Annotated in this window: 102 protein-coding genes, 2 tRNA genes and 3 pseudogenes; 49 read left to right on the forward strand and 58 right to left on the reverse strand. The window is 66.2% G+C overall.

All coding sequences use genetic code 11. From position 1 onward, the window contains the following. The first annotated feature begins 434 nt into the window (after nt 1–434). On the forward strand, nt 435–1,259 hold the full coding sequence (locus tag AC1DK4_RS17885; RefSeq protein WP_441616513.1) for an IclR family transcriptional regulator: 825 nt from the start codon (nt 435–437) through the stop codon (nt 1,257–1,259). 83 nt (nt 1,260–1,342) lie between these two features. Here the strand turns inward: AC1DK4_RS17885 and AC1DK4_RS17890 are convergent, their stop codons facing one another. The 4 genes and pseudogenes from AC1DK4_RS17890 to AC1DK4_RS17905 all read right to left on the reverse strand — a co-directional run bounded on the left by AC1DK4_RS17890 (nt 1,343) and on the right by AC1DK4_RS17905 (nt 4,942). Beyond that, nucleotides 1,343–1,783: a hypothetical protein gene (locus tag AC1DK4_RS17890; protein ID WP_441616515.1), complete on the reverse strand. Its 441-nt coding sequence runs from the start codon at nt 1,781–1,783 to the stop codon at nt 1,343–1,345. A 378-nt stretch (nt 1,784–2,161) separates the two neighbouring features. Then, entirely contained in the window at nt 2,162–3,364 is a 1,203-nt protein-coding gene (fdhA, locus tag AC1DK4_RS17895) for a formaldehyde dehydrogenase, glutathione-independent (RefSeq protein ID WP_477131673.1), read from the reverse strand. A gap of 51 nt (nt 3,365–3,415) precedes the next feature. After that, nucleotides 3,416–4,060 (reverse strand): annotated as a pseudogene (locus AC1DK4_RS17900) (hypothetical protein); the annotation flags it as partial. A gap of 294 nt (nt 4,061–4,354) precedes the next feature. Continuing rightward, entirely contained in the window at nt 4,355–4,942 is a 588-nt protein-coding gene (locus tag AC1DK4_RS17905; protein WP_441616521.1) for a hypothetical protein, read from the reverse strand. A gap of 600 nt (nt 4,943–5,542) precedes the next feature. On the opposite strand from AC1DK4_RS17905, the gene AC1DK4_RS17910 reads away from it, so the two are divergent. From AC1DK4_RS17910 to AC1DK4_RS17930, 5 genes are all read left to right on the forward strand, one after another. Further along, a complete protein-coding gene (locus tag AC1DK4_RS17910) occupies nt 5,543–6,508 on the forward strand; it encodes a PDR/VanB family oxidoreductase (protein ID WP_441616523.1) in 966 nt (321 codons plus the stop codon). A 58-nt stretch (nt 6,509–6,566) separates the two neighbouring features. Further along, nucleotides 6,567–7,640 carry an aromatic ring-hydroxylating dioxygenase subunit alpha gene (locus AC1DK4_RS17915; RefSeq protein ID WP_441616525.1) on the forward strand — a complete coding sequence of 358 codons (1,074 nt, stop codon included), beginning with the start codon at nt 6,567–6,569 and terminating at the stop codon, nt 7,638–7,640. A gap of 398 nt (nt 7,641–8,038) precedes the next feature. Continuing rightward, nucleotides 8,039–9,127, forward strand: a complete 1,089-nt coding sequence (locus AC1DK4_RS17920; RefSeq protein ID WP_477131674.1) for a porin — start codon at nt 8,039–8,041, stop codon at nt 9,125–9,127. Between the two features lie 326 nt (nt 9,128–9,453). Continuing rightward, entirely contained in the window at nt 9,454–11,067 is a 1,614-nt protein-coding gene (gene mdlC / locus AC1DK4_RS17925; RefSeq protein ID WP_441616826.1) for a benzoylformate decarboxylase, read from the forward strand. 155 nt (nt 11,068–11,222) lie between these two features. Beyond that, the gene (locus AC1DK4_RS17930) at nt 11,223–12,722 is read left to right on the forward strand and encodes an aldehyde dehydrogenase family protein (RefSeq protein WP_441616529.1); all 1,500 of its coding nucleotides are present in this window, start codon (nt 11,223–11,225) and stop codon (nt 12,720–12,722) included. 348 nt (nt 12,723–13,070) lie between these two features. Here AC1DK4_RS17930 and AC1DK4_RS17935 read toward each other — a convergent pair whose 3' ends face one another. From AC1DK4_RS17935 to kce, 6 genes are all read right to left on the reverse strand, one after another. Further along, nucleotides 13,071–13,862, reverse strand: coding sequence for a class II aldolase/adducin family protein (locus tag AC1DK4_RS17935; RefSeq protein WP_441649927.1), 792 nt, complete (start codon nt 13,860–13,862; stop codon nt 13,071–13,073). 73 nt (nt 13,863–13,935) lie between these two features. After that, nucleotides 13,936–15,324 carry an MFS transporter gene (locus AC1DK4_RS17940; RefSeq protein ID WP_441616533.1) on the reverse strand — a complete coding sequence of 463 codons (1,389 nt, stop codon included), beginning with the start codon at nt 15,322–15,324 and terminating at the stop codon, nt 13,936–13,938. A gap of 1,208 nt (nt 15,325–16,532) precedes the next feature. Then, nucleotides 16,533–17,324, reverse strand: a complete 792-nt coding sequence (locus AC1DK4_RS17945; RefSeq protein ID WP_441616535.1) for an SDR family oxidoreductase — start codon at nt 17,322–17,324, stop codon at nt 16,533–16,535. A gap of 51 nt (nt 17,325–17,375) precedes the next feature. Beyond that, nucleotides 17,376–18,116, reverse strand: a complete 741-nt coding sequence (gene fabG, locus AC1DK4_RS17950; protein ID WP_441616537.1) for a 3-oxoacyl-[acyl-carrier-protein] reductase — start codon at nt 18,114–18,116, stop codon at nt 17,376–17,378. A 66-nt stretch (nt 18,117–18,182) separates the two neighbouring features. After that, nucleotides 18,183–19,520, reverse strand: a complete 1,338-nt coding sequence (locus AC1DK4_RS17955) for an MFS transporter (RefSeq protein ID WP_441643331.1) — start codon at nt 19,518–19,520, stop codon at nt 18,183–18,185. 128 nt (nt 19,521–19,648) lie between these two features. Continuing rightward, nucleotides 19,649–20,587, reverse strand: a complete 939-nt coding sequence (gene kce / locus AC1DK4_RS17960; protein ID WP_441616541.1) for a 3,5-dioxohexanoate:acetyl-CoA acetone transferase — start codon at nt 20,585–20,587, stop codon at nt 19,649–19,651. A 137-nt stretch (nt 20,588–20,724) separates the two neighbouring features. Here kce and AC1DK4_RS17965 point away from each other — a divergent pair, with 137 nt between their 5' ends. After that, entirely contained in the window at nt 20,725–21,747 is a 1,023-nt protein-coding gene (locus AC1DK4_RS17965; protein ID WP_441616543.1) for an AraC family transcriptional regulator, read from the forward strand. A 237-nt stretch (nt 21,748–21,984) separates the two neighbouring features. Here the strand turns inward: AC1DK4_RS17965 and AC1DK4_RS17970 are convergent, their stop codons facing one another. Then, nucleotides 21,985–22,317, reverse strand: a complete 333-nt coding sequence (locus AC1DK4_RS17970) for a DUF2322 family protein (RefSeq protein ID WP_441616545.1) — start codon at nt 22,315–22,317, stop codon at nt 21,985–21,987. Between the two features lie 190 nt (nt 22,318–22,507). Beyond that, the gene (locus AC1DK4_RS17975) at nt 22,508–23,524 is read right to left on the reverse strand and encodes a hypothetical protein (protein ID WP_441649926.1); all 1,017 of its coding nucleotides are present in this window, start codon (nt 23,522–23,524) and stop codon (nt 22,508–22,510) included. 318 nt (nt 23,525–23,842) lie between these two features. On the opposite strand from AC1DK4_RS17975, the gene AC1DK4_RS17980 reads away from it, so the two are divergent. The 4 genes from AC1DK4_RS17980 (at nt 23,843) to AC1DK4_RS17995 (ending at nt 27,060) form a co-directional block, all read left to right on the forward strand. Beyond that, the gene (locus tag AC1DK4_RS17980) at nt 23,843–24,874 is read left to right on the forward strand and encodes an AraC family transcriptional regulator (RefSeq protein ID WP_441616549.1); all 1,032 of its coding nucleotides are present in this window, start codon (nt 23,843–23,845) and stop codon (nt 24,872–24,874) included. 122 nt (nt 24,875–24,996) lie between these two features. Then, nucleotides 24,997–25,626, forward strand: coding sequence for a glutathione S-transferase family protein (locus AC1DK4_RS17985; RefSeq protein ID WP_477131675.1), 630 nt, complete (start codon nt 24,997–24,999; stop codon nt 25,624–25,626). A gap of 46 nt (nt 25,627–25,672) precedes the next feature. Further along, the gene (locus AC1DK4_RS17990) at nt 25,673–26,308 is read left to right on the forward strand and encodes a glutathione S-transferase family protein (RefSeq protein WP_441616828.1); all 636 of its coding nucleotides are present in this window, start codon (nt 25,673–25,675) and stop codon (nt 26,306–26,308) included. A gap of 434 nt (nt 26,309–26,742) precedes the next feature. Continuing rightward, the gene (locus tag AC1DK4_RS17995) at nt 26,743–27,060 is read left to right on the forward strand and encodes a hypothetical protein (RefSeq protein WP_441616553.1); all 318 of its coding nucleotides are present in this window, start codon (nt 26,743–26,745) and stop codon (nt 27,058–27,060) included. A 278-nt stretch (nt 27,061–27,338) separates the two neighbouring features. On the opposite strand, the gene AC1DK4_RS18000 is transcribed toward AC1DK4_RS17995, so the two are convergent. From AC1DK4_RS18000 to AC1DK4_RS18010, 3 genes are all read right to left on the reverse strand, one after another. Then, the gene (locus AC1DK4_RS18000) at nt 27,339–27,800 is read right to left on the reverse strand and encodes a Fur family transcriptional regulator (RefSeq protein ID WP_477131676.1); all 462 of its coding nucleotides are present in this window, start codon (nt 27,798–27,800) and stop codon (nt 27,339–27,341) included. A gap of 161 nt (nt 27,801–27,961) precedes the next feature. Further along, nucleotides 27,962–28,699 (reverse strand): DUF4198 domain-containing protein, encoded by a 738-nt coding sequence (locus tag AC1DK4_RS18005; protein WP_441616557.1) that lies wholly within the window; start codon nt 28,697–28,699, stop codon nt 27,962–27,964. Nucleotides 28,700–28,706: 7 nt separating this feature from the next. Next, nucleotides 28,707–30,869 (reverse strand): TonB-dependent receptor, encoded by a 2,163-nt coding sequence (locus tag AC1DK4_RS18010; RefSeq protein ID WP_441616559.1) that lies wholly within the window; start codon nt 30,867–30,869, stop codon nt 28,707–28,709. Between the two features lie 355 nt (nt 30,870–31,224). Here AC1DK4_RS18010 and AC1DK4_RS18015 point away from each other — a divergent pair, with 355 nt between their 5' ends. Next, complete coding sequence (locus tag AC1DK4_RS18015; RefSeq protein WP_441616561.1) at nt 31,225–31,755, forward strand: helix-turn-helix transcriptional regulator; 531 nt, start codon at nt 31,225–31,227, stop codon at nt 31,753–31,755. A gap of 205 nt (nt 31,756–31,960) precedes the next feature. On the opposite strand, the gene AC1DK4_RS18020 is transcribed toward AC1DK4_RS18015, so the two are convergent. Further along, nucleotides 31,961–32,191, reverse strand: a complete 231-nt coding sequence (locus AC1DK4_RS18020) for a DUF2188 domain-containing protein (protein WP_441616563.1) — start codon at nt 32,189–32,191, stop codon at nt 31,961–31,963. Nucleotides 32,192–32,786: 595 nt separating this feature from the next. Between AC1DK4_RS18020 and AC1DK4_RS18025 the strand changes: the two genes are divergently transcribed. After that, nucleotides 32,787–32,862: transfer RNA gene (locus AC1DK4_RS18025), tRNA-Gly, on the forward strand. A gap of 23 nt (nt 32,863–32,885) precedes the next feature. Next, a tRNA-Thr gene (locus tag AC1DK4_RS18030) sits at nt 32,886–32,960 on the forward strand. A gap of 150 nt (nt 32,961–33,110) precedes the next feature. Here AC1DK4_RS18030 and AC1DK4_RS18035 read toward each other — a convergent pair. Next, complete coding sequence (locus tag AC1DK4_RS18035; RefSeq protein ID WP_441616565.1) at nt 33,111–33,344, reverse strand: hypothetical protein; 234 nt, start codon at nt 33,342–33,344, stop codon at nt 33,111–33,113. A 297-nt stretch (nt 33,345–33,641) separates the two neighbouring features. On the opposite strand from AC1DK4_RS18035, the gene AC1DK4_RS18040 reads away from it, so the two are divergent. Beyond that, entirely contained in the window at nt 33,642–34,613 is a 972-nt protein-coding gene (locus AC1DK4_RS18040) for a Bug family tripartite tricarboxylate transporter substrate binding protein (protein WP_441616567.1), read from the forward strand. 76 nt (nt 34,614–34,689) lie between these two features. Here AC1DK4_RS18040 and AC1DK4_RS18045 read toward each other — a convergent pair whose 3' ends face one another. The 3 genes from AC1DK4_RS18045 to AC1DK4_RS18055 form a co-directional block, all read right to left on the reverse strand. Continuing rightward, entirely contained in the window at nt 34,690–35,049 is a 360-nt protein-coding gene (locus AC1DK4_RS18045) for a hypothetical protein (RefSeq protein WP_441616569.1), read from the reverse strand. Between the two features lie 182 nt (nt 35,050–35,231). Continuing rightward, nucleotides 35,232–36,701 carry a short-chain fatty acid transporter gene (locus AC1DK4_RS18050; RefSeq protein WP_441616571.1) on the reverse strand — a complete coding sequence of 490 codons (1,470 nt, stop codon included), beginning with the start codon at nt 36,699–36,701 and terminating at the stop codon, nt 35,232–35,234. Nucleotides 36,702–36,791: 90 nt separating this feature from the next. After that, entirely contained in the window at nt 36,792–38,261 is a 1,470-nt protein-coding gene (locus AC1DK4_RS18055; RefSeq protein ID WP_441616573.1) for an amidase, read from the reverse strand. A 240-nt stretch (nt 38,262–38,501) separates the two neighbouring features. Between AC1DK4_RS18055 and AC1DK4_RS18060 the strand changes: the two genes are divergently transcribed. After that, on the forward strand, nt 38,502–39,389 hold the full coding sequence (locus AC1DK4_RS18060) for a LysR family transcriptional regulator (protein ID WP_441616575.1): 888 nt from the start codon (nt 38,502–38,504) through the stop codon (nt 39,387–39,389). A gap of 96 nt (nt 39,390–39,485) precedes the next feature. Here the strand turns inward: AC1DK4_RS18060 and AC1DK4_RS18065 are convergent, their stop codons facing one another. Beyond that, entirely contained in the window at nt 39,486–39,707 is a 222-nt protein-coding gene (locus tag AC1DK4_RS18065; protein ID WP_441616577.1) for a hypothetical protein, read from the reverse strand. Between the two features lie 251 nt (nt 39,708–39,958). Between AC1DK4_RS18065 and AC1DK4_RS18070 the strand changes: the two genes are divergently transcribed. Both AC1DK4_RS18070 and AC1DK4_RS18075 read left to right on the forward strand, forming a co-directional pair. Then, nucleotides 39,959–40,861: an alpha/beta hydrolase gene (locus AC1DK4_RS18070; protein ID WP_441616579.1), complete on the forward strand. Its 903-nt coding sequence runs from the start codon at nt 39,959–39,961 to the stop codon at nt 40,859–40,861. A gap of 219 nt (nt 40,862–41,080) precedes the next feature. Beyond that, nucleotides 41,081–42,379, forward strand: coding sequence for a TAXI family TRAP transporter solute-binding subunit (locus AC1DK4_RS18075; protein ID WP_441616581.1), 1,299 nt, complete (start codon nt 41,081–41,083; stop codon nt 42,377–42,379). A gap of 68 nt (nt 42,380–42,447) precedes the next feature. Here the strand turns inward: AC1DK4_RS18075 and AC1DK4_RS18080 are convergent, their stop codons facing one another. Further along, nucleotides 42,448–43,341: a LysR substrate-binding domain-containing protein gene (locus AC1DK4_RS18080; RefSeq protein ID WP_441616583.1), complete on the reverse strand. Its 894-nt coding sequence runs from the start codon at nt 43,339–43,341 to the stop codon at nt 42,448–42,450. Between the two features lie 145 nt (nt 43,342–43,486). Here AC1DK4_RS18080 and AC1DK4_RS18085 point away from each other — a divergent pair, with 145 nt between their 5' ends. From AC1DK4_RS18085 to AC1DK4_RS18095, 3 genes are read left to right on the forward strand one after another with little or no spacing between them, the layout of a single operon-like run. Next, nucleotides 43,487–44,293 (forward strand): citryl-CoA lyase, encoded by an 807-nt coding sequence (locus AC1DK4_RS18085; RefSeq protein ID WP_441616585.1) that lies wholly within the window; start codon nt 43,487–43,489, stop codon nt 44,291–44,293. Between the two features lie 18 nt (nt 44,294–44,311). After that, nucleotides 44,312–45,484, forward strand: coding sequence for a CaiB/BaiF CoA transferase family protein (locus AC1DK4_RS18090; protein WP_477131677.1), 1,173 nt, complete (start codon nt 44,312–44,314; stop codon nt 45,482–45,484). Nucleotides 45,485–45,504: 20 nt separating this feature from the next. Beyond that, nucleotides 45,505–46,476, forward strand: coding sequence for a Bug family tripartite tricarboxylate transporter substrate binding protein (locus AC1DK4_RS18095; protein WP_441616589.1), 972 nt, complete (start codon nt 45,505–45,507; stop codon nt 46,474–46,476). Nucleotides 46,477–46,494: 18 nt separating this feature from the next. Here the strand turns inward: AC1DK4_RS18095 and AC1DK4_RS18100 are convergent, their stop codons facing one another. Continuing rightward, the gene (locus AC1DK4_RS18100) at nt 46,495–47,181 is read right to left on the reverse strand and encodes a Vgb family protein (protein WP_441616591.1); all 687 of its coding nucleotides are present in this window, start codon (nt 47,179–47,181) and stop codon (nt 46,495–46,497) included. A 9-nt stretch (nt 47,182–47,190) separates the two neighbouring features. Then, the gene (locus AC1DK4_RS18105; protein WP_441616593.1) at nt 47,191–48,411 is read right to left on the reverse strand and encodes a helix-turn-helix domain-containing protein; all 1,221 of its coding nucleotides are present in this window, start codon (nt 48,409–48,411) and stop codon (nt 47,191–47,193) included. A 124-nt stretch (nt 48,412–48,535) separates the two neighbouring features. Here AC1DK4_RS18105 and AC1DK4_RS18110 point away from each other — a divergent pair, with 124 nt between their 5' ends. After that, a complete protein-coding gene (locus AC1DK4_RS18110; protein ID WP_441616595.1) occupies nt 48,536–49,300 on the forward strand; it encodes a DUF899 domain-containing protein in 765 nt (254 codons plus the stop codon). 40 nt (nt 49,301–49,340) lie between these two features. On the opposite strand, the gene AC1DK4_RS18115 is transcribed toward AC1DK4_RS18110, so the two are convergent. From AC1DK4_RS18115 to AC1DK4_RS18125, 3 genes are all read right to left on the reverse strand, one after another. Next, entirely contained in the window at nt 49,341–50,273 is a 933-nt protein-coding gene (locus AC1DK4_RS18115) for an amino acid ABC transporter substrate-binding protein (RefSeq protein ID WP_441616597.1), read from the reverse strand. 31 nt (nt 50,274–50,304) lie between these two features. Further along, nucleotides 50,305–51,615: a dicarboxylate/amino acid:cation symporter gene (locus AC1DK4_RS18120; RefSeq protein ID WP_477131678.1), complete on the reverse strand. Its 1,311-nt coding sequence runs from the start codon at nt 51,613–51,615 to the stop codon at nt 50,305–50,307. Nucleotides 51,616–51,844: 229 nt separating this feature from the next. Then, nucleotides 51,845–52,291, reverse strand: coding sequence for a cupin domain-containing protein (locus tag AC1DK4_RS18125; RefSeq protein ID WP_441616601.1), 447 nt, complete (start codon nt 52,289–52,291; stop codon nt 51,845–51,847). Nucleotides 52,292–52,530: 239 nt separating this feature from the next. Here AC1DK4_RS18125 and AC1DK4_RS18130 point away from each other — a divergent pair, with 239 nt between their 5' ends. The 4 genes from AC1DK4_RS18130 (at nt 52,531) to AC1DK4_RS18145 (ending at nt 54,339) form a co-directional block, all read left to right on the forward strand. After that, nucleotides 52,531–52,908, forward strand: a complete 378-nt coding sequence (locus AC1DK4_RS18130; protein WP_441616603.1) for a cupin domain-containing protein — start codon at nt 52,531–52,533, stop codon at nt 52,906–52,908. Nucleotides 52,909–53,103: 195 nt separating this feature from the next. After that, complete coding sequence (locus tag AC1DK4_RS18135) at nt 53,104–53,241, forward strand: hypothetical protein (protein WP_441616605.1); 138 nt, start codon at nt 53,104–53,106, stop codon at nt 53,239–53,241. A 350-nt stretch (nt 53,242–53,591) separates the two neighbouring features. Next, entirely contained in the window at nt 53,592–53,846 is a 255-nt protein-coding gene (locus tag AC1DK4_RS18140) for a hypothetical protein (protein WP_441616607.1), read from the forward strand. A gap of 97 nt (nt 53,847–53,943) precedes the next feature. Continuing rightward, nucleotides 53,944–54,339, forward strand: a complete 396-nt coding sequence (locus tag AC1DK4_RS18145; RefSeq protein WP_441616609.1) for a RidA family protein — start codon at nt 53,944–53,946, stop codon at nt 54,337–54,339. Between the two features lie 66 nt (nt 54,340–54,405). Here the strand turns inward: AC1DK4_RS18145 and AC1DK4_RS18150 are convergent, their stop codons facing one another. The 5 genes from AC1DK4_RS18150 to AC1DK4_RS18170 all read right to left on the reverse strand — a co-directional run bounded on the left by AC1DK4_RS18150 (nt 54,406) and on the right by AC1DK4_RS18170 (nt 60,258). Further along, complete coding sequence (locus tag AC1DK4_RS18150) at nt 54,406–55,389, reverse strand: hydroxymethylglutaryl-CoA lyase (protein WP_441616611.1); 984 nt, start codon at nt 55,387–55,389, stop codon at nt 54,406–54,408. Then, the gene (locus tag AC1DK4_RS18155; RefSeq protein WP_441616613.1) at nt 55,386–56,591 is read right to left on the reverse strand and encodes a CaiB/BaiF CoA transferase family protein; all 1,206 of its coding nucleotides are present in this window, start codon (nt 56,589–56,591) and stop codon (nt 55,386–55,388) included. The genes AC1DK4_RS18150 and AC1DK4_RS18155 overlap by 4 nt, the downstream gene beginning before the upstream one ends. A gap of 152 nt (nt 56,592–56,743) precedes the next feature. Then, nucleotides 56,744–58,081, reverse strand: coding sequence for an MFS transporter (locus AC1DK4_RS18160; RefSeq protein WP_441616615.1), 1,338 nt, complete (start codon nt 58,079–58,081; stop codon nt 56,744–56,746). Between the two features lie 210 nt (nt 58,082–58,291). Further along, a complete protein-coding gene (locus AC1DK4_RS18165) occupies nt 58,292–59,194 on the reverse strand; it encodes a LysR family transcriptional regulator (RefSeq protein ID WP_441616617.1) in 903 nt (300 codons plus the stop codon). 65 nt (nt 59,195–59,259) lie between these two features. Next, nucleotides 59,260–60,258 carry an O-fucosyltransferase family protein gene (locus AC1DK4_RS18170; protein ID WP_441616619.1) on the reverse strand — a complete coding sequence of 333 codons (999 nt, stop codon included), beginning with the start codon at nt 60,256–60,258 and terminating at the stop codon, nt 59,260–59,262. Between the two features lie 338 nt (nt 60,259–60,596). On the opposite strand from AC1DK4_RS18170, the gene AC1DK4_RS18175 reads away from it, so the two are divergent. Next, the gene (locus AC1DK4_RS18175; RefSeq protein WP_477115869.1) at nt 60,597–61,373 is read left to right on the forward strand and encodes a helix-turn-helix transcriptional regulator; all 777 of its coding nucleotides are present in this window, start codon (nt 60,597–60,599) and stop codon (nt 61,371–61,373) included. Here AC1DK4_RS18175 and AC1DK4_RS18180 read toward each other — a convergent pair. The 3 genes from AC1DK4_RS18180 to AC1DK4_RS18190 are packed head-to-tail and all read right to left on the reverse strand — an operon-like array spanning nt 61,331 to nt 63,736. Beyond that, a complete protein-coding gene (locus tag AC1DK4_RS18180) occupies nt 61,331–61,849 on the reverse strand; it encodes a RidA family protein (RefSeq protein WP_441616623.1) in 519 nt (172 codons plus the stop codon). The genes AC1DK4_RS18175 and AC1DK4_RS18180 overlap by 43 nt on opposite strands. Then, entirely contained in the window at nt 61,846–62,733 is an 888-nt protein-coding gene (locus tag AC1DK4_RS18185) for a PhzF family phenazine biosynthesis protein (protein ID WP_441616830.1), read from the reverse strand. The genes AC1DK4_RS18180 and AC1DK4_RS18185 overlap by 4 nt, the downstream gene beginning before the upstream one ends. Nucleotides 62,734–62,773: 40 nt before the next feature. Beyond that, on the reverse strand, nt 62,774–63,736 hold the full coding sequence (locus AC1DK4_RS18190; RefSeq protein ID WP_441616625.1) for a Bug family tripartite tricarboxylate transporter substrate binding protein: 963 nt from the start codon (nt 63,734–63,736) through the stop codon (nt 62,774–62,776). Between the two features lie 412 nt (nt 63,737–64,148). Between AC1DK4_RS18190 and AC1DK4_RS18195 the strand changes: the two genes are divergently transcribed. Beyond that, on the forward strand, nt 64,149–65,060 hold the full coding sequence (locus AC1DK4_RS18195; protein ID WP_441649925.1) for an oxidoreductase: 912 nt from the start codon (nt 64,149–64,151) through the stop codon (nt 65,058–65,060). Nucleotides 65,061–65,105: 45 nt separating this feature from the next. On the opposite strand, the gene gcvA is transcribed toward AC1DK4_RS18195, so the two are convergent. After that, complete coding sequence (gene gcvA, locus AC1DK4_RS18200) at nt 65,106–66,008, reverse strand: transcriptional regulator GcvA (RefSeq protein ID WP_441616629.1); 903 nt, start codon at nt 66,006–66,008, stop codon at nt 65,106–65,108. Nucleotides 66,009–66,208: 200 nt separating this feature from the next. Here gcvA and AC1DK4_RS18205 point away from each other — a divergent pair, with 200 nt between their 5' ends. Genes AC1DK4_RS18205 through AC1DK4_RS18230 form a run of 6 tightly spaced genes read left to right on the forward strand, consistent with a single transcriptional unit; the run spans nt 66,209 to nt 71,566 of the window. Then, nucleotides 66,209–66,574 (forward strand): Zn-ribbon domain-containing OB-fold protein, encoded by a 366-nt coding sequence (locus AC1DK4_RS18205; RefSeq protein WP_441616631.1) that lies wholly within the window; start codon nt 66,209–66,211, stop codon nt 66,572–66,574. Further along, a complete protein-coding gene (locus AC1DK4_RS18210; RefSeq protein WP_441616633.1) occupies nt 66,571–67,716 on the forward strand; it encodes a thiolase family protein in 1,146 nt (381 codons plus the stop codon). Before AC1DK4_RS18205 ends, AC1DK4_RS18210 begins: the two co-directional genes overlap by 4 nt. Nucleotide 67,717: 1 nt before the next feature. Further along, the gene (locus tag AC1DK4_RS18215) at nt 67,718–68,479 is read left to right on the forward strand and encodes an SDR family NAD(P)-dependent oxidoreductase (protein ID WP_441616635.1); all 762 of its coding nucleotides are present in this window, start codon (nt 67,718–67,720) and stop codon (nt 68,477–68,479) included. 13 nt (nt 68,480–68,492) lie between these two features. Further along, entirely contained in the window at nt 68,493–69,296 is an 804-nt protein-coding gene (locus tag AC1DK4_RS18220) for an enoyl-CoA hydratase/isomerase family protein (protein ID WP_441616637.1), read from the forward strand. Nucleotides 69,297–69,356: 60 nt separating this feature from the next. Continuing rightward, nucleotides 69,357–70,352 (forward strand): tripartite tricarboxylate transporter substrate binding protein, encoded by a 996-nt coding sequence (locus tag AC1DK4_RS18225; RefSeq protein WP_441616639.1) that lies wholly within the window; start codon nt 69,357–69,359, stop codon nt 70,350–70,352. A gap of 14 nt (nt 70,353–70,366) precedes the next feature. Beyond that, on the forward strand, nt 70,367–71,566 hold the full coding sequence (locus AC1DK4_RS18230; RefSeq protein WP_441616641.1) for a CaiB/BaiF CoA transferase family protein: 1,200 nt from the start codon (nt 70,367–70,369) through the stop codon (nt 71,564–71,566). A gap of 24 nt (nt 71,567–71,590) precedes the next feature. Here AC1DK4_RS18230 and AC1DK4_RS18235 read toward each other — a convergent pair whose 3' ends face one another. The 7 genes from AC1DK4_RS18235 to AC1DK4_RS18265 form a co-directional block, all read right to left on the reverse strand. Continuing rightward, nucleotides 71,591–72,259 (reverse strand): glutathione S-transferase family protein, encoded by a 669-nt coding sequence (locus AC1DK4_RS18235; RefSeq protein ID WP_441616643.1) that lies wholly within the window; start codon nt 72,257–72,259, stop codon nt 71,591–71,593. A 4-nt stretch (nt 72,260–72,263) separates the two neighbouring features. After that, complete coding sequence (locus AC1DK4_RS18240; RefSeq protein ID WP_441616645.1) at nt 72,264–73,247, reverse strand: Bug family tripartite tricarboxylate transporter substrate binding protein; 984 nt, start codon at nt 73,245–73,247, stop codon at nt 72,264–72,266. A gap of 63 nt (nt 73,248–73,310) precedes the next feature. Continuing rightward, on the reverse strand, nt 73,311–74,267 hold the full coding sequence (locus AC1DK4_RS18245) for an SMP-30/gluconolactonase/LRE family protein (protein WP_441616647.1): 957 nt from the start codon (nt 74,265–74,267) through the stop codon (nt 73,311–73,313). 17 nt (nt 74,268–74,284) lie between these two features. Continuing rightward, nucleotides 74,285–75,118 (reverse strand): amidohydrolase family protein, encoded by an 834-nt coding sequence (locus AC1DK4_RS18250; protein WP_441616649.1) that lies wholly within the window; start codon nt 75,116–75,118, stop codon nt 74,285–74,287. Between the two features lie 84 nt (nt 75,119–75,202). Then, the gene (locus AC1DK4_RS18255; protein ID WP_441616651.1) at nt 75,203–76,213 is read right to left on the reverse strand and encodes a Bug family tripartite tricarboxylate transporter substrate binding protein; all 1,011 of its coding nucleotides are present in this window, start codon (nt 76,211–76,213) and stop codon (nt 75,203–75,205) included. 40 nt (nt 76,214–76,253) lie between these two features. After that, on the reverse strand, nt 76,254–77,054 hold the full coding sequence (locus tag AC1DK4_RS18260; RefSeq protein ID WP_441616653.1) for an SDR family NAD(P)-dependent oxidoreductase: 801 nt from the start codon (nt 77,052–77,054) through the stop codon (nt 76,254–76,256). Nucleotides 77,055–77,125: 71 nt separating this feature from the next. Beyond that, nucleotides 77,126–77,689, reverse strand: a complete 564-nt coding sequence (locus tag AC1DK4_RS18265; RefSeq protein ID WP_441616655.1) for a carboxymuconolactone decarboxylase family protein — start codon at nt 77,687–77,689, stop codon at nt 77,126–77,128. A 268-nt stretch (nt 77,690–77,957) separates the two neighbouring features. On the opposite strand from AC1DK4_RS18265, the gene AC1DK4_RS18270 reads away from it, so the two are divergent. After that, nucleotides 77,958–78,848 carry a LysR substrate-binding domain-containing protein gene (locus AC1DK4_RS18270; protein WP_441616657.1) on the forward strand — a complete coding sequence of 297 codons (891 nt, stop codon included), beginning with the start codon at nt 77,958–77,960 and terminating at the stop codon, nt 78,846–78,848. Nucleotides 78,849–79,040: 192 nt separating this feature from the next. Here the strand turns inward: AC1DK4_RS18270 and AC1DK4_RS18275 are convergent, their stop codons facing one another. Both AC1DK4_RS18275 and AC1DK4_RS18280 read right to left on the reverse strand, forming a co-directional pair. Continuing rightward, nucleotides 79,041–79,922, reverse strand: a complete 882-nt coding sequence (locus AC1DK4_RS18275) for a hypothetical protein (RefSeq protein ID WP_441616659.1) — start codon at nt 79,920–79,922, stop codon at nt 79,041–79,043. Between the two features lie 86 nt (nt 79,923–80,008). After that, nucleotides 80,009–81,439: a TAXI family TRAP transporter solute-binding subunit gene (locus AC1DK4_RS18280; protein WP_441643333.1), complete on the reverse strand. Its 1,431-nt coding sequence runs from the start codon at nt 81,437–81,439 to the stop codon at nt 80,009–80,011. Nucleotides 81,440–81,584: 145 nt separating this feature from the next. Between AC1DK4_RS18280 and AC1DK4_RS18285 the strand changes: the two genes are divergently transcribed. Next, nucleotides 81,585–81,845: a hypothetical protein gene (locus AC1DK4_RS18285; RefSeq protein WP_441616663.1), complete on the forward strand. Its 261-nt coding sequence runs from the start codon at nt 81,585–81,587 to the stop codon at nt 81,843–81,845. A gap of 100 nt (nt 81,846–81,945) precedes the next feature. Here the strand turns inward: AC1DK4_RS18285 and AC1DK4_RS18290 are convergent, their stop codons facing one another. Together AC1DK4_RS18290 and AC1DK4_RS18295 are read right to left on the reverse strand one after the other, a co-directional pair. After that, on the reverse strand, nt 81,946–82,827 hold the full coding sequence (locus tag AC1DK4_RS18290; RefSeq protein ID WP_441616665.1) for an NAD(P)-dependent oxidoreductase: 882 nt from the start codon (nt 82,825–82,827) through the stop codon (nt 81,946–81,948). Nucleotides 82,828–82,879: 52 nt separating this feature from the next. Then, nucleotides 82,880–84,346, reverse strand: a complete 1,467-nt coding sequence (locus AC1DK4_RS18295) for an NAD-dependent succinate-semialdehyde dehydrogenase (RefSeq protein ID WP_441616667.1) — start codon at nt 84,344–84,346, stop codon at nt 82,880–82,882. A 308-nt stretch (nt 84,347–84,654) separates the two neighbouring features. On the opposite strand from AC1DK4_RS18295, the gene AC1DK4_RS18300 reads away from it, so the two are divergent. Continuing rightward, a complete protein-coding gene (locus tag AC1DK4_RS18300; RefSeq protein ID WP_441649924.1) occupies nt 84,655–85,626 on the forward strand; it encodes a FadR/GntR family transcriptional regulator in 972 nt (323 codons plus the stop codon). 107 nt (nt 85,627–85,733) lie between these two features. Here the strand turns inward: AC1DK4_RS18300 and AC1DK4_RS18305 are convergent, their stop codons facing one another. Further along, on the reverse strand, nt 85,734–86,204 hold the full coding sequence (locus AC1DK4_RS18305; RefSeq protein WP_441616671.1) for a ferritin-like domain-containing protein: 471 nt from the start codon (nt 86,202–86,204) through the stop codon (nt 85,734–85,736). A 49-nt stretch (nt 86,205–86,253) separates the two neighbouring features. Beyond that, the gene (locus AC1DK4_RS18310) at nt 86,254–87,351 is read right to left on the reverse strand and encodes a methyltransferase (protein WP_477131679.1); all 1,098 of its coding nucleotides are present in this window, start codon (nt 87,349–87,351) and stop codon (nt 86,254–86,256) included. Between the two features lie 304 nt (nt 87,352–87,655). On the opposite strand from AC1DK4_RS18310, the gene AC1DK4_RS18315 reads away from it, so the two are divergent. Further along, on the forward strand, nt 87,656–88,459 hold the full coding sequence (locus AC1DK4_RS18315) for a BON domain-containing protein (protein WP_441616674.1): 804 nt from the start codon (nt 87,656–87,658) through the stop codon (nt 88,457–88,459). Between the two features lie 93 nt (nt 88,460–88,552). On the opposite strand, the gene AC1DK4_RS18320 is transcribed toward AC1DK4_RS18315, so the two are convergent. Together AC1DK4_RS18320 and AC1DK4_RS18325 are read right to left on the reverse strand one after the other, a co-directional pair. Then, nucleotides 88,553–90,079, reverse strand: a complete 1,527-nt coding sequence (locus AC1DK4_RS18320; RefSeq protein WP_441616676.1) for an MFS transporter — start codon at nt 90,077–90,079, stop codon at nt 88,553–88,555. A 78-nt stretch (nt 90,080–90,157) separates the two neighbouring features. Next, a complete protein-coding gene (locus tag AC1DK4_RS18325) occupies nt 90,158–90,979 on the reverse strand; it encodes an alpha/beta fold hydrolase (RefSeq protein WP_441616678.1) in 822 nt (273 codons plus the stop codon). 412 nt (nt 90,980–91,391) lie between these two features. Here AC1DK4_RS18325 and AC1DK4_RS18330 point away from each other — a divergent pair, with 412 nt between their 5' ends. After that, a complete protein-coding gene (locus AC1DK4_RS18330) occupies nt 91,392–91,664 on the forward strand; it encodes a hypothetical protein (RefSeq protein ID WP_441616680.1) in 273 nt (90 codons plus the stop codon). 62 nt (nt 91,665–91,726) lie between these two features. On the opposite strand, the gene AC1DK4_RS18335 is transcribed toward AC1DK4_RS18330, so the two are convergent. Then, the gene (locus tag AC1DK4_RS18335; RefSeq protein WP_441616682.1) at nt 91,727–91,945 is read right to left on the reverse strand and encodes a hypothetical protein; all 219 of its coding nucleotides are present in this window, start codon (nt 91,943–91,945) and stop codon (nt 91,727–91,729) included. An 883-nt stretch (nt 91,946–92,828) separates the two neighbouring features. Beyond that, entirely contained in the window at nt 92,829–93,230 is a 402-nt protein-coding gene (locus AC1DK4_RS18340; protein WP_441616684.1) for a response regulator transcription factor, read from the reverse strand. A gap of 133 nt (nt 93,231–93,363) precedes the next feature. On the opposite strand from AC1DK4_RS18340, the pseudogene AC1DK4_RS18345 reads away from it, so the two are divergent. The 3 genes and pseudogenes from AC1DK4_RS18345 to AC1DK4_RS18355 all read left to right on the forward strand — a co-directional run bounded on the left by AC1DK4_RS18345 (nt 93,364) and on the right by AC1DK4_RS18355 (nt 96,035). Further along, nucleotides 93,364–94,839: pseudogene (locus AC1DK4_RS18345) on the forward strand (MFS transporter). A gap of 151 nt (nt 94,840–94,990) precedes the next feature. Further along, a complete protein-coding gene (locus tag AC1DK4_RS18350; RefSeq protein ID WP_441643334.1) occupies nt 94,991–95,317 on the forward strand; it encodes a four-helix bundle copper-binding protein in 327 nt (108 codons plus the stop codon). Between the two features lie 361 nt (nt 95,318–95,678). Then, entirely contained in the window at nt 95,679–96,035 is a 357-nt protein-coding gene (locus AC1DK4_RS18355; protein ID WP_441616688.1) for an endonuclease, read from the forward strand. Between the two features lie 121 nt (nt 96,036–96,156). Here the strand turns inward: AC1DK4_RS18355 and AC1DK4_RS18360 are convergent, their stop codons facing one another. Then, nucleotides 96,157–96,579 (reverse strand): PaaI family thioesterase, encoded by a 423-nt coding sequence (locus tag AC1DK4_RS18360; RefSeq protein WP_477131680.1) that lies wholly within the window; start codon nt 96,577–96,579, stop codon nt 96,157–96,159. Between the two features lie 140 nt (nt 96,580–96,719). Between AC1DK4_RS18360 and AC1DK4_RS18365 the strand changes: the two genes are divergently transcribed. Next, on the forward strand, nt 96,720–97,196 hold the full coding sequence (locus tag AC1DK4_RS18365) for a hypothetical protein (protein ID WP_441616692.1): 477 nt from the start codon (nt 96,720–96,722) through the stop codon (nt 97,194–97,196). Nucleotides 97,197–97,316: 120 nt separating this feature from the next. On the opposite strand, the gene AC1DK4_RS18370 is transcribed toward AC1DK4_RS18365, so the two are convergent. Further along, nucleotides 97,317–97,607, reverse strand: a complete 291-nt coding sequence (locus tag AC1DK4_RS18370; RefSeq protein ID WP_441616694.1) for a DUF3649 domain-containing protein — start codon at nt 97,605–97,607, stop codon at nt 97,317–97,319. Between the two features lie 1,080 nt (nt 97,608–98,687). Here AC1DK4_RS18370 and AC1DK4_RS18375 point away from each other — a divergent pair. Next, nucleotides 98,688–98,834 (forward strand): annotated as a pseudogene (locus AC1DK4_RS18375) (H-NS family nucleoid-associated regulatory protein); the annotation flags it as partial. Nucleotides 98,835–98,881: 47 nt separating this feature from the next. Here the strand turns inward: AC1DK4_RS18375 and serA are convergent. After that, on the reverse strand, nt 98,882–100,093 hold the full coding sequence (gene serA, locus AC1DK4_RS18380) for a phosphoglycerate dehydrogenase (protein WP_441616696.1): 1,212 nt from the start codon (nt 100,091–100,093) through the stop codon (nt 98,882–98,884). Nucleotides 100,094–100,454: 361 nt separating this feature from the next. Here serA and AC1DK4_RS18385 point away from each other — a divergent pair, with 361 nt between their 5' ends. Beyond that, the gene (locus AC1DK4_RS18385) at nt 100,455–101,438 is read left to right on the forward strand and encodes a Bug family tripartite tricarboxylate transporter substrate binding protein (protein WP_441616698.1); all 984 of its coding nucleotides are present in this window, start codon (nt 100,455–100,457) and stop codon (nt 101,436–101,438) included. Between the two features lie 111 nt (nt 101,439–101,549). Further along, entirely contained in the window at nt 101,550–102,455 is a 906-nt protein-coding gene (locus AC1DK4_RS18390) for an SMP-30/gluconolactonase/LRE family protein (protein ID WP_477131681.1), read from the forward strand. 3 nt (nt 102,456–102,458) lie between these two features. Here AC1DK4_RS18390 and AC1DK4_RS18395 read toward each other — a convergent pair whose 3' ends face one another. Then, complete coding sequence (locus AC1DK4_RS18395) at nt 102,459–103,193, reverse strand: hypothetical protein (protein WP_441643335.1); 735 nt, start codon at nt 103,191–103,193, stop codon at nt 102,459–102,461. Between the two features lie 8 nt (nt 103,194–103,201). Then, nucleotides 103,202–104,152 carry a S1C family serine protease gene (locus AC1DK4_RS18400; RefSeq protein WP_441616704.1) on the reverse strand — a complete coding sequence of 317 codons (951 nt, stop codon included), beginning with the start codon at nt 104,150–104,152 and terminating at the stop codon, nt 103,202–103,204. Between the two features lie 363 nt (nt 104,153–104,515). On the opposite strand from AC1DK4_RS18400, the gene AC1DK4_RS18405 reads away from it, so the two are divergent. The 3 genes from AC1DK4_RS18405 to AC1DK4_RS18415 form a co-directional block, all read left to right on the forward strand. Continuing rightward, nucleotides 104,516–104,701, forward strand: a complete 186-nt coding sequence (locus AC1DK4_RS18405; protein ID WP_441616706.1) for a YjfB family protein — start codon at nt 104,516–104,518, stop codon at nt 104,699–104,701. A gap of 147 nt (nt 104,702–104,848) precedes the next feature. After that, entirely contained in the window at nt 104,849–105,511 is a 663-nt protein-coding gene (locus AC1DK4_RS18410; RefSeq protein ID WP_441616708.1) for an NAD(P)H-binding protein, read from the forward strand. A gap of 103 nt (nt 105,512–105,614) precedes the next feature. After that, nucleotides 105,615–105,853: hypothetical protein (locus AC1DK4_RS18415; RefSeq protein WP_477131682.1), on the forward strand; the 239-nt coding region annotated here is incomplete at its 3' end.

Below are 105,853 nucleotides of genomic sequence, written 5' to 3' on the forward strand. Positions count from 1 at the left end.
CGGCGCCGTCTTGCGCTCGATCAGCGATAACAGTTCCTGTCTTTCTTTCTTCGCCAACTTCACTGGCGTTGCATGGCGGCCTCGACTCATCCCGCCATGATATCCGAGGCGATTATTTATTCAAGCTATTTACGGGATGTTGTACTAGCCGGTGCCGGGCAGGACCGCGACCCCGAAGGCCGTTTCGTGATCGGCGGGCGGGGCAGTTCCCTTCACCAGCCTGACTGATAAACTGCATTGCCCGCTTCCGGTGGCGCGCGTATCGCTTGCGCCACAAGCGAAGGGCGCGACGCACAGCGCGCCAGACGAGCAGGGCTTCCACATCAATGGGCACAATTGTTGACTTTTGCGCCGTGCGTGTATGATCGTGCACCACGGTACGCGCGCCTCTCGGCAGTCGCCGCCTGTCGGATCAGTAATCGCCCATTTCTAGCATGACCTCTAACTTCGACGAAGCATCCCTGGAATCCTCCGACCGCAAGGCCCGCGGCATTCAGTCGATTGTCATCGGCTTCGAAGTGCTGGAGAAGATCGTCGAGGCGCCGGGACCTCTCGCGCTCAAGGACCTGGCTGCGGCAACGGGCATGGCTGCAAGCAAGCTGCGATTCTACCTGGTGAGTTTTCTCGATCTGGGTCTGGTTTCACAGGATCCGAGCAATGGCCGGTACAGTCTTGGCCCCGCGGCATTGAAATTGGGCCTGGCGGCACTGGAAAAGGTAGATGTGGTGCGGTCCAGCCATGGGGAGATGGTCGCCCTCTCGGATGCCTTGGGCTACACGACATTCCTTGCCGTCTGGGGAACGCACGGACCGACGATCGTGGACCGTGTGGACGGCCGGAATCGAACGGTTCTCGAGATTCGCGTTGGTAGCGTGCTCCCGCTCTTGTCATCGGCGATCGGGCTCGTCTACGCCGCTTTCCTGCCGCGCAGCGCGACCCAGTCGTTGCTCGAGCGGGAGGCTGAAAATGGTGTTGGCGCCTGGGCGCCGACACGGCCGGACTTCGATCTGGACGCCGCTTTGCAGAACATCCGGGCTTCGAGATTCGCAGTGGCCTCTGGCACCTTGCTCGCAGGGTTCACTGCCGTCGCCTCACCTGTTCTCGACCGTTCGAATGTGCCCGTTGCGGCGATCTCCGTCATCGGTCCGATTGGTCGTATGGACGACATGATCGACGGCCACGTCGTGCAGGCCTTGTTGGAGCTGACCACCCGGCTGAGCCGCCAGATTGGCTGGAGCGATGCCGCCGTGGGTCAATGAGCGCGACGGCAGCATCGTGCCGCGGTCGGGAATGCCCCTTCATCGAACTGCTGAGTCTAATGGTGCGCCGCAGCCTGGCTAAATTACAGGCACTCTGAGTGCCGATTTCGGCCCGAGACGCGAAGAAGGCTGAAAGTGAGTTCGGCCGCGAGTTGCATCGCTAGTCCCATTACCACGTCAAGAAATGGGTCTTGGGCTTCCTGCGGTGCCCCACTACCGATCGGCGTGTCTGTGATTGAAGTAGCATAGAGCCGTAGCCTTTCAGCATTTGCAAGCGCCTTATGATAGTTCTCACTGGCCATCGCCAATGCCCGCGCAAAGTTTGCCTGAGTATTCGAGATGGCGCGCAAATCCATCGACGCCGTGTTTCTAAGTGCATGGAAGAGGTCTGCATCTGCACGTGCATGGGCCAGCTTCAGTTCGTTTCTGGCGGCCCTGGCCGCGACCTCAAACTCTTTCTCTGATTCCCATCTCGTAATAGTCGGCGATTCGATTGACCAAGAGCAGTGGATTGAGTTCTTCACACATATCTCCTTCCGGTGAAGTCAATAAGCAGACGATCGGCAGGCCTTCGATCGCGCGGAAGTGCGGCCCGACGATGAAGCCGGTGGTCCTGGCTTTTGCTCTCACATCGGTATCCACCTTGACGGTTACCCGGCTATCTACTTTTGGCGGATTATTCCCATGTTGCGACTAGCCGTATAGTGTTCAACAGAGCTCGATCCTCCCTCACAACTGCACCAGCAACTCCCGCTATTGTGTCAAGACGGCGATGGCCGGGCTGTTACGAACATCGCTCCGATATTTCCAGGCAATGTCCTTCAAGCCCGTCTTCTCTTGCGTCAGTCTGAATTGTTGGAAGGCAATTCAAGCATTGCGCGGTCAGCCGGCCGAGCGCCCGTTCAGGCGGCCTTGGCCAGCATTCCATGTGGATCGATCACAAACTTCTTCGCGACCCCGGAATCGAACTGGGCGTAGCCTTCAGGCGCCTGGGCCAGACTGATAACCTGGACATTCACAATTTCCGCGATCTGGATTCGATCCCAAAGGATGGCCTGCATCAGGTTTCGGTTGTACTTCATTACGGGCGTTTGACCAGTAAAGAAGCTATGCGACTTTGCCCAGCCCAAGCCAAGACGGACCGACAGGCTTCCGCGCTGCGCGGCCGGGTCGGTCGCACCTGGGTCGTCGGTAACATAAAGCCCGGGAATGCCAATCTTGCCTGCAACACGCGTCACCTCCATCAACGAGTTCAGGACTGTTGCCGGCGCTTCGGTCTGCGAGCCGCTATGGCCGTGTCCGCGCGCTTCGAATCCAACGCAGTCAATCGCACAATCGACTTCTGGCTCGCCTAGAATCTCAGCGATTTGCTCTCCAAGGGATGCGTCTTCGGAAAGATCCACAGTCTGAAAGCCAACGCGCCGCGCATGTTCCAGGCGAGCCTTGTTCACATCTCCCACGATAGTCACTGCAGCGCCCAGGAGCCGCGCCGATGCGGCGGCGGCCATCCCCACAGGCCCGGCACCGGCCACGTACACGGTTGCCCCGGGACCAACTCCTGCCGTTACCGCACCGTGGTACCCGGTTGGCAGAATATCGGATAAGCAGGTGAGATCCCTTATCTTGCTCATCGCCCGATCGCGATCCGGGAACTTCAGCAGATTGAAGTCTGCGTACGGCACCATGACATATTCGGCCTGGCCGCCAATCCAGCCACCCATGTCTACATAGCCATACGCACCGCCGGGACGACCCGGATTCACACTCAAACATACGCCAGTGTTCTGCGCCTTGCACATCGGGCAGCGTCCGCAAGCCACGTTGAACGGTACGGAGACCAGGTCGCCTCTCTGGRGCGTTGTGACGTCAGAGCCGATGTCGATGACTTCGCCCGTAATTTCGTGACCCAGAACCAACCCCGCAGGAGCGGTCGTGCGACCACGAACCATGTGCTGATCCGACCCGCAGATATTGGTGGATACCACACGAAGCACCACCCCATGATTTGCCTTTCTCCCGTTCGGTTCTACCAAGTCAGGAAAAGCGATAGCCTGCACCTCGACTTTCCCGGGGCCGACATACACCACACCTCTGTTCGCTGCCATTACCGTCTCCTTGATTAATACTCTATTGCAAYTGCCACCGCGCAACCCAGGCTACCAGCGTGGCCCGTACAGCAGCTGACTTGGCAGGACCGGTTGTGCGGAGCCTTCGGATTGTTCGCGCAACAGCCTGTCGATGACCCGTGCCGCGTGAAGCGAGCCTGCATCAGCGAGCGTGTTGACTTCGGGGCGATCGATCACGCGGCCCTCTCTTGCCTTGTGCTGCTCTTCGAACACTTCCCTGTCTTCCGTAAATGCAGTTTCGACTTCCCGAAATATGAGCTCGGTAACTTCAGGCTTGTCCAGGTCGTGGTTGTGAACCTGACCCCAGAAGTAATGCGTCGTGTGCTCCGTCTCCGGGGTCATGGCATTCAGATTCAACCACTCCATCTTCCGGGCGTTCGCGGCTTCCTCTGGTGTCATGCCCGGCTTCATTGCCCCGACATATAGCCGACAGAACGCGGGTGGCATGAAGTGGATGATCTGCCAACGGTCGACCCGCTCGAACGGAATCACCGCAGCGCGCACATAGGAGGGCGGGGGAGGCACGTTGCGCATCCATCGATTCACGCGAACTTCGCTTTCGCCTCGATCGAACGTTACCTTGGCTTCGTCGACCACCGCTTTATTCCCAATGGTCGATTTATGCACGAAGCTCAGATGGCTCAGGTCGAGTAGATTCTCGACAATGAGCTTGAAGCTGGCGTTGACATGGAAACGAGTGGACTTTCCGCGCCAGTTTGGGTCGTCAAACCAGTGACGCTACGGATCCGTCGGTACCGCGGAACAGTACGACAGGTTCGTCGCAGATTCTCCTGGCCAACATGCCACCTGCCGGCACCTCTTCGGCGATCGCCGCCACATACCAATAGTTTCTAAGAAAAGTCATGAAAAATCCTTACTATGTTTCGCCACACACGGCCAATCCGGCGAGGCCGGTAGGAGTTGCCGGGCCTACGAGGCGATATTGAAACGTCTCAAAGCCAGGCGCCTTTATCCGACGCTCGCTATCACAAGCGCCTTGCAGCGCGACACCGAAAAACGTGCATTCGTCATCCGGGTTGCAATCCACATGACAAGAAGCACGGCAACTAGCGCCGCGTAGAGGGCAGTCGTATTGCCCGGATCAAGCACGCCGGGGAGGTTTCGGTTCGCAAAGAACTGGTGCCCTTCGACCGGCGCAGTCAGCGCGCCGGAAATGGCTGCGAGAGCCGCACCCAGTGCAAGAACCAGGGCAGAAGGGCGTGCCGCATCGACTCCGCGAGCGGGCATCACCGTGCCTTGGGTGGCCGCAAGAAGCTGGTCTAAGCGGGCGCGCCCATATGGATGGCGCGGCGCGAGTTGCTCCATGGGCAAGCCCGCCGGCATCAAGAGAGCGGCTGGACCGGCCACACCGAGCGTAAAGCTACCTGGTCCGCCTGTTAGGGCTGCGCAGCGGTGCGCGTCGGCAAGGTCCAGCGATCCGCGTGCAAGGTTGAACACTCCCATGAGGCCGAACCCCAATTTCGGCCCGGCCCCGACGGCGCATAGCGTCAGACAGAATTGTGGTGCTTTAGGCGCTTCTTCGGTCGCAAATCCCATCGTTCGTCTCCATCGCCTGCTGTTGTGTGCAACTACGTTATATGAATGCAACTATATTTTATGAGGGCGCGAGAAGTCAACGAGAGTCACGGGTGCAATTCGTAAGTGAAAACCCTAGTCTCCATTTTGGTTGCACGCGTTTAATATTGTTGCAAACGACAGTGGGTGAGGAGACAAACATGCATGGACACCTATCGAGGCATGCCCTGGCGCGGACGTCGTCGGCGTCACTTTCAGCCGTTTCTGACAGGGGCGAGCGATATATCCCCGATTTCTTCGGCGTGTTCCGCCATCACGATGGGCTGGCGGAACACGCTGCCGCCTCCCGGAGCGGAAGGTCCCAAGCGGGCATGTGTTGGCGCCGAACTACCTGACCGGCAAGGATCCAATGGGCCTTGGCGCAGGCCCAACTCAAATCGGTATGGCAACTTCAAATCGAGCCGAAACCAAATGACCATGACTCGCGCGAAATGGTGGGGCCGCCGAATGGCTCCATCGGATTCGCGAATTGAAGCAAGGTGGTCACAGACTATATTGGCCCATACGTGAGTCAGTGCGCCGCCCCCAATAACCAATGATTAGACTTATCTCGCACGCATCATGAACGCCCCCCTACTGACTCTGAAAGTGGCACATAAGGCCGACGAAGCCGTCGATATCTGCTCGTTCGTGCTAGTGGATCCATCCGGCAAGTCGCTTCCCGCGTTTTCCGCCGGCTCGCATATCGACGTCCACGGTCCATCGGGGCTGGTGCGCCAGTACTCGCTATGCAACGCCGCGAATGAAACCGCGCATTATCAGATCGGCGTCCTGCGGGATCCCGGCTCGCGTGGTGGATCCGTCGCCATGCACGACGGCATCCAGGAAGGCGATCTTCTTCACGTCAGCGAACCAAGAAATCACTTTCCGCTTGAGCACGCGGCCAAGCGTTCATTGTTGTTGGCCGGTGGAATCGGCGTAACCCCGATTCTGTGCATGGCAGAAAGTCTTTCCAGCATAGGTGCACCTTTCGAGATGCACTATTGCACCCGATCGCGGCAACGTACTGCGTTCGCTGAGCGTATTTCGACGTCTGCGTTTTCCGCCCAGGTCATGTTCCACTTTGACGATGGGCCCGACGATCAGAAGCTGGATATCGTCGCGCTCTTGCGAAATCCCGACCCCGAAACGCATCTCTACGTATGTGGCCCCGCGGGTTTCCTCGAGTTCGTCCTGTCCACCGCGCGCGCGCAGGGCTGGCAAGCGCCGTTCATTCACTACGAGTACTTCGGCGCGGCTGTCGGCGGGGCAGAAGAGGACAAGGCCTTCGATGTGAAGATAAATAGTACCGGCAGGGTCTATCGAATCGCGGCGGACAAATCCGTGGCCGTTGCGCTGGCAGAACGAGGCGTCGAAATCCCCGTGTCCTGCGAGCAAGGCGTGTGTGGCACATGCGTGACACGCGTGCTGGAAGGGGAATTGGATCACCGTGACCACTATTTTACTGACGCCGAGCACGCCCGGAATGATCAGTTCACTCCCTGCTGTTCCCGTTCAAAAGGCGAAATGCTGGTCCTGGACCTGTGAAAGGCCGGCTGGCCGCCCACTACGGCGCGCGCTTTCACTCCTCAATGGATAAATCAAAATGAATTACGTAAAGAACGCCTGGTATGTCGCGGCTTGGTCCGACGAAGTGAAGGCAGGCGAGATGTTCCATCGGACATTACTGGACGAAGGACTTGTGTTCTATCGTCGAGGCGACGGCCAGCCGGTTGCCTTGCTTGACCGCTGTCCGCACCGCTTCATTCCGCTGCACATGGGCACACTCCACGGCGACATCGTGGAGTGTTGCTACCATGGCCTGCAATTCGATTGCACCGGCCGTTGCGTGCACAACCCGCATGGCGAAGGAAGGATTCCCGCCGCTGCGCGAGTGCGGGCCTTCCCCGCGGTGGACCGCCACCAGATGCTATGGGTCTGGATGGGCGACAAGCCGGCCGATGAGAGTCTCATACCCGACTACAGTGTGCTTGATGGCGAGAGCGGCTATGAAACCTCACGGGGCTACTTCGTCATGGAGGCGGACTACGAACTGCTGGGAGAGAATCTGCTCGATCTGAGCCATGTCCCCTTCCTGCACAGTGGCTTGCTGGGCAGTCCTGAAATGGCCCGTGGGTTGCCAACCGTGCGGGAAGCCGATGGGGGATTGCAGGTCGACCGCTGGATGCCCAATATTCAGATACCCAAGGTGTTTGATCTGCTTTTCCGAGGGGACGGCAAGCCCGTCGATATGTGGAATAACATGCGATGGAATCCCCCTTCGGCGTTCCTGCTGGATACGGGCGTACACGCCCCGGGCGAATCCCGCGAGCACGGCGCGTGGTACTACGGCGTGCACATTCTGACTCCCCAGACTGCACGAACGACTCACTACTACTTCGCCTCGGCACGTCTTCCCAGGGAAACGCTTGCCCCGGAGTTCGACATCGAACTTGCGAAGCTTCGCCGCATCGCCTTCTTCGACCAGGACAAACCAATCCTGGAAGCGCAACAGCGGGCCATCGGCGATGCTGACTTCTGGTCGCTGAAGCCGGCTTTGTTTGAAGTGGATGTGGGCCCGGTGCGTATGCGGCGGATGCTGGAGGCAATGGTCGCCCGGGAAGAGGCAGAAAACGGGAAAACCGGCGCCGCCAACCATCGGATCGTCGAGAAAGGATAGAAGCGGGCGATCCTCACGGTCTGGTGATCCGGCCCCTTGTCTTGGGGTTTCGCGCGCGCTGAATTTCAATCGATTGGCTATCCAAGCCTTCGGATATTGGACGACCACACCTAAGCGCCGCTGAGTTCTCTCCCCTTGTTTTCCTTGTTGCGCCGTGCCGTATGGCACGGCGCCGTCCCCCCTTTTGCCCTTTCGAGCGACCGGGCGATCTGACCATGCCCAACGTCTTGCGAAAAAAACCTCGCCTGCGAACGCACGCGACAACGGTTTCGAACTAACCACCTGGCAACGAAGAGCACTTGACTGGGGATTCAGCATCAAGTCTGCCGACCTGCACCGCAGTCGCCACTGCCTCTTTAAACCATACAACAAGTGCATTAAAAAAATGGAGGAGAACCATGAAGTTAAATTACGTCGCAATGACTGCATTGATRTCGTTCCCATTGATTTCCGCTGCACAGTCTGTGACTTTGTATGGCGTAGTTGACACCGGCATTGAGTATGTCAACAACATTGGTGCGAAAAAGGATAGCGTGGTCCGAATTCCGGGCACGACTGGTTCAGTTCCGTCCCRCTGGGGCATCCGCGGCACCGAAGACCTGGGTGGGGGTGTGAATGCGGTCTTCGTCCTTGAGTCCGGATTCTCACCCGACAGCGGAGTGTCCAATCAGGCCGGACGGCTCTTTGGTCGCCAAGCCTATGTCGGGCTTAATGGCTTGTGGGGGCAAGTGGCGTTTGGCAGGCAATACACCATGCTGTTCTGGTCAACACTTGACGCGGATCTTCTGGGGCCGAACGCGTTCGGTTCGGCGTCCCTAGATCCGGGGATCGCGAACGCGCGAAGCGACAATACTATTTCGTATAAGGGCAAGTTCGGAGGCATGACGGCAGGAGCAACCTATAGCTTTGGCAGGGATGTCGCCAATGCGTCGAGTCCTGCGGGAACCAATTGTGCTGGCGAAAATCCGGCGGATAAACGCGCCTGCACGGAGTGGTCAGTTCTATTGCAGTACGAAACCCGGAATTGGGGTGTTAGCACCGCCTACGATTCAATGCGAGGCGGGCCGGGCGCGTTTGGCGGCCTCACCAGGAGCAGTCTCACCGACGATCGCTTTACCATCAACGGCTACGCACTTGTTGGCAACGCCAAGCTTGGCGCGGGCGTGATCCGGCGAGACAACAAGGGAAGTACGACTCCCCGCAGCAACTTGTGGTTTGTCGGCGGGTCACTCGCCATCACGCCTGCCTGGAATATCGACACGGAGGCCCATTACCTGAAGTTCTCCAATAGTCCGAACAAGGCGTGGCTATTCGTGGCTCGAACGACCTATGATTTTTCAAAGCGAACGAGGGTCTACGGGAGCGTCGGCTACATTGACAATCGAGGTGACCTGGCCATTTCCGTCAGTAGCGCGGCAGCCGGTTCAAATCCGGCTTCTGGGGGAAACCAACTTGGGCTGATGGTGGGGATCAAACATATCTTCTGACCAGGGCGCCAGATGGACGTGTGCAGAATCACTACCAGTACACACCAGTTTTCGCCTGTTTGTCGTTGTATCGGACACGGCATATGAATCTTCGCGCGGACCTGTCACGGCGGCGAAGACGCCGCGAGCAAGGATAGCGAGATCAACCTCGATTCCGGCGAACTAACCACAACTTCATCTGATTTGGCCGCGACGACCACGCCGGAGCGCGATGCATCCGCACGTTGGCATGTCCGGTCAAAAAGGAAATTCGTAATTCCCATTGCCACACTGGGCTTAGTGCAACAACGGAGGGTAATTTGATGTTGAATCCACGCCACGATGAAATGAGTGACATCGATGCTATCGCGAGACCGGGCGCGGGCATTCCGCAGGATGAATGCACGGTACGACAGGCAGTGTTTGAACTGCTTCGTTCGTTGAATATGACCACGATATTTGGCAATCCTGGAACCACGGAGCTACCGATGTTCCACGATTTCCCCGAAGATTTCAGGTACATCCTGGGATTACAGGAGTCGGTGGTGGTCGGCATGGCCGATGGATTCGCCCAAGCAAGTGGAGGCGCCGCCCTGGTGAATCTTCATTCTGCAGCCGGGGTGGGGCATGCAATGGGAAATATATACACGGCTTTCAAGAATCAAACGCCCTTGGTGATCACCGCAGGCCAGCAAGACAGGTCAATTCTTCCGTATGACCCCTTCTTGTTCTCGGCGCAGCCGACGGAGCTCCCAAAACCCTACGTTAAATGGGCGTGCGAGCCGGCGAGAGCTGAGGATGTCCCCGCGGCTATCGCTCGCGCCTACTACATCGCCATGCAGGCTCCCCGCGGACCAACCTTTGTGTCCATCCCGATGGATGACTGGAACAGGCCCGCTTCCCTTGTTGCGACACGCGAGGTTAGCTTCGGGTTGCGTCCCGACCCGCAGGCGATTGCCGGTCTTGCGGAGGCCTTGAAAACCGCACGCAACCCGGTGTTCGTGGTTGGCGCCGGTGTTGATCGCGACGGCGCCTGGGGGGATATGCTGAGGCTTGCGGAGCAATATCAGGGGCATGTCTGGGTCAGCCCCATGTCGGCGCGTTGCAGTTTCCCGGAAGACCACGCGTTATTTGCGGGATTCCTGCCACCGTATCGCGAACGAATCGTTGAGTGTCTCCACGATCATGACGTTATCTGTGTCGTGGGCGCCCCGGTATTTTCTTACCATGCGGCAGGGGTGGGGCCTCACATTCCGGTCGGCTCGAAACTGTATCAGCTAACGGACGATCCGGACCATGCAGCGGGATGCGCCGAAGGTACCTCGATTCGATGCACCCTTCGCCTCGGTGTTCGAGACCTGCTGGCCTGCAATACCGCCGCCGCTCCGCCCCGGCGCCGCGGCCGCCAATCGCCTCCCCGCGTGAGCATGGGCAGCGGCATTAGCACGGCCTTCCTGATGCAGACGTTGTCGGAGAGTCGCCCCGCAAACAGTGTGGTGGTTGAGGAGGCGGCCTCCAGCCGTATCGCGATGCAGAGTTACCTCCACATCAATGAACCCAAGAGTTTCTTTACATGTTCGAGCGGGGGGCTGGGGCATGCCATGCCCGCATCGGTCGGCGTCGCACTCGCTGATCCGAGCCGCCGGACGATCGGCCTGTTTGGCGACGGATCAAGCATGTACGCGATCCAGTCGCTTTGGACAGCGGCGCAGCTAAAACTCCCGATGACGATGATCATCGTAAATAACCAGCGGTATGCGGCACTTGAAAACTATGCAGCGCACTTCGATCTGCCAGAACCCGTTGGAACAAGTATTCCAGCCATCGATTTTGTGGCTTTGGCAAGGGCACAAGGATGGAACGGAAAGCGGGTGTCAGATCCGGGAGAGCTTCATCGCGATCTGGAGATCGCATTGAGGTCGAATGAACCATTTCTTGTCGAGGTGACAATAGTCGACTGAAAGCCGCTGCTGGGGAAATGGCGGACGAAACGGGTCTGGCCGGGATGATGACGTCCGCCTTTGCGTTTCGTCGCTGACTTCGTACGGATCGCAAATAGTTGACGGCCGGCGAAGATGCGATCCGGGGAATACTGAATGCGTTAAGGGAAGATCGTATGTCTAAGATCGATGAAATGAGTGGAGCATATCGTTTTCAGGATGAGTATAGGCATTTCATAGGCGGGGAATGGGTTGCATCAATCGAAGGAGGGACGATTGATCAGATCAATCCATCGACCGGAAGCGTGTTGAGCCGAATCCAGTCGGGTGGGAAGAAGGACGTGGACCGGGCAGTGGAGGCTGCCGCGCTGGCGTTCAGATCCTGGTCGCGGTCCGGTGCGGCGCAGCGGCAGGCGCTACTGCTTGAGTTCGCTCGCCGCGTGCGCGCCAGGCAGAAAGACTATGCCTTGATGGAGACCTTGAGCAACGGAAAGACCATCAGCGAGGCCAGCTTTTGGGATATTCCGCTCGTCGCGGAGCAGTTTGAGCTGTTTTCGGGGGCTGCCTACAGCCTCGCGGGCGAGACGCGCGACTATCCGGATGCCGTCGGATTGGTGCACCGCGAGCCGCTGGGGGTGTGCGCACAAGTGATACCGTGGAACGTGCCGCTGCTGATGATGGCCGCAAAGATCGCCCCTGCGATCGTTGCCGGAAATACGGTCGTGCTCAAACCTGCGGAGACTGCTTGTCTTGCGGTATTGGAGTTCTTCCGTGAAATGAGTGACATTATTCCGCCGGGCGTGGTGAACGTCGTGACGGGATATGGGGCGGAGATTGGTGAAGCGCTGGTGACGCATCCGCTGGTGCGCAAAGTTGCATTCACCGGGTCCTTGGCTACGGCAAGGAGGATCTCTCAGTACGCGTCCGTGAACATGATTCCGCAGACCATGGAGCTAGGCGGGAAGTCGGCGCAGATAGTTTGCCCGAGCGCGAACGTGGATGCGGCGGTGGAGGGGGCGGCAGTCTCGACGGTGTTCAACAAGGGTGAAGTCTGCTTGGCCGGCTCTCGGGTATTCGTGCATGAGTCGATCAAGGATGAGTTTATCGACAAGCTTCTTGGCGTGATTGGCCGAATCAGGGTAGGCGACCCGCTCGATTCCCGGACGCAACTAGGGGCGCTCGCATCGAGGAATCAGTTCGACAAGGTATGTGGCTACTTCAAAATCGCGAGGGAGGAGGGGGCGACTGTTGCGATTGGTGGAGACGTCGCGCACGTGGAGGGCATGGAGAATGGCTTCTTTGTCATGCCAACGGTGCTTACCGACGTGGATAACCGGATGCGGGTCGCGCAAGAGGAGATCTTCGGGCCGGTTACCTGTGTGATGACCTGGGCGGAGGAGGAGGAAGTCATTCATCAGGCAAACGACTCGCCTTATGGTCTGGCGGGAGGCTTGTGGACTCGGGATCTCACCCAGGCACATCGCCTGGCAAAGGCGATGGAGACAGGGACCGTATGGGTAAACCGGTACTTCAACCACCGGCCCGGCATGGCACTTGGCGGCTATAAGCAGAGCGGCTACGGACGCGAGTTCGCACATGACATCTTGCGTGAATACACGCATACCAAAGGCGTTGTCGTGAGTCTGGATGATGGTCCGGTGGGAATCTTTTCCTGACTGCCGGCCACTGGGGTCGGAGGGCTTGTCAGAAGTTTTGTGTGCAGGGCAACTGCCCTGCACACAAAGAAACTGACAGGCCCGTCTCCGTAGGCTGGGGTACTCTGCTCAACATTGGTCGCCTTGCTCCTGGCCGGCAGCCTAACAAACCTGCGTTAGATGAACGTGGGGCCAGTTCGTTGCCGTCAAGCGCGATCCTCTCGAATTCCCGGATATTTTCCCCTGTTGTGCGAAGAGGCCAACAAGTGGGGGGCAGATCCCAAACCAGCCTTGGTGTCGGCGCGAATGGGATATGGAACCCGTGCGACGGTCTAGTTCACGACTCTGCTGACCGGGACATCGCTCAACCTACTCCTTGTAAGACGGGTCGGTCCGATCCAGAAGCCGAAGCAGTGCCCGCCAGTCGCGCCCTTGCAGGATCTCTGTGTCGCCGCCGAACTGCTCGGCGGTGCGAACGCAAACGTCCGCCGAGGGCAACGTCAGTTGTCTTTGCCCCGCCAGTGCACTGACCTGGATCTGGCACGCGCGCTCAAGGTAGTACATCTCCTTGAATGCATCCGCCACGGTAGCGCCGATAGTCAGCAAGCCATGATTACGCAGGATCAGGACATTCTTGTTGCCGAGATCGCGGACTAGGCGGCTCTGTTCATCGAGATCGAGTGCGACGCCTTCGAAGTCATGATAGGCGAGACGATCATAGAATCTCAGCGCATGCTGCGAGATCGGAAGCAGTCCTTCCACCTGGGTCGATACTGCGATGCCTGCGGCGGTATGTGTATGCAGGGCGCAGACGGCATCGGGGCGAGCCTTATGTATGGCGCCGTGGATGACGAATCCCGCCGGGTTCACGTCTAGCGGTATGTCATCGACCAGGTTGCCGTGTATGTCGACCTTGACCAGATTGGAGGCCGATACTTCCTCGTAGAGGAGGCCAAAGGGATTGATCAGATAGTGGTGCGGAGAACCTGGGACGCTCGCCGAGATGTGATTGTAGATCCAATCCGTCATTCTGAAATGAGCCATCAGGCGGTAACAGGCCGCGAGATCGACACGCATCTCCCATTCGGCGGCATCGATGTGAGCCGCTTTCTTCCGGCAGTTTGCCAGGACATGCAGGAGTTCGGGGTTTGACAATGACATACCAAGGTCCTCTGGTTTTTGTGGGTGAACTGCGGGCCCGTTGCGCGGCCCGCTTCATGGAAGAACTAATCGGCTATTCGGCTGGAAACGGCGAACTCGTTGCAACTACGGCGCGGCTTGTTTTCAGCGACGGGATATGCCGCTTGATTACCAGCAACGCGACGGTCACGAAAAGCATTGCCGATCCCAGCAGGCCAAGATAGGCGGAAGCACCGCCAGCGGTAATGACGATCGCGCCAAGGAACGCACTCAGAATCGAGCCAAGGCGCCCGAATGCCAGCGCCGATGCCGTGCCGGTCGCACGAACGTTCGTCGTGTATACGTAGGCGCACACGGCATAGAGCGTGCACTGTATGGCGCTGACGAACATGCCGTGAACCCCGAGGCCGAAGATGAAGAGATCGGTGTTCTTTCCGGCGTTGACGCTCTGAAGCAAGAACGCGCTCGCGGCTGCGCCCGACGAGGCGATGACCATTGGCCAACGCGATCCGAAGCGCGCGATCGCCACGGCGCAGCCCAGGCCACCGATTACAGCACCCAGGTTCCAGGCAGTCAGGCCCGAACTGGCAATGCCGATTGGAAGACCTTCGGCCGATAACATGGTGGGCAACCAGCTAAAGGCGCTATAAACCGCGATCAGGCACATGAAGAATGCGCTCCAGATCGCAAGCGTGTCACGGATTAGGCTGGCCTCGAACAACGCGCTGAAGCCTGCCCGTTTTTCTGTCGCCTGTTCGCCGATATCTTTGAACACGGTGCTTTCGGCAGTCGGCCTGGCCATGCGCGATAGCAAGTCGCGCAGTTCAGGCCATCGGTGATGCTTGCGCGCGAGGAAGCGCGGCGATTCAGGCAGTACGGCAAGCAGCAACACGCCACAAACCAGGGGGAAAGTGCCGCCGATGAAGAAAAGGCTGCGCCAGCCGTAATGCGGCAGGACGACACCGGCGAACAAGCCGGCCAGCATGCCGCCCAGCGGCACGCAGATGCAGGTGACTGTGATTGCGATGGTTCGGTTACGCGCAGGCGTGAACTCGGCGGTTATCGTCGTCGCGATGGGCAGCGCGCCGCCGAGGCCCAGTCCGGCAATGAAACGAAGGCTGGCGATCGTGAAGATATTCGTTGCAAGACCAATTGCACATGTCGCGGTGCCAAAAAGCAGCACGGTGACGATCAACGTCATCCGGCGGCCGAACTTATCTGCGATTAGACCGGCGGTGGCGCTTCCGATTGCCATGCCGACCAGTCCGGCGGCCACCGCCGGCGCAAACGCGCCGCGACTGATGCCCCACTCCTTGATCAGCACAGGAATCGCATACCCGATCAGTTGGCCGTCAAAGCCATCCAGGATGAGTGCCAGCGATGTCATTACCACCACGATTTTCTGCAGGGCCGAGAATGCACCCTCATCGAGGACATGTCCGATATCGACCGTACGCTGGATGATGCCGTCGTTAGTCTTCATGGCGCATCCCCTGGTTGGGTCGTTGCGCGCAACGGGGGAGCGGGGGGCGTTTTCCCCGGAGATTTGGCTCCGTGGAACCACATGACATTGGAATGAGCATTCGTCGTCTCCTTGCAGTAGGCGCTTGAATTCTCCGGCGCGCCGTTTTGAACCGGATAAGCAGTGGATTGCTAAGAAGATTGCGTTCTTCGTCRCATGTTGTTTGGATGCAGGAAGTACCAATTCGAAGCCGCTTCTTCCTGCGACGTGCGCGGCGGCATTGCACCTGCGTAAAGCGGTGGAATTCGGGTGGCATGAAGTGAGTGGTCTGGCAGCGGTCTACGCACTCTGACCGGCGGTGCCGTGGCGCGCTCCAGGAAGAACAAGCGATCCGCGTCACGCCGGGAGTCCGGCATGTCCCTCGCGCCTCACACTCACAATGCAACAATGCTGTTGTGATGCAATAATGTTATTTGAGAGCGAGCAGTCCAATAGGTGTTTACACCAGGGATGGCGCCATGCAGGCCGGTGCTGATGCGGTCTGGAGAGGGGGGTGCCGCCCTCGAATCCGGACATCGAGGGCACGGGGCGCTCGGCGCGGCATCGGTGGCGCGTGAGCCTGGAGGCACCGCGCAGGCGCGCTGCGGGTGTCATGCTGCGAGCGAAGCTCGAACGGGACTGCTCGGGTACCTGGGAGGGAGGGCGGCGCCAGGCCTGACTGATGTGTTGAGGCGAGAACCCCGTACGACACAGCGCATTCGAGGCGCTGCGATGCCTTCACGCGGCGGCGAGGCTGTTGCGGAGCATGTTGCTACAGGCTGCTTTACGGCAATCGCGCCGGACGTCGGCTCAGTGAGCAAACGCAATGCAGCTTGTCGTTCTGGTGGTCAGCCGGTCTGTCCCCGCGCACTGTCAATTCGCAGGTTGCCGGTCCGAGCACCGGCAGGGAGCCAAACGAAACCGAAGTCGTGTCGTGACAGCGCCGGCAGGTGTCTCGCGGGGCGTAGGGTGCCCAGCCCCTGAGACTGTCGGCATCTCATCGCCGGGCTGGCCGGTCTGCCGCCGGTGTGCTTCCCGCGGATAGTTGTCGCCGGCGCGCCGGCCGGCCTCTCAGTCATCGGGAGAGGCACGGACGCATGCGCTCCGGAAGCGGCAAGGGCGCCGCGGCGGATGCCCGGCAAGGCTGGATGGACCCACGCCGCCCGTTGATACAGGGCCGCGGGTTGCGCTTACAGAAACTCGAGATTGCCGTCCACGCTGATGGCCTGGCCCGAGATGTTCCGCCCCGCCGGCGATGCCAGGAACAGCGTCATCGCGGCAATGTCATCGACGGTCACCATTCGCTTGAGGGATATCTTTCTCAGGTATTCCTCCTTCATGGCTTCGAAKGTGATGCCAAGTGCCGCCGCGCGCGCCGAGATCACGCGGTCCATGCGCTCCCCTTCGACAACACCGGGCAGGATGGCATTCACGCGGATATTGCTAGGCCCGAGTTCGATGGCCAGCGACTTGACCAGTCCGACGATGGCCCACTTCGTCGCGGCATAGGGGGTGCGGAATGGATAGCCGAGGCGTCCCGCCACGGAGGACATGGCAATGATGGCGGGACTGTCCGACGTTGCCTTCAGGACGGGAACGGCCTTCCTCAGGAAGTAGTACTGGCTGTTCAGGTTCGTGGCGACCGTCTGCTCCCACTGCTCGGGCGTGATCGTGTCGATGGGGCCGGTCGGGCCGGCAATCCCCGCATTGTTGACGAGGATGTCGAGGCCTCCCAGCGCGGCTCTGGCATCGTCGATCAGGCTGTCTACCTGTTCCCGGTCCGCGACATCCGCCACGCCCGCGTGAAGGCGCGGATGCCGGGTCTTCTCCCGGGCGACGGCGGCAGGGTCGATGTCGCAGACGTAGACGGTGGCGTCCGCCTGCAGGAACGCCTCGGCAATGGCGGCGCCAATGCCGGCGGCCCCGCCCGACACCAGCACCCGAAGGCCGGCTCTGGGCTTCAACAGCTCAAGCGTATTCATGATTGGTCTTTCAAGAGAGTTGGCAGGAGTGGGCAGCGATTATCCGCGCAATCAGAGCGTCATGCCCCCGGAGGCCTCGATCACTGCGCCGTTGATGTAGCTCGCCTCATCGCTGGCCAGGAAGGCGTAGATATTGGCAATCTCCTCGGGCTGCCCCAGCCGCCGCAGCGGGACCTGTTCGCGCATCTTGGCCAGGACCTCGTCCGGCACGGTCGACAGGATCGGTGTGTCGATAAATCCGGGCGCGACGGCGTTGACGCGGATACCCTTTGGCCCGAGTTCCCGGCTCCAGGTCTTCGTGAAACCGATCACCCCGAACTTTGCCGCCGCATAGTTGGTCTGGCCGAAGTTGCCATAGAGGCCGACCACCGAACTTGCGTTCAGGATGACCCCGGACGCTTGCGCGATCATCCGGTCGGCTACGGATTGCGTGGTCTGGAAGACGCCGCGCAGGTTGACGTCGATGACATCGTCGAACTGCTTCAGTGTCATTCTCTGGAGGCGGGCGTCACGGGTGATGCCGGCGTTGTTGACCAGGGTATCGATCCTGCCCCACCAGTCGCAAACCTGCTCCACCATATCGTCGACGGCGTCCCGGTCCGAGACATTGATGGCGAAACCCCGGGCGTCGGCGCCTGCCTGCCGACACGCATCGACGACCGCAGATACCGCGTCGCCATTCACGTCGCATGCCACGACGATCGCGCCTTCGCGGGCAAACTTCAGTGCCGTCGCCGCGCCGATGCCCTGGCCTGCGCCCGTCACGATTGCCACTTTGCTGCTCAGTCTCATGAACTACCTTCCCGTGGTGAAAATACGAATCCGCGTGCCGCCGCGCAATCGCGGCGGCATGCGGCGTCAGACCCCCTGCGCAAGCGCCGGCTCGCCGCCGGTGCCGCGTGTCTCGAGCTGGATCGCCCTGGCGAGCAGCGGTACCAGCAATACGCCCAGCACAGCGGCGCCGACGACCACGGCGAACCCCGAGGTGCTCTTGCCCGTCGTCGCTTCCGCCATCCCGAACAGATAGGGGCCGACGAAGCCGCCCATCAGGCCAATGGTGTTGATGAACGCCAGGCCTGCGGCAGCATGGATGCCCTGCAGCCGCTTCATCGCGATGGCCCAGTAGGAGGGCAGGACACCGCCGCCGAAAAACGCGGTGGCCGCGAACAGCACGATCTGAAGCGTCTGGTTGGTCGTGGTGAAGACCGCACCGGCACTCGCGGCCAGGCCCGCCGTCAGCACGCCGAGGTACAGGCAGTCGGCATCGATGCGGCGATGAATGCGCGGCAGGATCAGCACGCCGCCCAGAAAGCCGATGCCCACGCTGCTCGACAGCAGGCCAACGACCAGGGGCGATGTCACGTGCATCTGGTGGATCATCGCCGGCGTGAAGAACACGAGGCCGACAAAGGCCACCTGATTCAGAAAGTAGATCAGCCCGATGAGCACGGTGGTGGGGCGTTTCAGTGCGGCCATCCAGTGCGCGGAGGTCAACTGTGCGTGATCTTCGATGACCGCACGGCTTTCGAGGATCCGGGCTTCCGCGCGGGACAGCCAGCGGGCATCGCTCGGCCGCTCGGGCAGCTTGAAGTACAGCAGGATGCCGACGAAGATCGTCGGCAGGCCTTCGAGCAGGAACATCCATTGCCAGCCGTGCAGGCCGCCCACGCCATCGAGCTGCATCAATGCACCCCCGAGCGGATTGCCGATCACGAGCGCAATCGCGGGTGCCGTGTAGATCCAGCCAACGGCGACCGGACGTTCCCTGGGCGCGAACCAGAGCGTGACCATGTACATCAAGGCGGGAAACAGGCCGGCTTCGGCAATCCCGAGCAGGACGCGAAGCGTGTAGAAGGACCACTCGCCCTGCACGAACATCATGCAGGCGGACAACGCGCCCCACGTGACCGCGATGCGGGAAATCCAGCGCCGCGGCCCGACGCGGTGTGCGATCAGGTTGCTGGGCACTTCGAGCAAGGCATAGCCGATGAAGAAGATGCCGGCGCCGAGCCCGTAGATGGCCGCGCTGATGCCCAGGTCGGCCGCCAGCTGCACCTTGGCCAGCGCCACGTTGGTGCGGTCGAGATACGACATGAAGTAGATCGCGCACATCAGCGGGATCAGTTTCAGTATGGCCTTGCGCGTGGCAAGGCGGTGCATTTCGTCACTACCGGAATCAAGAGAGGTCGTCACCATGATGTCTCCACGAAGGAATCTGTTTTTTGTAGTCATGACTGCCTGAACCGACGGGCATCCTGTGAGTGCGGCCTGCGTGCCGGCGAGCGAAGGAGGTCGCGCCAGCACGAGTTGCCCGGCCAGGATCGTCAGAAGTTCACGTTGCCGGCGCCTTTCAGCCCGAGCATCTGGCGGGCTTCATCCGGCGTGGCGATCTCGAACGACAGCTCTTCCAGGATGCGGCGGATCTTGCGCACCTGGTCGGCATTGGTCCTCGCCTTTACGCCCTTCGAGATGTAGACGCTGTCCTCCAGGCCCACGCGGACGTTGCCGCCCATGATGGCGCCCATCGTGACGAGCGGCATCTGGTGCCGGCCGGCCCCGAGGATCGAGAATTGATAGTTTTCGCGCCCGAACAGCCGGTCGGCGGTGGCGCGCATCATGGCCAGGTTCTCGGGGTCCGGGCCCAGCCCGCCAAGAATGCCGAGCACGGACTGGATGAAGAACGGCGGCTTGACGATGCCCTGGTTGACGAAGTGGGCCAGGTTGTAGAGATGCCCGACGTCGTAGCATTCGAACTCGAACCGCGTGCCGTGTTCCTGGAACTCGGTGAGGATGCCCTTGATGTCCTTGAAGGTGTTGCGGAAGATCATGTCTTCCATGGACTCGAGGTAGGTTTTCTCCCAGTCGAACCGCCAGGCGCTGATCTTCTCCGCGACCGGGTGCAGCGAGAAATTCATCGAGCCCATGTTCAGCGAGCACATCTCCGGCCGCGCCAGCCGCGGATAGGCCAGCCGCTCCTCGAGCGTCATGCGCGTGCTGCCGCCCGTGGTGATATTGATGACCGCGTTGGTGGCGCGGGCGATCGCCGGCACGAACTCCTGGAAGATTTCCGGACGTGGCGTCGGGCGGCCGTCGCGGGGATCGCGTGCATGCAGGTGGAGGATGGCCGCTCCGGCCTGTGCCGCCTCGATGGCCTGCGACGCAATGTCCGCGGGTGAAAGGGGCAGGAATTCCGACATCGAAGGGACATGCGCGGAACCCGTCACAGCACAGGAAATAATGACTTTATGGCTAGCGTTGCTCATTGGGAGAATCGTCTCGGTATCAAGCGGTCGCATGGTGCGCCGGCTCTTGTCGAACGGATAATAGTTCGATAGCATGCGCGGCGTAAGGTCATTTCCGGACACTACGAAGGCAAAAAGGGACAACTTGGGGAGACGCCGTGGCGCCGAGATTTCCACTGCATAACGAGCGCATCCATGCGCCATACAAGATCGCGGCGCTGGTCGAGGTGCTTGCCGAACAGGGAATCGCACCGGCAGACAGTCTGAGGGGCACCGGAATCGATGCCGACGAGTTGTCCGGCACGTCGGTCTTGACGTCCGTGCGCCAGTACATTGCCGTGTGCAAGAACGCGCTGAACTTGTCGAGCGATCCGGCCACGCCTTTCGAGGTCGGCTCACGCCTGCATCTGTCGGCCTACGGCATGTACGGGTACGCGTTGATGTCTTGCCTGTCGCTGCGCGACTACTTCAGGCTAGGCGTGAAATACCACCGGCTGGCAACGCCGACGCTGGCGATCGATTGGACCGAATATCCCGACAAAGCGGTCTGGACGTTCCCGGACGCATTCATTGCGAGCGCATCCGCTGAGTTGCGCCAGTTCCTGATCGAGCAGCAGTTTGCGCAGCACGTCACGCATCTGCAGGACGTCGCGGGCCGAAGCTGCCCGCCCGTCAAAGCCTGCTTCCCGTATCCGGCGCCGGCCCATGCCGGGCTCTATCCAAAGTATCTTGGCTGCCCTTGCGCATTCGGGCAGCCGCAATACGAACTCATCTACGACAGCGCCATCCTCGAGCATAAGCCGCAGCTGGCCCACCGGCACTCCGCCGCCCTGATCCAGGAGACATGCGACCGGCTGGTGGGACAAGCCAAGACCTCCGTCGGCGTGTCTGGCGAGGTGTACCAGATCCTGATGCGCGAACCCGGCGTCTTCCCGGGCATGGAAACGGTGGCGGAAACGCTGGGCATGACCAGCCGGACGCTGCGGCGGCACCTGGGAACGGAGGGCACGTCGTTCGGTGCCATTCTGGATGATGTGCGTTTTTCCCTGGCGACGGAGTACCTGAAGACGACCAGGATGAGCACCGATGACATCGCCTTGCTTCTGGGCTTCAGCGACGGCGCCAACTTCCGGCGTGCCCGCAAGCGATGGGCAGAGAAAGAAGCGACGCCACCTCACTAGCGCAGCCCGGGAAGTGGAATGAGTCCAGCGCCCCGGGAAAGCCCGCGCGGGTTTTACACACGATCTCACGCAAGCCAGCCCGAAAGCTGGCTTGCGCATGACGCTACGGAGTCGTCAGGTCGTCGTCAGGCCGTCGTCGTATCGGCGTCAGGCGACGCTGCGGGGAGTCCCGGCACGTTCCGGCGCAGTGCTGACCACGCTCAAGCGATCGGCGTCGTCACGTGCAACCTGAGCGGTTCAGGCTGTGGCGACGAGGTCGATGCGCAATGCTTCGCCACCGGCCGCGATAGCGAGCAGGCGGTCAACGTTCGGGTGCGCACCCGGACGGTTGCGCGCGTCGACCGTGTGCTCGGCAAACACCGCGAGGCCGTGCTCGGCCGCGGTGGCGTCCAGGGCGCCGAAGGCTTGCCGGAGATAGTGGTACACCGCCAGGGAGCCCTGCTTGCCCGGCTTGTTCTCGATACTTGCCACCACGGCGCCCTTGCCGTCGACGAGATCGATACGATCGATACCGTCGATGGCGGGCAGTTGCGCGAGGTTATCCTTGAATACGTTGCTCGGTTGAATCACTTAAAACACTCCGTTGTTTCGGGAAACTGCTAGGTGGCCGTATTTTATCTGATCGGGTGCCGCGCCTGTTGCCTGTGCCGGCTGCTGTCTCGGCGCGCCGTGCAAGTCGCCTGCAACCGTTGCGTTGGCGGTGGTATCCGCCGGGAGATGGCATTGCCATGATTTCGGGCTCCGTGTTTTCGATTGCGGATCAAGCCATGATCGGTGCCAGCGCGGCACCGATCCGGAGCGCTTGCGCAGGCGAGATCATCGCGTTGAGCGTTTCGCCGAAGCGCGGAATCTGCACGCCCGACGCGATGTACTGGAAGCGATACGCGGCAAGAACGGTGTTCGTCACGGCATCCATGTCGGCGCTTGTCATGGGCCGGTTGCAAAGCGCGATGAAGTAGCGCGTGTCTGCGGCTGACTGGGCTTGCAGAATCGCGTCGATGGCGCCCACCAGCGCAATCAGGTCGTCCACGGCTGCATCGCGCGCTTGCGGCGAGACTTTGGCGTTCTCACGGACCCATTCCAGCTCGTCCAGAATCGCGTGCTGCGATTCCTCCTTCCAGTGGAACAGGAACACATCCTTGAACAGGGGCGAAAGCTCGCTGTCCGGCGCGATGCTGGCCCGGTAGTGGGCTTGCGTGAACAGTTCGATCAGACAAGTCAGCGCCAGCACCGACCACGTCGATTTGCCCAGTACGAACGACGCGACGTCATCGGGCCGCGGTCCGAACTGGTACCCCGCGGGCATCTGGGCGCCTATCATGGTCTCGATCCGGCGAAACAGCGCCTGGTGCTTCAGCTCCTCGTCGGTGAAGCGCACCAGTGCCTCGAGTGCGCCCTGGTCGCCAAGCCAGTGGTCGCGGCTCACCTCGAGCATCTTGGCGCCGATGAACCGCTCTACCAGGCCGAAGATGTTGGCATACGAGCGGCCCTGGATCTGCGACAGCAGGCGACGCTCGATGCCGCTCAGGAACGGCAGGCGATCGACGAAGGACAGGCCGTCAGGCAGGAATTTCTTCGTGAAGTCGAAATCCCGTTGGCGCAGCACATCGCGATCAATGTCCCACCGGACGCGCCTGGACACTTCCACGCATCTGGCGTAGCGCGCGGAATCGACATAAGGCTGCGAGGGAGGGAGCTGAGCATCGGATGCGGCATGCCGGGTCCTGAGTGCGGCGAGATCGGCATTGGGCAGGGAAGGTGAGGTGGCTGCGGACATGACTGCTCTCCTGGGAGACGGGGTTGGGGCTGGTGTTGCTGTGGTGTTGCAGTGAAAATGCGGCCGGCTGCGTCCAAAGAAGCGCCGCATGGGTTGCGGGATCGCCAGGTTCTTCCGGAGCAGGCGCATACAGGCCGTGCATTGCCCGCCTGTTTGGCGGGAAACGCCGCAACCCTCGGTGCGGCCCTGCTTGAGCCGAATCCTCTTGCGTGTGTTGGCCTTCAGGCACGGGGCTAGTATCCTGACGGCAAGCGCGCCATTGAATAGCCGGGCGTCCGGATTTCTTGTGCGCGACCCCAACATTGCGCAACTGCTGCCATGGATGCTCTCTCCGATGTGCTGCGCGTCATCCAGTTGACGGGGGCAGTTCACCTCGACGGCAGCTTCTCGGCGCCCTGGTGCGTCATCGGGCAGGCCGACTCGGCGCTTTGCTCGGCATACCTGCCAGCCTCCGGGCGGGTCGTCTCGTTCCATCTCGTCACGGAAGGCAGGTGCTGGGCGATGCTGCCAGGCGATCCGGCGAGCGCGCTGCTGGCGGAGGCCGGCGATGTCATCGTGGTGCCGCAGGGCGAGACCCACGTGTTAGGCAGTTCCACCGATCTGTTGCCGGAATTCCTGGCGCCGCTCCTGGCTGAGCATGTCGAGGCAAAGCCCGGCGAAGTCATGACGCTCGTCCACGGCGGCGGCGGCGAGCTCACGCGCATGGTGTGTGGCTTTCTTGCCATGCAGGACAATTCGCGAAATCCCCTGCTTTCCGCGCTGCCCAGGCTGTTCACGGTGAGCATGCGCGGATCCAGCGCGTCGTGGCTCGAATCGTCGCTGCGCTTCGCGACCGAGGAGGCGGCCTCGGCGCAGGCAGGCAGCGCCACGGTGCTGGCCAAGCTTGCGGAGCTGGTGTTCGTCGAAGCGGTTCGTCGTTACGTCGGCACGATGGCCGGCGATCGCAAGGGGTGGCTGGCGGGATTGCGCGATCGCTTCGTCGCGCGAGCACTCGCGCTGATGCACGCGCGACCGGTGCACGACTGGACCGTGGATGCGCTCGCGCGCGAGGTGGGCATCTCGCGTTCGGGGCTGGCGCAGCGCTTTACCGAACTGGTCGGGCTGCCACCGATGCAATACCTGGCACTGTGGCGCCTGCAGCTCGCCGCGCGGCAGCTTCGCCTCACTGATGCGTCGCTGGCATCGATCGCCGAGGCTGTCGGATACGAATCGGAGGCCTCATTCAATCGCGCGTTCAAGCGGGAGTTCGGCGAGCCACCCGCGACATGGCGCAGGAAAGCGGCTGGCGCCCCGACCGGGGACAAAGGAGCCACAGCCGACGCCGCGTCGGACGTAGCCAACCCCGCGTGATTGCCGGCATGGCGGAGGCGGGGACGGCGCCCCGTCCCSGGGGCGTACCGATGCCGTTTCGGCTGTCGTGTATCGTTGAGGGCTTGCTCGCAAACGCGAGGTTTTCACCGGGGGCACAACAAATGCTGACGATCTGGGGCCGGGCGAATTCGGTCAATGTGCAGAAGGTGCTGTGGTGCTGCGACGAACTCGGCTTGTCATTCGAGCGGATCGACGCCGGCATGCAATTCGGCCGCAACCATGAGCCTGAGTACCTTGCAATGAATCCGATGGGGCGTATTCCGACGCTCATCGATGGCGATTTCGTGTTGTGGGAGTCGAATTCGATCCTCCGCTACCTGGCGATGCAGTACGGGAAGGGCACAGCGCTGTACCCGGCGGATCCGAAGCTGCGCGCCAGCGTGGATCGATGGCTCGACTGGTCCCTTTCGACGCTGCAGCCAGCGGAACGGCCAGTCTTCTGGGGCGTTGTGCGAACGCCCGCCGCCGAGCGCGATATGGATCGCCTGAAGGCGGACGCCGCCAACGTGGCCGGCTTGTGGCAKACACTGGACAGGCATTTGCAGGGGCGCGATTATCTCGAGAGCGGCGAGTTCACGCTCGCCGACCTGGTGCTCGGCGCCTATGCGCGCCGCTGGTACGGGCTCGATGCCGAGATCGAACGTCCCGCACTGCCGGATATGGATCGCTGGTACGAGCGCGTCAGTACGCGTGCCGCCTTCGGGCAATATCTCGCCGCGCCGCTTAGCTGAGCCGCACGCAGGTGCGCGCGAATCAACACTTCACCTACTGTTTCCGATGACCATCATCCTGCACACCTGGAACACCCCGAACGGACGCAAGATCAGCGTTGCACTCGAGGAAATGGCGCTTCCGTATGCCGTCAAGACGGTGAACATCACCAAGGGCGAGCAGCACCATCCGGACTTCCTGCGCATCAGCCCGAACAACCGGATCCCGGCCGTCGTCGATCCCGATGGCCCCGACGGGCAGCCGATCAGTGTGTTCGAATCGGGCGCGATCCTGCTTTACCTTGCCGAGAAGACCGGCAAGTTCCTGCCTGCGGCCTTGCGCGACCGGGTTTCGGTGCTGGAATGGCTGATGTGGCAGATGGGCGGCTTCGGGCCCATGCCGGGACAGGTGCATCACTTCCGCACGGTCGAACCGGAGGCTGACCGCCACTATGGGCTCAAGCGCTACTCGGAGGAAACGACCCGGCTTTACGGCGTGCTGGACCGCCGGCTCGCGGAAGTCGAGTTCGTCGCCGGCGAGCTTTCCGTGGCGGATTTCGCGATTCTGGGCTGGGCGTGGCGGCATGAGCGCCACCAGGTATCGCTCGATCGCTATCCGAACGTGCGGCGCTGGTATGACGCCCTGTTCGCGCGGCCGGGCGTGCAACGCGGCTTTGCGGTCAAGCTGGACGACTTGCCGTAGCCTGCAACGCCTCTGATGACGATGCCGCGCCGCTGCCCCCGTGACATGCAGCGGGCAAGGGATGCCCGAAGACGGATCCTCAGATGGCGGCGGCATCGCACGCACGATTCAGTTCGGCCGCGGCCATTCCCGCTACTTCCGAGACCCTCCGGGAGGCGTGCGTCGTCCCATCGTATTGCCACCTTCGCGGGCCTTGGATGGCGCCGGCACCTTACCTTCGGGCGCCTCGTGCAGAGCCCGGCCAGGTGTTGGCACGCGACCCACTGTTGCGCCGCATATTGCGCCGCTTGTTGGCTGCGCCCCATCACTTGCTCCCCGGTTTAGGCTCCTCCGCGCACACCCATTGCCGCTTGGCACATGGCATGGCGCGTGCTCTGTGGAAGGTAGAACGTCGTGCGCGCCGTTCATTCCCCCACGCTTCGAAGGAGCACACCATGAGATTCAAGTTCGGCAGTTTCGTCATTTCCGCGGCCGTCGCCGCCGTCGCTCTCATTGCCGGCGCCGCTCAGGCCTCTGGCCCAAATGACAGCACCTTGTCCGCTGACAAGTACGGCTACAACTTCCGCGTTGGCAAGACTGATGCCTTCACCGACGGTGCTCGTACCGGCAAGTTCGACAGCTTCGGCGAAGGTGCCCGCCAGGTCGATCCGTACACCGATGGCGCACGCACTGTCGCCGGGCTGGACCGCAGCGGCGTATCGTCCGATCCGGCGCGCAGCGTCGATGTCTACCTCGACGGCGCCATGGCCTGAGTGACTGCGTGTCCGGCCGGCTGGCCGGGGCTGACACGCAAGGGTCTCGCCCAAGTCCACAGGTATGGACTTGGGCAAGACCCTCTTTCCCATTGGCGCAGCCGCGCGTGGGCTCATCGGGGCCGTCCCGGCCGACGACGCACTCCCTGTCCGGCATTGCGTACTTCGGCAGCGTTCGCCTGAACTCCGACTATCAGTCGAGCGCGGAACGCGCGGTGGCCGCGGCGGCCGGGTTCGCGCTGCGGCGGGCCAGCCGAACCGTCATGCTCCGCGAAGCCTCAGGCTGGCGCGGCGCAGGCCCGGCAGCGGCCGACCAGCGCGCTCCTGACATGGGCAGGGCGCAGTCCCGCCGATGCCAGCCGGGCTTCCTGCATGGCAAGCAGCGCGGCGTCGAAGACCTCGTCGATCTGGCCGCAGCCGCTGCAGAACAGATGCTCGTGCGCGGGGCGGTCCGCGAGTTCGTAGAAGTGGGTCAGCTTGTGGTCGCCCGAAGGAACGGTGACGCGGAAGATCAGTCCGCTCTCGGTCAGCTCGTATAGTCCGGCCCGGAACGTGGAAARCGCGGTCCGGTAAGGGGACGACACCATGGCGCGGCACAATTGCTCGGCGGTCGTGTGCCTGGCGGCGCTTTCCCGGAGAACCAGCAAGACGGCCATTCGCCCCAGGGTCACAGGCAAGCCGCTGTCCGCGATCGCCTGCGCGGCCAGGCGGCCGCTCTCGCCCCAGGCGGCGCCGGGCAAGGAGTCTCTGGCACGCCGGCTGGCGGCCAAAGCATGAAGGGAGGCGAAGCGCCGGACGACTCTGGGTGGCATCGGTAGGCTTGGCCGCACGCCTGTGGGGCGGTGCGGCCGGGGCTGGGAGGAAGCGGGCGGTAGCGTGCGCAAGGCCGCAGCCACGGCCGCTAGTGCGGCGGCGATGCCTGCCAGGTGGCGGGTGCCGTCGTCCGCGGGCCGGCGGGAATCGTCAGGGTTGCCGTGGCGCGATGCCGCACGGCGGCGTAAGCGGTGCCGTCGAACGTGCCCGGAGTGCGCTCCAGGTGGATGACGTGCAGGATGTATTGTCCGCGCCAGGGGAACGCGAAGCGCACCAGGCCGTCCTTGCCGGTGGTCGCCTCGCGCGTCCAGGCGTTGGACGCGATGACGCGCACGTCGGCCGCGGCGAGCGGCGTGCCGCGGAAGACGACGCGATATTCGCCCGCGCTGCCCGTGGGCAGGATATCCAGCGGCATCGACGTGGCCACCTCGGCTGCCGCTGTCGACTCGCCGATCAGCCGGGCATAGAACATGGGTTTGACCACGCCGAGCCCCGCGTGGGTCCAGTCCTTGACGGCATAGGCGCCTTCGCTCGCCAGCACGGCAATGCCACGGGGCTGCGAGGCGAAACGGAAGCCGCCGGCTTCGCGGCTGGCGGTGAGCGCTGCGGTCTGCCCGTCCCGGCCGAGCGCGCGGATTTCCGGGCCCGGCATTTCATCGAGGCGCCCGGGAGAGCGTTCGCGCAGCATCTCCTCGTACTCGCCGAAGTAGAGGTGGGCGCTGACCTTGTCCTGTTCCAGCCAGAGATAGTGAGCCCGGGCGGGCGCGACGAAGGCGGCGCAGGTGAGCGCAAGTGCGATGCTGGCGAGAAATGCGTGCTGTTTCATGGGTTCCTCACTGGAAGCGGTAGCGGGCGGTCAGCATTGCGCTGCGCTTGTCGCCGGGCAGCGCGCCCGAGAAGGTCGGCGAGACGTAGTAGGCCTTGTCGGTCAGGTTGCGCAGGTTCAGGCTCACGTCCCAGGTCTTGCGGCGGTAGTAGACCGCCGCATCGAGCACCACGTACGACGGGACGCGATACAGGTTCAGGCTGTCCGCGTAGCTGTCGCCCTTGTACGTCAGGCCCAGGCCGACGCCAAAGCCATGCAGGGCCTGCTGCTGGAAGTCATAGGTGGTCCACAGCCGGCCGCCGGTGCGGGAGACCCCGGCCGGGCGGGTGCCGGCGATGCTGCGGTTGGTGACGCCCATCGCGGCGTTGGATGCCAGCGCGTTGGACTTGACCTCGACGTCCTGCAGCACGAAATTCGCCAGCACCGTCCAGCCGGCGAGCGGGCGGGCAGTCAGCTCCAGTTCCATGCCGCGCGAGCGGTCCCGGCCATCCGGCGTCGGGCTCAATGCGCCCGGCAGCGTGATGTAGTAGTCCTTGCGCTCGGTCTCGAACAGCGCCAGGTTGGTCTGCAGGCGGCCGTCGAGGAAGTCGGCCTTGACCCCGACCTCTTTTTGCAGCGCGCTTTCCGGCTGGGTGCTCAAGGCCGCGGGCTCGGTCGAGACGTTGATGAACTTGCTGGTCGACACGCCGGCATAGAGCGACACCGATTGCAGCGGCTGCCATACCGCGCCGAGCGAGCCCGACGTGAGGTTCTGCGTGTCGCCGATGCTGCGAAAGACGCCGCCCTGCGTGCCCACGTCGCTGAACTTGACGCGGTCCGTGCGCACCGCCGCCCGCACCTTGAATTGCTCGCCGAACGCCAGCTGATCCTGCAGGTAGACGCCGAAGTCCTCCTGCTTCAGGACCCGGTTGAAGCCCTGGGAGACGACCGGGGCCAGGCCATTGAGCGTGGTTTCAGGCACGACTGGCGCATTGATGTTGGCGATGTTGGGCAGGTTGTAGCCGTTGCGCACCGTGTTGATATGCGTGTCGGAATACTCCATGCCGAACAGGACGGTGTGGTCGACCGGGCCGGTACGCGTCTTCCAGACCAGTTCGTTCTGCGCGAGGATGAAGTGCCCGTCGTCCGTCTGCGTGCGCGCGGCGCGTCCCGTCATCTGGTTGAGTGCGTTGCCGCCGTTGCCGCCGGCATTGCGCGTCATGTCCAGGCCGCGCTCGTCATAGATGAAGGCGGTGCGCATGGTGAGCGCGGGATCGATGCGCCAGTCATGGCTCAGCGTCACCCGGTCGATGGTCTGGCGGGTGTCGTTGAACGGGCTGTAGTAGCGCGCGTCGCGCGGTGCGGAGGCGATCTTGCCCTGGTTGTTGAAGACGATGCCGTAGTTGTCCGGGACGATGCGGATGTCGCGGTGATCGTAGTCGAGTGTCAGCGTCTTGTTGGTGTCGTACGCCCAGGCAAAGGAGGGCGAGACTTCCTTGATATCGCGCGACAGCCCGCGATAGCCGTCGCTCTTCTCGTAGTCGGCGATCAGGCGCGTGGATAGCTGCGAGCTTACCGGCCCGCCCACATCCACATACGTGCCCCAGGTGCCGAAACTGCCGCCGAAAGCGCCGATCTCGGCCCCGAACTTGCTGAGCGGGGCCTTGGTCACCACGTTCACCGTGCCGCCCGGCTGGCCCGAGCCATACAGCGCAGACCCCGGCCCCTTCAGTACCTCGATGCGCTCGACGTCATACATGGTGCGGTAGTAGCCGTTCTGGCTGGGGCCGTCCAGGTAGCCGTCGCGCAGGAAGCGCGTGCCCAGCCCGCGGATGGTGTAGTTGTTGGCAAAGCCATAGCCGCCGGCCAGCTGGGGTTGCACGCCTGCCGAATTCTGCAGCGCGTAGTTCATGTCGACCGCACCCTGCTCGCGCAGCACGCTATCGGGGATCACCGTGATCGCGGCCGGAATGTCGCGCAGCGGGGTTTCCGTCTTGGTGCCGGTCGTCACCGTGTCCCGCAAGCTGCCGGCCGGGACCTGTCCGGCCGAGGCGGTGACCTCGGGCAAGGTATGTTCCGGCTGCGCGGCCTGTGCGCGCGCCGTAGCGGGCAGGCCGGCGATCAGGGCATAGGCGATGGCGGCAAGCGCGTGGGGGCGGGGCGCGAGGCGGGGTGGGAATGCACGTGTCATGAAGGCTGGAACTCGAGGAGGTGGCGCAGCAGGCCGGTCAGTCGTCGTCGCCCGACCGGCCTTGCGGCCCTCGGAGCGGAGTCAGCGAAGGCTAATGCGAATCATTCTCGAGTTCAATTCAAAAACGGCGGAGCGAGGCGGATGTCCCCCCTGTACGGGGCATTTGCCTTGTAAGCACTGGCTTTGCGGCCGCTGTGCGCGCGCGGACGGGGCAAATGTCCCGGAGAAAATATGCCTCATGATCATCTTTTTATTGTGGGAGCCGGACCGCAAAAAACCGGTCTTTTCCTAAGAACAAGAATCAGTTACATTTGACTCCCCGTCAGGGCCGGCACGCTGCAGCCGGATTGCGCCGATGGTCTTGCTGCCCGGAATTCGCCACATGTCACCCAAGCTTTTGCTCCTGCTCGCCATCTTCCCTGCCTACCAGGCATGGGATCTCAGTCAGATACACCTCAGCAGCGGCGTGAACTACCACCTCCTGACCGAGGCGGTCGCGACCATCGTTTTCGTGTGGATCCTGGTTGTGTTCGTGCGGGAGCGGCAGCGCGTCGCGCGCGACTTTGCGGAATTGCGCAATGCGGCGCAGGCGAGCGAGCGCGCCATGATCGAGCGCGATACCGCTGCCAAGCAGAGCACGCGGCATTTTCTTGTGCAGATGCAGGAGCAGTTCGACGCGTGGAACCTTACGCCGGCCGAAAAGGACGTGGCCCTGCTGTTGGTCAAGGGCCTGTCGCTAGAGGAAATCGCGGGCCTGCGCGAGAGCCGCGCCAAGACCGTGCGCCAGCACGCTGCCAACGTTTATGCCAAGGCGCAGCTCGAAGGGCGCCACCAGCTTGCGGCCTATTTCCTGGAGGACCTGATGGCTCCCGGCGTCGCCGGCTGAGCGGGCCGGCGCCGGGGCGAGCCGATCTCCGCAGCATTGCCGGGGCGGCGTGCCAGGCAAAAAAAATGGCCGCGCGGGGCGGCCTAGGTCGTACGGGTCAAGATACGAGAGAGCCCAGTATCGCGTTTGTTCCGGGTGCGTGCTATCCGTCAAATGGCGGATGGTGCGCCCCGGAGGGCGCCGTCAGGGCCGGATGAGGGAAACGTCAGGCCGAAGATGCCTTTGTGTCTTTGCTGAAGGGCTCGGCATTGCGCGGGAGCCGATGCGTCCCGTTGCCGTCCTCGAGCAGCAGCTCGACGCCCTTGCGCACAGCGAGGCTGGTCGCCACGACTATCGCGTCTTCCTGGCGTTCGAATTCCAGAATCCCGTTGCGGGTTCCGGACAGTTTGACGATCCAGCCGGCGCGCGAGGCGCAAACAATCAAATCGCGGCGCATCTCGATAATCCTCCGAGGTGTCTTGACTAACCTGATAGCGCAATCCTGATGCGTGCCTAGTCGACCAGCGGTGATTCCTGTGCACGCGAATTCTAATTCAATTGGCGTTGGACAGTTGCCTAAATACTGCCGGCTGGAAATGCTGCGTCGCGCAACAAGAAGAAAGAAATGCGGACTGCGCAAGCAAAGCCAGCGGCGTTCGCAAGTCCCCGCGCATGACCCGCAAGGGGTGCCCGCGATAGTCCGGGATCATCCCCCCGATACGTGACGTTGGCCATGTCCCCGGCAGCGATCGTGCCGCCTTGCCCGTGCTTCCCCTTCGTCGCGCCGGGACAGCATGCGTGCTGGCCAGCCTGTAACGGATGACGCCGGGCTTCGTGGACAATCTGCAGAACTTGATCATGTTGTGATGTACCGGAAATGAAGGCGCTGGGGGAGGCAGAAGATGCCGGACAAAAAAATTGGAAAGTCCGCAATCCATGCGGGTTTTTTTGCGATATACTTCGGCTCCCCCGAAGCAGGGCTTGATCCACCGAGGCCTGCGGACTGTTAATCCACAGGTCCCTGGTTCGAGTTCAGGTCGGGATGCCAATACGCGGGAGTAGCTCAGTTGGTAGAGCGCAACCTTGCCAAGGTTGAGGTCGCGAGTTCGAGACTCGTCTCCCGCTCCATTGCTAAATGCATTAGAGCAATTGCCCATGTGGCTCAGTGGTAGAGCACTCCCTTGGTAAGGGAGAGGTCGGCAGTTCGATCCTGCCCATGGGCACCACTTTCCTGCGCCGACGTTCGCGGCGCGCGCACCAGCTTGCAGGCTGATCTCCTGTCCCGGTTCAAAGGGACAATGCCATCCCGCACCTTTGCCGAGTTCGCCATTCGTTGGCGCGTCCAGGCCGTGGCGACATGGCAGGGATCAGGCCCTTCAATCTCCATATACGTGAAGCCTGGCATCCTGCCCGCCGCTGCATCCTCGTGCCGCTGCCGCCAAGGCGTGTTCGCCGTCGGCATCGGGATCGGCATGGCTGGCGTTGTCGATGACGGTGCTGAGCTTGTCTGCGTCGATATTGTTGGTGAGCGCGACCGTCTCGCCGGCGAGGAACGCGGCTGTCAGTGCCGCGGTGATGGCGAAGACGGTATAGAGGGATCTGGCGTTCATGGCTTGTTCCTTGTGAGTGGCCCACCGCGCCCAGCGCGCGAAGCGCGTGGCTGGCGCCCGGCCTTCGATTCACTATGCACAGGCCATGCCATCCTTCCAGGGCGTATCGGGTGCGCGGGCCGGCCCAAATCGCGCAACGGATGACGGGTTCCGCCCAACAGCGGGACCAATGCGTTGGCCTGGATCCAACGATCTCCGGCCGACTTGTGCGAGGATTCTGTTCTCGCGGCCGGTTGCGCTGGCGGCTGGGCGCCGGCACCGTTCGAACGCATTGCTTACGTTACCTTGGGAAATTAGATGAGATCGTCCGTCAAGCTTTTCGCGCTATGTTCCTTCGCAGCCATGCTGCTCTCGCCGGCGCTTGCGCAGACCGACGGGAAGCCGCTGCGGATCATCGTGCCCTTCGCTACGGGCGGGTCGCAGGACGTGATTGCCCGCTATCTCGGCGAAAAGCTCGGGAGCCGCCTGGGCGTGCCGGTCATCGTGGAAAACAAGGTCGGGGCTGGCGGCATGCTGGCCGCCGACTACGTGGCCAAGGGCCCGGCGGACGGAACCACGGTGTTGCTGGCCACGGGCGGCGCGATTTCCATCGCACCGTCGCTGAACCCCAGGCTGCCTTACTCGCCGCAGAAAGACCTCGCGCCCGTGGCGCTGATCGCGGATACGCCGATGACCGTCGCCGTGCGTGCCAACAGCGCCTACAAGACGCTGGGCGACGTGCTGAAGGACGCCAGGGCGCATCCCGGTGTGGTCAGCTTCGCCTCCACCGGCAACGGCACGGTGTCTCATCTCAGTGGCGAACTGCTGGCGCAGGCGGCGAACGTCCGCCTGCTGCACGTGCCCTATCGCGGCGCCGGTCCGGCGCTGACCGACCTGCTGGGCGGGCAGGTGCAATTGCTGATGACCAGTGCGGCCTCGATCGAGCCGATGGTCGAGAGCGGCAAGGCCCGCCTGCTCGGCACGTTCTCCCGGACATCGCTGCCGGGGCTGGCGAACCTGCCTACCGTCAGCGATGTCACCGGCCTGCAGGGGCTCGAGGCGCCCGTATGGGTGGGCGTGATGGCCCCGGCCAGGACGCCGGCGGCCCGCATCGAGAAACTGTCGAGCGAACTGGTGGCGCTGTGCAAGCTGCCCGAGACGCGCACCCACTTCGCGCAACTGGGCGCGGTACCTACCTGCGGCGATCCGGGGGCGTTGCAGAAAGTCGTGACGGATGACACCCGGCGCTGGGCAGAGGTCGTCAAGCGCGGGGGGATCAAGCCGGACTGACGAAGGCGGCTGGCAGGCGGGCGCCGCCGGCCCCGCTGCGATGCGGGGCGCCGCGCAAGGCGGCGCGAGCAGCGATTTACCTCGGTGAAGAACAGGCCGACCCCGATCCTGCCCGGCATCCCGCATCGCAGACCACCGCCCCCGAGCTGTCAAGGCTCGCGCCGCCGCCCACGGCCGTGGAGCACTGCACATTGCCCTTCATGTCGAGTGCGCACCGGCCCGCGCCGCAGCGGGCATCGCCTTCCCGGTCCAGCGCGATGCCGCCGCCGTCTTTCGCACAGCGCACCTCGCCGGAGCGGGTCATCATGCAGGCGGAGTTGCTCGGGCAGTTGACGGTGCCGCGGTAGTCCGGCGCGCAGGTTGCCGCGAGCGCTGCCTGTGCGGCAAGGGCCAGCGCCAGGCCGAGTAATTGGTTCTTGAGTTGCAGGACTGCCATTCTTCTTGTTCCCCCTTATTTTTTTGCTTTCTTAGGGCGCGTGATTGCGCGCCCGGCGGTGATTGTACTCATGTCGGCCGGGCGGGAATTTTCGATCGGATGGGGCAATGCCGGATTGCCCCACGGGACTGGCGCGTATCGTGCTGCCCGGAGAGCGCGGCAGCAAGCACGCCAGTGCCGCGTCATGGCTGCAGCGGCGGATGGTAGGCCAGGGTGGGGGCCAGCAACCACAGCAGCAGCAATACCAGCGGCGCATGCGTCAGCAGTTGCGCAAAGGTGAATCCGACCAGGTCGCGGGCCTTCAGTCCCAATATGCCCAGCAGCGGCAGCATCCAGAACGGATTGATCAGGTTTGGCAGGGCCTCGGCCGCGTTGTAGATCTGCACCGCCCAGCCGAGGTGCACATGGAGGTCGTTTGCGGCCTGCATGACGTAGGGCGCTTCGATGATCCACTTGCCGCCGCCGGAGGGCATGAGAAAGCCGAGCACCGCGGAATACGCTCCGATCAGCAGGGGAAAGCTGTCGGTCGACGCGACGCTGACGAACAGCGTCGAGAGGTGGTGCGTCAATGACTCTCCGCCTGCCCCCTTTGCCATCGTGAGCATGCCGGCGATGGCGCCATACAGCGGAAACTGGATCAGTACGCCGGCGGTCGTCGGCACGGCCTTGGTGACTGCGCCGAGAAAGCTCCTGGGGCGCCAGTGCAGGAGCATGCCAAGCAAGAGAAAGATGAGATTATAGGTATTGAGCCCGGAGATGGCGATCAGCCAGTGCTTGCCTGCGAACTCGGTCCAGACCCAGCCGAGCCCGAGCGCCACGATGCCCAGGGTAAGCAAGGGGCTGTATTCGAGCCATTCGCCCGGCCGGGTGCGTGGCGCCATGGTGTAGTCGACCGGCTCGATCTGCACGCCGAGATCCGCTGCGGTCCTGGCCCGTGCCGGCGAAGGCGCGGTCCAGTAGGCGATCAGCGTGGACACGGCTACCAGTGCGCACGTGATGACCAGGCTCTGCCACAGGAAGAGGGTCTCGCTGAACGGGATCACGCCGGTGATGGGCAGCAGGCTCGCCGGGATGCTGGCGGGGTTGGCCTGCAACTGCGCCGCGGACGAGCTGAGGCCCATGGCCCAGGTCGCGCCGAGGCCCAGGTAGGCCGCCGCGCCGGCGGCGCGATAGTCCATCCGCAACGATTCGCGCCGCGCCAGGGCCTTGGCCAGCAGGCCTGCGAAGACCAGGCTGATCGCCCAGTGCAGCAGCGAGGCCAGCACGCTGACCAGGGCGACATAGGCCACCGCTGTCCTGCCGTTCCTTGGCACCTGCGCGGCGAGGGCGACCAGCCTGGCCATGGGCGGGGATGAGGCAATGACGTAGCCGGTAATCGCGACCATGGTCATCTGCATGGTGAACGGGATCAGGCTCCAGAACCCATTGCCGAACGCCACCGAGACCGCGCGGGGCGACGCGCCGATCGCCAGCGCCCCGAGCGCCACCGCCAGCACGGTCAGCGCCACGAAGACGTAGGCATCGGGATACCACTTTTCGCACCACGCGGTGACGCGCAGCGCCAGACGCTCCAGCAGCGGTGCCTGGTATGCATGGTTGTCGATCTGCTGGCTGCCGGAGCCGGCGATGCACTGCTTTTCTTGAACTGACATGATCCTGCCTCTCACGTTGCACAGTCTTCCCCGGGAGGCGAAGCGGCTGGCGTGCCAGCACGCTTGCCTGCCGGTGCGGAAATCACAGGGCTACAGCGCCCCGGCCAGGCGCGGGCTGCGCGGTACCTGGCTTGCCATGCCAAGTGTCTGTTCGAGCAGCGCGGCGGCCGACAGCAGGTCGAAGTCGCCGCGCGGCCGTCCCAGCAACTGCAGGCCGACCGGACGGCCGTCGGAAGTCAGCCCGATCGGAACCGAGATCGCGGGGCAGCCGGTCAGCGTCAGCACGAAGGTGAGATACATCCAGTCGATATACGAGCCCAGCGGCTCGCCATTGATCTGCGTCGGATAGCGCTGCGCGACGGGGTACGGGGGCACGGCCACCGTCGGGCAGATCAACAGGTCGTGATGCGCGAAGAAGGCGCCAACGCGCATGAACAGCTCGCCGCGCAAGCGTTCTGCGCGCGCCACATCCTCGCCGCTCTGCTTGCGGCCTTTCTCGATGTTCCAGACGATCTCCTCGCAGATGTGTTCGCGGTGTGCTTCGAGCAGGGGGCCCCTGACGGCGGCAACCAGGTTGGCGCGCAAGGTCTGGAAGGCCTCGAAGCCGCCGGCAAGGTCTGGCTGGCCATCGTCCACGACGGTGCCGAAATCCGCGAAGCGCAGGGCCGCTGCCCGGCACAGCGCCGCGACCTCGGCATCCACCTTGCCAATGCCGAGGTCCGCGCTGTAGCCGACCCGGACCGGCGCGACAGGACGGCGGACCGCATGCGAGAAAGGGACTTGCGGGCGTGGTAGCGAGAGCGGATCGCGCGCATCGAATCCCGCCTGCGCGTCGAGCATCAGGGCGACATCCGCGACGCAGCGTCCCATCGGCCCCTCCACCCAGAGCGGGTCGAAGGGGACCACCGACTCCGGTCGCGCCACCCGCCCCACGCTCGGGCGCATGCCCACGACGCCGCAGTAGCTCGCAGGGATGCGCAGGCTGCCGCCCAGGTCATTGCCGGTGGCGAGCCAGACCATGCCGGCGGCAAGCGCCGCGGCCGAGCCGCCGGACGATCCGCCCACCGTCAGTGCGGTATTCCAGGGGTTGCGCGTGGCGCCAAATACGGTATTGAACGTATTGGCGCCGGCGAACTCGGGAACGTTGGACTTGGCCAGCGCAATGGCGCCATGCCGCTGCAGGTTCGCGATGGTCAGGTCCGAGCGCGCGGCGATGCGATTCGCGTAGATGGGCGACCCGTAAGTGGTGGGGCAGCCGCCCAGGTCGTTATAGTCCTTGACCGCGATCGGCAGGCCGGCCAGCCAGCCAGGATCGCCCGCGACGTCGTCGGCGGGCCTGGTGAAGTCCTTCGCAACCTTGCGGGCTGCCTCGAAGCAGCGAATCGGCAAAGCGTTGATCACCGGATCGACCGCCTCGATGCGCGCGATCGCGGCGTCCACCAGATCCAGGGGCGCGATTTCCCCTTGCCTGAGCAGCCTGACGGCTTCGCTCGCGCTCAGGCGGCACAATGCCGGCATATTTTCGTCGGGGCCATTGCCGGTGGCAGGGTTCGTATCCATGAGGTCTCCTTCTGGTTTGTGTTCGGCCTTCGGCGCTCCTCGCACCCTGGGTTGCTCCCGGGTTGTGGCGCCTGGCGTGTTCCAGAATAATGTTCGTGTCCGCACACCGGAAATCACATATCGCGATGAAGCTCATAAGCCAGGCTTTTGCGGCTTTCCCGTGCCGCGAAGGTGAAATCCCGCTCCCGGCGCGATGCGCCATCGGCCCCGGCGCAGGGGCGCCACTCATCAGGTTTCGCCATGGATATCCGTCAACTCAGGACCTTCGTCACGGTCGCGCGCCTGGCCAGCGTCACGAGGGCCGCCGAGGCGCTGCACATCACGCAGCCCGCCGTCAGCGGCCAGCTCAGGCAGCTTGAAGAGGATCTCGGGGTTCGCCTGCTGTCGCGTTCCACATCATCGGTCACGCTGACGCAGAGCGGGCAGGAACTCCTGGGCCGCGCAGAGAGCGCGATCGAAGCGTTTGGCAACTTCGTGAACGCCGCGAAGGGTTTGCGTGGCCAGATCGAGGGCCATCTGCGTGTCGGCGTGGTGATGCTGGATCCTGCGATGCTGCGCATCGGACCCTTCATGCAGCATATGGTCACGCAGTATCCCGGGCTGAAGATCGACCTGCAGGTCGGACGCACGCCATGGCTGCGGGCGGCGCTGCAGAGTTCCGAGATCGATGCGGCCATCCTGGTCGCCAGGACAACGCCGAGGGGCGCGCGTGCGCTGCTCCTGAAGTCGCTGAGCTTTTGCCTGGTGGCGCCGCCATCGTGGGGCGCGCGCCTTGGCGGTGCCGATGCGCAAGAACTGGCCCGCTTGCCCTGGCTTCGCATGACGCCGGACAGTGCGCACCAGGAGATGATGGCGGAGATCTGCGCGCAGGCGGGCATTCATCCGGCCGGCACTGTCGAGGCCGATCACGAAGCGCTGATCGGCGCGCTGGTGGCCGCCGGCGTGGGAATCGGCCTGCTGCGCGATGAGCTGGCGCAACGGGCCGAGGCCGCGGGCGAAGCGATCCGGCTGAGCGGCTACGAGCGCGATACCCGTCTGTGCCTGCTGTACCAGGAAGCGCGCGAGCAGGACCCGGCAATCATCGCCATGCGGGACGCGCTACGCGACGTGTGGGCGCTCGATGCCTAGCTGCGCGGGATGCATCGCGGCGCTGGCCGCCGGCAACGGCGGGCGGATGTGGCAGGGTGCGGCAGGGTGCGGGACTTGCGTCGGCAGTGTGGCAGCCTAGAGCGTAGCGCGAGCAAGTTGCTGGCGTGCGCAGAGCACGCCGTGAATCTGCGCGACAACGGCCGCGCCCTCGCCGAGCTCGATTCGATCGGCTCGAGAGTGGCGAAAGCGCGGCATCCGGCTAGATGGCGCCGATTTTCTGCGCGCTGGCTCCGAACCGACGTTGGTCGCGTCGCCCAACAACGTACCGCGTGAGAGTGCGGCCTCGGCATCGTTCATTGACCTACCCCTTGCGCTACGGTCTCTGCCAAGCAGGGCGGGCAGAGACGAGAGGCAACTCGCCAGTGTTTCGCGCCGGACATCCATGGTGCCCATGGCATCGCGTTCCGGCCTCTTTGAATTTACCGACCGTGCAGCCTAAAGTGTTGAGAGTTCGCTCTGCCGCGCGCGGCACGCTGCATGGCCGGCAAGGCCAACGGTCGGAGGCCTCCCGCCACGTCTTCCGATCGTCCTCCTCCAGGAGCCGCAAGATGTCCGATCCCCAGATCGAAGCTGTCCGCAACCTACTGGCAAGCCAGCCCCGTCCGGGCGAGCTTTCCGAACGGCGCAAGCGTCTGGACTCGTTGCTCGGCCGCTATCCCGTGGCGCCGGACGTGCAGGTCGAGGCCGCCAATGTCGACGGCGTTCCCGCCGAATGGACCATGACACCCGCGGCCGATCCGGCGCGGGTCCTGGTGTTTCTCCATGGGGGGGCGTATATCTCGGGCTCTCTTCTCAGCCACCGGCACATGGTCGCGCAGATTGGGCGAGAGGCACGGACCCGCACCTTGGCTCTGGACTACAGGCTTGCGCCCGAGCACCCGTTTCCCGCTGCCCTGGAGGATGCGATCGCCGGGTATCGATTTCTGCTGTCGCAGGGCTATGAACCCGCGAACATTGCACTGGCCGGGGAAAGCGCAGGCGGCGGACTGGCGTTGGCGACGCTCGTCTCGTTGCGAGACCTGGGCATTCCCCTTCCTGCCTGCACGTGGTTGAGTTCGCCATGGACCGATCTGGAAATGACCGGCGAGTCCATGGTGACCAAGGCAGCCGTGGATCCCCTGATCCAGAAGCCATACCTGCTCGAAGCGGCGGCGGCCTATTTGAACGGCGCCAGTCCGCGCATGCCGCTTGTCTCGCCGGTTCATGCCGATCTCACCGGGCTTCCTCCGATGCTGATTCAGGTCGGCACGGCAGAAACGCTGCTCGACGATTCGATCCGTCTCGCCCAGCGGGCGGGCGAGGCGAACTTGCGAGCCAGGCTGGAACTCTGGCCTGACATGATTCATGCGTGGAGCCTGTTCTATCAACAGGTCGATGCTGGCCGCCGATCGCTCGCCTCGATGGGCGCCTTCGTTCGTGCGGTGCTTGACGAGATGCCAGGGCCGTCCTGACGGGAAAAAAAGTATCAGGCGCCGGCCCGGAGCGAGCGGGCAAGGATCGCCCGGCCGTTGCGGCCAGGGCGACGACCTTCCTCGTGTCAGCGGTGGCTTCCAGCAACGCCGCCACGCAAACGCTTGCTCCTGGCCCGCCCGGCGCGGGAGCGGGCTGGCAAGAGAGGCCAAACGATGCCCAGGCAGAACCCAGCGCTTCACCGTAGCCAGAAGACCCCCATGACACCGGGGCGCCGGCGGCTTCTCGTCATTGGCGCGATACTGCTGCTGGCCGCGCTGGCCTGGGGGCTGGCGACAGTGCTCAAGCCCGCCATCCAGCGCACGATCGTCATCACGACCGGGGCGGACAAGGGCATCTACCGCGGCTTCGCCGATCGCTATGCCCCCATCCTCAAGCGCGACGGCATCAAGCTCGATATCCGCAGTTCGTCCGGCTCGGTCGAGAATTACGCGCGGCTGAAGAATCCGGGCAGCGAATACGAAGTGGGCTTTATCCAGTCGGGCACCGCCAGTCCGGAGGAAACCGACCGCCTGCAGACCATCGCTGCCATCTCGTATGAACCGATCTGGGTGTTTTACCGTGGCGGCATCACCGTCGACCGGCTGGCACAATTGCGCGGCAAAAGGGTCGCCATCGGCGTGCCGGGCAGCGGCTTGCTCAACGTCGCCCGGGTCTTGCTCGCGCATAGTGGCGTCACCGACGGCAATACCAGGTTGCTGGAAATGGATGCAGCCAAGGCATATCAAGGCCTCGAGGAGGGTGGCCTGGATGCGGCGTTCTTTATCGGCAGGCCGGATGCCGAGATGCAGCAGACGCTGCTCAACAGTGACCTGAAGCTGATGAGCTTTGCCCAGGCCGATGCCCTGGTGCAGAAATTCCCGTCTCTCTCCAAGATTGTCTTCCCGCGCGCCTCGACCAGCATCGTCAACGATCTCCCGCAGGCTGACGTCACGCTGCTGGCGGCCACGGCCCTGCTCGTGTCCAAGGACACGCTGCATCCGGCCCTGGTCTACCTGCTGCTGGAAGCGGCCAGGACCGTCCACGGCGGCGAGGACTACTTCACGCCGCTAGGCACGTTTCCCAACCTGAACAGCGATGAATTTCCCGTCTCGGACGAAAGCACCCGCTACTTCAGATCGGGTCGTCCTTTCCTGCAGCGCTACCTTCCATTCTGGCTTGCCAGCTTTATCGAACGGCGCCTGCTGATCCTGCTTCCCTTCATGGCCTTGCTGCTGGGCCTGCTGCAGGCATTGCCGCGCATGGCGGAGGCGCGGATCAAGAACCGGCTCGTGGTCTGGTATCGCGAAATCAAGGCGCTGGAAGATGAAATATGGAAAAACGGGCAGCCGACCCCGGACCAGATTGCGCAATGGCGCGATGAAATCGAGAACATCGATGCGCATGCCAGCCAGATCCGGATTCCGCATCGCTACTTCCAGGATGTCTACGCGCTCAAGCAGGCGATTGGCGTCGTAAGGGGCCGGATTGACCAGGCCGCCGGGAAGGTGAGGGAATAGCCCGGCGCGGAGATCCGCTTCGGCAGGCCGCGTTGCGGCACGACAGGGCGTTGCCGGCGAGATCGCCCTCAGCCTTTCTGTCCGAGCCGCTCCACCACGCGCCGTACCGTGGTGGCAAAAAACCGCACGGGTACCGCGCGCGCTGCGCCACGCTTCCAGAGCAGGCCTGGCGTGCGCTGCGGCGTGGGGCTTTCTAGCGCGATGAAGCGCAGGCCTTCGCCATCGGACTCCGCGCTTGCGCCGATCACGGCCGCGATATCGGTCTGGCGCACCAACTCCAGCATTGGCGCGATCGAATTGAGCTCGGCGATGACCTGGGGTTCCGCCGCAGCCGCCCGGAAGCACTCGTCGAGCAACTGGCGGGTGGCAAAGTAGGAGGGCAGCAGCACCATGCGCATGCCGTGCAGCTCCACCATGCGCGCACGCTTTCGGCCGGCCATGGGGTGGCGGTCGCTCACGACCAGCTTCATTTCCTCGTTGTACAGCGGCTCGAAGAACAGCGCATCGGCCTGCGCCGGCCGGTATGACACGCCCAGGTCGAGCTTGCCCTCAGCGAGGCGCTCGGTGATATCGGCCGCGCTCAGCTCTTCCACGATCACGCGCACCGAAGGGTAGCGGCCCAGGAACAACGACACGCACTGCGGGATCAGCCGGATATTGAAGCTATGCGTCGCGCCGACCCGGACCTCGCCCACCAGCGGCTCCTTTTCGTCGCGCACGGCATGGATGGCGCGGTCCACCTGCCGCAGCGCCGGGCCGATATGGAGCAGCAGGGTCTCGCCGGCCTCCGTCATGGAAACGCGCTTGCCGACGCGGTCGAACAGGGGCTGGCCGATCTCTTCCTCCAGTTGCCGGATCTGGTGCGACAGTGTTGATTGCGTCACATGCACGCGCTCTGCCGCGCGCGTGAAATTCAAGGTTTCGGCCAGCGCTTCGAAGTAGCGCAGATGTCGGAGTTCCATGGGGTGCTGCCAGCAGGGTTCGGGGATCCCGCTATCTTACATAGATGCCATCGATGGTTTTGAGTGAAATTAATCATTTCCATCTGTGATGGCGGTGCCCATAGACTAGCCAGACCAGCCCTATACCAACGGAGACCCCACCACCATGAAGATCGGCAAGGAAACCATCCCGCAGACCGCCATCAGCACGTCCAGCACGGAAACCATCGTGGTCCGCGGCGCGGACCTGTGCCAGGACCTGATCGGCAAGCTCAGCTTTACCGAGTACTTCTACTTCCTGGTCACGGGCAAGCGGCCCGACGCCGCCGCGGTCAAGGTGGTGGACGCGACGCTGGTCGCCATTGCAGAGCACGGGCTGGTGCCGAGCGTGCAGGCCAGCCGCATGACGCTGGCCGCGGCGCCCGATGCGCTGCAGGGCGCGGTGGCGGCCGGCATCCTCGGCTGCGGCTCGGTCATCCTGGGCGCGTCAGAGACCGCCGGCGTGCTGTTTACGGAAGTGCGCGAGCGCATGGCGGGCGGCGAGACCATCGAGCAGGCGGCCAAGGCCGTTGTCCACGCCTGGCGCGAGGCGCGCCGCGCCATCCCCGGCTATGGCCACCCGCTGCACAAGGCGCGCGATCCGCGCGTGGCCGCGCTGATCAACGTGGCGCGCGAGGCGGGCGCCGATACCACCTACATCGATATCGCCGATGCCGTGGAATCCGTCATCCCCGGCATTGTCGGCAAGGAGCTCAGCCTCAACGTCTCGGCGGCGATTCCGGCCGTGCTGCTGGGCGTGGGCTTTCCGCTCAATGCCCTCAAGGGCGTGCCGATCCTGGCGCGCACCGGCGGCCTGATCGCGCACCTGAGCGAAGAGCTGCGCCACTCGATCGGCTTTGCGCTGTCGTACCAGGCTACGCGCGAAGTGGTCTACACCGGCGAGACGCCCGCCGGCTTCGACCCGCAAGCCTGACCGTAGACGGAGCTTCAGATGATCAAAGTCCTGCAAGGCGTCAAGGTCCTGGAACAGGGGACCTTTATTACCGGACCCGCCGCCGGCATGCTGCTTGGCGACCTCGGTGCCGACGTCGTGAAGATCGAGCAGCCCGAGACCGGTGACCCGTTCCGCGCGTTCAAGGGAGGGCTCTACAGCCCGCATTTCCAGACCTACAACCGCAACAAGCGCAGCATCACCCTCAACACCAAGCATCCCGAGGACCTGCAGGTCTTCGACGATCTGGTGCGAGACGCCGACGTCTATATCCAGAACTTCCGCCCCGGCGCGGCGGAGCGCCTGGGCGCAGGGGAGGCGCGCTTGCGCGAGCTCAATCCGCGCCTCATCTATTGCGCCATCAGCGGCTTTGGCGCCACCGGGCCGGCAGCGTCGCGCCCGAGCTACGACACGGTGGCGCAGGCGGCCAGCGGCTTCCTGAACCTGCTGGTCAACCCGGCCAATCCGCGCGTGGTCGGCCCGGCGATTGCCGATGCGATGACGGGTTTCTACGCCGCGTACGGCATCCTTGGCGCACTCCATGAGCGCAACCGCACCGGCGTGGGCCGCAAGGTGGAAGTGTCGATGCTGGAGGCGATGAGCCATTTCAACCTCGACGCCTTCACGCATTACTATTCGGCCGGCGAAGTCATGGGTCCGTACAGCCGCCCCAGTGTGTCGCAGTCGTATGTGCTGGAGTGCGGCGACGGCAAATGGATCGCCCTGCACATGTCGTCGCCCGAGAAATTCTGGCAGGGGCTGGCCAACGCCATCGAGCGCCCGGACCTGTTCAAGGACCCGCGCTTTGCCACGCGCGAAGCGCGCATTGGCAGCCAGGAGGCGCTGATCGACCTGCTCGGCGGCCTGTTCCGCCAGCGCCCGCGGGCACAATGGTGCGAGCGGCTGGAGGCGGAGGATGTGCCGCACGCGCCGATGTACGACACCAGCGAGGCGCTGGAAGACCCGCAGGCCAGGCACCTGCAACTGCTGGTCACGGGGCRGCATCCCACGCTCGGGGAATTCAGGACGGTACGCAGTCCGGTGTCGTTCGACGGGCAGCGCGCGCTGGATGTGATGGCGCCGCCGTTGCTGGGCGAGCATAACGAACAGGTTCGCGAAGAAGTCCGCGCCGCACTGGCGCAAACGGGAAGTCCGGCACAGACCGGTTCCTGACAATCCGCAAAGGAGGAGACATGAAGAAGATACTGACGGCGGCAGCCGCGATGGCTGCCTTCACCCTCATCGCCGGCCTTGCCCGGGCCGACGACTATCCCTCCAGGCCGGTACGGCTGGTGGTGCCGTTTGGCGGCGGCACGTCCACGGACATCACCGCGCGCATCATCGGCGAGGCCATGGGCAAGAAACTCGGCCAGCCGATCGTGGTGGAGAACAAGGCTGGCGCGGGCGGCGCGATCGGCACCGACTATGTCGCCAAGTCCAAGGGCGACGGCTATACGCTCACGATGGGCACCGTCGGCACGCTCGCCATCAACAAGGCGCTCTATCGCAAGCTGCCGTACGATCCGGGCAAGGACTTCTCGTTCATCGGCATCCCGGGCTATACGCCGACGCTGCTGGTGGTCCGCGAGGACGCGCCGTACAAGACGCTGGCCGACCTGATCGCTTACGCCAAGGCACATCCGGACAAGCTGTCGTTCGGCTCGGCGGGCAGCGGTACCTCCGGCCACCTGGCGGGCGAACTGCTCAAGTCGATGGCGGGCGTGAGCATGACGCACGTGCCGTTCAAGGAAGGCGGCCAGGCGTTGACCGCGGTGCTGGGCGGGCAGGTGGACTTCATGTTCTATCACCCGGTGGCCGTGCTGCCCTACCTCAAGGGCCACAAGCTGCGCGCGCTGGCCGCAAGCAGCCAGCGCCGCTCGGTGGCGGCGCCTGACGTGCCGACGGTGGCCGAGTCGGGCTATCCCGGCTTCGACCTGACGGCCTGGTTCATGCTGGCCGGCCCGGCCGGACTCGGTGCCCAGGCGCGGACCCGCCTGGTGCAGACGATGCAGGCGGTACTGCAGGATCCGGCCGTCCAGAAGCAACTGGCGGCGCAGGGCCTGGAGGCTGCCACGCTGGAGACGGCGCAATTGCCTGGCTTCGTGAATGGCGAGATGCAGAAGTGGACCGCCGTCGTCAAGCAATCGAACGCGCAGGTCGACTGAAGCTGCCGGCCGCCCCGCTTACTCGCCAGCGGAGCCGGCGGGAATCGCGGGGCCGCTGCCGTCCGCCAGGCCTGGCCTGGGCCGGCGGACGGCCCTGACCTTGCCGCTGCTTCCGCCTCCGCAGAAGAACTGGTCGCCGCCATCGGACTCGAGCCCCGATACGCCGACGCCAGGCGGCATCTCGAGGCTCTCCAGGACCTCGCCCGTGCGCGGATCGACCCGCCTCAGATCGCTCGCCTCATCTTCCCAGGTGCCGTGCCACAGTTCCCCGTCGATCCAGGTGACCCCGGTGACGAAGCGGTTGGACGCGATGGTGCGGAGAATCGCCCCTGTCAGGGGATCGACCTGATGGATCTTGCGGTCCCGATACTGGCCCACCCAGAGCGTCCCTTCGGCCCACGCCAGCCCCGAGTCGCCGCCGCCGCCGGGCGCCGGGATGGTGGCGAGCACGCGGCCGGTGTCCGGATCGATCTTCTGGATGCGATCGCCGGCGATCTGGAACAGGTGCCGGCCGTCGAAGGCCGTTCCCGCCTGCGCGGCGACATCGATCGAGCGCAGCGTCTCCCCGCTTGCCGGATCGAAGGCGTTGAGCTTGTCTCCGGCAGCCAGCCAGACGCGCTGGCCGTCATATGTGACGCCATGCACATGGTCGACACCCGGAAAGGGCCCGTATTCGCGGAGAATTTCGGCTGCTGATCGCTTCATGCTTCCATCCTAGTCACCTGGTAGTGGATCGGGGAGCAACAAGGTCGCCGCGAATCCCGGCACGGGTGGGGTCAGCCAGCGACGAGCGCGCCCGCGACCAAACGACTGTACCTTGCCGGCTGCCGCAAGCGAGTCGAGCGCCCGCTGCACGGTGCGCTGGCTGGCTCCGAGCGCAAGCGCCAGGGCCGAACTCGACCACGTCTCGCCGTCGGCGAGCAATGCCAGCATTGCCGCATGCGCCTCTTCGACMGGCCGCGCCAGCACCACGACCTCGCATGCGCGACGCGGTACCAGCGCAAATCCCCGCTTCGTCGCGCTCACGCCGGCCAGCGTCCCGAGCACCGTGCGAAGTCGCCCGACTTCGACTCGCAACCGCGCGCGGTGAGATTCATCGGCGAGCTTCGCGCGGAACGCCCGCGCGACGAGCGTGGCCCTCGGCGCGTCTGCGGGCCAGGCTTCGCCCAGTGCGCGGGCGAGCGCGAACAGCACCGGACGCCTTGCGAGCGACACCACCGTGCCCGCGTCGCGCACGACATGGCGGCACGCGTCCACCACGAGCGCCTGCGACGCCTGCAACGCCTCGACTTCCTCCAGCAGGAGGAGTCGTTGCTCGCCACGCGCGATCAGGCGCGCCGCGGGCGTGTCCAGGACGAGGCGCGCGCTTTCGACCTCCGCCGCCAGCGCGGGGATACCTGCGAGACGCGCGGCCCGCCCGGCCCGGGCGAGCGCGGCGCGCGCCGCCTGCGTGCGCAGGCGTCGCATCGCGATGCCGGCAACGACCAGTTCGTGGGCGGCCCGCGCCGCGGGCGGGAAGGGCGCGGGGTCGAGCCCGGCGAGCGCACGCTCGGCCTCGTCGAGGTGCCCGATCAGGAGGAGGCGCCGGAGTTCGAGATGGCGCGCATGGGCAGCGTTTACGCGGTCGCCGTGCGCCTCGAGCGTCGCCCGCGCCGCGTCGAGCGCCTTCGCAGGCCAGCCCAGCTCGCGCGAGGCCAGCGCGATCTCGGCCTCGGCGACGATACACCTCGCGCGGGCCACGGCCTCTTTCGGGCCGAAGGCGCGTGCCGCGCTTCGCACCAGCGCCTTCGCGCGAGCGAGATCGCCGAGCTGCGCCATCGCGATGCCGCGAAGCGCAAGCGCAGGGGCGTCGTCGCGCAAGGCGATCCGGTTCAGCGCGCCGAGGGGATCACCCGCGGCGAGCGCACGCGCCGCGGCCGTGATCAGCGAGTCCATCTGAATCCCGCCAAACTTGTCACTCCCACCGTTCGATGCCCGGTACTAATCTAGCACACGACCCCCGGCCAGCACGTCGTACCGGGAACCGAAAGAACGACGCAGGACAGCCAAGGAGAGAACGATGACAGGACACATGACCGGGACACGCGAAGCGTGGCTGGCAGCGCGGTTCGAGCTGCTCGAGGCGGAGAAGGAGTTGACGCGGCGCAGCGACGAACTGGCGCGGCAACGTCAGGCGCTGCCGTGGGTCCGGGTCGACAAGGCGTACCGATTCGAGACCGGGCAGGGGAGCGCTTCGCTGGCAGACCTCTTCGGGGGACGCTCGCAGCTCCTTGTCTATCACTTCATGTTCGGGCCCGACTACACGGCGGGTTGCCCGTCCTGCTCGGCGATCGCGGACGGTTTCGACGGCTTCGTCGTCCACCTGGCGAACCACGACGTCACGCTCATGGCGGTGTCGCGGGCTCCGCTCGCGAAGCTGCAGGCGTACCAGCGGCGGATGGGATGGACGTTTCCCTGGGCGTCCTCGCTCGACAGCGACTTCAACTTCGACTTCAACGTCTCGTTTACCGAGGCGCAACAGCGTGCGGGGGACATCGAATACAACTACCGGCGCGCCGGCCATGCGATGGACGCGACCCGGGTCCCGGAGCCGGTCGCCCGGATCGCAGCCACATGCGGGACCGACGCGCCGACGTTCTCGCGCGACAGGCCGGGCATGAGCGTGTTCGTGCTGGAGGACGGCGTCGTCTATCACACCTATTCCACCTATGCGCGCGGACTGGACGGGCTCTGGGGCATGTACCAGTGGCTCGACCGTGCCCCCAGGGGGCGCAACGAGACAGGCGTCTGGTGGCGCCGCCACGACGAGTACGACCAGCGCTGAACCAGTTCGCGGGTGTTGCTGGCGTCCTTGCGGCGCGTCTCTAGTCCGGCGGTTCCGGCGTCGCGCTGATGATGTCCTCCAGTTGCGCGCTCATCGGGATGCCAAGGCGCTCACCGGTGGGCAGCCGGTCAAGGAACCATTGCTTGTACAGGCGCTCCAGTTCTCCGGAGGTGATCAGCTCGCGAACGGCCTTGTCCACCACAGCCGAGAACTGGGGATCGCCCTTGCGCAGCATGATCCCGTACGGGTCGTAAGAGAGAAAATCGCGGGTGATGTCGTATTTCTTGCCGGCGGCGTACTTGGCAATCATGCCGTACAGGAGCACATCGTCCCCCGCATAGGCGTCGGCGCCGCCGTGCCGCAGCACCTCGAACGCATCGGCGTGGTCGCGCGCGCGGATGATTTTCAGCCCCAGGTCGAATCGCGCGGACAGCCGCTCCAGCGCCTGGGCGTTGGTCGTGCCTGCCGTGGCGACCACCGTCTTGCCTTTCAGGTCGCGGGGCAACCTGATCGGCGAGCCGTGCGGCACCATCAGCTTGGTACCGGCAATGAAGATCACGGGCGAGAACGCGACGCGCTGCAGGCGCTCGGCGTTGCGTGTGGTCGATCCGCACTCCAGGTCGATCTTGCCCGAGACAATGGCGTCAAAGCGGTTCTCGGACGTCACCGGCACCCACTGGATCGACAACTCGCGTCCGACCTCTGCCCCCGCGGCTTGCACGATGGCCGTACAGATATCGATCGCGTACCCGATCGGCCTGTTGGCCTGGTTCAGGTACGAGAACGGCAGGGACGACTCCCGGTAGCCGATGGTCAGGCTGCCGGTGTCCTTGGCTTTCCTCAGGGTGCCGCGCAGCTCGATGGCTTCCTGAGCCGAGACGATGCCGACGCATATCGCCATGCACAGGGCCACGACCGCTTGCAGCATCGGATGGCCGGGCAGGGACCACCGGCGTACTTGTATGGCATGCATGCGCGCTTCTCCCAGATCCGGGCCCGGACGGCTATGCACGCACGGCGTCCGGCTTGTGCAGCGGCACCGGCCCGCCGCCGACGCCGCCCTCGCCGGGACCGAGCGTGGACTCGCTCGCGAGCTGGCCTTCCCACTTGGCTACCACGGCGGAGGCGATCGAGTTCCCGACGGCATTGGTCGCCGAGCGGCCCATGTCGAGGAACTGGTCCACGCCCATGATCAGCAGCAGGCCCGCTTCCGGGATGTTGAACTGGTTCAGCGTGGCCGCGATCACCACCAGCGAGGCGCGCGGCACGCCCGCCATCCCCTTCGATGTGAGCATCAGGAGCAGCAGCATGGTGATCTGGGTGCCCAGCGGCAGATGAATGTCATACGCCTGGGCGATGAACAGGACGGCGAAGGTGCAATACATCATCGACCCGTCCAGGTTGAACGAGTAGCCCAGCGGCAGCACGAAGCTGGAGATCTTGCGGCTGACCCCGAACTTGTCGAGCGCCTCCAGCATCTTCGGGTAAGCGGCTTCCGAACTTGCGGTGGAGAACGACAGCAGGAACGGCTCGCGGATAAGGCGGATCAGCGTGAAGGTCCGTTTGCCGAGGAACGCCATGCCCGCCAGTGTCAGCAGGCCCCACAGCACGATCAGGGCCAGGTAGAAGCTGCCCATGAACTTGGCGAAGGTCAGGAGAATACCCAGGCCTTGCGTGGTCACCGTCGATGCAATGGCGGCGAACACCGCCACCGGTGCCAGCCACATGACCGCGCCGGTGATCTTCAACATCACCTGTGCCAGGTCCTCGATGACGCCGGCCATGCGCGCGCCCCGCTCTCCCAGGGTGGACAGGGCCGTGCCGAAGAAGATCGAGAACACCACGATCTGCAGGATTTCGTTGTTGGCCATGGCCTCGGCCACGGATTTTGGCACCGTGTGGGCCACGAAGTCTTTCAGCGTGAAGGCGTTGGTCTTGAGGTTGGTGGCGGCGCCCACCTCGGGCAGCGGCAGGCCGATATTGGTGCCGGGCTGCAGCAGCGTGGCCATGATCAGGCCCAGCGTCAGGGATACCAGCGACGCGGTGATGAACCAGCCGAGTGCCTTGACGCCGACGCGCCCCACCGTGCTGGCATCTCCCATGTGCGCGATGCCCATCACGAGCGTGGAGAAGACCAGCGGCGCGATGATCATCTTGATCAGCCGCAGGAACACATCGGTGATGATCGAGATGTATCCGGCGACGTCTTTCGCGAGCTTGGGATCCGGGAAAGCGATGTGGCAAGCGTAACCGACCACGYCGCCGAGAATCATCGCGATGACGATATACGTCGTGATATGGGACTTCTTGCTCATGACTTCTCCTTGGGGCTTCCGGGTGGACGTCCTGCGCCGAGGTCTGCACCTAAATAACGATAGGTCGCCGCAGCGGCAATGGGCAATCCCTGGCGTGACCCCGATCGCGCCGGATCGCGCAAAGTCCATGATCCGTCACAGTTGCCCCCGCCAGTCGGGCCGGGTGTTCCGGTGAGAAACACCCGAGATGCGGGAAACCGCATCACTGGAAGCGATTGCCTGGCGAGTGCTATGCGCCGGGCGGCGCCGGCACCAGCCCGTACCCGGACATGACCTCGGCAAGCCTGGCGCGGTCGGGCGGTCCGCCGCCATTGATGATGGCCGCGACGTCGCGGAAGTACTGGGCGCCAAGGTCGGGCGTCATGACAATCAGCGCGCGGGCCGTGTCACCGTGCGGATTGCTGAAGTGATGGACCGATCCGCGTGGGGAGAGCATATAGTCGCCGCGCGCCAGGTCACGGGCAACGCCGTCGACCGAGTACCGAAGTACGCCTTCCAGCACATAGACGCACTCTTCGTTGTGTGTGTGGCTATGCGGCGGCGGCACTTGCGAGCCGGGCGGCACCGTCATCTCGAAGGCACCCATCCCGCCCGTGGCGGTTCCATCGATCAGGTACTGGATGTCCAGTTGGCCAACCTTGATCGGTTCGCCCTGGTTCGCGCGGCCAGGAGTCATTGTCAGCCCCTTGAAATTGGGGGCTCTGGTCTGTCCCCCCGCATTGCATTGTCATTGTAGGTCGGCGTGCACTATCCGCGAGCGGCCGATCGGCTGCAAGCAGGCGCGACCCGGCCGGGCTCATTTGCAAGCCGCGGCAGCATGTCGCCGCAGTCGGCAAGGCGGGCGGCCGCCATCGGCCGGGCATCGCTGTCCTACAATCAGTCAGCGCATGTTCGCGCCGAAGGAGCCGAGCCACCATGGACAACGCTGTGACATACGCGCGCCTCTACGCGGACGCCAAAGGTGAGTCGCATATCGAGGAAGGCCTTTGCCTCGGCATGGCGTCCACGGATTTCGTTCCTCCGGCGCCGCCGATTCTTGTCTCCGGCCTGCAGCCCGCATCCGCTTACGCGTTCCTGTCCGTGCCAGTGGCGTATTTCGGCGATTTCCACCCGAGCCCGAAACGCCAATGGCTCTTCTTTCTCTCCGGTGAGATGGAATTCGAGGTGAGCGACGGCCAGCGGTTGCTGGGAAAGCCGGGGCTTGCGATTCTCCTCGAGGACACGACGGGGCTTGGGCATAAGAGCACGGTCAAGAGCGCAGTGCCCGCCCTGATGGTGGCGGTGCAGACCTGAGGCGAACCCGCGCGGGAGCCAGGACGCTGTCCGCACGCTCGCGCTTATCCGGGGCAGCCCGGCATGGCGGCATATCGCTTGAAGATATGGCCGGCCGCATTCCATATACGATATTTCCCTTTGCTTTGGATTAACGGCGTATGCTGGATCTGCCCTCCGGCAAGCAACGCATCAGGATTCCAAAGGAGTATCACCATGGCCAAGAGTCAACTACGCGGCAACCGCGAAGCGAAGAAGCCAAAGCAGCCGAAGAAACCGGCAGCGCCGGCAAGCCCGTTCGGCACGGTGCAGTCGCGCGTGGGCAATGACGGCGTCGCCAAGAAGAAGTCCTGACCCGGCTGAGGCCGAAGCTGAAGCCGCGGCACGGCGCAACCAGCCATGCAGGCCGGTCGCCGCAGTGAAGCCGATCTGTCCCGAACGCGCGGACCATGACGGGAGGCGCACCATGATCCGGCAGCAGGATCTGGTCCTCGCCGTTGAAACCGAACACCATCGCCAGGCACCGCCACGCAGCCCCGCTGCCGGCTGGCTGCCCGCAGCCCCCCGCCTGGTCATCCGGGGCTGGCATCCAGTGCCTCGACCAATCCGCCTACAATAGCGCCCTGTGAGCAAGCGGCCCCGCGCCGGTGGATGCCCGCGCATCCGCTCGCCGGCTCGCCGCGCTTTTTGTTGGAATCGCCTTCGTGAAAAATCGGAAATTCATTCTGGCTGCCCTGGTCACGCTGACGCTCAGTCCGCTGGCCAGGGCCGATGCGCGCCAGGCCGCGCATGAGGTCAAGCAGGCAACCGTGCATGCTGTCAAAAGGACCGGAGAGCTGGCGCGCGACGCCGGCCGCGGCATCGGCCACGCTGCCAGGGACGTCGCCCATGGCGTGGCAGGCAAGGCCCGCGAGGGCTACGGCGCGGCCAGGAATGCAGTACATCAGGAGTCACATTAGTTAACCCCGGGCATCCTTGCCCTACACTGAAAACCGGTTGGACGCGACCGGGCGGCGCGCGCGGTTCGCGGTTCCCACTGCTGACACGGGGCGCAATATGGAATTCCTGAATTCAGGCAAGGTTCTTCCTGCCGGGCTGCCTTTCTCCGAAGGCGTGCGAGTTGGCGAGCTGCTCTATCTGTCCGGGCAGATGGGCATCGTACCGGGCACCACCCGGCTAGTGCCGGGGGGGATTCGCGAAGAGGCCAGGCAGACGCTGATGAATATCCGCGGCACGCTCGAAGCACACGGCTTGTCGCTGCAGCGGGTTGCGAAATGCACCATCATGCTGGCTGATATCAGCGAATGGCATATCTTCAACGAGGTCTACAAGGATTTCTTCCAGGCGCCATACCCTGCGCGCAGCGCACTCGGCGCCAGCGGGCTAGCGCTTGGCGCCAGGGTTGAGGTGGAGTGCATTGCGGTATTCGGGGAGCCGGACCCGGCGGCATGAAGCGTGGGCGCCGTGCCCGCGGCAGCGTGCGCAAACCAGTGCGAACCGGCTGCCGCGGCGCGGGGCTCACGGCGTTGCGGGCCGGCTGTGCGCACGCTCCCGGATGGCGGCGAAGTCGGCGGGCGGCGCATGCAGGTCGAGCCGGCGTCCAGCCTTCAGGATCTGGCTCGGGATGTCATGGCCAAGCAGGGCCGACAGCGTCCTCGCGGCCTCGAGGACGCGGGCAAGGTCCACCCCGGTGTCGTAGTCCATGAGTTGCAGCGCATGGACGATCTCCTCCGTGCAAACGTTGCCCGTGGCACCCGGGGCGTACGGGCAGCCGCCGATGCCGCCGAGCGAAGCGTCGAAGCGGTCGGCGCCGGCGTCGATGGCCGCAAGCACGTTGGCCAGCCCCATGCCGCGGGTGTTGTGGAAATGCAGGGTCAGTTCGGTATCCGGCCAGCGCTCCCGGAAGCGGCGTGTCAGCGCGGCCACCTGGCCCGGGTATGCCATGCCGGTGGTGTCGCACAGGGTGATGCCGTGGGTGCCGATTTCCTCGATATGGCGGGCACACCAGTCGAGCACCGCCGCCGCAGGCACGTCGCCCTCCATGGGACAGCCGAAGCTGCAGGACAGCGAGATGTTGACGGCGGCGCCAGCGTCGCGGGCGATGCCGGCCACCTCCGACAGGGCAGCGAAGGACTGGGCCCGGGTCATCCTCAGGTTGGCGAGGTTGTGGGACTCGCTGGCGGACATGACCAGGTTCAACTCGTCCGTGCCGGCCTCGATGGCGCGCTCCGCGCCTCGCACATTGGGTACGAGGGCGCTGTAGACAACGCCGGGGTGGCGTTCGATGGCGCCCAGCACGTCCTGCGCATCGCTCAGCGCCGGAATCGCCTTGGGCGAGACGAATGCCGTCACTTCGATCTTCGCCATGCCGGCCCGGGACAGGGCATTCACCAGCGCGACCTTGTCCGCGGTGGGCACGAAGGCCCGTTCGGCCTGAAGGCCGTCCCGCATGCCGACTTCCTGCATGTAGATGTGCCGTCCGGCACCGTTCCAGGTATTCATGCCACCACCTTCCTGCCGCGCAAGGCGGCGATGTCCTGGGCCGAAAAGCCGATTTCCAGCAAGACCCCGTCGGTATCGTCGCCGAGACCCGGTGCCGAGGTGCGGACCGAGCCCGGCGTGCCCAGCAGCTTGGGGACCACGCCGGGCACCTCGACATCGAACCCGTCCCGCGTCGTCTGGGAAAGAATCATGTCACGCGCCCGGTAATGCGGATCCTCGGCGATGTCCTTCGCGGTGTAGACCTTGCCCGCCGGCACCCGCGCCGAGCCCAGGATTTCCACGACCTGGCTCACCGGCCGCGTGAGCGTCCAGGCCTCGATGGCGCTGTCCAGCTCGGCCGCGCGCGCAACGCGCCCCGCGTTGTTCTCCAGCGCGGGATCGGCGGCCAGGTCGTCCCGGCCGATGGTCTGCATCAGGCGCCGGAAGATGCTGTCGCCGTTGCCGGCGATCAGCACAAAGCCGTCGCTGCAGCGGTAGGCGTTGGAGGGAGCGATCCCGGGCAGGGCGCTGCCGGCAGCTTCCCTGACGGCGCCGAAGGCGCTGTACTCGGGAATCAGGCTCTCCATGACGTTGAACACCGCCTCGTTCAGGGCCACGTCGATCACTTGCCCGTGGCCGCCGTTGACCTTGCGGTGGTAAAGCGCCGTGAGGATGCCGATGGTCCCATGGAGCGCCGCAAGGGTGTCGCCGATCGAGATGCCGCAGCGCACCGGTACCCGGCCCGGCTCCCCGGTGAGATGGCGCAAGCCGCCCATGGCCTCGCCGATGGCGCCGAAGCCCGGCAGGTCCCGGTAAGGGCCGGTCTGGCCATAGCCGGAGATGCGCAGCATCACGAGCCCCGGATTGAGCGCGGACAGCACGTCCCAGCCCATGCCCCAGCTCTCCAGCGTGCCGGGCCGGAAATTCTCGATCAGCACATCGGCTTCGGCGATGAGCTTTCTGGCGATGTCCTGGCCCTCGCTGCTGCGCAGGTCCAGGGCGATGGAGCGCTTGTTGCGCGATTGCACCTGCCACCACACGGAGGTGCCTTCCTTGATCAGGCGCCAGTTGCGCAACGGGTCGCCGCTGCCCGGGGGCTCGATCTTGATGACGTCGGCGCCGAATTCGCCCAGCGTCTTGCCGGCGAAGGGGCCGGCGATCAGCTGCCCCATCTCGATGACGCGCACGCCCTGCAGCGCGGCAACTGGAATGTCCTTGTTCATGATCGACCTCGTTCTCGTGTGTCGGTTGTCGGTTGATTCTAGAAGACGCCATCAATCGCCATGTGCAAGGGAGGCTCCCCTGAGGCGAGATTCCCTGAGGCGGGACTCGGCGCAGCGTTGCGGCGGAGCAATGCGCTGCGCTGGCCCGGTTCTCAGTGGGCGGGGCGCTTGTCTTCCTTTGCGCGCAGCTTCGCGGGGAGCCCGAACAGGAGGATCGCGGCGCAGATCAGGGCCAGGCATCCGATCACGTACAAGGCTGGCGTGGTGCTGCCCGTCAAGTCCTTGATGCGACCCACCATGACGGGGCTGACGATGCCGCCGAGCTGGCCCAGGGTATTGATCAGTGCGATGCCGCCCGCGGCGCCGACCCCGCTCACCAGCTTCGGCGGCAGCGCCCAGAAGGCGGGGATCGAAGCGATAACGCCCGCGCCCATGATCGCCAGCGCGGCCACGAGCAAGCCGGCCTGCTTGTCGAACACGCCCGCGCTGAAGAAGCCGATGGCGGCCATCACCATCAGCCCCGCCACGAACTTGCTGCGCTCGCCGGTCGCATCCGAGAGGCGCCCCACCACTACCATGGCGATCGCACCGAAGAGATATGGAACCGCGGTGAGAAGGCCGATGGTAGTGGGATTGGCGATGCCCGAGGCGCGGATCAGGTGAGGAGCCCAGAAATTGAGGCCGTAGGAGCTGATCTGGATGAGGAAGTAGGCCAGGCCCAGGGTCAGGAAGCCGGGCGCCTTCAGCGCGTCGAGCAGGGAGTGGCCACCAACGCCTTTGTTCTGCTCCGCGATGCGGCTCGAGAGCAGGGCCTGTTCGTCCGGCGTGAGCCAGGCGGCATCCTGGATGCGGTCATTCAACAGCCTGAAGACAAGGTAGCCGAGCACCACGCAGGGCACGCCCCCCACGAGGAACAGCCAGTGCCAGCCTCGCATCGACAGGAAGCCCTCCATGTGCGACAGGACGAGGCCCGCGGCAGGCGCGCCGACCAGGCCGGCAAAGGCCGAGGCCAGGAACAGCATGGAAGTGATGCGGCCGCGATAAGCGAGCGGAAACCACAGGGTCAGGTAGAACAGCACGCCGGGCGCGAACCCGGCTTCCATGGCGCCGATCAGGAAGCGCAGGGAGTAGAACTGCCATTCGGTCTGGACAAAGGCCATCAGGGCGGTGGCGATGCCCCATGACACCATGATGCGGGCAATCCAGCGCCGCGCCCCGACCTTGTAGAGCATGAGGTTGCTAGGCACCTCGAACAGCACATAGCCCACGACGAAGAGGCCCGCACCCAGGCCGTACGCCGTGTCGCTCAGGCCGAGGTCGCTCTGCAGGGCGAACTTGGCAAAGCTGATGTTGATGCGATCGAAGAACGCGAACAGGTAGCACACCATGATCAGGGGCATGATTCGCCATGCCACCTTGCGCACGGTGCGCGATTCGTCAGGCGGCGCCAGCGGGCGCGCGCCAATGGGCAGGGATTGAGCCTGGGTCATCTTGGTCTCCTTTGCTTGCTGCTCTTGCCCGCGGTCGCACCGGCGACGCAGAGAGTCTGGCAATTGCTGAGTGGTTGGCGCTCTTGGTGACGCATGGCGGCATTCTGGATGACCGCACTCAGCCGGAGAAGAACGAAGGCGAGAACGCAGCTTTCCCGAAACGCGAAAGCTGGAAGGGGCTGGCTGGCCCGGTCCCGCGCCAGGCGCAGGCTAGGCCGCGGGCGCCTCGCAGAGATGATCGACGAGCGTGCGCACATGGCGCGGGAGGGCGTTCGGATCGCGCAGGCCGATGAGAAGCTGGCGCCGGGCCCAGGTGTCCTTGAGCGGGATCTGGCGCAGGTTCAGCGGCCGGACAAGGGCGTGAACGGCATGGGACGGCAGCACGGCGACGCCCATGCCGGCCGCCACCATCTGGCACATGGCATCGAAGCTGCGGACCTGGATGCGCAGCTTCAGGCGGCGTCCCAGCGCTTCGGTCTCCGCCTGCAGGCGCTTGGCCAGGGAGGTGCCCTCCGACAGGCTGACGAAGTCGAAGTCCAGTGCTTCTTCAAAATTCACCGTGCGCCGTCCCGCGAGCGCGTGGCTGCGCGGCACCACCAGGCCCAGGCGGTCTTCCCGGTATTTCACCTGGTGCAGGCCCGGCGCGGGCGTCCGATCGGCAAAGATGCCAATATCCGCCCGGCCGTCCAGCACCGCCTGCACCACCTCGCTACTGTTCTGCTCCTCGAGCTCGATCCGTATGCCGGGATTTGCCTGCACGAAAGTGGCAAGCTCGCTGGGCAGGAACTGGGTGACGGCCGACGTGTTGACCCACAGGCGCACCACCCCGACGATCCCCGACGCGTAGTCGGAGAGGTCGGCGACCAGCAGGTCGACATCGTCGAGAATGCGTTGGGCGTGGCGGTACAGCGCCTGCCCGGCGACAGTCAGGGAAACGCCCCGCGAATGTCGCTCCAGCAGGCTCGAGCCCACCGCCGCCTCCAGGTCGGAGATTCGCTTGCTGGCCGCGCCCACCGCCACGTGGGCCAGCGTCGCGCCCTTGCTGATGCTGCCGGAGCGGACCACCAGGTTGAACAGGGAAAGGGAGACCAGGTCGAGACGGTGCGGATTCATGATTGCCGATATTCACGCGGAGGCCTCGCATTCTGCACTCACATTTCCTTCTCCGCTCGCTACGCCTAGCGTGGCGACAGTGTTTCCGGCGCCGCCGCCCATTTCTCCTGGCCAGCTTGCGCCAGGTCATTCTCAACCCACAGCTGACTATCCGGAAACCAGAACGCATCCGCCCGGGGCGGCGACGCGAGCCGCACCGGCAGCGACGGATTGAAGATCTTCGACCAGGCAGACAAGTAAGACGGCGTTTTCACCAGGAAGCCGCACCTGGACAGCAGCAGGCAGGAGACCAGCGCTTCACGGCCGATCTCCAGGCCCGAATAGCCACCGAAATGGATCGGCATGCTGCCGTTGGCGAGCAGTCTCGAGGGTGCCACGCCGACCGGCCTGTCGAACGGCCAGGCGACGAAGAAGTCGAGAAACGCCCTTTCATCGCTGGAGACGAAGATGCTGGTCAGGCGGGGATTCTCCGACAAGGTTGACTCGACGACCTTGCAGAACGCTTCCCAGGAGATCGACTCTGCCTCGTGCCGTTTGTCGGTGCCCCTGTAATGCACGCCGAGTGTCGACCCGCCGATGCCGAGCGCCTCGCAGAGCGCATCGACCTCTTCGACGATATGCGCGGCGGGCCGGTAGTGCGCGTAGAACAGCGCGCTGGCACTCTTGAGTTCGAGCTTGGACTCGTAGCGCTCGCGGAATCCCAGTTGAACCAGGTCGTGGACGATCGAGGTCCGCACCTTTCGTGACGACGGTGCTTGCGACGGGCGCTGCACGGATTCGAAGAAGGTCGAGAACCAGTCTGTCCTGCCTTCGGGATCGCCGTAGATGCGGCCGCGCGCGGAGATGCAGGGAACCAGCCCTTTCTCCTCGCAATACATCAGGATGAAAAGGACCATCTGCAGCACGGAGAAGAACCCGGAATTCTCGTGGATGTCGATGGCGAACACCCCACGGTTCAGCCGTTGCTTCGCATGCAGGGATATGCGGCTCAGCGTGGCCACGGAATGCTTGAACCGCTCACTGCGCCGGAGCTGTCTCGCCCGGTCCATCACCTTTCGCAACATGCCCTGCTCCTGTTCGGGGGTCGCATCGCGGGATTGAGCGTCCGCGCGGCATCCTTGCGCGGCGGCGCGCCATGCGCAGCACATGGCAGCGTACAAGGAAGAGTCGCTTCGATTTGTGGGACGCCGCACAGATACGTCTGTGCGCTGGCAGGCGCGCGTGAAGTGAGTCTATCGCGCAACGGCCGGGTGAGCGCGGCAAGCGAGAAAATGCCTGGCGCACGGCGCGTTTCTTGCGAGCACCAGTGCGGTGCATTGCGCGGCGAACAGGTCACCCGGTCCCGGCCGGCGTATCATGTCCGGCAGAGCCCCGGCCCATCCCCGGCGGTGACTTCTACGCCATGGCCTCACCCATCCATTTCTCCCCGAAGCTGCATCTGGTCGCCGAGCATGGCTTTGCCCTGCATGACAGCCGGCAGGCGGATTTCCGCCGCGAGTGGCATACCCATGACTGCGGCATGTTGCTGTGGCCGCGCATGGGGCGGCTGAAGAGCATGTGGGAGGCGCGCGCGGACCGCCCGGACGATGCGCGCGCGGTGTCCACGCGGCTGGTTCGCGGCGATGCCGTGCTGTTGCCGGCGAGAACCACGCACCTGACCGTCGCCGAGGCCGGGCGGCAGCAGCACGGCGAACTCTACCTGGCGCCCGAGCATCTGCGCGCGCTGAGTCATTTCGGCGCGGTGCACCTGGACGCGGCGACCATCGCGATGCTGGAGGCGCTGCTGTCGCCGATGCTCGCGCCGGCCAGCGCGGCGCTGCTGGTGCGGGCGATCGTGGCGCAGCTGATGGCAGGCAGGCCGCTGGCGGTGCCGGCCGAGCCGGCCTCGGTCGCGCTGCGGATGGTGGGGCGCTTTACGGCAGCGCTGGAGCGGGACGCCGCGCTGCCTTCGATCGAAGTGGTGGCCGCGGGCCTGGGCGTATCGATGCGGCAACTGCAGCGTGCCTGCCAGCTGGAACTGGGCGCCAGCCCGGTCGCCGTGCGGCGGCGGGTGCTGGCGGCGCATGCGCGCACGCTGCTGGCGGAGGGCCGGCCGCTAGCCAGGGTGAGCGAGCAGCTGGGCTTTGCCAGCAGTGGTCATCTGACGCGGCTGCTGCGCGGCTCGGACGATGGCGAATGACTGGCTGCCGGCGACAGGCGCGCCTCCAGTTCGATCTCGATCCAGGCCTGGTCGGGCAGGCTCGCCACGCCTACCGCCGTGCGCGCGGGCAGGGCGTGCTCGGGGAAGGCATGGCTGAGGACATCCGATGCCGCGTCCAGCACGGCGGTGTGCCGCGTGAAGTCCGTGCCGCTGCGGATGAATCCGCGCAGGCGCGTGACCTGGACCACGCGCTCCAGCCCTCCGCCACACGCGGCCCTCAGCGCGGCCAGCGCGTTCAGCATGGCGACTTGCGCCGCTTGTCTTGCCGGCTCCACATCGGCGTCTGCCCGGCACATGCCGGCCATGGCCACGCCGTCGCGCCTTGAGGTCTGTCCGCTGATCCCGATCCAGTCTCCGGCTACGTTGAATGGCGCATAGGCACCGCGCGGCTGCGGCGCCGGCGGCAGTACATGGCCCGCAGCGGCTAGTCGTGCTTCCGGCGTCAGTGTTGTCATGCGCTTGCCCATGCCACGTTTCCGCTGAGCCAGCACCCCTGCGGCGCGCCTGTCTCCGACGCGCGCGGCGCGACCAGGATTTCCGACGGCCGGCCCATGCTTTCGCCCTGGCGCACGGACACGGCGGGTGGTTCGCCGCCCGCGGCGCCGAGCGCGCCGGACGCCACCAGATGTCCCCACAGCGCGGCGGCGGCGATGCCGGTGGCCGCGTCTTCCGGATAGCCGGAAGACTTCGGGAACTGGCGGGCGTGTGCCACGGCGTAGCCGCCGGTGGTCTGCGGCAGGGAGGTGAGGACGTACGGATAGAGCCCCGTGGAGCCGATCGCTGCGCACAACGACTCCATTGCCGCGAAATCGGGGCGCAGGGCATGCAGCGTGTCCAGGTCCGGTAGCGCAATGAGGGTCTTGACCCGGCTGGTCGATGCGTTGGTCATGGCGTAGCCGGCCGCTTCGGTAGCAAGCCCGAGGACCGCCGCGACCCGGTGGCGTTCCTGCACGGTCAGCACGCGCGTCTGCACGGGCGGCTGCGAGATCCATACGCGTTGCCCGGCGTCGTCCCACCGCGCATCGACGGCGCCGCTGAGCGTTTCGATGCGCGCGGTCGGGGCCGTCCACTGCTGCCATTGGCGCAAGGCCCACAGCGAGCCGACCGTCGCGTGGCCGCACATTTCCATCTCGTGCTGCGGCACGAAGAAGCGCAGCCGCAGGTCGAAGCCCGGCGCGGTGGCCGGCAGGACGAAGGCGGACTCGTGGCCGTATGCCGCCGCGACCGACTGCATCGCCGCCGAAGTCATGCCGCGGGCGTCGGCCACCAGGGGCACGGGGTTGCCGCCGCCGGCGCTGACGCCATCGCCACTATCGCCGCCGACGAACACGTTGATCATGGCGACTTCGCCCGGTGCGGGTGCGGGGATCCAGGCTGTCTTATTCAATGGTCGCTCCCACGGATTTGGCGATGGCGCCCCAGTACGGAATGTCGTGCACCACCGCTGCCTGCATCTCCGCGGGCGTGCCGGGGCGGGCCGTGACGCCTTTCTCCGCGAGGTCCTTCACGACATCCTTGTCGTTGAGCACCTTGTTCAGCGCGCGGTTCAGGCGCTCGACGATCGCGGCGGGCGTGCCTTTGGGGAAGGCCAGCCCGTACCAGAGTTGTTGCGAGAAGTCCGGGATGCCCTGGCTGGCAAAGGTGGGCACGTTGCCGAGCAACGGCGTGGGCGCGGTGGTGGCAAGCGCGGTCAGCTTGTGCGCCTTGATATACGGCGCAAGCCCCACAGGGTTGTCGAACATGATCTGCACCTGTCCACCCATCAGGTCGGTATAGGCCGGCGCCGCGCCCCGATAGGGGACGTGCGTCATGGGCACATTGGCGAGCTTGCGGAACTGCTCGCCGATCAGGTGCGAGACCGTGCCGACGCCGACCGAGGCGAAGCTGTTCTGGCCCTTGTCGTGGCGCAGCTTCTCGATCAGGTCTCTGGTGCTGCCCGCCTGCAGCGCGCGGTTGACCGCCAGCACATAGGGCGAGGTGCCGATAAAGCCCGCATACGCAAAATCGCTGGCCGGCTGGTAGGGCAGCCTGGGGTAGACGCTGACGCTCACCGCATGCGTGCTGGTGGTGGCAACGCCGATCACATAGCCGTCCGGCGCGGCGCGCGCGACGAAGGTGGAGCCGATCGTGCCGCCGGCCCCGCTGCGGTTGTCGACAACCACCGGCTGCCCGAGTTCGGCCTGCAGTTTCTGCTGCACAGAGCGCACCACGAGATCGGTGCCGCCGCCGGCCGGAAACGGCACGACGAGCGTGACCGGCTTCGACGGCCAGACTTGCGCGCAGGCCGTGCCGCAGGACAGGACAGCGATGAGACAGGCCGAAGCCCGGTAGCGTATTCGCATGCTTGACGCCATGGCGTTCCCCTTTGAATGAACGCCTTCACTGTATTGGCCGGCGTTAGCCACGCCAAACCGGAATGCGACAGGGTTTGAACCAGAATGCGACGGGCGTCGTGCCTTGCACCGGAGCGTGCAGGCGTGGCGGTGCCACAGCTGATTGGCAACTCCCGGCGTCAACAGAATCGCCATTCATCACCCTGGTGCTGGCGGGCGCAAGCATACGCATGCGCGACGGGCTGCGGAACCCACAGGAGATGCCTTGCCGTCCTTCGTTATTGGTAACGATTGGTTGTGAATAAAACAAAAGGAYTCCATCTAGTTTGTGAATGGGGTGCGTCCTACCATGAAGACTCCCAAGCCGCAGTGAGCCAGCAACGCAGCGCCACGGCGGATTCCAACCTCAAGGAGATCGATCATGTCCCAGTCCATCACCCAGACCGCCCAGGCTACCCAGACCACCCAGGCAATTCAGACTATCCCGGCCACCGCCAAGGTGTGGTTCATCACCGGCGCGTCGCGCGGTTTCGGCGTGCTGATCGCGCAGGATGCACTGGACCGCGGCGACCGCGTTGTCGCCACCGCGCGCAATCCCGAAGCCATCATCGCCGCGCTGGGCGAGCATCCCAACCTGCTGGCCGCCAGGCTCGATGTCACCAGCGAGGCCGATGCGATCGACGTCGCGAAGCAGGCCGTGGCGCGCTTCGGGCGTATCGATGTGCTGGTGAACAACGCCGGCTATGGCCTGCTCGGCGCGGTGGAGGAGGCCAGCGACGCGGAAGTGCGCCGGCAGTTCGACACCAACGTGTTCGGCGTGCTGAGCGTCACGCGTGCGGTATTGCCCACGATGCGCGCGCAGTCCAGCGGCCACGTGATCAATATCTCGTCGATCGGGGGCTATGTCGCGTACCCGGGCTGGGGCGTGTACGGCGCCACCAAGTTCGCGCTGGAGGGCATCACGGAAGCGCTGCGCGTCGAGCTGGCCCCGCTCGGCATCCACGCTACCGTGGTCGAGCCCGGGTTCTTCCGCACGGATTTCCTGGAGTCCAGCTCGATGGTGCCGACGGCCAGCCGGATCGACGCCTACGAGCAGACGGTGGGCGCCATGCGCACCATGATGGCCGCGGCCAACCACAAGCAACCCGGCGATCCGCGCAAGCTGTCCACGGCGATCCTGCAGCTGGCCGACAGCGCCGAGCCGCCGCTGCGCCTGCCGCTGGGCTCCGATACGGTGGCCAAGATCCGCGAGATCAACCAGTCGGTCGAAGCGGAACTGGCGCAGTGGGAAGAGGTGGCCATGTCCACCGACCACGACGACGTGCGCGGCTGAGTCCGCGGTCGGGATCGCCGCCGGGATCGTGGCCGGGAAGGAAAGCTACGCCTCGCCGCCGGCAAAGGCGGCGAGCAGCCAGTTGCGGAACGCCCTGGCGTGCGCGCTCTGCTTGCGGTGGGCCGGCTGGAGCAGGTAGTAGGTGTAGTCGCCCATGTCCACCGACTGCGCGAAGGGCCTGACCAGCTTGCCGGCCGCCAGGTCGTCTTCCACCAGGAACTGCTGGGCGATGGCCACGCCGTGGCCTTCGAGCGCGGCGGAATAGGCCATGGCCGAACTCTGGTAGGTGAGGCCGGAATGCGCGTCTACCTTGCCCGCGGCGCGCGCCTTCTGCAGCCAGACCTGCCAGTCGTCGGGGCGGGCGATGGAGTGCAGCAGCACGAACGCAGCCAGGTCCGCCGGCTTCTTGAGCTTGCTGGCGGACTTCTCCAGCAGCGCGGGGCTGCAGACCGGCACCAGGATATTGGCCACCAGCCGCTCGCAGTCGACGTCCGGCCAGCGTCCGTCGCCAAGGCGGATGGCGAAGTCCAGGTCTTCCTTGCGGAAGTCCACGGGCTCCAGCGAGGCCGTCAGCAAGACCTCGATCTTCGGGTGCTTGCCGTGAAAGCTCGACAGGCGCGGGATCAGCCAGCGCATGGCGAAGGTGGTGTAGGCGCGCACCTTGAGCTGCTTGCGCTCGCTGGTGCCGCGCACGCGCCGGGTGGCGTCGCGGATCTGCTCCACCACCTTGCTCATGGCCTTGAAGTACTCCGCGCCTTCGCGCGTGAGCGTGATCTCGCGATGCCCGCGGTAGAGCAGCGGCATGCCGAGAAAGCTCTCCAGCGTGCGGATCTGCCGGCTGACGGCGCCGGGGGTCACGCTCAGCTCGCTGGCGGCTTGCGTCATGCTCAGATGGCGGGCCGTGGCTTCGAAGGCGCGGATGGCGTTGAGGGGTGGCAGTCGGTCCATGACGATGGTTGTAAGGAGTGCGGCGCGCTTTGTCAACCGGGGCGCGGACCGATGCGCCCATGGTGCCGCTCGCTTGATAAAAACTCAAGCGAGACGGCCAGAAATCTCGTTTGTCGGCGGCATTGCCATGAACCATCATGAACTCGTCATCCAACGGCCCGGCCAGCGCATCGCGCCAGGGCATACCAGAGGAACTGCAAATGGAAGCAATCCATCAACGCTTGTGGAGCCAATCCGGGGCATCTCTGCTCGCATCGCGCGAACGCGCAACCGGCGAGCTGGTTTTCCCGGCGTTCGCGCCCGCCGCCGTGCTCGCGGCCGGCCATGACGACGTGGACGTCGGCCTGTTCGGCACGCTGTACAGCTTCACGGTGATCCATCCCAACCCCAAGAGCGGGCAGGCGCCGTATGCGGTGGGCTATGTCGATATGCGCGACCAGCCGGTGCGCATCTTCGGACGGGTCAATGGTGCGCTGCCGCCGTCGATCGGCGCGCTTTGCCGCGCCGAGCCGGACCAGGCGCTTGGTTATGTCTTCAGTGCCCGCGCGCAAGGAGAAGCAGCATGAGCAATATCTACATCGCCGGCGTCGCCATGACGGCGTTCGGACGGCACCAGGACACCATGGCACCGGAACTGGCGCACCGCGCCATCCTGGCGGCGCTCGACGATGCCGGTGCTGCGGTGCGGGAGATCGAGGCCATCTATTGCGCCAACGTGTTCGGCGGCATGATCCTCGGCCAGGTGATCGCCCGTGATCTCGGTTTCAGCGGCATCCCGGTCTACAACGTCGAGAACGCCTGCGCCAGCGGTGCCACCGCCGTGCACCTGGCGCGCCATGCCCTGCTGGCCGGGCAGTACCGCAAGGTACTGGTGTTCGGCATCGAGCAGCTCACGCAGCTGGGCGGCGGCACGATTCCGATGCAGCTCAACGATGAAAAGACCAATCTGTATGCCAAGGCCGGGATGGTCCTGCCGGCGGTCTATGCCATGCGCGCCACGCGCTTCCTGCACGAACGCGATGCCGCCCGCGAAGACCTCGCCGCCATCGCCGTCAAGAACCGCCACCACGGCACGCTGAACGAATATGCCCAGCAGCGCAGCGAGACCACGATCGAAGCCGTGCTGGCATCGCGCATGGTGGCGGATCCGCTGACCTTGCTGCAGTGCTGCCCCTCGCAGGTGGACGGCGCGGCGGCCCTGGTGCTGGGCACCGATGTGCCGGCCGGCAACAAGCCCGTGAAGGTGCTTGCTTCGATCGTGCAGTCCGGCATGCGCGAGGAGGCACACGACGACATTCTCGACGCCGAGATCACCGCGCGCGCCGCCCGGCTGGCGTATGAGGCGGCCGGCGTCGCGCCGGAAGATGTGGGCGTGGTCGAGCTGCACGATGCGTTCACCATCGCCGAGCTGATCTATTACGAGGCGCTGGGCCTGGCCCGGCCGGGCCACGCGGTGGACCTGCTGCGTTCTGGCGCCACGCGGCTGGGCGGCAGGGTGCCGGTCAACCCCAGTGGCGGCCTGCTGGCCAAGGGGCACCCGCTCGGCGCCACCGGCGTGGCGCAGATGGTGGAGCTGACCTGGCAACTGCAGGGCAGGGCCGGGGCTCGCCAGGCGGGCATGCCCGTGATCGGGCTGGCGCAGTGCACGGGCGGCGGCATTGCCGGCGTGGATCACGCGGCGTCTTCGGTTCACTTGCTGGGAGTCTGAAATGAGCGACCAATTGGAACAAGGCCACGTGGCGGTGGTGACGGGCGCGGCGCGGGGCATCGGCTTCGGCATCGCCAGCCGGCTGGCCCGGCAGGGCGTGGCGGTGGTGATCCTCGACCGCGACGCGCAGGCGCTGGCCGGCGCGGTGAAGTCGATCCAGGAAGCGGGGCACAAGGCCCACGGCGTGGTGGTCGACCTCACCAACGGCAAGGAAGTCGCCGGCGCGGTGGCGCACGCCGCGGAGTGGGCGGGCCGCATCGACTATCTGGTCAACAACGCCGGTGCCGTGCGCGACAAGCGCTTCCTCAAGATGACCGAGGAGGACTGGGACCTCGTCATCTCGACCAACCTGCGCTCGCAGTTCCTGGCGTGCCAGGCGGTGCTGCCGGGCATGGTGGAGCGCGGCTTCGGGCGCGTCGTGAATATCTCTTCGCGCGCCTGGCTGGGCGGCTTCGGCCAGGCCAACTACTCGGCGGCCAAGGGCGGCGTGGTCAGCCTGACGCGCAGCCTGGCGCTGGAGTTCGCGCGAGAAGGGATCACGGTCAATGCCATCGCGCCGGGCATCGTGGACACGCCGCTGTTCCGCGAGTTCAAGCCCGAAGTGCAGGCGCGCCTGCAGGCATCGGTGCCGGTGCAGCGCATCGGCACGCCGGAGGATATTGCCCATGCGGTGGAGTTCTTCCTCTCGCCGGCTGCCTCGTATATCACCGGCCAGTTGCTTTATGTCTGCGGCGGCCGCAGCCTGGCCAGCCCCAGCGTCTGAGAGGAGTCAAGCCATGAGCGCGAACCTACAGGTCGACGGCAACGTTGCCATCCTCACCATTGCCAGGCCGCAGGCGCTGAACACGCTCGATCTCGCCACGCTGAAGGCGTTGCGCGGGCACCTTGCCGATTTTCGCGACCGCGACGACCTGCGCGTGTGCATCGTGACCGGCGAGGGCGGCAAGGCCTTCTGCGCGGGCGCGGACCTCAAGGGCACGGCCGTGTCTGCCGCCAGCTACCCGGAAGCCATGTTCCGTGAAACCGGCACGGCCGCCGAGCGCGGCCTCTATATCCGCCTGATGGACCTCGCGGGCCTGGATCTCTGGAAGCCGGTGATTGCCGCCGTGAACGGCTACTGCCTGGGCGGCGGGCTGGAGCTGGCGCTGCAATGCGATATCCGCGTGGCATCGAGCACGGCACGCTTCGGCCTGCCCGAGGCGGCGGTGGCCTCGATTCCCGCGGTATCGGGCCTGCACAGGCTGCTGCGGGCCGTGCCGGGCGCGCATGCCATGAAGATGGCGCTGACGGCAAGCCATATCGACGCGCAGCAGGCGCTCGGCATGGGGCTGGTTTCCGACGTGTTCGCGCCGGACGCGCTGATCCCCGGCGCGATGGAGATCGCCAGGCGCATTGCCCGCAACGGCCCGCTTGCGCTACAGGCCATCAAGCGCCTGGCGCGCCAGACGGCGCACCTCAGCGATACCGACGCGCAGCAGCTCACCGAGCTTTACTGGGGCGCGCTGCGGGACACGCAGGACCGCGTGGAGGGCCGTCAGGCGTTTGCCGAGAAGCGGGATCCGCGCTACGCCGGCCGCTGAATCCCGAAGTCCCGCTGCGTTTCAATCACCCAAGACGAAGACAAGCCAGGAGACCACACCATGTACCACCCAACCCTGTCCAAGCGCATCGCCACCGCGATGCTGTCGCTGGCCGGCCTTGCCGGCATGGCCGGCGCCGCGGCCGCGGCGGACGCCGCCAGGTTCCCCTCGCAGACCATCCGCCTGATCGTGCCATTCGCGCCCGGCGGCGGCAACGATATCCTGGCGCGCGCGATCGCGCCGGGCATGTCGAAGCTCCTCGGCCAGCAGGTGATCGTGGACAATCGCCCCGGCGCGGGGGGCAACCTCGGCACCGAGCTGGCGGCGCGCGCCACCGATGGCCACACGCTGGTGCTTGCCTCGAACCAGATCACCATCAACCCGGCCATCGGCAACAAGACGCCGTTCAACGTGGAGCGCGACTTCGCGCCGGTCGGCATGATCGCCTCGGTACCCATCCTTCTGGTGGTCAATCCGAACGAGCCGTACAAGACGCTGCAGGAGTTCCTGCAATACGCCAGGACACACCCGGGCAAGCTCTCCTACAGCACGCCGGGCGTCGGCACGCCCCAGCACCTGGCCGGCGAGCTGTTCACTTTCCTGACCAAGACCGATCTGCTGCACGCGCCGTACAAGGGCACGTCGCCGGCGATCAGCGACGTGGTCGCCGGGCAGGTGCCTACCTCGTTCGCCACCATGGCCTCGGTGCTGACCTTCATCCAGGCAAAGAAGCTGCGCCCGCTCGGCATCGCCGGCAAGCAGCGCGCGCCCGGCCTGCCGGACCTGCCGACCTTCGAGGAAGCGGGGCTGAAGAACTACGATGCCGCGCTCTGGTACTGCATGCTGGCACCGGCCGGCATGCCGCGCGCCAATGTCGACAAGCTCAGCGCGGCGCTGGTGCAGACCGTCAAGAGCCTGCGGGCGGACGGCTCCCTTGCGAAGCAGGGCTTCGAGCCGACGTCGTCGACGCCGGACGAGCTCAAGGCCATCCTGGCCAGGGACGCCACGCGCTGGGCCAACCTGGTCAAAGCCACGGGCCTGAAGGTCGAACTGTAGGCAGGGAGAGCATCATGCTGCGTAAGGCACTGGAGGGGTTGAAGGTGGTCGAGTTCGCGCAGATCGCGGCGGGGCCGCTGTGCGCGATGCTGCTGGCCGACATGGGCGCGAGCGTCACCAAGGTCGAAGGCCCGGACGGCGACCTCGGCCGCCAGCTCGGCCCGGGCTGGATCGGCGAGGACAGCGCCCTGTATCACGGCTTCAACCGCAACAAGCGGGGCATCTGCCTGGACCTGAAGACAGCGGAGGGCCTGGCCGTGGCCAGGCGGCTGGTGGCCCGGGCCGACGTGGTGATCGAGAGCATGCGCCCGGGCGTGATGGCAAGGCTGGGGCTGGCCTACGAGCAGGTGGCCGCGGACAATCCGCGACTGGTCTACTGCTCCGTATCGGCCTACGGCCAGGGCGGCCCGTACGCGCACGAGGCGGGCGTCGACGGCATCCTGCAGGCGGATTCCGGGCTGATGAGCCTGGTCGGCGTGCCCGGGGCCGAGCCGTGCAAGGTGCAGGCGCCGGTGGTGGACATGATGACGGGCTATGTCGCTTGCGTGGGCGTGCTGGCCAAGCTCAACGCCCGCGAGCGCGACGGGCAGGGCGGGCACCTGGACGTCAACCTGCTGAACGCCGCGCTGGCCCTGCAGCAGGCCTCGCTGACCAGTTACCTGGCCGACGGCGTCCTGCCCGAGCGCATCGGCAGCGCCGCGCCGTACTCCGCGCCCAACGAGGCGTTCCAGTGCGCCGACGGCTGGATCATGGTGGCCGCCTACAACGGCAGCCGCTGGCCCACCCTGTGCGGGGTGCTGGGGCTCGCGCACATCGCACAGGAGCCGCGCTTCTCCTCGTCGGCCCGGCGGGTCGAGCACCGCGCCGCCATGAAGGCGGAGCTGGGCGCGGTGTTCCGCACCCGCGCCGCCGCGCACTGGCTGCGGGTCCTGAAGGACGCCGACATCCTGTGCGCGAAAGTCGCCAGCTACGAGGATGCCACCCGCCACCCGCAAGTGCTGGCCAACCGCATGATCGCCAGCATGGAAGGCGGCGCGCATGGCGAGATACGGATGCCGGGATTCCCGATCAACAGTGCCGTCGAGAATGCGTTGCCGCACACGCGTGCGCCGTCGCTCGGGGAACACAATCGCGAGATCCTGGAAGAGCTGGCATTCGGTGCGGATGAGGTGGCGGGCATGGTTGCCGCCGGCGCGCTCTGCGCGGCGCACTGACCTTGCCCCGGACCCGCGCCCGCGCTACCCCTGCGACGGCAGCGTCGCCTGCATCGACTCGCGCCGGCTGAAAGCGTCGAACCACGCGCCGAGCGCGGGCACGCCGGCACGCCATGCCATCTCGGCGAAGCGGAAATCCAGGTATCCCAGCGCGCACGCCACGGCGATCTGGCCGATGGACAGCGGCGCGGCTTGCAGGGCCGCCGCCTCGGCCTGCAACGTGGCGAGCGTGGCGCGCAGCTTGGCATCCCAGGCGCGCATGGTGTCGCCCGACTGCTGCGCCGCCGGGCGGTTGCGCTCATTGCGCCACAGCACCAGCAGGTCGGTGAGGCCGTGGCCGAGCGCGTGCCAGCGCATGGCCTGCAGGCGCGCCTCGCCCGCCGGGGGAAACAGCGAGGGCACGCAGGCCACGCTGTCGAGGTACTCGCAGATCAGCACCGTGTCGAACAGGGCGGCGCCGTCTTCGGTCACCAGCGTGGGGATCTTGCTGAGCGGGTTGATGCGCATCAGCCCGGCGTGGCAGGTGGTCATGGACACCACGGCATCGATGCGGTGGATGGCCTGTGCCAGCCCGAGTTCGTGCGCGGCCACCATGACGCGGCGCACGAAAGGCGAGCGCGGCGACCAGAACAGGTTGAGGCGGCCGGGCAGCGGGGTGGCGGAGGGCGACAGCGACTGGGCATCGGGCTGCATCGGCTTATTCTCCGTGGATATTGCGGTCTTTGATGACGCGGGCCCATTTGGCGGCGTCCGCGCGGATGATGGCGGCGAATTCCGCCGCGCTGCCCGGCGCCGGCACCAGGCCTAGCTGGTCCAGGCTCTTGCGGACCTCCGGCGCGGCCAGCGTGTGGCGCAGCGCTTCATTGATGCGGTTGACCACGGCAGGCGGCGTGCCGGCCGGCGCCATCATGCCGTACCAGTTGCTGGCCTCGACATTGGCGATGCCGAGCTCGGCCAGCGTGGGCACTTCGGGCAGGAAAGGCAGGCGCCGGGGCGCGGCCACGCCGATGGGCCTGAGACGCTTGCTGGTGATGAAGGGCATCAGGCCGGAGGCGTCGCCGAAGAAGGCATCCACCTGGCCGCCGAGGGTGTCGGTGATGGCCGGGGCGGCGCCTTTATAGGCCACGTGCAGGAAGTTGACGCTGGTGGCCGCCTTGAACAGCTCGATCGCCATGTGCGGCATGCTGCCGACGCCGGTGGAGGCGAGGCTGGGCGGCTTGGCGGCCTGCTGCGACTGCTTGACGAAGGCGGCGGCGGTGGCGGCGCTGGCATCGGGCTTGACCACCAGCACCTCGGGCGTGTTGACCACCATCGAGATCGGCGCCAGGTCCTTCTGCGGGTTGTAGGGCAGGTTTGCGTACAGGGCCGGGTTGATGACGATGGCGCCGGCGCTGGTGAGGAACAGCACGGAGCCGTCCGGCGGCGACTTGGCGACAAAGCCGGCGGCGATGGCGCCGTTGGCGCCCGGCCGGTTGTCGATGACCACGGTCTGCTTCAGTTCGGTCTCCAGCTGGCGCGAGATCACGCGCGCCAGGGAGTCGGCCGGGCCGCCCGCGGGGAAGGCCACCACCAGGCGGGTGATGGGTGCGGCCTGCGCGGTGCCGGGCAAGGCCAGCAGCGGCGCGAGCAGGCTCGCCAGCAGTGCGGTGCCGAGCGCGCGGCGTGTGGTGCGTGGTTGCATCTAGGTCTCCTGTCCTGTCGTTCGCATGCGTGGCGCTAGCCGGGGTGTGGGCGCACCAGGCGCTTACCCGCCCGCCGCGCCTTGCGTATTTACGTAAAGCGCGTAGATCGAGGTGCACGACGCCATGAAGAGCCGGTTGCGCTGGCGCCCGCCAAAGCAGAGGTTGGCGCAGCGCTCGGGCAGCGCGATATGGCCGATCGGCTCGCCTTGCGGCGAGAACACGCGCACGCCATCGAGCTCCGGCGTGCCCATGCCCCAGCCGCACCAGAGGTTGCCGTCCACATCCACGCGGAAGCCGTCCGGCGTGCCGGGCCCGGCGTCCACCAGCACCCGGCTGGCGCCGAGCCGGGCGCCGCCGGCCTCCACGTCGAACGCGCGGATACGGCGCGGGCGGGCGCGCGATTCGATCACGTACAGGATGCGTTCATCCGGGGAGAAGGCCAGGCCATTGGGGCCGCTGATGTCGTCGGCCACCACGCTGGCGGCGCCGGTCACGGGGTCGAGCCGGTACAGCCGCTCGGGCAGCTCGGCTTCGGCCTGTTCGCCCTGGTAGTAGCCGGCGATGCCGAAGGGCGGGTCGGTGAACCAGATCGAGCCGTCGGACTTCACCACCACGTCGTTCGGCGAGTTCAGGCGCTTGCCCTCGAAGCGGTCCATCAGCACGGTGATGCTGCCGTCGTACTCGGTGCGCGTGACGCGCCTGCCGCCATGCTCGCAGCTCACCAGCCGGCCCTGGCGATCGCGCGTGTTGCCGTTGGCGTGGCCGGAAGGGGCGCGGAACTCGCTGATGGCGCCGGTGGCTTCCTCCCATTTGAGGATGCGGTTGCCGGGGATGTCGCTCCACAGCAGGTAGCGGCCGTCGCCGAACCATACCGGGCCTTCGGCCCAGCGGCTGCCGCCGGCGATGCGCTCCACCGCGGCCAGCACCAGCCGGTATTTCTCGAAGGCGGGGCTGAGCACCTGCACGGCGGGGTCCGGGTAGCGGATCAGCGGCATTGGAGCGGGGGCAAGGCTGGTCATGGGATCTCCGGGTGGGGTCAGGCGTACAGGCGGGCAGGGTTGCGGACCAGCACGGCATCGGCGCCGGCCGCGCCGCCACAGACGGCGTGGATCCACGCCAGCAGCTGCGCTTCGTCCGGGCGCGCGTAGGCGATATTGGGATGGGGCCAGTCGCTGCCCCAGATGGCGCGCGCGGGTGCGATCTCCAGCAGGCGGCGGGCCACCGGCACGGCGGCGGCGAAGGGCGCCGTGCCGCTGGTGATGCGGTCCGGGCCCGACAGCTTGATCCACACATTGGGCAGCGCCAGCAGCCGCTCCAGCGCGGTGAATTCCGCGTAGTCCACGCCGCGCGCCGCCTCGACGCGCGCCATGTGGTCCACGACCAGCTTGACGCCGTGCGCCTCGAGTGTCTCCAGCGCTCCGGTCACGTCCGTCAGCTGGCCGTGCAGCAGCGCATGCCAGCCATAGGGACGGATGCGATCGAGCATGGCCCGCATGCGGCCCGGATCGATGGCGCCGCCCAGGTGCGACATCAGGCCAAGCCGGATGCCGCGCACGCCGCGCGCATGCATGTCCGCCAGGCGCGCCTCGTCGATCTCGGGATCGATCAGCGCCACGCCGCGGTAGGTGCCGGCGCTGGCATCCAGCGCCGCCAGCAGGGCGCTGTGATCGTCGCCGTAGCAGGCGCCCTGCACCAGCACGCCGTGGACGATGCCGAGCGCCGCGTGCAGCGCGCGCAGCTCGGCGAAGGGTGCCGCGGGCGGGCTGTAGATGGCGTCCGACGGCAGCGGATGCGCATCGTAGGGGCCAAAGATATGGGTGTGGCAATCCCAGGTGCCGCGCGTGGCGGCACCGGCGTCAGGCTGGGTCATGATGGGTCTTGTTCTCCTGGCTGCGAATTGATCGGAGACGGGCGGGGCCGGGCTGTGCCTGGTCCGGGCGCTTGGTCCGGACGCCTAGTCCGAGCTCGCGCCGGTTTCCTTGACCACGCGCGTCCATCGTGCGTACTCGGTCTTGATCAGTTCGCCGTATCTGGCGGCGCTGCCGCCGATGGGCTCGGCGCCCTGGGCATGCAGGGCGGCAATGGTCTCGGGGTCGGCCAGCACCGCCGCGACTTCGCGGTTCAGCCGCGCGGCGATGGCCGCGGGCAGGCCGGCCGGCGCCACGATGCCCTGCCATGTGCCCGAGTCGAAGCCGGGCGTGATGGTCTCCGCCAGTGTGGGCGTGTCGGGCAGGATCGACACGCGGCGGCTGGTGGTGGCGGCAATCGCGCGCAGCTTGCCGTCCTTGATGAAGGGCATGACGGCGTTCAGRCTGCCGGACATCATGAAATCGAGCCGGCCCGAGAGCAGGTCGGGCAGCGCAGCGGCGTTGCCCTTGTATGGGATATGGTTGAACGTGGTGCCGGTCTTCGCGGCGAACAGCACGCTGGTCAGGTGGTCGATGGTGCCGTTGCCGGACGAACCGAAGTTGAGCTTGCCCGGCTGGGCCTTGAGCAGCTTGAGGAAGTCCTGCGGTGTCTTGACCGGCGTGGCGGCATTGACGATCACCACCAGCGGCACCGTGGCGACATAGGCCACCGGCGTGAAGATCTCCGCCGGGTTCAGGCCAGGCTTGTGGAACAGCGCTGGCGAAATGGCGATGGAGGAGCTGTTGTAGAGCAGCGTGTAGCCGTCCGCCGGCGCCTTCGCGACCTGCTCCGAGGCGATATTGCCGCCGGCCCCGGGGCGATTGTCAACCAGCACCTGCTGGCCGAGGCGCTCGCCCAGCTTGCGCGCGATCACGCGCGCGATGATGTCGGTGGGGCCGCCAGGCGAGAAGGCGACCACCATGCGCACGGGCTTGTCCGGGTAGCCCGCGGCGCTGGCCTGCGTGGCCCCCGAAAGCATGCCGGCGGCCACGGCTGCGCCCAGCAGGGCGTTGAGCACGGTGCGGCGGGTGGGGCAAGGACGATTGCGCGATGCCATCTGTGGTTTGTCTCCTGGTTTTCTTGTCGGGTTCGTCCGCTCAGTCGCAGCGCACGCTCATGCCGCCGTCCACCACGAGCTCCGCGCCCGTGACGAAGCGCGCCTCGTCCGAGGCCAGGAACAGCGCGGCGTTGGCCGTATCGCGCCCGTCGCCCATGAAGCCCAGCGGGATGCGCGCCACGCGCTGCGCAAGCAGGGCGTCCACGTCGCCGCCGGCGCGCTGGCCGGCCAGGCGTGCTTCCACCATGGGCGTATGCATCTGCCCGGGGATGACGGTGTTGACGCGGACATTCTGCCTGGCGTACTCCACCGCCACCACGCGCGAGAACTGGATCACCGCGGCCTTGGCCGAGGCATAGCCGACCTGGGCCGCGCCGGTCCAGCGGATGCCCGAGGTGGAGGCGGTATTGACGATGGCGCCGCCGCCCTGCGCCACCATCAGCGGCAGCACCTGCTTGCAGGCCAGGAAGACGCTCTTCAGGTTGAAATCGATCTGCGCATCCCAGCTTTCCTCGCTGAGATCCACCGGGCCGCCGCGGGCGGAGCCGCCCACGTTGTTGACGAGGATGTCCACGCGTCCGAAACGGGCCACGCAGGCCTCGACCATGGCCTGCACCCCGGCGGCGCTGGTCATGTCGCAGGTATGGGGCTCGACCTCGCCCTGCACGGCGCGCACGCGCTCCAGCGTTTCTTCCATGGCCGCCGCGCTCTTGTCCACGGCGAATACCCTGGCGCCTTCTTCGGCGAAGCGCACCGCGACGGCGCGCCCGTTGCCCCATCCGGGGCCGACGCATCCTGCGCCGGTGACGATGACGACCTTGCCCTGCAGTCTCTTCGACATGATCTGTGCTTCCTTGCGTGCTTGCGTGTTCATTGGAGAGGCGGTGCCAGGGATGGCGCGGGGATGTCTATTCAGCCGCCACGGGCGTCGCCGAGTTCCGGCGCCGTGCCTTCGGGCGGCATCACCTCGAAGGCGTTGATCGTCATGGAAATCAGCGTGTAGTAGCCGGCCAGCCCGACCAGGTCGATCACGTTGTCCTGGCCCAGCACGTCCACGGCCTGCTGGTAGAGCGCCGCAGGGATCCTGCGCTCGCGCGTCAGGCTGTGCATCACCGCGATCACCACGGCCTCGTCCTCGCGATCGCACCGCGGCGCCTGGCCGGTGCGGATGGCTTCGACCACCTCGGCGCTGATGCCGGCCTTCAGTGCCAGCGGCTTGTGCGCCCACCATTCGAACTCGGCGCCCCAGAACTGCCCCATCACCAGGATGGCCAGCTCCGACAGGCGCGCCGGCAGCGAAGAGTCATAGCGGCAATACTGGCCCAGCGCCTGCGCGGTCGCGGCCAGCTTGGGGCGGTGCAGCCACACGGCGAGCGGGCCGCGCACCTGCCCGCGCGGGCCGGCGACGATGGTGTCGTGCACGGCGCGTTGCTCTGGGGTCATGTCGGCGGGGGCAAGCGGGGCGAGTCGGGTCATGGCGGCTTTCTTCGGTCGTTGGGCGGAGGTACGGCATGCCGCCACGCTGCCGGTGCGGCGCGCGCGGGAATGGCTTGTCTCCGTATCGTTCTGTTGTGCTGCTGTTCTGTCGCGCACGGATCGCGCCGCTGTGCTGGTCGCAGGTGCGCTGCATTTGCGATGCTGGCTGCATTGTGCGGAGCGGAGCCTGGCATCGTCCAATATATTTTTTGGAACAGACTAATTCCAAATTAGAATTACCGAACCCTGATCCGATGCGAGACGATGCATGGAAATGCGAGACCTGCGAATGTTCCTGGCCCTGGCCGAAGAGCTGCATTTTGGCCGCGCCGCCGAGCGCCTGCGCATTTCGCAGCCACCGCTGACCAAGCACATCCAGCAGCTCGAGGCGCAGCTCGGCGTGATGCTGTTCGACCGCAACAAGCGCAGCGTGCGGCTCACGCCCGCGGGTAGCGCGCTGGTGCAGGAGGCGCGCCGCATTCTCAGCCAGGCCGAGATTGCCATGCAGGTGGTGCGCCGCGCCGAGCATGGCGAGACCGGCACCCTGCGCATCGGCTTTGTGGCAGCCGTGATCTATATCGGCATCGAGAAGCTGTTCGCGCGGCTGGAGCGGGACCTGGCCGGCGTGGAGACCGTGTGGGAGGAGATGGGCTCGTCCGAGCAGGTGGAAGCGCTGCGCCATGACCGCATCGATCTCGGCTTTGCCCAGGTGCAGGCCGGCGCCGGCGAGATGGCCACGCACCTGGTCGCTCGCACGCCGCTGGTAGCCGCGCTGCCCGCCACGCACCGGCTGGCGCAGCGCCGGCGCATCGACCCCGCCGAGCTGGAGGATGAGACCTTCATCGTGATTCCGCGCGAGAGTGCGCCGGGCTACTTCGATCTCATCGTCTCCACCTGCCTGCAATCCGGCTTCAGCCCGAACATCCGGCACTACGTGCGGCACCTGCTTTCGGTGGTGAGCCTGGTGGCGCTGGGGCGGGGCGTTTCGCTGGTGCCGCGCACGCTGGGCCGGGCGGCGCTGCCCGGCGTGGTGCTCAAGCCGCTGGCGGGCACGGCTGCGCAGGCGCAGGCCGAGTATTCGGTGATCTGGCATCCCGGCAACCAGTCGCCGGTGCTGGCGCGGGCGCTGGGCCTGCTCGGCGTGCCGGCGGGCAATTGAGGCCGGCGCGCTCGGCCGGCGCCAGGCGGATCTGCCGCATCAGGTCCGTATCGGAACCTGCCTCGGGCTTGTTGTCGTCCACGACGATCGCGGCCACGTCATGGCCGGCGAGACGCATCGCGAGCGCGGCCAGGCCAGCGAGCTTCGCGCTGGCCGAAGGGGCAGGGCCGCGGTGATCGGCCCCTTTGCCACTCACCCGCCCATGTACATGCTCCGGTCCGCGCCCTGCGCGGGTGCCTGGATTGCGGCCGGCGCCGGCGCTTGCTCGCGCTGCTCCTGCGGCAAGGCAGGCTTCTGCTCGCGGCTCAGGATCTCCTGCTGGCGCTCTTGCACGGCCAGCAAGCGCTGGCGGCGCTGCGCGTCTTCGGCCTGCCGCTGCTGGTAGAGGCGGGCGCTCTCGCGCGCGATGCCGGTAGCGTCGCGCTGCTGGGCGGGCTCCAGCTTCTCGCGGCGTTGAATGCGGCCGGGGTCCTGGCGGTCCAGTTCTTCGGATTGATCGAGGAAGCGGCGGTCGGCTTCACTGGGATACCAACCGCGTTGCATCATGGCATTGCGGATCCTGGCGAGATGGCGGGACTCCTGCTCGAACAGCTTCTGTTCCTGGCGCTCGGCCTCTTCCCGCTTTTCGTGTGCGTAGGCGGCGCGCTCGGCCATGGGGACGTGGCCGTCGGCCTTGAAGCGCGCCAGGGAGTAGGCTGCGTTCTCCCGTTCGGCGGCGTCGGCTCCGGGATCGTGGAGGGTCCGGTAGAGTGTTTCCACGCGCTCCCGGATGCTCGCCTGGTACCTGGCGTTCTCTGCCGCCAGGCAGGCCGTGTCGCCGGGCTTGCAGGCATCCGGGAACCAGCCGAAGCCGTAGTGCATGACCACGACCGCGATGCCGATCACCAGGGCGCCCGTGGCCCATAGCGTCAGCAGTCTGCCGGCCGGCATGCTGGCGCCGATCCTGACGCCGTTGCCGATGTCCTGCGAAGCGTAGACCCGGGCATCGTTGCTCCCGCCCCGTCCGGACGACGCACCGATCCCCACCCGCGTGCCGTTTCCCGTCCGCTTCGATACCCAGAATCTTCTACTCATGGCTCGCCCTGTCTGACCCTTGCACCCGCTCTGTGGCGGATGGCGGCGGCCATCATAGCACCCGGCGGCGAGCCGCGCCGCCCGGGCTATGGCGCGCCGGTCAGGCGCCGTCGGACAAAGGCGATATGCTCGCGCAGCACATAGAACTGGTCGGCGTAGGCCAGCGGCATCCTGAGCCGGTTGACGGCGTCCTCGATGTGGTCCAGCCGGGCGATCAGGGTGGCTTTCTCTTCCTCGGTGGGATCGACCAGCGCCACGCGTTCGATCTCGATCAGCGAGCCGTACCAGCGGTAGATCCGCGACTTGACGCGCCAGCTATAGAGCGAGGGCACCACCTTGAAGGCGGGGATCAGCAGCACCAGGATGGGCACCACCACCAGCAGCGCGCGGTCGAGCAGGCTGGCCAGCCAGAATGGCAGGTGCCGGTACAGGAAGCCTTTGCCCGAGGCGTAGTAGCGCGTGGCGTCGTCGCTGAGCGGGAACTCGTGCACGGTGGCCGAGGGGAATTGCCCCGCGCCCTGCAGCAAGCCGGGCTTGCCGTGGACTTCGCGCGCGGCCTCGATCAGCAGGTCGGACAGCGCGGGGTGCAGGTTGTCGCGCGCCACCAGTTCCACCGTGGGGCTGATCAGGTGGATCGGGTGGACGGGCAGGTTCTTGCCCAGGTCCAGCACGCCGGCCGGCAGGACCAGCTGCTGCAGGTAGAGGAAGCGCCGCGTGTACGCGTCGGCCTGGGCGAAGTCCAGCAGGCGGATGCCCGGCATGCGGAACAGCTTGCGCATGGTGGGGCCGGTGGCGGAGTCGCCGGTCAGCATGGCCACGTCGATCTTGCCGTCGAGCAGCGCCTGCGCCGCCTCGTCGCCGTCATGGGCGAGCAGCGTGGCGCTGCCGCCGGGCTCGATGCCATTGGCCTTGAGCAGCGTCAGCGCCAGCGCGCGGCTGCCGCTGCCTTCGCGGCCGATGGCGATGCGCGCCGTGCGGAAATCCGACAGCTTGTGCTTTTCCTTGCCGCGGTACAGCACGCTGATGGGCGCGTAGAACATGCTGCCGAGCGAGACCAGTCCCTCCTTGTTCACCTCGCCGGAGACGCCGCCCTGGACCAGGGCCACGTCGACGGACTGCTTGGGATCGGCCAGCCGCCCGACGTTCTGCAGCGAACCCTCGGACGGCAGCACAGTGAGCGTGATGCCGTTGCGCGCGAGGATCGCGCGGTACTTCTCGGCGGCGTTCCAGAACGAACTGTCCTTCGGCCCGGCGCTGATGGTGATGGCATTGGGCGGCGCCGGCTGGATCAGCCAGACCGCCAGCCAGGCGGCCGCGATGCAGAACACCACGGCGGGGCCGAAGGACACCGCCAGGTCGCGCCAGGAGATGGCGACGAAGCGGGCGCCCAGGCGGCGGATATCGGTTCTGGCGCGCGCCGCCGCGGGGGCGGAGGTGGCGTCGGGGCTGGCTCCGGGAGTGGTTTCCGGTCTGGCTTCGGGTGGCGTGGGCTTGGCTTGCCCGGAGTCTGGCGTCATCGGCTCGCGTGCGCTGGGATGGAGCGGCAGAATCATAGCACCGGCCCCGGCGGGCTTACCGCGCCGGGCGCCGCGGCGCCGGACCCGCCAGCGATAGCGCTGCTTCAGCTCCGATGGTCTAAGCTGAATATCCGCTCAATACCCGATGGAGGCCGATGTGCGTAGATATATTCCCATTGCCGCTTCGCTGTTCCTGCTCGGCGCAAGCGGTCTGGCCCTGGCCCACAACTGCCCGAACGAGATGAAGGCGATCGATGCCAAGCTTGCCACCAAGCCGGCGCTGTCGGCGGAAGACGCCGCCAAGGTGACCAAGCTGCGCGCCGACGGCGAGGCCTATCACAAGGCTGGCAAGCACGATGAGTCCATGAAGTCACTTGGCGAGGCAAAGAAGATTCTCGGCATCTAGACGACATATAGAAGAAGAACCATCCTGACGGATGCGGCGCCTGCGCCGCATCCGGCTTGCCGAAGAGCGCCATGCCGCTCACTTTCGGCCTGCGTTGCACTCATCCCGCCTGCCTGTCCCCCAGAATCGAGATCAATTCCGGCACCGTGCCTTGCGCGCGCTCGCTGTGGCTGGCCTGCTCATAGGTGTCCCGTACCGCTTCGGCAGTGGCGCGCGCGGCGCCAAGTTCCGCGGCCATGGTGGTGTAGTAGCCCATGTCCTTGAGCGCGTTGGCGAGCGAGAAGCGGAAGCCCGAGTTGTCCTGTGCTTCGATATAGGGGCGCAGGCGGTTGAGCACGACGCCGTCGCCACCGCCCTTGGAGAGCACTTCGAGCAGCACCGCCGGGTCCACGTCGGCGCGTTCGGCGCACGCGGCGGCCTCGGCCAGCACGGCGGAGAAGCCGAGCGAGACGTAGTTGTGCAGCAGCTTGAGCCGGTGGCCGGAGCCGACGGGGCCGGCATGGACGATATTCTCGGCAAAGCAGGCCAGCAGCGGCCGGTATTGCTCGAACAGTTCGCGCTCGCCGCCGACGATGAGATTGAGACGCCCTTCGGCGGCTTCCCTGGGCGTGCGCGTCATCGGCGCATCGAGAAAGCGGCCGCCGGCCCTGGTCACGGCGTCCGCGATGCGCACGGTGGACGAGGGGATGGCGGTGGAGCAGTCGATCACCACCGTGCCCGGGCGCAGCCCGGCGAGCACGCCATCGGGGCGGAACAGGACGTCTTCGACTTCCGGCGTGCCGGTGACGCAGAGGATCACGGCGTCGGCGGCGCGCGTCACTTCGGCGGGAGTGGCGGCGGTGGTGGCGCCCGCGGCCAGCAGCTTGTCCAGCGGCTGGTTGCCCGGATGGTCGAGCAGCACCAGCGGGTGGCCGTGCTTCGCGATATTGGTGGCGATGCCGTGGCCCATCATGCCGATGCCGATCATGCCGATTGTCTTCATGTTGTCTCCGTTTCGATGCCGGGCTGGCGGTTTTCCGATGGCCGCGCGCGCTTCAGGCGCGCTTGCCGCCGAGGCCGCCGGCGCAGATGTACTTGATCTCGACGTAGTCCTCGATGCCGTATTTCGAGCCTTCGCGGCCCACGCCGGATTCTTTCACGCCGCCGAAGGGCGCGACCTCGGTGGAGATGATGCCTTCGTTCAGGCCGACGATGCCGACCTCCAGCGCTTCGGCCACGCGCCAGGAACGCTCGTAGCTGCCGGTGTAGAAGTAGGCGGCCAGCCCGAACGGGGTGTCGTTGGCCATGGCGATGACTTCCTCGTCCGAGGAGAAGCGGATCAGCGGCGCCACCGGGCCGAAGGTTTCCTCGTTCATCAGCCTGGCCTTGGGCGAGACCTCGGTGAGGATGGTCGGCGTGAAGAAGTGCCCGCCCAGCGGGTGCGGCTGGCCACCCGTGAGCACCCTGGCGCCGAGCCCGACCGCGTCCTCGATATGCTCCTTGACCTTGCGCACCGCGGCGTCGTCGATCAGCGGGCCGAGGTCCACGCCGTCGTCCAGGCCGTCGCCCACCACCTGTGCTTCCACCGCGGTCCTGAGCTTTGCCGCGAAGGCGTCGTAGATGCCGTCCTGCACGAAGATGCGGTTGGCGCAGACGCAGGTCTGGCCGGCATTGCGGAACTTGGAGGCCATCACGCCCAGCACCGCGGCGTCGAGGTCGGCGTCGTCGAAGACGATGAAGGGCGCGTTGCCGCCCAGTTCCATCGAGACTTTCTTGACCGTGCCCGCGCACTGCGCCATCAGTTCCTTGCCGACTTCGGTGGAGCCCGTGAACGAGAGCTTGCGCACCACCGGGCTGCCGGTCAGCTCGCGGCCGACCACGCCGGCGGAGCCGGTCACCACGTTGAACACGCCGGGCGGGATGCCGGCCTCGCTGGCCAGTTCGGCCAGGGCCAGCGCCGAGTAGGGCGTGGCCGAGGCGGGCTTGACCACGATGGTGCAGCCGGCGGCCAGCGCGGCCCCCGCCTTGCGCGTGATCATGGCGTTGGGGAAGTTCCACGGCGTGATGGCGGCCACCACGCCGATCGGCTGCTTGATCACCACGATGCGGCGGTCGCTGGCGGGGGCGGGGATGATGTCGCCGTAGATGCGCTTGGCCTCTTCGGAGAACCACTCGATAAAGCCCGAGCCGTAAGCGATCTCGCCGCGCGACTCGCGCATCGGCTTGCCTTGCTCGGTGGTGAGGATGGTGGCGAGATCCTCCTGGTGCTGCATGCACAGCTCGTACCAGCGGCGCAGCATCCTGGCACGCTCCTTGGCGCTGGTGGCGCGCCATGCCGGCAAGGCCTGGCCGGCCGCAGCGATGGCGGCCTGCACGTCAGCGCCGGTCATGCGCGGCACCGTGCCGATCACGGCGCCGGTGGCGGGGTTGGTGACCGACAGCGTCTCGCGGCCGGTGGCGTCTACCCAGCGACCGCCGACATGGCATTGCTGGCGAAACAGCGAAGGACGGGTGATCTTCATGGTCAGGCGCTCCGGGCGGGCATTGGCCGCATCGATGGAAAGGAACAGTGAGAGGGGGAGGGTGAGGGCGCTGCTCGTGCCGCCTGATGCCAGCAGGTTGCCGGGCCGTTCGCCGCGCTGCAGGGCCGCAAGGCCGTCGATGGCTTGGTGTCTCCTGTGCGGTGACTGGCGATGGCGCCTCTGCGGGCGTTCGGAGACGCCGGTCCCGAGGCGGGGACGCGGTCGCGCTGGTCAGTAATTTGTATTACAAATTTATATGATGAGTTTGTCAACCACTTTGTTCCCGGTGCTATCATCGGCACGGAACGATGGCCAGCGCGGGCAACCGCGCCGGCAAGAAGAACAAGAAGCACGAGAAGCACGAGAAGCACGAGAAGCACGAGAAGCCACGGATGCCGCCCGATAGCGAAGCCGATACCGATAGCCGCACCCAGCCAGTCCGAGACGGAGCCCGCATGCGCACCGACACCCTGAACGCCACGGCCTCGCCGCGCAAGCCGCCCGGCGAGATGACGCTGGCCGACCGCATCACCGAGCTGCTGGCAAGCCAGATCCGCAAGGGCACCTATCCGGTCAATGCGCGCCTGCCCACCGAGAAGTTCATGACCGAGGAATACGGCGTGAGCCGCACCGTGGTGCGCGAGGCCATTTCGCGGCTCAAGTCGGAGGGACTGGTGGAAACCCGCCAGGGCAGCGGCACCGTGGTGCTCGACCCCAAGGCCAGCGAGGCCTTCCGCCTCGGCCGCAACGACGATAACCCCGCGCTGGGCGTGGTGCGCATCATCGAGCTGCGGCGCGGCATCGAAGCCGAGATGGCGGCGCTGGCGGCGGAGCGCCGCAGCGAGGCCGGGATGGCGCGGATCCGCCGCGCGCTCAAGGCCATCGACCGTGCGGCGGCGGCCGGCGGCGATGGCGTGGAGGAGGACCTGGCCTTCCACATGGCCGTGTCGCGCGCCACCGGCAACCCGCACTACACCGAACTGCTGGGCCTGCTGACGCGCGCGCTGCAGGACGCCATCCGCCTCACGCGCGGCAACGAAGCGAAGCGCGCCGATCTGGCCGCGCAGGTACGCGCGGAGCACGAAGCCATGTGCGCCGCCATCGAGGCGCGCGATCCCGAGGCCGCGCGCAAGGCCGCCTTCCTGCATATGAAGAACACGGCGGACCGCATTGCCCACGCCGACCAGAGCTACTGGACCGGCAACAGCCGCGCGGCCGCGCAGCGCCTGGCGCGGGCAGACCTGGGCGAGGTGCTGCGGCGGCCGTCCGCGCGACGCTAGTGTCCCGGGTCGAGCCGCGCTGGCGGCCGGGCAGCGTACGCATGGCGTGGCGGACGCAGGCAAGTCCGGGCGGCAATCCAAGGGGGGCCGGGCCTTAGCCCGGGATCTCACGCAGACGGCGCGAACGCCGCGGTGCTGCCGGGCTTGCGCAGCATCTTGTCCACCTCGCCGGCATGGAGTTCTTCGAGCTGGATCATCTGGCGCGCGTATTCTTCGAGCGCCACCGAGCGGTCTTCGACCAGCGCCAGGAGTTCGCGGTAGAGCTTGAGGGCGGCCATCTCGGCGTCGAGCGATTCGCGCAGGATGGCGGCGGTGTCGAAGGTGTGGCTGTCGAGCAGCTTGCCGATGGCCAGGGACGGATAGGCGCCCAGCGTGGTGATCCATTCCCCGGCCTGCTGCGCATGCAGCAGCGATTCGTTGGCCTGGTCGCGCAGCCACGACACGATGGGAATGCGGCCGAAGCCGAACACCAGCAGCGAGTAGTGCGTGTAGCGGACCACGCCGGCCAGTTCGGCCTCGAGGATCCCGTTCAGCACGGTGACGATCTTTGCCTTGTCCTCGTTGTTCATTTCAGCCATGGCTGTGTCTCCGGTTGGCTACGTCCCGCCGCGCGATGCCGTGGCGATGCTATGCCTTGGTCGCGATCATCATCGAATCCGCACCGCTGAGCGGTTCCACGCGCGCCTGCGCGAAGCCGGCCTGCCTGGCCCAGTCGCAGCATTGCGTGCCGGTGTAGTCGAATCCGCCCGGTGTCTCGATCAGCATGTTCAGGCTCATCAGCAGGCCGAACGCGTTCTGCCGGCGCGCGTCGTCGATCATGGCGTCGTAGACGATCAGGCGACCGCCCGAGGGCAGCGCCGCGTGGCACTGCCGCAGCAGATGCAGCTTCTGCTCCAGGTCCCAGTCATGGAGGATATGGCCCATCACCAGCACGTCGGCCTGCGGGCAGGGATCGTTGAAGAAATCGCCGGGGTAGAAGCGCAGCCGGTCCTGCAGGCCATGCTCGGCGACGTAGGCGTCGAACACCGGCCCGACCGCGGGCAGGTCGAAGCCGCCGCCGCGCAGGTGTGGATGGGCCAGCGCAAGCTGTACCGGCAGCGCACCCTGGGCGGCGCCGATATCGATGACGGTCTTGCATTCCTGCCATGGAAAGCGCTGCGCCATGGCTTGCGCGGCGGCCAGGCTGACCCCGGTCATCGCCCGCAGGAACCCGCGCAGCCCCGCTTCGTCGCGATAGAGCGTGGCGAACGGGTCGGTGCCCTCGGCGGCATCGCCCTGCGGCTTGCCGGTGCGCAGCGAGTCGGTGAGCGCCCCCCAGGCGGGGTAGAGGCGTGCGTTGGCCATCTCCAGCAGGCCGCCGACATAGGTGGATTTCGCCTTGTCGAGAAAATGGTCCGCTTCCGGCGTGTTGCGGTACCTGCCGGCGCCGCCTTGTCCACCGCCTTCCTGTCCGCCGCCTTGCCCGCCGTCCTCGCGGTCGAGCACGCGCAGCGCAACCAGCGCATCGAGGAAATCCGCGGCGCCGCGCGGATGCAGGCCTAGCGCCGCGCCCAGCGCGCCGGCATCGAGCGGCTGCCGCGCCAGTTGGGTGRACACGCCAAGTTCCACGGCGCTCAGCATGGCCTTGGCGGCCCAGAATCCCATGCCGAGCTGCAGCAGGTGCTGGGGCGAAAGCGCTGCCCCTGCGTCTGCCGGCGCACGCTGGGTGTCGGCTTCGTTTTGCATAGGTCACCTCATCACGGTGGGCACGGCGGTGGGGAGGATGCTAGCTAACTCTAGATGCCGGGCCGGTCGAAATCCAGCCGGGCCCCGCCTGCAGGCGAGGGTGCGTATTACAACGCCGGGTAAAGCGCACACGCGGGAAGCGCATGGCGCACGTGCCGCTTGCTGCTCGCTGTCGGCATGGGCCGCCCGCCTGCGCCCGCCGTGGCGGGGCCATGGCCGCCGGCCTGGACCCGGTACGGATTTTGCCCCGATCAACCATGGTGGAGGGGCGTTGGTCCCCTCCGGAACGACATTGGGGATAGCCATGGGTACGTGGACAGACGAATACGGCCGGCAACGGTATGCGCCGGGCGGCGCGGATGCGCCCGGCAACGACGACGGAGCGCGTGCGACAAGGCGCGCGCAGCGGCACGCGTGGTATTCCGGCGATCGCAACGACGATAGCTGGCGTCTCGGCGAAGACGAAATCGCGCGCTACGAATCGCGCTATCCGCAGGCCCGGTTCCGCCGGCCGGCGAGCGCCATTGCCGGCATGGGCGGTGGCGAGCGCCAGCCCTGGGGGCAGGGCCGTTGGGACCGCGGCCGCGATGAGGCGCTCGTATCGCCCGCGTCGCGCCGCCCGGACGGCGATGGCTATGCCAGCACCCAGGGCACGGCCGCACCGGATGGCGCCCCCGGCGGGCGGGGCTACGTCAGCGGTTACGCCAGCGGTTATGCGGACGGCTACCGCGCCGCGCAGCGGGCACGCGCGACGCCCGGCGTCGCCACGGCGGGGCCGGGCGCGGGGATGGCCGGCCCGGATGAATACCAGGGGGCCGGGTATGAGCGGAGCGGGTACGAACGCGGCCGGCGCATGGGTCCGAAGGGCTACCGCCGCTCGGACGAGAGCCTGCGCGAGGAAGTATGCGAGCGGCTTGCCTGCGACCACACGCTCGACGTGAGCGAAGTCACGGTTTCGGTAAGCGGGGGCATGGTCACGCTGGAGGGCACGGTCACCCAGCGGCACATCAAATACGAAATCGAAGAGGTGGCCGACGATGTGTACGGCGTCACCGAGGTGATCAACCAGATCCGGGTGCGGCCGTATGGGGTGCTGGCTTCGGAGTAGGCGGGCGGCGGCGTCGGCACGGCGTCGCATTCCGGCCCTGACGCCGCGCGGCGCCACCCATGCCACGGTGGCCCGCCACGCAGGCGGCGGGGCCTACGGCGCCGGCACCTGCCGGCGGGCGCGGCACAAGTGGGTGACGGCCAGCGCCAGCCCGAGCAGGCAGGCCAGGCTCCAGGCGTAGGCATGGGTATAGCCAGGCCAGTCCGGGGGCATGGCACTGGCTTCCAGCACGCCGTAGAAGACATTGCCGATCAGCGCCACCCCGACCGAGTTGCCGACCTGTTGCACGGTAGCCAGGACGCCGGAGGCGACGCCTGCGTGCCGCTCTGGCATGCCCGCCAGCACTGCGGATGCCAGCGGCGCCATTACCATGCCGATACCGGCGCCTTGCACCGCCAGAAGCCCGAGCATCGCCGCCACCGGCGCGGTGGCATGCGCATGCCACGGCAAGAGCGCATTGGCCAGTTGCAGCCAGTGGCCTGCGGCCAGCAGCAGCGCGCCGTAGGCGATGGACGAGCGACCCAGCCGCGCGGCAATGCGCGGCGCCGCCAGCGAGGCGCCGAAGAAGCCCAGTGCCAGCATGGTGAAGGCCCCGCCGCCTTGCAGCGGGCTCAGGCCGAGTCCGTCCTGCAGGTACAGCGCGAGCACGAAATAGAACGATGCATTGCCGGCATAGAAGGCCAGCGTCACCGCCAGCCCGCGCGCGAAGCCCGGCGTGGCGAACAGCGCGGGGCTGACCAGCGGCTGGCCGCCACGGGCCTGCAGCCGGCGCTGCTGCCATGCGAACAGCGCCAGCAGCGGCGGGGCCAAGGCCAGCGCCAGCAGCGTTGCTGGCGGCCAGCCTTGCTGGCGGCCCTCCACCAACGGCCACACCAGCGCGCACAGGGCCGTGGCAAGCAAGGCCATGCCGCGCAGGTCCGGCTTGCTGCCCGGGACCCGCGGCGCGGCGCGCAGCACGCGCGGCGCCAGCAGCAGCGCCGCCGCGGCCACCGGCACGTTGATCAGGAAGCAGGCGCGCCAGCCCAGGCCGCCCGGGTCGGCACGGATCAGCGCGCCGCCGAGCAGCTGGCCGAGCAGCGCGGCAAGCCCGAGCGTGAGCCCGTAGGCGGCAAAGGCGCGCGCGCGTGCCGGCCCGGTGTAGGCCAGCGACAGCATGGCCAGCACCTGCGGCTGCAGCAAGGCGCCGCCCAGGCCCTGCGCCACGCGCGCCGCCACCAGCGCGCGGGCGTCCGGCGCCAGTCCGCACGCGGCGGAAGCCAGCCCGAACAGCGCCAGGCCCAGCATGAACATGCGACGGCGCCCGAGCATGTCGCCCAGGCGCCCGCCGGTGATCAGGCCGGCCGCGTTGGCCACGCCGTAGCCGGCCACCACCAGCTGCAGCGCACCGGCGCTGGCGTGCAGGTCATGCCGGATGGCCGGCAGCGCCACGTTGACGATAAAGAAGTCCATCACCACCATGAAGGTGCCGCTCAGCATGACCAGCATCGCCAGGCGCTCGCGGGTGCGCGTGATGGCAGAACTGGTCGCAGGGGCGGTGGCGGGCGGATGCGAAGCCGGCGCGGCGCGCGGCGAGGCGAGCGAGGGCAGCGCTACGGCTGGCTCGGGGCTGGGCGAGGACATGGCGGGGTTCCGGTCGGGATCCATCAGGCAGGGAACAGGCAGGCGACAGGCAGGCGACAGGCAGGCGTCGGCGGATCGTCAGTCAAGTCCGCGCACGAAGCCGAGGATGTCGGCAGACAGCCGCGCCCCGTGCGTGTAGGGCAGGCCGTGCGGTGCGCCTGCGTACACGGCGAGGCGCGCATCGGGCAGCAGCGCAGCCGTGCGCTGCGCGGTGAGCGGCAGGGGGCAGGACACGTCGTTGTCGCCGTGCACCAGCAGCGCCGGCACGCGGATCGCCGGCAGCTCGGCGCGGAAATCCGCATACGCGTTGGCATGGTTGCAGCCGAGCAGCGCCGGCAGCGAAGTCTGCAACGCCATCGCGCGCACCCATTCCAGCCGTGGCGCAGAGCACAGCCCGCCGCCGAAGGGCGCGAGGTTATTCTCCACCCACAGCGGGAAATCGCCGGCCAGTTCGCCTGCGACCTGCTCGAGCAGGGCGGGGGCGATGCCGTCGGGGTTGTCCGCGCTCTGCGCCAGGCACGGCGTGGTGCAGCCCACCAGCACCATGCCGGCGACGCGGCTGGCGCCATGGCGCGAGAGATAGCGCACGATCTCGCCGGCAGCCATCGAATGCCCCACCAGCGTGACGCGCCGCAGGTCCAGGGCCTCGATCACATCGGCGAGGTCGTCGGCCAGCGTATCGAAGTCATAGCCGCGGCCCGGATCGCCCGAGCGCCCGTGGCCGCGCCGGTCGTAGGCAATGCAGCGCAGGCCGGCGGCGCGCAGCGCCACCATCTGGGCACCCCAGGAATCCGAGTACAGGGCCCAGCTGGCAACGAACAGCACCACCCCGGCGGCGCTGCCGTCGTGCCAGTCGCGCACGAACAGCGAAACGCCGTCGCGGGTTTGCACGTAGTCCATCGGGAGGAGTGGGGCGGTGGTAGACGTGGTAGACGTGGCGGCGGGAGAAGCGGGAGAAGCGGGAGAAGCAGGATAAGCGGGTTCGAGGCGGGCAAGGCTGGCTGCGGGCATGGCGGTCGGCTCCGGTTGAGCTTGCCTGGCGGTTCCAGGCAAGCTCAGTGTCGGCGCTGGCGCGCGGCGGGCCAATTACCGGGGAGGTAATCGGAAGCCTTCGGAAGGCGTTGGCGGCGGTGGCTCGCTGGCGCGGAAAACGCGAGGCGACGGCATCGCGCAGGGAGCGCATCCGCTGGCCGCGGGGCCTGGTCTCTCTCCCGGGCAGCCTTGTTGCCCGCCGAATCCCCTTGCTGCGATACTGCGGTTCTCATCAGAGACGAGATACCGCCGGCATCCGCGGCGGCCCCGGGAGACGGCCATGGCGCAATTGCGGTTCCACGAACTGCCGGCGCAGGAGCGCGACGACTTCGCGTCCGCCTGCGCGCTGCACGGTTTTGCCCTTGAGGACTTCGAGGTCAGCGCGCAGGATGGGCGGGACGGCGCTCCTGGGCACGCGTCCCGCAGCATCACCGTGGCCCGCGTGACCGGGGGTGAAGCCAGGGAATACCGCGACGGTGTCCAGGGTGCGTGGACGGCCGTCTTCGAACGCGACCTCGCGCAGGATGTGTTCGGATTCCCGCTGGCGGATTAGCCGGTGTCTCCGCCAGGCGGGAAAGCATCCGCCCGGCCGGCCGGGTTGTCGGGCCGCGGGACCTATCCGGACGCCTTGGCCGCCGCCTGCGTGCGCGCGCGCACGGTAGCGCGGCTCGAGCTTGCCGGTGACGAGCGGATGGCCTCTTCCAGCGCATCGGCAAGCGCGCGCGTACGGCGCTCGGCTATCTGCTGCAGCGTGGGCTCGCACGATGACGGGGGCTGGGCGGGCAATGCACCCACCTGCGCCGCGCCATCCGGGCGGCTGGCCGCATCGGTCATTGGTTTCGGGTCATGGAACATGTGGGCAAAGGTGTTGGGTCCTGGGGCTGCCGTCACCGGCAGGGCATGGCGCCGCCACGTGCGGCCTGGCCGCATTTTGCGCCGGCGCGGCACCGGTGCGCTGCCCCCTTGTTGGTGTAGGCGCGAAGAACTATTGACGCGGCTGCGGCGTTCGGCGCATGGCGGATTCCCTGCGCGGCCGGGCGCGCATGCCGGGCGGAAAAAATGGGGACGCGGCACTCGGCCCGCGTCCCCGCAAGCCCCAGCCATGTGACAAATGGCTTCCCGTCATGCGATGCTGAACTGGCAGGAATCGTGCCACTCGCGCCAGGACAATTCGCCCGGGCGCAGGCGATGCCGGGTGTCCGCGGGTGGCCGGTCTCTGCGCGGTCGGCGCGCGGCAGCCTGAGGGGTCGCCGGTGCACGAATGCCGGCCGCGGGGTATCCCGAACTTTCCTGCTCATGTAAAAAAGTCGCATGGCCCCGTGCGGTGGTCATCCCGCGCGCGACAGGTAAAAAAATGCCCGCCGGTCTGGTCCGGAGGGCATTGACGAAGTGAGATGGGCGAGCGCTTTGGTTTCCCGCCCGCGCATAGTGTCTCACCATGAGCGTCGATCGGCTGCCCCAATACCGGGGGGTTTGTGCTTCGTCACTCACTTGACACGCATCAAAAAATAAATGCGACAGCGATGGCAGCGGAGCCGGTGTCGGCCCGATCCAGGTGCTGCATGGGCTATGCATTGCGCTGTGCGTGGACCGCTCTCCTGGCTTGCCGGCGCAGGTTCCTCGCCTTGCCATTTGCCCAGCTCATTTGCCATGTGATCCCGGCACCCGGAACGAGGCCACCCGGGCGGCGCACGGCATGGTGCGCATGGCAAGAGTTTCAAGGCCGCGCCGGACCGCATGCGCCGGACTCGCCGGATTCGCCGGCGAGCTCGCGTACGAGCCGGACTACTTCGTCGGGGTGGCAAGGCTTGGGGCAGTAGCGCACGCTAGGGTTGGCGATGGTGGGCACAGGGCGCATGCTGGTCGAGATTACCAGCGGCGTGGCACAGAGCGCGTGGTCGTGCAGCAGCATGCCGCACAGCACCGCGCCGTCGCCATGCGGCATGATCCAGTCGGTCACTACCACGCTGGGATGCACGCGTTGCGCCATGAAATAAGCGCTGAATCCGTCGGCGGCGCGCTCCACGATATARCCGGCGTCCTCAAGCGCGCACGCCAGCGCATCTGCCACGCCGGGTTCATCGTCGACCACGAGGATGGTTTGACAGGGACGCCGCATGGAATCTGCCTATGATGAGTTTGTCGTAGAAGACACTGCTCCACGCAAGGCCCGGGCCAGAAGCCCGCTGCCTGCCACCGCCAGCCGGAACCTGCCCATGCCCGTCGTGCAACCCGTGCCACCAGTGTCAGATATGCCAGGGCGCCCAAAGGGGCCGGACATGGCTGCCGCGCCGGTCGCGCGCAGCGATATCCCGGCCCGCCTTGACCGCTTGCCGTGGTCGCGCTGGCACTGGCGCGTGGTCATCGCGCTGGGCGTGGCATGGGTGCTCGACGGACTGGAGGTGACGCTGGTCGGCTCGCTCGGCGGCGTGCTGGAGCGTCCCGACGGCCTCGGCCTGGATGCGGCGCAGGTGGGCTGGCTCGGCTCCCTGTACGTCGCGGGCGCGGTGGCGGGCGCGCTGGTGTTCGGACGGCTGGCGGACCGCCTCGGACGCAAGACCTTGTTCCTGGCGACGCTGGCCGTGTACATGGCCGCCACGCTCGCCACGGCATTCTCCACGGGCTTCGTGTTCTTCGCGGTGTGCCGCTTCCTGACCGGGCTCGGCATCGGCGGCGAATACGCGGCGATCAATTCGGCCATCGATGAGCTGATCCCGGCCCGCGTGCGCGGCCGCGTCAACCTGGCCATCAACGGCAGCTTTTGGCTCGGCGCGGCACTGGGCGCCGGGCTGAGCCTGCTCCTGCTGGATCCGCGCGTACTGGGCCCGGCGCTGGGCTGGCGCGCCGCGTTCGCACTCGGCGCCGTGCTGGCGCTGGCCATCCTGCTGGTACGGCGCGATGTGCCCGAGAGCCCGCGCTGGCTGCTGTCGCACGGGCGCGAGGCGGAGGCGGGCCGCATCGTGGCGGACATCGAGTCGCAGGTGATCGCGCAATACGGCGCATTGCCGCCCGCGGCGGGCACGATCACCTTCGTGCGCCGCGCCACGCCCGCGCTGCGCGAGGTCGCCGGCGTGCTGTTCCGGCGCTAGCGCATGCGCAGCGCGGTGGCGCTGGCGCTGATGGTGTCGCAGGCATTTTTCTACAACGCGATCTTCTTCACCTATGCGCTGGTGCTGACGCGTTTTCACGGCGTGCCGGACAACCGCGTGGGGCTGTATATGTTTCCGTTCGCGCTGGGCAATGTGCTCGGGCCGCTGCTGCTGGGCCCGCTGTTCGACAGAGTCGGCCGGCGCCGCATGATCGGGCTGACCTATGTGCTGTCCGGCGTGGGCCTGGCGCTGACCGGCTGGGCCTTCGTGCAAGGCTGGCTCGACGCGCGCAGCCAGGCCCTGTGCTGGTCGGTGGTTTTCTTCCTGGCGTCGGCCGCGGCCAGTTCGGCGTATCTCACGGTCAGCGAGGTGTTTCCGCTGGAAACGCGCGCGCTGGCGATCTCGGTGTTCTACGCTGTAGGAACAGGGAGCGGCGGATTTATCGGCCCGCTGCTGTTCGGCGCGTTGATAGAAAGCGGCAGCCGCGTGGCGGTGGCTACCGGCTACGGCATCGGGGCGCTGCTGGTGATCGCCGCGGGCCYGTTTGCCTTGCGCTACGCGGTCAACGCAGAGATGCGCCCGCTGGAAGACATCGCGCCGCCGCTGTCCGCGGACCCGGCGCAAGCGACGCGGGAATAGCGCCAGGCCCGGGCATGCCGCCCCTGTACTCTGCCCGTGCTGCATGCAAGGCGCGCATCGCCGGGCGCGCTGTCAGCCCCGGCCATGCGCAGGGCAAGCTGGCACGATTTGCGCGTGAAGCTCGCCCGTTCCCAGCCGACCAGGAGCCACCATGACGATGGATGACTATCAAGCCTGCATCGACGCGTGCAATGCCTGCGCCGCGGCGTGCAACCACTGCGCGGCGTCGTGCCTGCAGGAAGGGCAGGCCGCGGACATGACGGAATGCATCCGGCTGGACATGGAGTGCGCCGCCTTGTGCCAGCTTGCCGCCGCCGCGATGGCGCGCGGCAGCCCCTATGCAGCGGAGATATGCCGCTTGTGCAGCAAGGCCTGCGAGGCCTGCGCCAGCGAGTGCGGACGACATGCCGTGCGGCACTGCCAGGTCTGCGCGATTGCCTGCAAGCTGTGCGCGGACGCGTGCCACGGCATGGCATAAGGCGCGCTGATGCACATCACACGCGCAATGATCTGCGCGCGTGACATGCACCTGTGACATGCACCTGTGACACGGGCGGAGCAGTCGGCGCGCGCAGGTAACGATTACCATCGTGCGCCTTTGTTTCCGGCCACGTGAACCCATGCGTGTTCGTCCGCATCGCGCCCGGCGCAGGCCGCCGGGAGGCCGCCAGGCAAGCGCTGCCAACGCATGCCGCCCGCCCCGCGCGAGCACTCCCCCCCGAGCGGCCCGCATGCTTGTCGGACGGCGTCTGACTGGCACATGTCTGGCTTGGGAAGAGACCAGGCGCTCCGCATGCGAGCGACCCTTTTCCTCTCTTTTCCTCTCCGAGGAGGTACCTATGAAGCATTCATTCGCCAAGGCCCTGCTGATGGCAGGCGCCGCCATGGCTTCGGTTTGCGCGCTGGCCCAGGGCGTGGGCGTGCAGGAGCCCCGCAGTCCGTATTCGCAGGGCGGCATGTCCAATAGCGGCGCCGGCCTGACCGACCCCTACGCCGGTGCCCGCGCGCCGGACAAGTTCGACCCTTACACGCAGGGCGCCAGCCAGCCCGTGCGCACCGACCTGGCCCCCACGCAAGAGCCCTACATGGACCAGAGCCAGAATGCGCAGCTGGCCTACATGGACCGTTCGCGCTGGCTGGGCCCCACGCTGGGCACGCGCCTGGGCCTGCGCAGCCGCTTCCTGGACGGGGCCTGAGATCCGGCGCCTCATAGGCTGGCCGTGATCTTGATTTCCGACTTCCGCCCCAGCAGGTGAAGTGCCGGGGGCGGCATGCATCGGCGCCCATGCCAGTCGCGCAACGCCATGGCCGGGAAGATCAGGCCGAGGGCACCGGATCCTTGCGCCGGAATGCCGCCTGCGCGGTGGCGATCACCCGGCCCTGGCTGTCGGTGACTTCTGCATTGGAGAAGAACACGCGCCGTCCGCCGCCCACGCGCCGGCCTGTCACCACCAGCGGTTCGAGTTGCCCCGACGAGACATAGTTGACGTTGAGCGAGATGGTGGTGGCGGCGCGCCGCACGCCACCTTCCGGGAACAGGCCGGCATAGCCGCCGGCGGCGTCCAGCAACGTGGCCAGGATGCCGCCCTGGACCACGCCGGTGTTGTTGAGATGCGCGGGCTGGGGCACCAGCGCCATGCGTACCAGGTCCGGCTGCCACTCCACGATGGTGACGTTGAGGGATYCGAGGAAGGGGTTCTCCAGCGCATAGGGCTGGTTTGCGGGGGTCTTGTCGGACATGGCTTGCAGCGGTCGGCAATCGAATGGAATGGCCGACATGATAGCTGGCGGCGGCGAACCGTTCTTCATATCATCGAAGGGCAGCCTTCGGCTTGCGCCACGATGCCGTGCCGGGCTGCCTTGCCTTCAGGGAGACCGCCATGCCCCGCCGTCCATCTGTCCTGGCCGCAGCGTTTGCGCCGGCCGTCGCCGGCGGCTTTGCCGTGGCCCTGGCCATGCCTGCCGGCGCCGCGCCGGGTGCCGATGCGAAACTCGTCGCCGAGGCCACGCAAGGCCAGCTCAAGGCGCTCAAGGGCAAGGTCTTCGACAAGTCATGCAATGAGTCGGTGGACTACGATGCCGCCGTCGTCGACCTGAACGGCGATGGCCAGCCCGAGGTTTTCACCAATTTCTACGGCACTTGCGTGGGCGGCATGGCCGGCGTCTCGATGCAGTTGTACGTGAAGGATGGCAGCGGGCGCTGGCAGCCGCAGTTCGGCTTTCCGGGGCAGGCCACGGTGCTCAAGACGAAGCACCTCGGCTATCCGGACATCGAGATCGGCGGGCCGGGCAATTGCTTTCCGGTCTGGCGCTGGAACGGCGCGCAGTATGCGCCGTACAAGAAGTGCGCGCGCTAGCGGCGGCGGCTCAGGGCAGCGCGCGCAGTGCCAGGAGCCCGCAGCCACCCAGCGCGCCGCTCAGCGCGCCACTCAGGCTGGCCGCGCGCAGCCAGGCCATCGACTGCCGCAGGCCGGCCTTCATGCCGCGCTCCGCGCCGCGGCCAGCACGGCCGCCATGACCGCGGCGGGAATCGCCAGTCCGGCCCACGCGCGCAACGCGCTGCCGGCGGCGAACACCCATAGCACCGCGCACGCGTACAGCGAGAACGACAGCAGCGTGGCGGTCGTCACCGCCTCGGACGGCGGCATCGGCAGCACCACCGCCAGCAGGCCGGTGGCCAGGGCTGCCAGCACATAGCCGCCACCGATCGCGGCCACCACGCGCGAGGCAACATCCAGGCGGTAGCGGCCGTTCCGGCTCAAGCCCATGTCCGCGCCTCCCGGGCAGCCCGGCCGGGCACAACAATCCGTAGCGGGGCAGTGGAAATGAGTCGATGCATTGGCTATATGTCCTATGGAAGAGGGCCGTATTGCGCGGCAGGCGGCCCGCCGCGCAAGAGGCCGGCCGCAGGCGACGCCTGATGGCCCTGTTGGTCGCATATGATAATCGTTCTCATTTGAGTTGTGTGGATCCGGGCGGATTCCCGGTGCTGGCTGGCCTGTTATGTGCTTGCTGCCGGAGGCCGTATTACTGGGCGATCTGCCGCGTTTTTGGCTCTCGCAAGAGGCGGTTTCCGCGCTCGGCTATCATGTGCGAGCTTCGGGGATATGGGTGTGCGGTGAGCGCCGCATGGAGAACCCCCTGTCCCGCATCCTTTACTGGTTTCTATCGTGTCTTCCGCTATTCCCGCTGTTCTTTCCGCCGACGTCAAACGAGTAGCCGCCATTGTCTGGATACGGGTCCAGATGGAGCGGCTGGGCATCACCGCCGATGACATCGAGGCGGCGCAGGCAGCCGCGGCGCCGAAGGCTGAACCTGTGGCCGAACCCGGCGGCGGGCAGCAAATCCTGCCGGTGGCGGAACTGCTTGCCGCGCCGCTCGCGGAGCCTGCCGCGAAGATTGCTGCCGCCCTGGACACGGAAGTGGCGGCGGAAGTTGAGCCGCTAGTGGAGGCGGACGTTGAAGCGGAGGTTGAGGCGGAAGTTGAAGCGGAAGTTGAAGCGGTCGCCGAACCCGAGGCGGAAGCCGACGTCATCGCGGAGCCGGCCGGCCCGGTTCAGGGGCTGTTGCCAGCGGCACCTGTCACGGCGCCGCCGATGGTGGCGCCGCGGCCGCGGCGCAAGAGGAGGCGTGGCCAGCGCAATGCGGCCGATGTCGCCTCGCCCGGATCGGCACTGGCAGTAGCGCCGGAAGCCGCGGCGTCAGCTGCGGGTTTGCCGAAAACTGTGGCGGAGCCAGAAGCCGAACCGAAAGCCGAGCCAAAAGCCGAGCCAAAAGCCGAGCCAAAAGCCGAGCCAAAAGCCGAGCCAAAAGCCGAGCCAAAGGCCGAGACCGCGCCCGTCGTCACCCCTGCTGCGGCCCCGGCGGCTCCCTCCGGCCCGCGCCGCTACCGCAACGCCGAAGGGCAGGTCTGGGACGGCGAGGGCGCGATGCCCTCGTGGCTGCTGCGCGCGGTCAATGCCGGCCAGTCGGTCGAGCATTTCCGCGTGGGCTGAGGGCAGACGGGGCGCCGGCAGTCCGGTGCCCCGTCTGCCCGCGCCGCTCAGGCTTGCTCGTTGAGCAGCACGCGGCAGCGGATAAAGGCGCTTTCCTTGCCGAGTGCGGCGACCAGTTCGTCCGACGGCGCCTTGTCCAGGTCGGTCACCACATAGCCCATTTCCCCGCTCGTCTGCAGGTGCTGCGCCACGATGTTGACGCCGTCGCGCGCCAGCAGCGTGTTGAGCGTTGCGAGCGCGCCGGGCGCGTTGCCGTGCACGTTGAGCAGCCGCGCCGGCGAGGTCAGCGGACCCGGGCTCACCTCGGGGAAGTTGACCGCGCCGATGGTGTCGCCGGTGCGCAGGAAGGCGATCAGCTTGGTGGCGACCTCGGTGCCGATATTCTCCTGGGCTTCCTCCGTGCTGCCGCCGATATGCGGCGTCAGGATGGCATTGGGCACGCCCTGCAGCGGGCTGTCGAAGCGGTCCGCGTTGGTCTTGGGTTCTTGCGGGAAGACGTCGATGGCCAGGCCGGCGATATGGTTGTCGTCGCAGGCCGCGCGCAGCGCCTCAATATCCACCACCGTGCCGCGCGAGGCGTTGATCAGGATCGCGCCGCGCTTGAACTGGCGCAGCACCACGGCGTCGATCATCTTCCTGGTCTGGGCCGTGGCCGGCACGTGCAGCGTCACGATATCCGCATGTGACACCGCATCCGCCAGCGAGCGCGCCGCGCGCGCCGAGCCGAGCGACAGCCTGGCCTGCACGTCGTAGTACACCACGCGCATGCCCATGGCTTCGGCCAGCACCCCGACCTGCGAACCGATATTGCCGTAGCCGATGATGGCGATGGTCTTGCCGCGCGCCTCGAACGAGCCCGTGGCGCCCTTGGCCCATTTGCCGGCATGCGCCAGCGTGTTCTTCTCCGGCACGCGGCGCAGCAGCAGGATGGCCTCGGCGATCACCAGTTCGGCCACCGAACGCGTATTGGAGAACGGCGCGTTGAAGACCGGCATGCCCGCGCGCGCGGCGGCATCCAGGTCGACCTGCGAGGTGCCGATGCAGAAGCAGCCGATGGCCAGCAGGTGCCTGGCCGCCTCGATCTCCGGCGCGCCGAGGTGCGTTGCGGAGCGGATGCCGAGGATCTGGTGCGCTTGCGGCGCTTGGTGCAGTTCCTCGCCGGCGAGCGCGCCGCTGCGGCGCTCCACGGTGACGAGCGCCTCCTTGAAGCGTTCTACGGCGGTGTCGTGGATGTTTTCAAGCAGAAGGGCAGAAGTCATGGCGATGGCAGCAATAGCAATGGCGAAGGGCGGTGGCGAAGGCGGCGGCGGCGCGGGGGAGGCTGCGCATGGCGCGCGCGGCGAAGGGCGCGGGCCGCGGGCGCACGGCGGAACGAGCCGTGCCATGGTAACGCAGGCAGCGCCGCCACACCGAACACCCACATTGGCGCCAATGGCAAATGCCGGACGCCCGACGGGGTGCGCCCATCCGTGCCTTGCCGCGCAGGATTGACAGCCAGTTCCGGGCGTGCGTACACTATTTCGGAACGATGTTCTGTCTAATAGAATATTGTGATGAAAACAGGACAGCCAAGACGCCGCGCAACGCAATGCGCGGCGCGGATCATCCCCGGAGACCTTGATGCACACCCGCTCACCCGCCCGCCTTCTCGCCGGCATCGCGCTGGCCGCCCTCACGGGCACCGTCAGCATTGCCTCCCGTGCCGACACCTGGCCCGACAAGCCGGTGCGCATCGTGGTGCCGTACTCGGCCGGCGGCACCACCGATTTCGTCGCGCGCCAGGTGGCGCAGAAGCTCACCGAGAGCACCGGCAAGTCCTTCTTTGTCGAGAACAAGCCCGGCGCCAGCGGCACCATCGGCACGCTGCAAGTGGCGCGCGCGGCCCCCGACGGGTACACGCTGCTGGCCAACGACACCACGTACACCATGCTGCCGTCGCTGTTCAAGACGCTGCCATGGGACTACAACAACGACCTGGTGCCCGTGACCACCATCGCGCAGACGCCGGTGATCCTGATCGTGCCGGCCAACTCCCGTTTCAAGACATTGCAGGAGCTGATCGACTTCGCCCGGCAGAATCCCGGCAAGCTGAACTTCGGCTCCGGCGGTAACGGCAGTTCCACGCATCTCTCGGCCGAGGTCTTCAAGAAGGAGGCCAAGGTGTCGATCACCCATATCCCGTACAAGGGCGCGGGCAATGCGCTGATGGACCTGATCGCCAATAACCTGGATATCCTGATCACCGCCACGCCGACCGCCGTGCCGCAGATCAAGGGCGGCAAGGCGCGCGCGCTGGCCGTGACCGGGGCGACGCGCGTGCCCGCGCTGCCGGACGTGCCAACCTTTGCCGAAGCCGGCCTGAAGGACTACAAGGTGATCAACTGGTTCGGCCTGGCGGCGCCCAAGGGCACGCCGCCCGCGCTGGTGGCAAAGCTGCAGGCGGAGGTGAGCAAGAGCGTCAACAGCGCCGAGGTGAAGGAGCGCCTGGCCAGCCTGGGCGCGCAGCCGGGCGGTATCTCACCGGCCGATTTCGCGCGCCGCATCAAGGACGACACGGCCCTGTGGACCCGGGTGGCGAAGGCCGCCGACGTGAAGGCGGAGTAGGCGGAACGCGGCCAGATGGCGACCAGATTGCGGCCAGATGGCGGCCAGATGGCGGCCAGATGGCGGCCAGGTCGCGACAGGAACCCGACAAGAACCCGATAAGGAACGACCATGTATTTCAGAACCGTGCCCAGGGAGATCCCGCTGCAGGTCTTCTCGTCCATGCCCGCCCATTTCCGCAAGGCCGGCGTGCGCTCCGAGTGGGCCGATGCCAACAAGGGCGGGGCCTGCATCGACAGTTTCCTGGAGGGGCCGGTGTTCGATGCAGCCGGCAACCTTTACGTGACCGATATCCCGTTTGGCCGGATCTTCCGTATTTCCCCGGCGGGCGCGTGGTCATTGGTGGCCGAATACAAGGGCGAGCCCAACGGCATGAAGTTCCTGAATGCGCGCGAGCTGGTGGTGGCGGACTACCGCAACGGCCTGCTGCGCGTGCAGGTCGAGACGGGCGAGGTGACGACGCTGCTGGGACGGCGCAACGCCGAGCAGTTCAAGGGCKTAAACGACCTGGTGATCGCCCGCAACGGCGACCTGTATTTCACCGACCAGGGCCAGACTGGCCTGCACGACCCCACCGGGCGCGTCTACCGCCTGCGCGCCGGCGGACAGCTCGACCTGCTGCTGGGCAATGTGCCCAGCCCCAACGGGCTGGCGCTGTCGTGCGACGAGAAGGTGCTGTTCGTGGCGGCCACGCGTGGCAACTGCGTGTGGCGCGCGCCGCTGCAAGCGGACGGCAGCGTGTCCAAGGTGGGGCAGTTCTTCACCTTCTACGGCACCAGCGGGCCGGACGGCATGGCCATCGACGGCCGCGACCGGCTGTTCGTGGCGCATGCCAGCCTGGGCTGCGTGTGGGTGCTCGGCAAGCGCGGCGAGCCCGAGGCCATCCTCGCCAGCACGGCGGGCGCCACCACCACCAACCTGGCCTTCCAGCCCGGCACCCATAAGGTGTTCGTCACCGAATCGGAAACCGGCTCCATCCTGTGCGCCGACCTGGCCGAGGCCGGGCTGGCCGGCTGAGGCTCACTTCGGCAGCAGGTCCTGCAGGTCTCGCAGCGTCGCGCCCCCGCTGGGCACGCCCGGTACGGCGGCGAGCGGGCCGGCGCCCTGGCTGGCGGCCGGGGCAGGTGCCGCCGCGGGACTGGCGGCGCTGACCGGCGTGCCGTGCGCGATGACCGGCACCGCCGACGGGTCCAGCCGGCCGTTCTGGCCCAGCGCGACCTGGCCGCAACCGCTCAGGAAGCCGTCCTTCTTCAGGCTGTTGGTGATGTCGATGGCAAGCACCGCCGCGCGTTCCTCGATGGGGATCGCCTGGGCGCCGCGGCTGAACGAGTACTTGCCCTTCCACACCGCGCGGTTCTGCATGGCATCGGTCAGCGTGGTGCCGTAGTTGATCGACATGCGGTTGCCGTAGGCGCCGATCACACCCCCGCCATTGGCGATGGTCAGGATGGAATCCGCCCGGAAGCCGCGCATCTTGTTCGTGAGGGCGGACGAGTCCAGCTCCAGGCCCGATAGCTCGTCATAGGCCGCTTCCACGCCACACTGCTTGGCCAGCTCGCGGAACTTGGCGGCGAACGCCAGCGAGAAATCGTTGTTCCAGCCCATGCCCGTCGTGCCCACCACATACATGCGGGCGGGCTTGCCGTTATAGTCGGTGGCGCGGGTAGAGACGGCGACGGTCGCCGGCGCGCACCCGCCCAGCAGCAACAGGACGGCAGCGGCGGCAGCGGTGCCAATACGGTATGTGTGGTTCATGCTCGTCGTTACTTCACATAGGAAAAGTAGTAGGGGCTGGAGACGGACCGCATCACGTAGCGCCCGTTGCCTTCGGTCAGCCGGTAGCAGGTTTGCATGCTGCTGAACCTGGGGTCGCCCATTTCGATGCAGACCTGACCGGCCTCCTGCTCGATGCGGTAGCGGCCGGGCGAAGTGCCGCGGCTGACCGAGTTGGTGACATCGAGGCTGCCGCCTTCGCGGATATCCATCCACAGCGTGACACCCGAAGGCGCGGTGGCGTTGATGCGGCCGAGATGCGCGAAGTGCGCGGCCAGCTCGGCGCCGGTGAGCTGCCGGTCTTGCGCGCCGGCCGCCGGCTGCGGCGCCGGAGGCCGTGCTTGCGCGGCGGGCGCCGGGGGCGCTGTCTCGCTGCGAAAGCGCTGCAGCGCCAATGCCGACCTGGCCGGCACCTCGCCGATCCATTGCGCGGGCACGGCGAAGTTGAGGTTCTGCGCGTCGGTGCGCATCAGGTAGGTGATGCCGATCAGCTGGCCGTCGGCATTGAACAGGCCGCCGCCGCTGGACCCGGGCGAGATCGGCGCGGTGGTCTGGATACGCACCACGCGGCCGTTGGCGTCCTTGTTCAGGGAGGAGAGCAGGCCGTCGCTGAGCGTCAGCTCAAAGCCGCGCGGCGCACCGATGGCATAGACTTTCTGGCCCACCTTGAGCGACGCGAGCGGGGCGATCTTCACGGGCGGCGCGCCCAGCCCCTTCGCCTGCAGCACGCACAGGTCGCGCTCCACATCGGCATGCACCAGGCGCGCGACGTGCATGGTGTTCTCGCGCCGGATGCCGATGGACTTGCCATTCTTGAGGACATGGCAGTTGGTGACCAGTTCTTCCGGGCCGGTGACCACCGAACTGCCCAGGCCGATCGTGCCGCCCTGCGCGTCGAACACCGTGACCACCCAGATGCTTGGCGACTCCCGTTCATACAATTCCGCCGAATCCAGCGCAAGGCCGGAGAGGGGGATGCCGGCAGTCAAACACGAAATTGCGACGTAACCCGCGATTTTTTTCGCCCGACCCATGATGTTGTTGTTGGTGACTGTTTTCTTGCCGGATTCAGCCGCTGCCCGGGCTGTCCGGTCTTTCCCGGCCTGCTTTGCAGACGCTGCAGGCGATCTGGCCGGGGCTGCCTATCATAAACGTTCCGCCCGCCGCGCTAAAGCTTTGTGGCTGCCAGCCGACAATTAACGGGCAGGAATATCCCCGGGTGGTGCCGCGGCTTTTCCGGCCGGACTGCCGGCATCCTCGCCACCCGCCCACCCAACCGCAACCTGGAACAGGACAATTCATCCATGGATACCTCCATCGTCAGCGCGGCGAGCAACCCCGGGACCGACCCGGTCAGCTTGCTGATGCTGCGCAAATCGCTTGACCTGCAGGCCAACAGCGTGGCCACGCTGATGGCATCGGCGGCGCCGGTCGGCGTGCCCGCCAGCAACCCCCCGCATCTGGGCCAGAACATCGACATCAAGGTGTGACAACGGGGCAGCCCGCGTCCGGGGTGACCCCGGGCGGGGGCTGTCTATTTCGGGGTGCCGGCGTGCCGGCGCCGTTCCCGTTCATGCGGTAATCTCCACCATCCCGTCACAATGGCGCGGCCGCTTTCATCGAACGGGAACACACGAATGAACGTACTGATATTCGGCGCGACCGGCATGGTCGGACTGGGCGTGCTGCGCGAATGCCTGCTGGCCGAAGACGTGGCGCGCGTGCAGACGGTAGGCCGCACGCCGACCGGCCAGCAGCATCCCAGGCTGACCGAACTGGTGCATGCGGACCTGCTGCACTACGACGGGATCGAGCCGGCGCTGACAGGTTTCGACGCGTGCTTCTTCTGCCTGGGCGTGTCCTCGGGCGGCATGTCCGAAGCCGAGTACACGCGCGTGAGCTACGACATCACGCTGGCCGCCGCGCAGGTGCTGGCCCGGCTCAACCCGCAGATGACCTTTGTCTATGTTTCCGGCGCGGGGACCGACAGCACGGAGAAAGGGCGCTCGATGTGGGCGCGGGTGAAAGGGCGTACCGAGAACGCGTTGCTGAAATTGCCGTTCAAGGCAGCGTATATGTTCCGCCCGGGCGGTATCCAGCCGTTGCACGGCATCCGTTCCAAGACGGCGGCCTACCGGATTCCCTACATGATTGCGGCGCCGGTGCTGCCTTTGCTGCGGCGCTTGTTTCCGGCTTATCTCACTACTACCGAGCAGGTGGGGCGTGCCATGCTGATTGTGGTGCGGAGGGGGTTTCCTCGGGGGGTTGTCGAGGCTCGGGATATTGATGGTATGCGGTAGTTTTTGCTTTTTTTTGGCTTTTTTGGGCTTGGCGGCTTGAGTCTCATTTGGCGTTTATGCGTATGAGGGTGTGCTTTGCGTCTCTGGGCCTAGCGGCGCGGGCTTGGTAGCCCGTTCGCACACATGTAAGTGTCACTTTTCTTTTCTCGAAAAGAAAAGTAACCAAAAGAAAGCGATTCTTGCAGAAGGCTGGGCGCTCAGATTTTATGGGTGGTGGTGGTTTCGTGGTGGGTCTCATGGCTTTGGCTGGGCTGCTGGCGCTACCGGTTTGCTCGCCTGCGGCATCGCGGGTGGCGTTCGATTCGTGGTGGCGCTGCATGATGGCGTTGGCCCAGGTAGTTC

The sequence above is a fragment of the Cupriavidus sp. 05N38 genome, assembly GCF_056397345.1.

Coding starts and splice junctions, on each gene's coding strand:
- AC1DK4_RS17885 (WP_441616513.1), top strand. CDS start 435: ATGACCTCTAACTTCGACGAAGCATCCCTGGAATCCTCCGACCGCAAG.
- AC1DK4_RS17905 (WP_441616521.1), bottom strand. CDS start 4,942: ATGGGATTTGCGACCGAAGAAGCGCCTAAAGCACCACAATTCTGTCTG.
- AC1DK4_RS17910 (WP_441616523.1), top strand. CDS start 5,543: ATGAACGCCCCCCTACTGACTCTGAAAGTGGCACATAAGGCCGACGAA.
- AC1DK4_RS17915 (WP_441616525.1), top strand. CDS start 6,567: ATGAATTACGTAAAGAACGCCTGGTATGTCGCGGCTTGGTCCGACGAA.
- mdlC (WP_441616826.1), top strand. CDS start 9,454: ATGAGTGACATCGATGCTATCGCGAGACCGGGCGCGGGCATTCCGCAG.
- AC1DK4_RS17930 (WP_441616529.1), top strand. CDS start 11,223: ATGTCTAAGATCGATGAAATGAGTGGAGCATATCGTTTTCAGGATGAG.
- AC1DK4_RS17935 (WP_441649927.1), bottom strand. CDS start 13,862: ATGTCATTGTCAAACCCCGAACTCCTGCATGTCCTGGCAAACTGCCGG.
- AC1DK4_RS17940 (WP_441616533.1), bottom strand. CDS start 15,324: ATGAAGACTAACGACGGCATCATCCAGCGTACGGTCGATATCGGACAT.
- fabG (WP_441616537.1), bottom strand. CDS start 18,116: ATGAGACTGAGCAGCAAAGTGGCAATCGTGACGGGCGCAGGCCAGGGC.
- AC1DK4_RS17955 (WP_441643331.1), bottom strand. CDS start 19,520: ATGGTGACGACCTCTCTTGATTCCGGTAGTGACGAAATGCACCGCCTT.
- kce (WP_441616541.1), bottom strand. CDS start 20,587: ATGAGCAACGCTAGCCATAAAGTCATTATTTCCTGTGCTGTGACGGGT.
- AC1DK4_RS17975 (WP_441649926.1), bottom strand. CDS start 23,524: ATGTCCGCAGCCACCTCACCTTCCCTGCCCAATGCCGATCTCGCCGCA.
- AC1DK4_RS17980 (WP_441616549.1), top strand. CDS start 23,843: ATGGATGCTCTCTCCGATGTGCTGCGCGTCATCCAGTTGACGGGGGCA.
- AC1DK4_RS17990 (WP_441616828.1), top strand. CDS start 25,673: ATGACCATCATCCTGCACACCTGGAACACCCCGAACGGACGCAAGATC.
- AC1DK4_RS17995 (WP_441616553.1), top strand. CDS start 26,743: ATGAGATTCAAGTTCGGCAGTTTCGTCATTTCCGCGGCCGTCGCCGCC.
- AC1DK4_RS18005 (WP_441616557.1), bottom strand. CDS start 28,699: ATGAAACAGCACGCATTTCTCGCCAGCATCGCACTTGCGCTCACCTGC.
- AC1DK4_RS18010 (WP_441616559.1), bottom strand. CDS start 30,869: ATGACACGTGCATTCCCACCCCGCCTCGCGCCCCGCCCCCACGCGCTT.
- AC1DK4_RS18015 (WP_441616561.1), top strand. CDS start 31,225: ATGGTCTTGCTGCCCGGAATTCGCCACATGTCACCCAAGCTTTTGCTC.
- AC1DK4_RS18020 (WP_441616563.1), bottom strand. CDS start 32,191: ATGCGCCGCGATTTGATTGTTTGCGCCTCGCGCGCCGGCTGGATCGTC.
- AC1DK4_RS18035 (WP_441616565.1), bottom strand. CDS start 33,344: ATGAACGCCAGATCCCTCTATACCGTCTTCGCCATCACCGCGGCACTG.
- AC1DK4_RS18040 (WP_441616567.1), top strand. CDS start 33,642: ATGAGATCGTCCGTCAAGCTTTTCGCGCTATGTTCCTTCGCAGCCATG.
- AC1DK4_RS18045 (WP_441616569.1), bottom strand. CDS start 35,049: ATGGCAGTCCTGCAACTCAAGAACCAATTACTCGGCCTGGCGCTGGCC.
- AC1DK4_RS18050 (WP_441616571.1), bottom strand. CDS start 36,701: ATGTCAGTTCAAGAAAAGCAGTGCATCGCCGGCTCCGGCAGCCAGCAG.
- AC1DK4_RS18055 (WP_441616573.1), bottom strand. CDS start 38,261: ATGGATACGAACCCTGCCACCGGCAATGGCCCCGACGAAAATATGCCG.
- AC1DK4_RS18060 (WP_441616575.1), top strand. CDS start 38,502: ATGGATATCCGTCAACTCAGGACCTTCGTCACGGTCGCGCGCCTGGCC.
- AC1DK4_RS18065 (WP_441616577.1), bottom strand. CDS start 39,707: ATGAACGATGCCGAGGCCGCACTCTCACGCGGTACGTTGTTGGGCGAC.
- AC1DK4_RS18070 (WP_441616579.1), top strand. CDS start 39,959: ATGTCCGATCCCCAGATCGAAGCTGTCCGCAACCTACTGGCAAGCCAG.
- AC1DK4_RS18075 (WP_441616581.1), top strand. CDS start 41,081: ATGACACCGGGGCGCCGGCGGCTTCTCGTCATTGGCGCGATACTGCTG.
- AC1DK4_RS18080 (WP_441616583.1), bottom strand. CDS start 43,341: ATGGAACTCCGACATCTGCGCTACTTCGAAGCGCTGGCCGAAACCTTG.
- AC1DK4_RS18085 (WP_441616585.1), top strand. CDS start 43,487: ATGAAGATCGGCAAGGAAACCATCCCGCAGACCGCCATCAGCACGTCC.
- AC1DK4_RS18095 (WP_441616589.1), top strand. CDS start 45,505: ATGAAGAAGATACTGACGGCGGCAGCCGCGATGGCTGCCTTCACCCTC.
- AC1DK4_RS18100 (WP_441616591.1), bottom strand. CDS start 47,181: ATGAAGCGATCAGCAGCCGAAATTCTCCGCGAATACGGGCCCTTTCCG.
- AC1DK4_RS18110 (WP_441616595.1), top strand. CDS start 48,536: ATGACAGGACACATGACCGGGACACGCGAAGCGTGGCTGGCAGCGCGG.
- AC1DK4_RS18115 (WP_441616597.1), bottom strand. CDS start 50,273: ATGCATGCCATACAAGTACGCCGGTGGTCCCTGCCCGGCCATCCGATG.
- AC1DK4_RS18125 (WP_441616601.1), bottom strand. CDS start 52,291: ATGACTCCTGGCCGCGCGAACCAGGGCGAACCGATCAAGGTTGGCCAA.
- AC1DK4_RS18130 (WP_441616603.1), top strand. CDS start 52,531: ATGGACAACGCTGTGACATACGCGCGCCTCTACGCGGACGCCAAAGGT.
- AC1DK4_RS18135 (WP_441616605.1), top strand. CDS start 53,104: ATGGCCAAGAGTCAACTACGCGGCAACCGCGAAGCGAAGAAGCCAAAG.
- AC1DK4_RS18145 (WP_441616609.1), top strand. CDS start 53,944: ATGGAATTCCTGAATTCAGGCAAGGTTCTTCCTGCCGGGCTGCCTTTC.
- AC1DK4_RS18150 (WP_441616611.1), bottom strand. CDS start 55,389: ATGAATACCTGGAACGGTGCCGGACGGCACATCTACATGCAGGAAGTC.
- AC1DK4_RS18155 (WP_441616613.1), bottom strand. CDS start 56,591: ATGAACAAGGACATTCCAGTTGCCGCGCTGCAGGGCGTGCGCGTCATC.
- AC1DK4_RS18160 (WP_441616615.1), bottom strand. CDS start 58,081: ATGACCCAGGCTCAATCCCTGCCCATTGGCGCGCGCCCGCTGGCGCCG.
- AC1DK4_RS18165 (WP_441616617.1), bottom strand. CDS start 59,194: ATGAATCCGCACCGTCTCGACCTGGTCTCCCTTTCCCTGTTCAACCTG.
- AC1DK4_RS18170 (WP_441616619.1), bottom strand. CDS start 60,258: ATGTTGCGAAAGGTGATGGACCGGGCGAGACAGCTCCGGCGCAGTGAG.
- AC1DK4_RS18175 (WP_477115869.1), top strand. CDS start 60,597: ATGGCCTCACCCATCCATTTCTCCCCGAAGCTGCATCTGGTCGCCGAG.
- AC1DK4_RS18180 (WP_441616623.1), bottom strand. CDS start 61,849: ATGACAACACTGACGCCGGAAGCACGACTAGCCGCTGCGGGCCATGTA.
- AC1DK4_RS18185 (WP_441616830.1), bottom strand. CDS start 62,733: ATGATCAACGTGTTCGTCGGCGGCGATAGTGGCGATGGCGTCAGCGCC.
- AC1DK4_RS18190 (WP_441616625.1), bottom strand. CDS start 63,736: ATGCGAATACGCTACCGGGCTTCGGCCTGTCTCATCGCTGTCCTGTCC.
- AC1DK4_RS18195 (WP_441649925.1), top strand. CDS start 64,149: ATGTCCCAGTCCATCACCCAGACCGCCCAGGCTACCCAGACCACCCAG.
- gcvA (WP_441616629.1), bottom strand. CDS start 66,008: ATGGACCGACTGCCACCCCTCAACGCCATCCGCGCCTTCGAAGCCACG.
- AC1DK4_RS18205 (WP_441616631.1), top strand. CDS start 66,209: ATGGAAGCAATCCATCAACGCTTGTGGAGCCAATCCGGGGCATCTCTG.
- AC1DK4_RS18210 (WP_441616633.1), top strand. CDS start 66,571: ATGAGCAATATCTACATCGCCGGCGTCGCCATGACGGCGTTCGGACGG.
- AC1DK4_RS18215 (WP_441616635.1), top strand. CDS start 67,718: ATGAGCGACCAATTGGAACAAGGCCACGTGGCGGTGGTGACGGGCGCG.
- AC1DK4_RS18220 (WP_441616637.1), top strand. CDS start 68,493: ATGAGCGCGAACCTACAGGTCGACGGCAACGTTGCCATCCTCACCATT.
- AC1DK4_RS18225 (WP_441616639.1), top strand. CDS start 69,357: ATGTACCACCCAACCCTGTCCAAGCGCATCGCCACCGCGATGCTGTCG.
- AC1DK4_RS18230 (WP_441616641.1), top strand. CDS start 70,367: ATGCTGCGTAAGGCACTGGAGGGGTTGAAGGTGGTCGAGTTCGCGCAG.
- AC1DK4_RS18235 (WP_441616643.1), bottom strand. CDS start 72,259: ATGCAGCCCGATGCCCAGTCGCTGTCGCCCTCCGCCACCCCGCTGCCC.
- AC1DK4_RS18240 (WP_441616645.1), bottom strand. CDS start 73,247: ATGCAACCACGCACCACACGCCGCGCGCTCGGCACCGCACTGCTGGCG.
- AC1DK4_RS18245 (WP_441616647.1), bottom strand. CDS start 74,267: ATGACCAGCCTTGCCCCCGCTCCAATGCCGCTGATCCGCTACCCGGAC.
- AC1DK4_RS18250 (WP_441616649.1), bottom strand. CDS start 75,118: ATGACCCAGCCTGACGCCGGTGCCGCCACGCGCGGCACCTGGGATTGC.
- AC1DK4_RS18260 (WP_441616653.1), bottom strand. CDS start 77,054: ATGTCGAAGAGACTGCAGGGCAAGGTCGTCATCGTCACCGGCGCAGGA.
- AC1DK4_RS18265 (WP_441616655.1), bottom strand. CDS start 77,689: ATGACCCGACTCGCCCCGCTTGCCCCCGCCGACATGACCCCAGAGCAA.
- AC1DK4_RS18270 (WP_441616657.1), top strand. CDS start 77,958: ATGGAAATGCGAGACCTGCGAATGTTCCTGGCCCTGGCCGAAGAGCTG.
- AC1DK4_RS18275 (WP_441616659.1), bottom strand. CDS start 79,922: ATGAGTAGAAGATTCTGGGTATCGAAGCGGACGGGAAACGGCACGCGG.
- AC1DK4_RS18280 (WP_441643333.1), bottom strand. CDS start 81,439: ATGACGCCAGACTCCGGGCAAGCCAAGCCCACGCCACCCGAAGCCAGA.
- AC1DK4_RS18285 (WP_441616663.1), top strand. CDS start 81,585: ATGGAGGCCGATGTGCGTAGATATATTCCCATTGCCGCTTCGCTGTTC.
- AC1DK4_RS18290 (WP_441616665.1), bottom strand. CDS start 82,827: ATGAAGACAATCGGCATGATCGGCATCGGCATGATGGGCCACGGCATC.
- AC1DK4_RS18295 (WP_441616667.1), bottom strand. CDS start 84,346: ATGAAGATCACCCGTCCTTCGCTGTTTCGCCAGCAATGCCATGTCGGC.
- AC1DK4_RS18300 (WP_441649924.1), top strand. CDS start 84,655: ATGGCCAGCGCGGGCAACCGCGCCGGCAAGAAGAACAAGAAGCACGAG.
- AC1DK4_RS18305 (WP_441616671.1), bottom strand. CDS start 86,204: ATGGCTGAAATGAACAACGAGGACAAGGCAAAGATCGTCACCGTGCTG.
- AC1DK4_RS18315 (WP_441616674.1), top strand. CDS start 87,656: ATGGGTACGTGGACAGACGAATACGGCCGGCAACGGTATGCGCCGGGC.
- AC1DK4_RS18320 (WP_441616676.1), bottom strand. CDS start 90,079: ATGTCCTCGCCCAGCCCCGAGCCAGCCGTAGCGCTGCCCTCGCTCGCC.
- AC1DK4_RS18325 (WP_441616678.1), bottom strand. CDS start 90,979: ATGGACTACGTGCAAACCCGCGACGGCGTTTCGCTGTTCGTGCGCGAC.
- AC1DK4_RS18330 (WP_441616680.1), top strand. CDS start 91,392: ATGGCGCAATTGCGGTTCCACGAACTGCCGGCGCAGGAGCGCGACGAC.
- AC1DK4_RS18335 (WP_441616682.1), bottom strand. CDS start 91,945: ATGACCGATGCGGCCAGCCGCCCGGATGGCGCGGCGCAGGTGGGTGCA.
- AC1DK4_RS18350 (WP_441643334.1), top strand. CDS start 94,991: ATGACGATGGATGACTATCAAGCCTGCATCGACGCGTGCAATGCCTGC.
- AC1DK4_RS18355 (WP_441616688.1), top strand. CDS start 95,679: ATGAAGCATTCATTCGCCAAGGCCCTGCTGATGGCAGGCGCCGCCATG.
- AC1DK4_RS18365 (WP_441616692.1), top strand. CDS start 96,720: ATGCCCCGCCGTCCATCTGTCCTGGCCGCAGCGTTTGCGCCGGCCGTC.
- AC1DK4_RS18370 (WP_441616694.1), bottom strand. CDS start 97,607: ATGGGCTTGAGCCGGAACGGCCGCTACCGCCTGGATGTTGCCTCGCGC.
- serA (WP_441616696.1), bottom strand. CDS start 100,093: ATGACTTCTGCCCTTCTGCTTGAAAACATCCACGACACCGCCGTAGAA.
- AC1DK4_RS18385 (WP_441616698.1), top strand. CDS start 100,455: ATGCACACCCGCTCACCCGCCCGCCTTCTCGCCGGCATCGCGCTGGCC.
- AC1DK4_RS18395 (WP_441643335.1), bottom strand. CDS start 103,193: ATGAACCACACATACCGTATTGGCACCGCTGCCGCCGCTGCCGTCCTG.
- AC1DK4_RS18405 (WP_441616706.1), top strand. CDS start 104,516: ATGGATACCTCCATCGTCAGCGCGGCGAGCAACCCCGGGACCGACCCG.
- AC1DK4_RS18410 (WP_441616708.1), top strand. CDS start 104,849: ATGAACGTACTGATATTCGGCGCGACCGGCATGGTCGGACTGGGCGTG.